The sequence below is a fragment of the Pseudomonas sp. H3_E04 genome, assembly GCF_054668915.1.
In genome coordinates this window covers 860694-972868 of record NZ_CP162797.1, presented here as the reverse complement: position 1 = coordinate 972868, position 112175 = coordinate 860694, and the positions used below count along the sequence as shown (strand labels likewise).

The 112175-nt window shown below is 59.9% G+C and carries 114 protein-coding genes and 1 pseudogene (2 of these 115 cut by a window edge); 53 read left to right on the top strand and 62 right to left on the bottom strand.

The features are described from left to right. Both AB4N53_RS04515 and AB4N53_RS04510 read right to left on the bottom strand, forming a co-directional pair. Positions 1 to 361, bottom strand: partial view of a hypothetical protein gene (locus AB4N53_RS04515; RefSeq protein ID WP_460118526.1) — the 5' portion only. The gene continues 29 nt to the left of window position 1, outside the view; the window shows 361 of its 390 coding nt (coding positions 1-361); its start codon is at positions 359 to 361; its stop codon lies beyond the left edge, outside the window. Between the two features lie 102 nt (positions 362 to 463). Then, complete coding sequence (locus AB4N53_RS04510; protein WP_460118524.1) at positions 464 to 1357, bottom strand: LysR family transcriptional regulator; 894 nt, start codon at positions 1355 to 1357, stop codon at positions 464 to 466. 95 nt (positions 1358 to 1452) lie between these two features. On the opposite strand from AB4N53_RS04510, the gene AB4N53_RS04505 reads away from it, so the two are divergent. Further along, positions 1453 to 2619, top strand: a complete 1167-nt coding sequence (locus tag AB4N53_RS04505) for an MFS transporter (protein WP_041480537.1) — start codon at positions 1453 to 1455, stop codon at positions 2617 to 2619. 12 nt (positions 2620 to 2631) lie between these two features. Here the strand turns inward: AB4N53_RS04505 and AB4N53_RS04500 are convergent, their stop codons facing one another. After that, on the bottom strand, positions 2632 to 3807 hold the full coding sequence (locus tag AB4N53_RS04500) for a XylR family transcriptional regulator (protein WP_016774329.1): 1176 nt from the start codon (positions 3805 to 3807) through the stop codon (positions 2632 to 2634). Between the two features lie 289 nt (positions 3808 to 4096). On the opposite strand from AB4N53_RS04500, the gene xylA reads away from it, so the two are divergent. The 13 genes from xylA to AB4N53_RS04435 all read left to right on the top strand — a co-directional run bounded on the left by xylA (position 4097) and on the right by AB4N53_RS04435 (position 19779). Next, entirely contained in the window at positions 4097 to 5413 is a 1317-nt protein-coding gene (gene xylA / locus AB4N53_RS04495; RefSeq protein WP_460118522.1) for a xylose isomerase, read from the top strand. 147 nt (positions 5414 to 5560) lie between these two features. After that, positions 5561 to 6562: a D-xylose ABC transporter substrate-binding protein gene (gene xylF, locus AB4N53_RS04490; RefSeq protein ID WP_016774327.1), complete on the top strand. Its 1002-nt coding sequence runs from the start codon at positions 5561 to 5563 to the stop codon at positions 6560 to 6562. Between the two features lie 157 nt (positions 6563 to 6719). Further along, the gene (xylG, locus tag AB4N53_RS04485) at positions 6720 to 8276 is read left to right on the top strand and encodes a D-xylose ABC transporter ATP-binding protein (RefSeq protein ID WP_039758957.1); all 1557 of its coding nucleotides are present in this window, start codon (positions 6720 to 6722) and stop codon (positions 8274 to 8276) included. Further along, complete coding sequence (locus tag AB4N53_RS04480; protein WP_016774325.1) at positions 8277 to 9413, top strand: sugar ABC transporter permease; 1137 nt, start codon at positions 8277 to 8279, stop codon at positions 9411 to 9413. Between the two features lie 524 nt (positions 9414 to 9937). Next, positions 9938 to 10612 (top strand): cysteine hydrolase family protein, encoded by a 675-nt coding sequence (locus AB4N53_RS04475; RefSeq protein ID WP_460118519.1) that lies wholly within the window; start codon positions 9938 to 9940, stop codon positions 10610 to 10612. Between the two features lie 13 nt (positions 10613 to 10625). Next, positions 10626 to 11987, top strand: a complete 1362-nt coding sequence (locus AB4N53_RS04470) for a purine-cytosine permease family protein (RefSeq protein WP_460118517.1) — start codon at positions 10626 to 10628, stop codon at positions 11985 to 11987. Between the two features lie 190 nt (positions 11988 to 12177). Further along, complete coding sequence (locus tag AB4N53_RS04465) at positions 12178 to 13104, top strand: DMT family transporter (RefSeq protein ID WP_460118515.1); 927 nt, start codon at positions 12178 to 12180, stop codon at positions 13102 to 13104. A 167-nt stretch (positions 13105 to 13271) separates the two neighbouring features. Further along, the gene (gene dctP / locus AB4N53_RS04460; RefSeq protein WP_460118513.1) at positions 13272 to 14267 is read left to right on the top strand and encodes a C4-dicarboxylate TRAP substrate-binding protein DctP; all 996 of its coding nucleotides are present in this window, start codon (positions 13272 to 13274) and stop codon (positions 14265 to 14267) included. Positions 14268 to 14329: 62 nt separating this feature from the next. Then, entirely contained in the window at positions 14330 to 14962 is a 633-nt protein-coding gene (locus tag AB4N53_RS04455) for a TRAP transporter small permease (RefSeq protein ID WP_076563315.1), read from the top strand. Next, complete coding sequence (gene dctM / locus AB4N53_RS04450; RefSeq protein WP_016774319.1) at positions 14959 to 16242, top strand: C4-dicarboxylate TRAP transporter large permease protein DctM; 1284 nt, start codon at positions 14959 to 14961, stop codon at positions 16240 to 16242. The genes AB4N53_RS04455 and dctM overlap by 4 nt, the downstream gene beginning before the upstream one ends. Positions 16243 to 16322: 80 nt before the next feature. Next, complete coding sequence (locus AB4N53_RS04445; protein ID WP_460118509.1) at positions 16323 to 17273, top strand: TAXI family TRAP transporter solute-binding subunit; 951 nt, start codon at positions 16323 to 16325, stop codon at positions 17271 to 17273. A gap of 71 nt (positions 17274 to 17344) precedes the next feature. Then, positions 17345 to 19372: a TRAP transporter permease gene (locus AB4N53_RS04440; RefSeq protein WP_460118507.1), complete on the top strand. Its 2028-nt coding sequence runs from the start codon at positions 17345 to 17347 to the stop codon at positions 19370 to 19372. Further along, on the top strand, positions 19369 to 19779 hold the full coding sequence (locus AB4N53_RS04435; RefSeq protein WP_460118505.1) for a DUF1850 domain-containing protein: 411 nt from the start codon (positions 19369 to 19371) through the stop codon (positions 19777 to 19779). The genes AB4N53_RS04440 and AB4N53_RS04435 overlap by 4 nt, the downstream gene beginning before the upstream one ends. A gap of 47 nt (positions 19780 to 19826) precedes the next feature. On the opposite strand, the gene dctA is transcribed toward AB4N53_RS04435, so the two are convergent. Together dctA and AB4N53_RS04425 are read right to left on the bottom strand one after the other, a co-directional pair. Next, on the bottom strand, positions 19827 to 21134 hold the full coding sequence (gene dctA, locus AB4N53_RS04430) for a C4-dicarboxylate transporter DctA (RefSeq protein WP_016774313.1): 1308 nt from the start codon (positions 21132 to 21134) through the stop codon (positions 19827 to 19829). 102 nt (positions 21135 to 21236) lie between these two features. Continuing rightward, positions 21237 to 22406 carry a mandelate racemase/muconate lactonizing enzyme family protein gene (locus AB4N53_RS04425; protein ID WP_039764111.1) on the bottom strand — a complete coding sequence of 390 codons (1170 nt, stop codon included), beginning with the start codon at positions 22404 to 22406 and terminating at the stop codon, positions 21237 to 21239. Between the two features lie 98 nt (positions 22407 to 22504). Between AB4N53_RS04425 and AB4N53_RS04420 the strand changes: the two genes are divergently transcribed. Then, positions 22505 to 23380: a LysR family transcriptional regulator gene (locus AB4N53_RS04420; protein WP_460118502.1), complete on the top strand. Its 876-nt coding sequence runs from the start codon at positions 22505 to 22507 to the stop codon at positions 23378 to 23380. A gap of 54 nt (positions 23381 to 23434) precedes the next feature. Here the strand turns inward: AB4N53_RS04420 and AB4N53_RS04415 are convergent, their stop codons facing one another. Continuing rightward, positions 23435 to 24403, bottom strand: coding sequence for an oxidoreductase (locus tag AB4N53_RS04415; protein ID WP_460118499.1), 969 nt, complete (start codon positions 24401 to 24403; stop codon positions 23435 to 23437). An 88-nt stretch (positions 24404 to 24491) separates the two neighbouring features. Here AB4N53_RS04415 and AB4N53_RS04410 point away from each other — a divergent pair, with 88 nt between their 5' ends. Then, the gene (locus tag AB4N53_RS04410; RefSeq protein WP_460118497.1) at positions 24492 to 25412 is read left to right on the top strand and encodes an AraC family transcriptional regulator; all 921 of its coding nucleotides are present in this window, start codon (positions 24492 to 24494) and stop codon (positions 25410 to 25412) included. Between the two features lie 51 nt (positions 25413 to 25463). Next, positions 25464 to 25916 carry a thiol-disulfide oxidoreductase DCC family protein gene (locus tag AB4N53_RS04405; RefSeq protein ID WP_460118495.1) on the top strand — a complete coding sequence of 151 codons (453 nt, stop codon included), beginning with the start codon at positions 25464 to 25466 and terminating at the stop codon, positions 25914 to 25916. On the opposite strand, the gene AB4N53_RS04400 is transcribed toward AB4N53_RS04405, so the two are convergent. Then, positions 25899 to 26396 (bottom strand): DUF2269 family protein, encoded by a 498-nt coding sequence (locus tag AB4N53_RS04400; RefSeq protein ID WP_460118493.1) that lies wholly within the window; start codon positions 26394 to 26396, stop codon positions 25899 to 25901. The genes AB4N53_RS04405 and AB4N53_RS04400 overlap by 18 nt on opposite strands. 1 nt (position 26397) lies before the next feature. Then, positions 26398 to 27525 (bottom strand): saccharopine dehydrogenase family protein, encoded by a 1128-nt coding sequence (locus tag AB4N53_RS04395; protein ID WP_460118491.1) that lies wholly within the window; start codon positions 27523 to 27525, stop codon positions 26398 to 26400. A gap of 168 nt (positions 27526 to 27693) precedes the next feature. Between AB4N53_RS04395 and AB4N53_RS04390 the strand changes: the two genes are divergently transcribed. Together AB4N53_RS04390 and AB4N53_RS04385 are read left to right on the top strand one after the other, a co-directional pair. After that, complete coding sequence (locus AB4N53_RS04390) at positions 27694 to 27909, top strand: PLD nuclease N-terminal domain-containing protein (RefSeq protein ID WP_460118489.1); 216 nt, start codon at positions 27694 to 27696, stop codon at positions 27907 to 27909. Between the two features lie 255 nt (positions 27910 to 28164). Next, the gene (locus AB4N53_RS04385) at positions 28165 to 28641 is read left to right on the top strand and encodes a hemerythrin domain-containing protein (RefSeq protein WP_460118487.1); all 477 of its coding nucleotides are present in this window, start codon (positions 28165 to 28167) and stop codon (positions 28639 to 28641) included. Positions 28642 to 29336: 695 nt separating this feature from the next. Here the strand turns inward: AB4N53_RS04385 and AB4N53_RS04380 are convergent. The 3 genes from AB4N53_RS04380 to AB4N53_RS04370 form a co-directional block, all read right to left on the bottom strand. After that, positions 29337 to 30263 (bottom strand): LysR family transcriptional regulator, encoded by a 927-nt coding sequence (locus AB4N53_RS04380; protein ID WP_460118485.1) that lies wholly within the window; start codon positions 30261 to 30263, stop codon positions 29337 to 29339. Then, positions 30260 to 31234 carry a quinone oxidoreductase family protein gene (locus tag AB4N53_RS04375; RefSeq protein WP_460118483.1) on the bottom strand — a complete coding sequence of 325 codons (975 nt, stop codon included), beginning with the start codon at positions 31232 to 31234 and terminating at the stop codon, positions 30260 to 30262. The genes AB4N53_RS04380 and AB4N53_RS04375 overlap by 4 nt, the downstream gene beginning before the upstream one ends. Before the next feature lie 155 nt (positions 31235 to 31389). Next, positions 31390 to 31887, bottom strand: a complete 498-nt coding sequence (locus tag AB4N53_RS04370; RefSeq protein ID WP_460118481.1) for an anti-virulence regulator CigR family protein — start codon at positions 31885 to 31887, stop codon at positions 31390 to 31392. Positions 31888 to 32014: 127 nt separating this feature from the next. Between AB4N53_RS04370 and AB4N53_RS04365 the strand changes: the two genes are divergently transcribed. Then, positions 32015 to 32173, top strand: a complete 159-nt coding sequence (locus AB4N53_RS04365) for a DUF2986 domain-containing protein (protein ID WP_460125311.1) — start codon at positions 32015 to 32017, stop codon at positions 32171 to 32173. A 1-nt stretch (position 32174) separates the two neighbouring features. Here the strand turns inward: AB4N53_RS04365 and AB4N53_RS04360 are convergent, their stop codons facing one another. Next, on the bottom strand, positions 32175 to 33386 hold the full coding sequence (locus AB4N53_RS04360; protein ID WP_460118479.1) for an MFS transporter: 1212 nt from the start codon (positions 33384 to 33386) through the stop codon (positions 32175 to 32177). A 130-nt stretch (positions 33387 to 33516) separates the two neighbouring features. On the opposite strand from AB4N53_RS04360, the gene AB4N53_RS04355 reads away from it, so the two are divergent. After that, positions 33517 to 34410, top strand: a complete 894-nt coding sequence (locus AB4N53_RS04355; protein WP_460118477.1) for a LysR family transcriptional regulator — start codon at positions 33517 to 33519, stop codon at positions 34408 to 34410. A 2178-nt stretch (positions 34411 to 36588) separates the two neighbouring features. Here the strand turns inward: AB4N53_RS04355 and AB4N53_RS04350 are convergent. Genes AB4N53_RS04350 through AB4N53_RS04335 form a run of 4 tightly spaced genes read right to left on the bottom strand, consistent with a single transcriptional unit; the run spans position 36589 to position 38829 of the window. Continuing rightward, the gene (locus AB4N53_RS04350) at positions 36589 to 36915 is read right to left on the bottom strand and encodes a hypothetical protein (protein ID WP_460118475.1); all 327 of its coding nucleotides are present in this window, start codon (positions 36913 to 36915) and stop codon (positions 36589 to 36591) included. A gap of 26 nt (positions 36916 to 36941) precedes the next feature. Beyond that, on the bottom strand, positions 36942 to 37754 hold the full coding sequence (locus AB4N53_RS04345; RefSeq protein WP_460118473.1) for a DUF3618 domain-containing protein: 813 nt from the start codon (positions 37752 to 37754) through the stop codon (positions 36942 to 36944). Then, positions 37751 to 38179: a phage holin family protein gene (locus AB4N53_RS04340; protein ID WP_460118471.1), complete on the bottom strand. Its 429-nt coding sequence runs from the start codon at positions 38177 to 38179 to the stop codon at positions 37751 to 37753. Before AB4N53_RS04340 ends, AB4N53_RS04345 begins: the two co-directional genes overlap by 4 nt. Beyond that, on the bottom strand, positions 38179 to 38829 hold the full coding sequence (locus tag AB4N53_RS04335; protein ID WP_460118469.1) for a hypothetical protein: 651 nt from the start codon (positions 38827 to 38829) through the stop codon (positions 38179 to 38181). The genes AB4N53_RS04340 and AB4N53_RS04335 overlap by 1 nt, the downstream gene beginning before the upstream one ends. A gap of 298 nt (positions 38830 to 39127) precedes the next feature. Here AB4N53_RS04335 and AB4N53_RS04330 point away from each other — a divergent pair, with 298 nt between their 5' ends. Next, complete coding sequence (locus AB4N53_RS04330; protein ID WP_236169182.1) at positions 39128 to 40984, top strand: ABC transporter ATP-binding protein; 1857 nt, start codon at positions 39128 to 39130, stop codon at positions 40982 to 40984. Between the two features lie 195 nt (positions 40985 to 41179). Here AB4N53_RS04330 and AB4N53_RS04325 read toward each other — a convergent pair whose 3' ends face one another. The 9 genes from AB4N53_RS04325 to AB4N53_RS04285 all read right to left on the bottom strand — a co-directional run bounded on the left by AB4N53_RS04325 (position 41180) and on the right by AB4N53_RS04285 (position 49113). Next, complete coding sequence (locus tag AB4N53_RS04325; RefSeq protein ID WP_460118467.1) at positions 41180 to 41878, bottom strand: DUF695 domain-containing protein; 699 nt, start codon at positions 41876 to 41878, stop codon at positions 41180 to 41182. Positions 41879 to 42042: 164 nt separating this feature from the next. Then, the gene (locus AB4N53_RS04320; RefSeq protein ID WP_460118465.1) at positions 42043 to 42384 is read right to left on the bottom strand and encodes an antibiotic biosynthesis monooxygenase family protein; all 342 of its coding nucleotides are present in this window, start codon (positions 42382 to 42384) and stop codon (positions 42043 to 42045) included. A 28-nt stretch (positions 42385 to 42412) separates the two neighbouring features. Then, the gene (locus AB4N53_RS04315; protein WP_460118463.1) at positions 42413 to 43387 is read right to left on the bottom strand and encodes a zinc-dependent alcohol dehydrogenase family protein; all 975 of its coding nucleotides are present in this window, start codon (positions 43385 to 43387) and stop codon (positions 42413 to 42415) included. A 63-nt stretch (positions 43388 to 43450) separates the two neighbouring features. Further along, the gene (locus AB4N53_RS04310) at positions 43451 to 43753 is read right to left on the bottom strand and encodes an ArsR/SmtB family transcription factor (protein WP_460118461.1); all 303 of its coding nucleotides are present in this window, start codon (positions 43751 to 43753) and stop codon (positions 43451 to 43453) included. A gap of 58 nt (positions 43754 to 43811) precedes the next feature. Next, positions 43812 to 45362, bottom strand: coding sequence for an EAL domain-containing protein (locus AB4N53_RS04305; protein ID WP_460118459.1), 1551 nt, complete (start codon positions 45360 to 45362; stop codon positions 43812 to 43814). 176 nt (positions 45363 to 45538) lie between these two features. After that, positions 45539 to 47191, bottom strand: a complete 1653-nt coding sequence (locus tag AB4N53_RS04300; RefSeq protein WP_460118457.1) for a sensor domain-containing diguanylate cyclase — start codon at positions 47189 to 47191, stop codon at positions 45539 to 45541. A 123-nt stretch (positions 47192 to 47314) separates the two neighbouring features. After that, complete coding sequence (locus AB4N53_RS04295; protein WP_460118455.1) at positions 47315 to 47707, bottom strand: nuclear transport factor 2 family protein; 393 nt, start codon at positions 47705 to 47707, stop codon at positions 47315 to 47317. Positions 47708 to 47756: 49 nt separating this feature from the next. Then, positions 47757 to 48353 (bottom strand): NADPH-dependent F420 reductase, encoded by a 597-nt coding sequence (locus AB4N53_RS04290; protein ID WP_460125308.1) that lies wholly within the window; start codon positions 48351 to 48353, stop codon positions 47757 to 47759. Between the two features lie 7 nt (positions 48354 to 48360). Further along, on the bottom strand, positions 48361 to 49113 hold the full coding sequence (locus tag AB4N53_RS04285) for a 3-oxoacyl-ACP reductase family protein (RefSeq protein ID WP_460118453.1): 753 nt from the start codon (positions 49111 to 49113) through the stop codon (positions 48361 to 48363). A 112-nt stretch (positions 49114 to 49225) separates the two neighbouring features. On the opposite strand from AB4N53_RS04285, the gene AB4N53_RS04280 reads away from it, so the two are divergent. Then, positions 49226 to 50152 carry a LysR family transcriptional regulator gene (locus AB4N53_RS04280; protein WP_460118451.1) on the top strand — a complete coding sequence of 309 codons (927 nt, stop codon included), beginning with the start codon at positions 49226 to 49228 and terminating at the stop codon, positions 50150 to 50152. 168 nt (positions 50153 to 50320) lie between these two features. Continuing rightward, positions 50321 to 51280: an EamA family transporter gene (locus tag AB4N53_RS04275; RefSeq protein ID WP_460118449.1), complete on the top strand. Its 960-nt coding sequence runs from the start codon at positions 50321 to 50323 to the stop codon at positions 51278 to 51280. Positions 51281 to 51601: 321 nt separating this feature from the next. Here the strand turns inward: AB4N53_RS04275 and AB4N53_RS04270 are convergent, their stop codons facing one another. The 4 genes from AB4N53_RS04270 to AB4N53_RS04255 all read right to left on the bottom strand — a co-directional run bounded on the left by AB4N53_RS04270 (position 51602) and on the right by AB4N53_RS04255 (position 54045). Then, positions 51602 to 52009: a hypothetical protein gene (locus tag AB4N53_RS04270; protein WP_460118447.1), complete on the bottom strand. Its 408-nt coding sequence runs from the start codon at positions 52007 to 52009 to the stop codon at positions 51602 to 51604. 8 nt (positions 52010 to 52017) lie between these two features. After that, positions 52018 to 52452 carry an NUDIX hydrolase gene (locus AB4N53_RS04265; RefSeq protein ID WP_460118445.1) on the bottom strand — a complete coding sequence of 145 codons (435 nt, stop codon included), beginning with the start codon at positions 52450 to 52452 and terminating at the stop codon, positions 52018 to 52020. 41 nt (positions 52453 to 52493) lie between these two features. After that, the gene (locus AB4N53_RS04260; protein WP_460118443.1) at positions 52494 to 53054 is read right to left on the bottom strand and encodes a nucleotidyltransferase family protein; all 561 of its coding nucleotides are present in this window, start codon (positions 53052 to 53054) and stop codon (positions 52494 to 52496) included. A gap of 124 nt (positions 53055 to 53178) precedes the next feature. Beyond that, on the bottom strand, positions 53179 to 54045 hold the full coding sequence (locus AB4N53_RS04255) for a LysR family transcriptional regulator (protein WP_460118441.1): 867 nt from the start codon (positions 54043 to 54045) through the stop codon (positions 53179 to 53181). Between the two features lie 141 nt (positions 54046 to 54186). On the opposite strand from AB4N53_RS04255, the gene AB4N53_RS04250 reads away from it, so the two are divergent. Next, a complete protein-coding gene (locus AB4N53_RS04250; protein ID WP_460118440.1) occupies positions 54187 to 55161 on the top strand; it encodes a hypothetical protein in 975 nt (324 codons plus the stop codon). A 146-nt stretch (positions 55162 to 55307) separates the two neighbouring features. Then, a complete protein-coding gene (locus AB4N53_RS04245) occupies positions 55308 to 56075 on the top strand; it encodes a sulfite exporter TauE/SafE family protein (protein WP_460118438.1) in 768 nt (255 codons plus the stop codon). Between the two features lie 145 nt (positions 56076 to 56220). On the opposite strand, the pseudogene AB4N53_RS04240 reads toward AB4N53_RS04245, so the two are convergent. Further along, a pseudogene (locus tag AB4N53_RS04240) lies at positions 56221 to 56620 on the bottom strand (ATP-binding protein); the annotation flags it as partial. A gap of 159 nt (positions 56621 to 56779) precedes the next feature. Between AB4N53_RS04240 and AB4N53_RS04235 the strand changes: the two are divergent. Next, positions 56780 to 57028, top strand: a complete 249-nt coding sequence (locus AB4N53_RS04235) for a DUF6555 family protein (RefSeq protein WP_460118436.1) — start codon at positions 56780 to 56782, stop codon at positions 57026 to 57028. Between the two features lie 14 nt (positions 57029 to 57042). Here the strand turns inward: AB4N53_RS04235 and AB4N53_RS04230 are convergent, their stop codons facing one another. Next, positions 57043 to 57759 (bottom strand): class I SAM-dependent methyltransferase, encoded by a 717-nt coding sequence (locus AB4N53_RS04230; protein ID WP_460118434.1) that lies wholly within the window; start codon positions 57757 to 57759, stop codon positions 57043 to 57045. A 126-nt stretch (positions 57760 to 57885) separates the two neighbouring features. After that, positions 57886 to 58374 carry a Bkd operon transcriptional regulator BkdR gene (gene bkdR, locus AB4N53_RS04225; RefSeq protein WP_039762201.1) on the bottom strand — a complete coding sequence of 163 codons (489 nt, stop codon included), beginning with the start codon at positions 58372 to 58374 and terminating at the stop codon, positions 57886 to 57888. Between the two features lie 184 nt (positions 58375 to 58558). Here bkdR and AB4N53_RS04220 point away from each other — a divergent pair, with 184 nt between their 5' ends. The 5 genes from AB4N53_RS04220 to AB4N53_RS04200 all read left to right on the top strand — a co-directional run bounded on the left by AB4N53_RS04220 (position 58559) and on the right by AB4N53_RS04200 (position 64758). Next, entirely contained in the window at positions 58559 to 59794 is a 1236-nt protein-coding gene (locus AB4N53_RS04220; protein WP_460118432.1) for a thiamine pyrophosphate-dependent enzyme, read from the top strand. A gap of 1 nt (position 59795) precedes the next feature. After that, positions 59796 to 60854 carry an alpha-ketoacid dehydrogenase subunit beta gene (locus tag AB4N53_RS04215; protein WP_007952909.1) on the top strand — a complete coding sequence of 353 codons (1059 nt, stop codon included), beginning with the start codon at positions 59796 to 59798 and terminating at the stop codon, positions 60852 to 60854. Next, positions 60855 to 62126 (top strand): dihydrolipoamide acetyltransferase family protein, encoded by a 1272-nt coding sequence (locus AB4N53_RS04210; protein WP_460118429.1) that lies wholly within the window; start codon positions 60855 to 60857, stop codon positions 62124 to 62126. It abuts the gene before it with no gap. Positions 62127 to 62130: 4 nt separating this feature from the next. Beyond that, positions 62131 to 63504 carry a dihydrolipoyl dehydrogenase gene (lpdA, locus tag AB4N53_RS04205; RefSeq protein ID WP_460118427.1) on the top strand — a complete coding sequence of 458 codons (1374 nt, stop codon included), beginning with the start codon at positions 62131 to 62133 and terminating at the stop codon, positions 63502 to 63504. 234 nt (positions 63505 to 63738) lie between these two features. Continuing rightward, positions 63739 to 64758 carry a branched-chain amino acid aminotransferase gene (locus AB4N53_RS04200; protein ID WP_016775201.1) on the top strand — a complete coding sequence of 340 codons (1020 nt, stop codon included), beginning with the start codon at positions 63739 to 63741 and terminating at the stop codon, positions 64756 to 64758. Positions 64759 to 64906: 148 nt separating this feature from the next. Here AB4N53_RS04200 and AB4N53_RS04195 read toward each other — a convergent pair whose 3' ends face one another. The 4 genes from AB4N53_RS04195 to AB4N53_RS04180 all read right to left on the bottom strand — a co-directional run bounded on the left by AB4N53_RS04195 (position 64907) and on the right by AB4N53_RS04180 (position 69072). Then, positions 64907 to 65728, bottom strand: coding sequence for a TIGR03915 family putative DNA repair protein (locus tag AB4N53_RS04195; RefSeq protein ID WP_460118425.1), 822 nt, complete (start codon positions 65726 to 65728; stop codon positions 64907 to 64909). Further along, positions 65725 to 66945, bottom strand: coding sequence for a putative DNA modification/repair radical SAM protein (locus AB4N53_RS04190; RefSeq protein WP_039762216.1), 1221 nt, complete (start codon positions 66943 to 66945; stop codon positions 65725 to 65727). Before AB4N53_RS04190 ends, AB4N53_RS04195 begins: the two co-directional genes overlap by 4 nt. Positions 66946 to 67110: 165 nt before the next feature. Beyond that, complete coding sequence (locus AB4N53_RS04185; RefSeq protein ID WP_460118423.1) at positions 67111 to 68430, bottom strand: Nramp family divalent metal transporter; 1320 nt, start codon at positions 68428 to 68430, stop codon at positions 67111 to 67113. Positions 68431 to 68535: 105 nt separating this feature from the next. Next, positions 68536 to 69072, bottom strand: coding sequence for a chalcone isomerase family protein (locus AB4N53_RS04180; protein WP_460118421.1), 537 nt, complete (start codon positions 69070 to 69072; stop codon positions 68536 to 68538). Between the two features lie 146 nt (positions 69073 to 69218). On the opposite strand from AB4N53_RS04180, the gene AB4N53_RS04175 reads away from it, so the two are divergent. Both AB4N53_RS04175 and AB4N53_RS04170 read left to right on the top strand, forming a co-directional pair. Next, positions 69219 to 69992, top strand: a complete 774-nt coding sequence (locus tag AB4N53_RS04175; protein WP_460118419.1) for a hypothetical protein — start codon at positions 69219 to 69221, stop codon at positions 69990 to 69992. Positions 69993 to 70075: 83 nt separating this feature from the next. Then, positions 70076 to 70633, top strand: a complete 558-nt coding sequence (locus AB4N53_RS04170; protein WP_460118417.1) for a DcrB/PsbP domain-containing protein — start codon at positions 70076 to 70078, stop codon at positions 70631 to 70633. Here AB4N53_RS04170 and AB4N53_RS04165 read toward each other — a convergent pair. The 4 genes from AB4N53_RS04165 to AB4N53_RS04150 form a co-directional block, all read right to left on the bottom strand. Continuing rightward, a complete protein-coding gene (locus tag AB4N53_RS04165; protein ID WP_460118415.1) occupies positions 70623 to 71336 on the bottom strand; it encodes an alpha/beta hydrolase in 714 nt (237 codons plus the stop codon). The genes AB4N53_RS04170 and AB4N53_RS04165 overlap by 11 nt on opposite strands. 181 nt (positions 71337 to 71517) lie before the next feature. Further along, positions 71518 to 72630 (bottom strand): succinylglutamate desuccinylase/aspartoacylase family protein, encoded by a 1113-nt coding sequence (locus AB4N53_RS04160; RefSeq protein WP_460118413.1) that lies wholly within the window; start codon positions 72628 to 72630, stop codon positions 71518 to 71520. Between the two features lie 230 nt (positions 72631 to 72860). After that, complete coding sequence (locus AB4N53_RS04155; RefSeq protein WP_460118411.1) at positions 72861 to 73640, bottom strand: ABC transporter substrate-binding protein; 780 nt, start codon at positions 73638 to 73640, stop codon at positions 72861 to 72863. Positions 73641 to 73973: 333 nt separating this feature from the next. Continuing rightward, positions 73974 to 74402 (bottom strand): rhodanese-like domain-containing protein, encoded by a 429-nt coding sequence (locus AB4N53_RS04150; RefSeq protein WP_460118409.1) that lies wholly within the window; start codon positions 74400 to 74402, stop codon positions 73974 to 73976. Positions 74403 to 74502: 100 nt separating this feature from the next. On the opposite strand from AB4N53_RS04150, the gene ftrA reads away from it, so the two are divergent. Together ftrA and AB4N53_RS04140 are read left to right on the top strand one after the other, a co-directional pair. After that, complete coding sequence (gene ftrA, locus AB4N53_RS04145; RefSeq protein ID WP_460118407.1) at positions 74503 to 75459, top strand: transcriptional regulator FtrA; 957 nt, start codon at positions 74503 to 74505, stop codon at positions 75457 to 75459. Between the two features lie 141 nt (positions 75460 to 75600). Beyond that, entirely contained in the window at positions 75601 to 75936 is a 336-nt protein-coding gene (locus tag AB4N53_RS04140; protein WP_460118405.1) for a hypothetical protein, read from the top strand. A gap of 62 nt (positions 75937 to 75998) precedes the next feature. On the opposite strand, the gene AB4N53_RS04135 is transcribed toward AB4N53_RS04140, so the two are convergent. Then, positions 75999 to 76337, bottom strand: a complete 339-nt coding sequence (locus tag AB4N53_RS04135; RefSeq protein ID WP_460118403.1) for an FKBP-type peptidyl-prolyl cis-trans isomerase — start codon at positions 76335 to 76337, stop codon at positions 75999 to 76001. Positions 76338 to 76468: 131 nt separating this feature from the next. Between AB4N53_RS04135 and AB4N53_RS04130 the strand changes: the two genes are divergently transcribed. Next, a complete protein-coding gene (locus AB4N53_RS04130) occupies positions 76469 to 77515 on the top strand; it encodes a M4 family metallopeptidase (protein ID WP_016775215.1) in 1047 nt (348 codons plus the stop codon). A gap of 14 nt (positions 77516 to 77529) precedes the next feature. After that, positions 77530 to 77841: a protealysin inhibitor emfourin gene (locus tag AB4N53_RS04125; protein ID WP_460118401.1), complete on the top strand. Its 312-nt coding sequence runs from the start codon at positions 77530 to 77532 to the stop codon at positions 77839 to 77841. A 19-nt stretch (positions 77842 to 77860) separates the two neighbouring features. On the opposite strand, the gene AB4N53_RS04120 is transcribed toward AB4N53_RS04125, so the two are convergent. After that, positions 77861 to 78169 carry an RcnB family protein gene (locus tag AB4N53_RS04120; RefSeq protein WP_460118399.1) on the bottom strand — a complete coding sequence of 103 codons (309 nt, stop codon included), beginning with the start codon at positions 78167 to 78169 and terminating at the stop codon, positions 77861 to 77863. Positions 78170 to 78694: 525 nt separating this feature from the next. On the opposite strand from AB4N53_RS04120, the gene tcuC reads away from it, so the two are divergent. Next, a complete protein-coding gene (tcuC, locus tag AB4N53_RS04115) occupies positions 78695 to 79987 on the top strand; it encodes a tricarballylate/proton symporter TcuC (protein WP_460118397.1) in 1293 nt (430 codons plus the stop codon). Between the two features lie 12 nt (positions 79988 to 79999). Continuing rightward, the gene (locus AB4N53_RS04110; RefSeq protein WP_460118395.1) at positions 80000 to 80770 is read left to right on the top strand and encodes a substrate-binding domain-containing protein; all 771 of its coding nucleotides are present in this window, start codon (positions 80000 to 80002) and stop codon (positions 80768 to 80770) included. Here AB4N53_RS04110 and AB4N53_RS04105 read toward each other — a convergent pair. Then, positions 80760 to 81674: a LysR family transcriptional regulator gene (locus AB4N53_RS04105; protein WP_016775221.1), complete on the bottom strand. Its 915-nt coding sequence runs from the start codon at positions 81672 to 81674 to the stop codon at positions 80760 to 80762. The genes AB4N53_RS04110 and AB4N53_RS04105 overlap by 11 nt on opposite strands. Before the next feature lie 258 nt (positions 81675 to 81932). Between AB4N53_RS04105 and AB4N53_RS04100 the strand changes: the two genes are divergently transcribed. Next, complete coding sequence (locus tag AB4N53_RS04100) at positions 81933 to 83741, top strand: monovalent cation:proton antiporter-2 (CPA2) family protein (protein ID WP_460118393.1); 1809 nt, start codon at positions 81933 to 81935, stop codon at positions 83739 to 83741. A gap of 148 nt (positions 83742 to 83889) precedes the next feature. Here AB4N53_RS04100 and hcnC read toward each other — a convergent pair whose 3' ends face one another. From hcnC to AB4N53_RS04070, 6 genes are all read right to left on the bottom strand, one after another. After that, positions 83890 to 85149 carry a cyanide-forming glycine dehydrogenase subunit HcnC gene (gene hcnC, locus AB4N53_RS04095; protein ID WP_460118391.1) on the bottom strand — a complete coding sequence of 420 codons (1260 nt, stop codon included), beginning with the start codon at positions 85147 to 85149 and terminating at the stop codon, positions 83890 to 83892. After that, a complete protein-coding gene (hcnB, locus tag AB4N53_RS04090) occupies positions 85142 to 86551 on the bottom strand; it encodes a cyanide-forming glycine dehydrogenase subunit HcnB (protein WP_460118389.1) in 1410 nt (469 codons plus the stop codon). Before hcnB ends, hcnC begins: the two co-directional genes overlap by 8 nt. After that, the gene (locus AB4N53_RS04085) at positions 86548 to 86862 is read right to left on the bottom strand and encodes a (2Fe-2S)-binding protein (protein ID WP_460118387.1); all 315 of its coding nucleotides are present in this window, start codon (positions 86860 to 86862) and stop codon (positions 86548 to 86550) included. The genes hcnB and AB4N53_RS04085 overlap by 4 nt, the downstream gene beginning before the upstream one ends. Positions 86863 to 87100: 238 nt before the next feature. Beyond that, positions 87101 to 87649, bottom strand: a complete 549-nt coding sequence (locus AB4N53_RS04080; protein ID WP_460118385.1) for a hypothetical protein — start codon at positions 87647 to 87649, stop codon at positions 87101 to 87103. Positions 87650 to 87860: 211 nt separating this feature from the next. Continuing rightward, the gene (locus AB4N53_RS04075) at positions 87861 to 88790 is read right to left on the bottom strand and encodes a hypothetical protein (protein WP_460118383.1); all 930 of its coding nucleotides are present in this window, start codon (positions 88788 to 88790) and stop codon (positions 87861 to 87863) included. 189 nt (positions 88791 to 88979) lie between these two features. Next, positions 88980 to 89303, bottom strand: a complete 324-nt coding sequence (locus tag AB4N53_RS04070; protein ID WP_460125305.1) for a YdcA family protein — start codon at positions 89301 to 89303, stop codon at positions 88980 to 88982. A gap of 178 nt (positions 89304 to 89481) precedes the next feature. Between AB4N53_RS04070 and AB4N53_RS04065 the strand changes: the two genes are divergently transcribed. Together AB4N53_RS04065 and AB4N53_RS04060 are read left to right on the top strand one after the other, a co-directional pair. Next, complete coding sequence (locus tag AB4N53_RS04065; protein ID WP_460118381.1) at positions 89482 to 90165, top strand: response regulator transcription factor; 684 nt, start codon at positions 89482 to 89484, stop codon at positions 90163 to 90165. Further along, on the top strand, positions 90143 to 91537 hold the full coding sequence (locus AB4N53_RS04060) for a sensor histidine kinase (protein WP_460118379.1): 1395 nt from the start codon (positions 90143 to 90145) through the stop codon (positions 91535 to 91537). Before AB4N53_RS04065 ends, AB4N53_RS04060 begins: the two co-directional genes overlap by 23 nt. Positions 91538 to 91679: 142 nt before the next feature. Here AB4N53_RS04060 and AB4N53_RS04055 read toward each other — a convergent pair whose 3' ends face one another. From AB4N53_RS04055 to AB4N53_RS04040, 4 genes are all read right to left on the bottom strand, one after another. After that, positions 91680 to 92090, bottom strand: coding sequence for an SRPBCC family protein (locus AB4N53_RS04055; RefSeq protein ID WP_460118377.1), 411 nt, complete (start codon positions 92088 to 92090; stop codon positions 91680 to 91682). Between the two features lie 20 nt (positions 92091 to 92110). After that, positions 92111 to 92908 carry an SDR family NAD(P)-dependent oxidoreductase gene (locus tag AB4N53_RS04050; protein ID WP_460118375.1) on the bottom strand — a complete coding sequence of 266 codons (798 nt, stop codon included), beginning with the start codon at positions 92906 to 92908 and terminating at the stop codon, positions 92111 to 92113. Between the two features lie 165 nt (positions 92909 to 93073). Beyond that, positions 93074 to 93742 carry an HAD-IA family hydrolase gene (locus AB4N53_RS04045; RefSeq protein ID WP_460118373.1) on the bottom strand — a complete coding sequence of 223 codons (669 nt, stop codon included), beginning with the start codon at positions 93740 to 93742 and terminating at the stop codon, positions 93074 to 93076. Positions 93743 to 93798: 56 nt separating this feature from the next. Further along, positions 93799 to 94212, bottom strand: coding sequence for a response regulator (locus tag AB4N53_RS04040; RefSeq protein WP_129998415.1), 414 nt, complete (start codon positions 94210 to 94212; stop codon positions 93799 to 93801). A gap of 197 nt (positions 94213 to 94409) precedes the next feature. Between AB4N53_RS04040 and AB4N53_RS04035 the strand changes: the two genes are divergently transcribed. Further along, positions 94410 to 95351, top strand: a complete 942-nt coding sequence (locus AB4N53_RS04035) for a class I SAM-dependent methyltransferase (protein WP_460118371.1) — start codon at positions 94410 to 94412, stop codon at positions 95349 to 95351. A gap of 119 nt (positions 95352 to 95470) precedes the next feature. Here AB4N53_RS04035 and AB4N53_RS04030 read toward each other — a convergent pair whose 3' ends face one another. Beyond that, positions 95471 to 96091, bottom strand: coding sequence for a TetR/AcrR family transcriptional regulator (locus tag AB4N53_RS04030; RefSeq protein ID WP_460118369.1), 621 nt, complete (start codon positions 96089 to 96091; stop codon positions 95471 to 95473). Positions 96092 to 96249: 158 nt separating this feature from the next. Here AB4N53_RS04030 and AB4N53_RS04025 point away from each other — a divergent pair, with 158 nt between their 5' ends. After that, positions 96250 to 96690 carry a hotdog fold domain-containing protein gene (locus AB4N53_RS04025; RefSeq protein WP_042609257.1) on the top strand — a complete coding sequence of 147 codons (441 nt, stop codon included), beginning with the start codon at positions 96250 to 96252 and terminating at the stop codon, positions 96688 to 96690. A 62-nt stretch (positions 96691 to 96752) separates the two neighbouring features. Here AB4N53_RS04025 and AB4N53_RS04020 read toward each other — a convergent pair whose 3' ends face one another. After that, the gene (locus AB4N53_RS04020) at positions 96753 to 97439 is read right to left on the bottom strand and encodes a GNAT family N-acetyltransferase (protein WP_460118366.1); all 687 of its coding nucleotides are present in this window, start codon (positions 97437 to 97439) and stop codon (positions 96753 to 96755) included. Between the two features lie 151 nt (positions 97440 to 97590). Between AB4N53_RS04020 and AB4N53_RS04015 the strand changes: the two genes are divergently transcribed. Next, complete coding sequence (locus tag AB4N53_RS04015) at positions 97591 to 98076, top strand: DUF3592 domain-containing protein (RefSeq protein ID WP_076563476.1); 486 nt, start codon at positions 97591 to 97593, stop codon at positions 98074 to 98076. A gap of 4 nt (positions 98077 to 98080) precedes the next feature. Here the strand turns inward: AB4N53_RS04015 and AB4N53_RS04010 are convergent, their stop codons facing one another. Next, positions 98081 to 98638, bottom strand: coding sequence for a YceI family protein (locus tag AB4N53_RS04010; RefSeq protein WP_122508056.1), 558 nt, complete (start codon positions 98636 to 98638; stop codon positions 98081 to 98083). A 74-nt stretch (positions 98639 to 98712) separates the two neighbouring features. After that, positions 98713 to 100071, bottom strand: a complete 1359-nt coding sequence (locus tag AB4N53_RS04005) for an MATE family efflux transporter (RefSeq protein WP_460118363.1) — start codon at positions 100069 to 100071, stop codon at positions 98713 to 98715. A gap of 198 nt (positions 100072 to 100269) precedes the next feature. Between AB4N53_RS04005 and AB4N53_RS04000 the strand changes: the two genes are divergently transcribed. Further along, a complete protein-coding gene (locus AB4N53_RS04000) occupies positions 100270 to 100839 on the top strand; it encodes a chorismate mutase (protein WP_460118361.1) in 570 nt (189 codons plus the stop codon). A 124-nt stretch (positions 100840 to 100963) separates the two neighbouring features. Continuing rightward, the gene (locus AB4N53_RS03995) at positions 100964 to 101404 is read left to right on the top strand and encodes a phage infection protein (RefSeq protein WP_323167565.1); all 441 of its coding nucleotides are present in this window, start codon (positions 100964 to 100966) and stop codon (positions 101402 to 101404) included. Positions 101405 to 101478: 74 nt separating this feature from the next. Here the strand turns inward: AB4N53_RS03995 and AB4N53_RS03990 are convergent, their stop codons facing one another. Then, on the bottom strand, positions 101479 to 101814 hold the full coding sequence (locus AB4N53_RS03990; RefSeq protein WP_024013386.1) for a hypothetical protein: 336 nt from the start codon (positions 101812 to 101814) through the stop codon (positions 101479 to 101481). A gap of 177 nt (positions 101815 to 101991) precedes the next feature. Between AB4N53_RS03990 and AB4N53_RS03985 the strand changes: the two genes are divergently transcribed. Then, positions 101992 to 103647, top strand: coding sequence for a sensor domain-containing diguanylate cyclase (locus AB4N53_RS03985; protein ID WP_460118359.1), 1656 nt, complete (start codon positions 101992 to 101994; stop codon positions 103645 to 103647). Positions 103648 to 103827: 180 nt separating this feature from the next. Here AB4N53_RS03985 and AB4N53_RS03980 read toward each other — a convergent pair whose 3' ends face one another. Both AB4N53_RS03980 and AB4N53_RS03975 read right to left on the bottom strand, forming a co-directional pair. Further along, entirely contained in the window at positions 103828 to 104205 is a 378-nt protein-coding gene (locus tag AB4N53_RS03980) for a c-type cytochrome (protein WP_460118357.1), read from the bottom strand. 39 nt (positions 104206 to 104244) lie between these two features. Then, positions 104245 to 105576, bottom strand: a complete 1332-nt coding sequence (locus AB4N53_RS03975; protein ID WP_460118355.1) for an aminotransferase-like domain-containing protein — start codon at positions 105574 to 105576, stop codon at positions 104245 to 104247. Positions 105577 to 105665: 89 nt separating this feature from the next. Here AB4N53_RS03975 and AB4N53_RS03970 point away from each other — a divergent pair, with 89 nt between their 5' ends. Continuing rightward, the gene (locus AB4N53_RS03970) at positions 105666 to 106559 is read left to right on the top strand and encodes a DMT family transporter (protein ID WP_460118353.1); all 894 of its coding nucleotides are present in this window, start codon (positions 105666 to 105668) and stop codon (positions 106557 to 106559) included. Positions 106560 to 106562: 3 nt separating this feature from the next. Here AB4N53_RS03970 and AB4N53_RS03965 read toward each other — a convergent pair whose 3' ends face one another. Continuing rightward, positions 106563 to 107378 (bottom strand): cupin domain-containing protein, encoded by an 816-nt coding sequence (locus tag AB4N53_RS03965; RefSeq protein WP_460118351.1) that lies wholly within the window; start codon positions 107376 to 107378, stop codon positions 106563 to 106565. A 131-nt stretch (positions 107379 to 107509) separates the two neighbouring features. Between AB4N53_RS03965 and AB4N53_RS03960 the strand changes: the two genes are divergently transcribed. Together AB4N53_RS03960 and AB4N53_RS03955 are read left to right on the top strand one after the other, a co-directional pair. Then, the gene (locus tag AB4N53_RS03960) at positions 107510 to 108028 is read left to right on the top strand and encodes a carboxymuconolactone decarboxylase family protein (RefSeq protein ID WP_460118349.1); all 519 of its coding nucleotides are present in this window, start codon (positions 107510 to 107512) and stop codon (positions 108026 to 108028) included. A gap of 186 nt (positions 108029 to 108214) precedes the next feature. Then, a complete protein-coding gene (locus tag AB4N53_RS03955) occupies positions 108215 to 110446 on the top strand; it encodes a response regulator (protein WP_460118347.1) in 2232 nt (743 codons plus the stop codon). Here AB4N53_RS03955 and AB4N53_RS03950 read toward each other — a convergent pair. Next, positions 110414 to 111859 (bottom strand): SulP family inorganic anion transporter, encoded by a 1446-nt coding sequence (locus AB4N53_RS03950; protein ID WP_460118345.1) that lies wholly within the window; start codon positions 111857 to 111859, stop codon positions 110414 to 110416. The two genes, AB4N53_RS03955 and AB4N53_RS03950, sit on opposite strands and share 33 nt — an antisense overlap. 160 nt (positions 111860 to 112019) lie before the next feature. On the opposite strand from AB4N53_RS03950, the gene AB4N53_RS03945 reads away from it, so the two are divergent. Beyond that, positions 112020 to 112175 carry the 5' portion of a DUF7693 family protein gene (locus AB4N53_RS03945; RefSeq protein ID WP_460118343.1) on the top strand. 159 nt of this gene lie beyond the right edge of the window, so the window shows 156 of its 315 coding nt (coding positions 1-156); its start codon is at positions 112020 to 112022; its stop codon lies beyond the right edge, outside the window.

Sequence of the window (112175 nt, the reverse complement as noted above, 5' to 3'; positions counted from 1 at the left end):
CATATTCCTGCGAGAGGCTCTGGGCGGTTTGTTGAGCATATTCAATACAGGGTTCAATTCTGCTTCGCACTCGAATCTCCTCGATAGCGGCTATATACGCACTCTCGGTCAGGCACTTTTCAACCAGGGCGCTTGCGAGCGGCAAAGACACTGCTGGCAACGCCGGAATAAATTCCCGGACAAAATCGGCAGCACTGGCAAGCCGGTTGGCATCGGTTGCAAAGGCCCACTCGCGCAGACTCACGTCATGCAGGTTGCCGCCTTGATCCCAGCCGTCGGCAAAACGGTCTGTTTTTCCGCAAGCGCCCAGCACGCCGCAAACCACTAAGACTAGCAATCCATTCAGCGTTTTCACAAACATCGGTACTCACTGTATTCAGACTGAAAATGAAGAGCTGCAAATGATAGCAATATGATTGCATTTGCATGCAAAGAATCAGATCCGATGAAAAGATGCCACCTCTTACATCCGATGCTGCTCCAGTAAAAAATCCACAAACAACCGCACCCGCGCCGGCATCGCCGCGCCGCCGACGAACACCGCATGAATCGGTTCCTCATCACCGGGGTTCCAGGTTTGCAGCAGCGCAATCAAATCCCCGCGCTGCAAGTCTTCCCTGACGGTGAACTCGCCAATCCGCGCAATGCCGGCGCCGAGTCTGGCGAACTGGGCCAGTGCTTCGCCGCTGCTGCATTCGATGTTGCCGCTGACTTTCAGCGAGAACTCCTTGCCGTCGCGGATAAACGGCCAGTTGGCTTCGGCGCGGCGGAAGTTGAAGCGCAGGCAGTTGTGCTTGAGCAGGTCTTCCGGTTCGAGAGGTGTGCCGTGGCGTTTCAGGTAGTCGGACGATGCGACCACGACTTGGCCGGTGTGGCCGAGCCGGCGTGCGGTCAACGGGCTGTCGGGCAGATGGCCGAAGCGTATGGCGACATCCGCCTGGCCAGCGAGGATGTCGACTACTTCGTCGCCGAGGCTGAGGTCGACGACGATGTTCGGGTAACGGGCGGTGAAGGCTGCGACCAACGGCACAATGGTCAGCCGTCCATGGCCAAGGGCGGCACTGACACGCAAGCGGCCCTTGGGTACGCCTTGATCGGTGATGGCGCCTTCCACTTCGTCCATGTCGGCCAGAATCCGCCGGGCACCGCGCAGGAACGCTTCGCCCTCGGCGGTAAACGCCAGCGCGCGGGTCGTGCGCAGCAACAGACGAGTGCCGAGTCGCTGTTCGGCGCGGGCGATGATCCGACTGACCGCCGAAGGCGTCAGCCCCAATGCACGCGCCGCTGCTGAGAGGCTGCCCTCCTGCGCCACGGTGACGAACACGCTCATTTCCCCTGATCTGCCGTTGAAGTCCATTCGTGCCTCTTACGCAAAGGTGATTGCCAAAATCGCCATCTACCGCCGGAAAACGATGGATCGTAGCATTGGCGGCATAGATGAGGAGACTTTCCATGCGTATCAATCCACCACTTGTTGCACTCGCTGTCGGCGCCTTTGGCATCGGCGTCACCGAGTTCGCGCCGATGGGCATGTTGCCCGGCATCGCTGCCGATCTCGGCGTTTCCATTCCCGCTGCGGGGTTGTTGGTCAGTGCCTACGCTTTGGGCGTGCTGCTCGGCGCACCGCTGATGACCCTGACCACCGGCAAAATCCCTCGGCGTTATCTGCTGATCGGGCTGATGGCGATTTTCACCCTGGGCAATCTGATGTCGGCGCTGGCCACCGATTACTCCAGCCTGATGGTCGCCCGGGTGATCACCTCGCTCAATCACGGTGCGTTCTTCGGGGTTGGCTCGGTGGTTGCCGCCAGTGTGGTCGCGCCAGAGAAACGTGCCGGCGCCGTGGCGGCAATGTTCATGGGCCTGACGTTGGCGACTATCGGCGGTGTGCCGCTGGCGGCGTGGTTTGGTGAGCTGTTCGGCTGGCGCACGGCGTTCTGGGGCATTACCGGTCTCGGCGTGCTGACCATGATCGCCTTGTGGTTCGCCCTGCCCAATCTGAAAGCAGAGCAAGGCGCGGGTGCGCTGGCGGAAATACGTGTATTGGGCCGAGGTCCGGTGCTGGCCGCGCTGGCCCTGACCGTGGTCGGCTCGAGTGCGATGTTCACCGTGTTCACCTACATCGCGCCGATTCTCAGCAGCGAGACCCACGCCTCCGCCGCGTTCATCACCGCCATGCTGGTGTTGTTCGGAATCGGTTTGACCCTGGGCAACATGTGGGGTGGCAAGGCTGCCGACCGTTCGATCGACCGCACCCTGATCGTGTCGCTGAGCGCATTGATTGTGGTTTTGCTCGCATTCACTGTGCTGATGCGCTGGCCGCTGCCGGCCGCCGTGGCCATTCTGATCTGGGGTATCGCCAGCTTCGCTCTGGTGCCGCCGCTGCAGATGCGCGTGATGGAAGCGGCCAAGGACGCGCCGAATCTGGCTTCGGCGGTGAACATCGGTGCGTTCAATTTCGGCAACGCGATCGGCGCGGCGCTGGGTGGCGCGGTGATCAATGCCGGGCTGGGTTATCCAGCGATTTCCTTGGCCGGCGCGGCGATGGCTGGTCTGGGCCTGCTGATGGTGCTGACGTTCGCCTGGCGCTCCAGAGCCAGTGCCGCTGCGCTGGCGTAAGTCTTCGCAGCGCTACGCCCCGCCCTGCTGATACTCGCGGGGCGTGCAGCCGAACTCGCGACGGAACACCGTGTGCAGATATTGCGCAGACTTGAAGCCGCAGGCCTGGGCAATATCGGCAATCGCAGCATCGGTGTTCTTCAAACCGCTGGTAGCCGCCGCCAGTTTGAAACGCAGAATCTCGTCATGCACGCTGCAACCGCGCTCGGCGCGGAAATGCGCTTCCAGCGATGAGCGCGACACGCCGACATAGGCCGCCACTTGCGCGGTCTTGATGCCCTGGCAGGCATATTGGCGGATGAACAGCAGCGCTTGCATGACGTAGGGATTGCCCAGCGGTTGGTGCAGGCTCGACACCTGCACGTTGACCGCGTCCGGCGGAATCAGGATTTGCGTACCGGTGGACGGCATGCCGTGGAGCATCTGGTGCAGCAGTTGCGCGGCGGTGCGGCCCATGGTTTCGGTGCCCTGAATCACCGAACTCAGCGGCACACGCGTCAGGCTGCGGGTCAGCGGGTCATTGTCGATGCCGATCAGCGCGACCTGCTCGGGCACGGCGATGCCGGCGGTCAGGCAGGCTTGCAGCAACTGCCGGGCACGGGCGTCGCTGACGGCGATGATGCCGATCGGTTTCGGCAGGCTGTGCAGCCAGGCGATCAGTTGTTCCACGGCGCTGTCCCACAGCGGCGCGCTGGTGCCCATGCCGCGATAGATTTCCGCGTGCAGGCCATCGCGTTGCATCAGTTTGCGAAAGGCTTTTTCCCGCTCCTGCGCCCAGCGATTGGCCTGCGCCTCCGGCAGGCTGAAACAGGCAAAACGCTGCAACCCCGCCTCGACCAGATGCGAGTAAGCCAGCGTGATCAATGCGTTGTTGTCAGTGGCAACGTAGGGAATCGCTTTCGGGTAGGCGCGCGCATCCTCGTAGGAACCGCCCACCGCCACCACCGGCAAATGAATGTCGGCCAGCGCCTCGCCGATCAGCGGATCGTCGAAGTCGGCAATGATCCCGTCACCCTGCCAGCGCTCGATGCCTTTCAGGCGGCAGAGAAAATCCTCTTCCAGAAACAAGTCCCAGGAAGCGCGGGTGCTGCTCAGGTAGTTGCCAATGCCGCTGATGATTCCACGGTCGTAGATCTTGCTGCCGTTGAACAACAGGGCGATGCGGTGCACGGGCGGTAGGCTTTTCATACAGGATCCGGATTTGGCGTCAAGCCATTCGCGAGCATCCTCGCTCCCACACGGTTTTGTGAATGACACGAATCAAATGTGGGAGCGAGCCTGCTCGCGAAAGCGGCCTCAAATTGTTTTTGTACTGTTCCGGGCCGCCATGTCAGGGCAGCGATGGACACAGACTAGGCGCGAAGACGCAGAAGCTCAATACGCAAAATCGCACTCGCAGTTGAGGCTTTTCATAATCAGCGGGCACGGGGCCGTTGCTAGTATCGAGACACCGCCAAGAACAACAAGGACAAGGTCCATGCAGTACTTCCCCAATATCGAGCCGGTTCGCTACGAAGGCCCGAACAGTGATTCGCCCCTCGCTTTCCGCCACTACGACGCCGACAAACTGATCCTCGGCAAACCCATGCGCGAACACCTGCGCATGGCCGCCTGCTACTGGCACACCTTCGTCTGGCCCGGCTCCGATGTGTTCGGTGCCGGCACCTTCAAACGCCCCTGGCAACGCAGCGGCGAACCGATGCAACTGGCCATCGGCAAGGCAGAAGCCGCGTTTGAGTTCTTCAGCAAACTGGGCATCGATTACTACTGCTTTCACGACACGGACGTCGCCCCCGAAGGCAACTCGCTGAAGGAGTACCGCGAACACTTCGCGCAAATGGTCGACCGCCTCGAACAGCATCAGGAACAAAGCGGCATCAAGTTGCTCTGGGGCACCGCCAACTGCTTCAGCAATCCGCGTTTCGCCGCCGGTGCCGCGAGCAATCCCGATCCGGAAGTGTTCGCCTGCGCCGCTGCGCAAGTGTTCAGCGCGATGAATGCGACCCATCGCCTCAGAGGCTCCAACTACGTGTTGTGGGGCGGTCGCGAAGGCTACGAAACCCTGCTCAATACCGACCTGAAACGCGAGCGCGAACAACTCGGGCGCTTCATGCGCATGGTCGTCGAGCACAAGCACAAGATCGGTTTCACCGGCGACCTGCTGATCGAACCCAAGCCACAGGAGCCGACCAAGCACCAGTACGACTACGACAGCGCCACGGTGTTCGGCTTTCTCCAGCATTACGGCCTGGAGAAGGAAATCAAGGTCAACATCGAAGCCAACCACGCGACCCTGGCCGGCCACAGCTTTCATCACGAAATCGCCACCGCCGCCTCGCTGGGAATTTTCGGCAGCATCGACGCCAACCGTGGCGATCCGCAGAACGGCTGGGACACCGACCAGTTCCCCAACAGCGTCGAAGAAATGACCTTGGCGACCTATGAAATCCTCAAGGCCGGCGGTTTCAAGAATGGTGGTTTCAACTTCGACTCCAAGGTGCGCCGGCAGAGCCTCGACGAGATCGACCTGTTCCACGGCCACGTTGGCGCCATGGACGTTCTCGCCCTGTCGCTGGAACGCGCCGCTGCGATGGTTGAGAACGATCAACTGCAAGTGCTCAAGGACCAACGCTACGCCGGCTGGCGTCAGCCGTTCGGGCAAGCGGTGATGGCGGGCGACTTCAATCTCGAGTCGCTGGCCGAGCACGCGTTTACCAACGAGCTGAACCCGCAAGCCGTCAGTGGCCGTCAGGAAATGCTCGAAAACATCGTCAACCGTTACCTGTATCGCTGATCGCCGAGACCCTCTGCCGACGCAACCACGCTGTGACAATTGCACGACAATTCTGTGCCTGCTGCGTCGGCAGATTCTCTACAGTTCTACCAGCCCGATTCATCGTCAGGCCGTGTCTTTCCAACAAAAATAAAAGGACGCACCACCATGAAGAACTTGAAACGTACGCTGTTGGCCAGTGCCCTGGCGTTGTTGGCCCTGCCGGTAATGGCCGACGCCACCCACCCGAAAATCGGTTTCTCCATTGACGATCTGCGTCTGGAACGCTGGTCGCGCGACCGCGATTACTTCGTCGCGGCGGCGGAAAAAATGGACGCCAAAGTCTTCGTGCAATCGGCGGACGCCAACGAGCAGAAGCAGATTTCGCAGATCGAAAACCTTATTTCTCGCGGCGTCGATGTAATCGTCATCGTGCCGTTCAACGCGACAGTGCTGACCAACGCCGTGGCCGAGGCGAAGAAAGCCGGGATCAAAGTGGTGTCTTACGACCGGCTGATTCTCAACGCCGATGTCGACGCCTACATTTCCTTCGATAACGAAAAGGTCGGTGAAATGCAGGCCGGCGGCGTGCTGAAAGCGGCGCCCAAGGGCAATTACTTTCTGTTAGGCGGTGCGCCGACCGACAACAACGCCAAGATCCTCCGTGAAGGCCAGATGAAGGTGCTGCAGCCGGCCATCGACAAGGGTGATATCAAGATCGTCGGCCAGCAGTGGGTCAAGGAATGGAACCCGACCGAAGCGCTGAGCATCGTCGAAAACGCGCTGACCCGTAACAACAACAAAATCGACGGCATTGTCGCCTCCAACGACGCCACCGCTGGCGGCGCCATCCAGGCACTGGCCGCGCAACAACTGGCCGGCAAGGTGCCGATTTCCGGTCAGGACGCCGACCTCGCAGCCGTCAAACGCGTGATCGCCGGCACGCAAACCATGACCGTGTACAAACCACTGAAACTCATCGCCTCCGAAGCGGCCAAGCTCTCGGTGCAACTGGCGCGCAACGAAAAGCCGGCCTACACCTCGCAGTACGACAACGGCAGCAAAAAGGTCGACACCATCCTGCTCACGCCGACCCCGTTGACCAAGGACAACATCGACTTGCTCGAACAGGATGGCTTCTACACCAAGGCGCAGATCGCCGGGCAGTGATCCGGCCATAAATCCTGGTCAGACCTGTGGGAGCGAGCCTGCTCGCGAAAGCGGAGTGTCAGTCAGTAAAGCTCTGGCTGAAAATGCCCCTTCGCGAGCAGGCTCGCTCCCACACAGGTTCAGTGGTGTTTGAGTTCCTGATATACGAGCCTTTTCCATGTCCGACTATCTGCTGCAAATGAACGGCATCGTCAAAACCTTCGGCGGTGTCAAGGCGCTGAACGGCATCGACATCAAGGTCCGCCCCGGTGAATGCGTGGGCCTGTGCGGCGAGAATGGTGCCGGCAAGTCGACGCTGATGAAGATCCTCTCGGCGGTCTATCCCCATGGCACCTGGGACGGCGAAATCCTCTGGGACGGACAACCGCTCCGGGCGCAATCGATCAGCGAAACCGAGGCCGCCGGCATCGTCATCATCCATCAGGAGCTGACGTTGGTTCCCGACCTGTCGGTGGCGGAAAACATCTTCATGGGCCATGAGCTGACGCTGCCCGGCGGGCGCATGAACTACCCGGCGATGATCCACCGCGCCGAAGCGCTGATGCGTGAATTGAAAGTGCCGGACATGAACGTGTCGCTGCCGGTTTCGCAGTACGGCGGCGGCTACCAGCAACTGGTGGAAATCGCCAAGGCGCTGAACAAACAGGCGCGTCTGCTGATCCTCGACGAGCCCTCCTCGGCCCTGAGCCGCTCGGAAATCGAAGTGCTGCTCGACATCATCCGCGACCTCAAAGCCAAGGGCGTCGCCTGCGTCTACATCTCGCACAAACTCGATGAAGTCGCCGCCGTGTGCGACACCATTTCGGTGATCCGCGACGGCAAACACATCGCTACCACCGCCATGGCCGATATGGACATTCCGCAGATCATCACGCAAATGGTCGGCCGCGAAATGAGCAACCTTTATCCCAGCGAGCCGCATGAGATTGGCGAGGTGATTTTCGAGGCGCGCCACATCACCTGCTACGACGTCGACAACCCCAAGCGCAAACGGGTCGACGACATTTCCTTCAGCCTCAAGCGCGGCGAAATTCTTGGCATTGCCGGGCTGGTCGGCGCCGGCAGGACCGAACTGGTCACCGCGCTGTTCGGCGCCTACCCCGGCCGCCACGAAGGCGAAGTCTGGCTGGACGGCCAGCCGATCGACACGCGCACGCCGCTGAAAGCGATCCGTGCCGGCCTGTGCCTGGTGCCTGAAGATCGCAAGCGCCAGGGCATCATTCCGGATCTCGGTGTCGGCCAGAACATCACCCTCGCCGTGCTCGAGAGTTATTCGAAAATGACCCGCATCGATGCCGAAGCCGAACTGGGCTGCATCGACCGGGAAATCTCCCGGCTGCATCTGAAGACCGCAAGTCCGTCCCTGCCGATCACCAGCCTGTCGGGCGGTAACCAGCAGAAAGCCGTGCTGGCGAAAATGCTGCTGGCCAAACCGCGCGTGCTGATTCTCGACGAGCCGACCCGAGGCGTGGATGTCGGCGCCAAGTATGAAATCTACAAGTTGATGGGCGCGCTGGCCGCCGAAGGCGTGTCGATCATCATGGTTTCGTCGGAACTGGCCGAAGTACTCGGCGTGTCCGACCGCGTGCTGGTGATCGGCGAAGGCCAGTTGCGCGGCGACTTCGTCAACCATGAGCTGACCCAGGAACAGGTACTCGCCGCCGCCCTCAGCCAGCCGGGCAGCCATAACAATAATGATCGGAAAACCGCGTAAATGAATCAGGTCAAACAACTGTTCACCCGCTACAAGATGCTCGCGCTGGTATTTGCCGTGGTGCTGATCTGGCTGTTCTTCAGCTGGCAGACCGAAGGCGGTTTCCTCACCCCGCGCAACCTTTCCAACCTGCTGCGGCAGATGTCGATCACCGGAATTCTGGCCTGCGGCATGGTGCTGGTGATCATCAGCGGCGAGATCGATTTGTCGGTGGGCTCATTGCTCGGCCTGCTCGGCGGCCTCGCGGCAATACTCGACGTGGTCTATCACATTCCGTTGCTGGCGAATCTGAGTCTGGTCGCCCTGTGCGGCCTGATGATCGGCCTCGCCAACGGCTACATGGCGGCGTACTTGCGCATCCCGTCCTTTATCGTCGGGCTGGGCGGCATGTTGGCGTTTCGCGGGATTTTGCTGGGGATCACCGGCGGCACCACCATCGCCCCGGTATCGCCGGAGCTGGTCTACGTCGGCCAGGGTTATCTGCCCCACGCGATCGGCACTGGCCTGGGTGTGCTGCTGTTTGTGCTGACGGTGTTCCTGACCTGGAAACAACGACGCAATCGCGCCTTGCATGGCCTGGCGGCGCATTCACTGGTGCGTGATGTTGTGCGCGTGCTGGTGATCGGCGCGGTGCTGGCCGGTTTCGTCCAGACCCTCAACAGCTATGACGGCATTCCCGTGCCGGTGCTGCTGTTGCTGATTCTGCTCGGCGTGTTCAGCTACGTCACCAGCCAGACCGTGTTCGGCCGCCGGGTCTATTCGGTCGGCAGCAACATGGAAGCCACGCGCCTGTCAGGCATCAATGTGCAGGCGGTCAAGCTGTGGATCTTCGGCATCATGGGCGTGATGTGCGCCCTCGCCGGCGTGGTCAACACCGCACGCCTCGCCGCCGGCTCACCCTCGGCCGGCAGCATGGGCGAACTCGACGCCATCGCCGCCTGCTTCATCGGCGGCACCTCCATGCGCGGCGGCTCCGGCACCGTCTACGGCGCCCTCCTCGGCGCGCTGGTGATCACCAGCCTGGACAACGGCATGTCCATGCTTGACGTCGATAGCTACTGGCAGATGATCGTCAAGGGCAGCATTCTGGTGTTGGCGGTCTGGGTGGATGTGAGTACGCGCACGGCGCGGCGTTGATCACCGCGAGCCTGGAGGGATCTGCTTCAAAAGGGAGCAAGAACGCAACCCGCTGCTACGCTACGTAACACAATATTATGGAATACCAGATACCATTAAACGCTGCTTCAAACGCTTGGTCCGCTCTGGCTCAATGGCTTCGAAGGCCTTGCAGAGCTTGGCCCGTATCTTGCTCCTCCAGTGCATATCGCGCTCAAGGTCTATGGCCATGCCTGCATCCTCCGCACAATTCGGCGACGCTCACACCCGCTCTTCAAGCGCGGTGTGTGCGTTGCCGTGCGCAGCGATGGCGCGTTATCTCCGTCGATTCCGCTCTTCGTCCTCCATCGTGCTGCCTCGGCTGCCATCCTGCGTGAGCGCAAAGCAAAACGGCTTCTGGCAGATAGTCAGGTAACACCTCCCGACGAGAGTCTCTCTCGATCTCTCGCAGTTTCCGCCTTGGCGGATCGCTGCGCACCGTCATTACCGAGTTTCCTGGTGAGTCCCTCCGGCTCGCCCGGCGCTCTGCATCCGGAACAAACCTGATGAACCAAAACACCGCCTTGCTTGTGATCGATATGCAAAAGGAAGATGGCTTCCCGCTCGAACGCTTCGATCAAGTGGTCGATAACGCCGCATCCCTGATCGATCGCGCTCGCCAGTTGCACATCCCGATTTTCTATACCCGCCACGTCAACGACGCTCCGGGCCGCGATCTGGCGCTGGGCGAAACGGTAGACGACCAAGGCAGGCCGACGACTTACCGCGCCGGCACATCTGCGATCGAGATCATTGATGCCCTGGCGCCTCGAGACGCTGACGTCGTCATCGATAAACGCCGCTACAGCGCCTTCCACGGCACCCGTTTGGCTCAGATGCTCAACCGCCGAGGCATCAAGCAACTGGTGGTCATCGGCGTGCTGACGGATGTGTGTGTCATGAGCAGTCTGTTCGACGCCTATCAGCACGACTTCCAGGTCAGCCTTGTCGCTGACGCCTGTAGTGCGACTACAGAGGGAGCGCATTACTCGGCACTGTTCATCCTGTCCAACTGGCTGTACGGGCTGGAGCTCTTTACCACCGAGCAGCTGTCGAGACGCTGGAACAACGAGCCGGCAACATCGCTTCGAACCGCAGAACCCGATCACCTCGCCTTCCAGCCAGATGAATTCCCACAAGTCGTAGCGCGCTTTCAACGCCGCCTCGTCGACGCCTGCTGAACGGAGAACAGACATGAAAGTTGAAAAACGCAGCATCGACTTTATCCCTGAGAGCGAGCGTCACGGTCGGCCACGTTCCCTGTTCTTCGTCTGGTTTGGTGCCAACGCCAACATCACCACGGTAGCGGCTGGAGTGTTGCCCATCAGCCTGGGACTCAATCTTTTCTGGAGTGCGCTATCGATCCTTATCGGTTCGCTGATTGGTGCAATCTTTATGGCTTCGCACTCCGCGCAGGGGCCGAGACTGGGTATTCCGCAGATGATCCAGAGCCGGGCACAATTCGGGGTTTTCGGCGCTATCGTCCCGCTGCTGTTCGTCATGCTTATTTACTTGGGCTTTTTCGTCAGCAACACGCTGTTGGCTGCTCAGGCGGTCAGCAACCTTAGCCCGTTGAGCACCGCTGGCAACATCGCTCTGCTGGGCGCGGCATGCTTCCTGGTCGCGCTGTTCGGCTACCAATTGATCCATCGCGTGCAGAAGGTGCTCTCGTTGGTTTCGATTGCCGTGTTCGGCATCGCCACCCTGCTCGCCCTCGCGCTGCCGATAGAGACCGGCCAATGGACCGCGCAGGGTTTCAATCTGGTCAGCTTCCTCGCCTCCGTCAGTATCGCGGTCACTTGGCAATTGTCCTACGCACCTTACGTGGCGGATTACTCTCGGTATTTGCCGAGCGACACATCCACCCGCCAAGTGTTCTGGTACAGCTACGCCGGTACCGTTATCGGCGGAAGCTGGATGATGTTGTTAGGCGCCGTGCTGGCCAAGGGCATGGTGGGGTTCTCCGATAACGTCGGGCTGCATCTTATAGGCCTGCTCGGAGGAGGCACGCTGTTGATGGTGGCATTCGTGCTTTACGGCCAGATCGCCATCAACGTGTTCAACCTGTATGGCGCTTTCATGTCGACGGTCACGATGATCGAGCCTTTCTCTGCGCTCAAAATCACCCCGTCTGTACGTGCGGGATTCCTGCTGATCATCTGCACGATCGCAACCGGTTTATGCACTTTGGCGCAGGACGACTTTCTGCAGTTCTTCCTGAATTTCATTTTTTTCATGAGCTACTTTCTGATCCCCTGGACGGCGATCAATCTTGTCGACTACTACGCGCTGCGCAAAGGCGTTTACCGGATTGCCGACATCTTCGATCCGGCAGGCATCTACGGTCGGGTGAACTGGACAGCAATCGCAGTATTCCTTTGCACCATTGCTCTGGAAATTCCGTTCATGAACACCTCCATGTACGTCGGGCCTGTTGCCACCAGCCTGCAAGGCGTAGACCTGGCGTGGGCCGTTGGCTTGCTGTTCCCTGCGTGCGCTTACTACGCCCTCATGCGCCGGCGCGGTTCGCTGCTGCTCAAGGCAACGGGCGTCTGACTGAGCAGAACAGATCTGCTTTCCAAAGCCCGGAAACAAGGGCTGAGGTCTGTCAGCGCAGACGTCAGCCCGTCTTCGAACCAGCCCGTCAGGGCATGCGCATCTCATACGCAGTGCCGGACCTTAACCATCTGTAATGCACGAACGTCTGCTAGGATCGCAATTCACTGACGGAACAGGAGCACGGTGCGTGAGCAAGCACAATGCGACCAGCGACAGCGTTTCCAAGGGCATAGTGCTGATCAGCGCTGCTGTCTTTCTGCTCTCCCTGGCCGATGCAGCGGTCAAATACTTCAGCACTCGCCTACCGCTCTGGCAGCTGTTCCTCTTGGTGTCTTGTCTGTCGGTTCCCGCCCTTGGCGTCTGGCTCGGCAGACGCATCAGATCGGGCCGCCAAGGGATTACATCGCTGTACTGGGTGACCGTCCGAAGCATCCTGCTTTTGTTGATGTGGGTAACCTACTACGCGGCATTACCGCTGATTCCATTATCAGTCGCTGCCGTGGCGATCTACACGACGCCCCTGTTCATTGCGCTTTTTTCCACCCTTTATGGAGGTGAGCCGTTATCACTGCGTGGCTGGGTGGCGATAGGAACAGGCTTTGCGGGTGTCGCAACGGTGTTACGTCCAGGCTCGGACATCTTCGTTCTCGCAACGCTGTTGCCCGTCATCGCTGCTGTGTTCTACGCGCTTGCGATGGTAGTGACGCGCCGACACTGTCGCAGTGAACATCCACTGGTATTGGCCCTGGGATTGAATACCGCTTTCCTCGTCGCTGCCAGCCTCGGCGGTATCGCTTCGCTGATGGTCAGTGACACGACTGCCACAAGTGCCGGTTTTCTACTCTCCCCATGGCAATCGCTTGATTGGCAAGTGACGCTGTTCATCTTCTGTTATGCCTGCGCTCTGGTCTTCATCAACACCGCTACCGCCAAGGCTTATCAAATCGCGCCTGCGGCACTGATCGGCACGTTTGATTACGCCTACCTGGTTTTTGCCTGTCTTTGGGGTTACGTGCTGTTCCACGAGGTCCCGGATATTTTTACATGGGCAGGAATGGCGTTGATTTTGATTGCCGGCTTGCTGGTCATCCGCGCCCAAAAAGATGGCCAGTAACTTTGCCTGTGAAAGTTGACAGTCCGGCCTGCTGTCAGTGTTTTGCCCTTTCTCGTCAATTCCCCGGCAAATCAGATATTTCTGCCTAGACTTGAACATGTCCCGGCACTTGAACGCGTTCAGCGCGTCGAGCGGTCATCACAATAAAAACAAGAGGAATCACCCAGATGCTCAGATCTCTGTTCAGCGCACTTGCCTGCGCTTTGGCGGTAAGCAGCATGAACCCGGCCATGGCGGCAGACCCGGTGATCATCAAGTTCTCGCATGTGGTCGCTGACCAGACGCCCAAGGGGCAAGGTGCGTTGCTGTTCAAGAAACTGGTCGAGGAACGCTTGCCGGGCAAGGTCAAGGTCGAGGTGTATCCCAACTCCTCGCTCTTTGGTGATGGCAAGGAAATGGAAGCGCTGTTGCTCGGCGATGTGCAGATGATTGCGCCGTCGCTGGCCAAGTTCGAGCAGTACACCAAGACCGTGCAGCTGTTCGACCTGCCCTTCCTCTTCAATGACATCAACGCTGTCGACCGTTTTCAACTGAGCCCGCAGGGTCAGGGCCTGCTCAAATCCATGGAAAGCAAAAACATCACCGGCCTGGCTTATTGGCACAACGGTATGAAACAACTGTCGGCCAACAAGCCACTGCGTGTGCCCGCTGATGCGCGCGGCCTGAAGTTCCGCGTGCAGGCCTCGGCGGTGCTGGAAGAGCAGTTCAAGGCGGTGCGCGCCAATCCGCGCAAGATGAGTTTTGCCGAGGTTTATCAAGGCCTGCAGACCGGTGTGGTCAACGGGGCGGAGAATCCTTACTCGAACATCTACAGCCAGAAGATGCATGAAGTGCAGAAATACATCACCGAATCCAACCACGGTGTACTGGACTACATGCTGATCACCAACACCAAATTCTGGAACGGCCTGCCACCCGACGTGCGCAGCGAACTGGACAAGATCGTCGTGGAAGTCACCACTCACGTGAACAACGAAGCCCAGCAACTGAACGAGGGTGACAAGCAACGCATCCTTGCCGCCAAAACCACGGAAATCATCACGCTTACGCCAGAAGAACGTGCGCAATGGCGCGATGCGATGAAACCGGTCTGGAAGAAGTTCGAAGGCGAAATCGGCCCTGAGTTGATCTCTGCTGCCGAAGCCGCAAACCAGGCGCAATAATCGCAAGGCAGGCGCCGCCAAGTCGGCGCCTGCCCGTCTTCACTCGACGTGAGATGCCATCCATGAAAGCGCTTCGGCGAATCTGGGAACACTTCGAGGAAGGCTTCATCGTCTTCCTTCTGGCGGCCATGACCCTCGTCACGTTTGTCTACGTGATCCTCAATAACTTCTACAGTCTGTTTTACTGGCTCGCCGATCATTGGCCGGCAGCGAGTGTCCCGCTGTTCGCCGTGGGCGATCAGATCATGGGCATGGCGCAGGCCATGACCTGGAGCACAGCCCTGACCAAAGCGCTGTTCGGCTGGCTGATTTTTTTCGGCCTGGCTTATGGCGTGCGTACCGCCGGGCATATCGGTGTCGACGCACTGGTCAAACTGGCACGCAGATCGGTGCAGCGCTACATCGGCATCCTCGCCTGCCTCTGCTGCCTGGCCTACGCGGGACTGCTCGGCGTCGCCAGCTTCGAATGGATTGAAACCTTGATGAACGCCGGTATCGGCGCCGAGGATCTCGGCCATTTCGGCGTCATGCAATGGCATGTCGGGTTGATCGTGCCGCTGGGCTTCGCGCTGGTGTTCATCCGCTTCGCTGAAATTCTCCTGCGCATCCTGCTCAACCGTCAGACCGGCCTCGGGCTGGCCGATGAAGCGGCCGACGCGCTGAAACTAGCCGAACACGAGGATGACAAGCCATGACCATCGCCTTCCTGTTCGTGGCCCTGTTCGCCTTGATGTTCATCGGCGTGCCGATCGCCATTTCACTGGGGCTGGCCGGCTCCCTGACGATCATTTTCTTCAGTCCCGACTCGGTGCGCTCGCTGGCGATCAAACTGTTCGAGACCTCGGAACACTACACGCTGCTGGCCATTCCGTTCTTCCTGCTGGCCGGGGCCTTCATGACCACCGGTGGCGTCGCCCGCCGGCTGATCGACTTCGCCAACGCCTGTGTCGGGCATATTCGCGGCGGCCTGGCCATTGCGGCGGTGCTGGCCTGCATGCTGTTTGCCGCCCTCTCCGGTTCGAGTCCCGCCACGGTCGCTGCGGTGGGCTCGATTGCGATTGCCGGAATGGTCCGCTCTGGCTACCCGCAGGCCTTCGGCGCCGGGATCATCTGCAACGCCGGTACGCTGGGCATCCTGATCCCGCCGTCGATTGTGATGGTGGTTTACGCCGCCGCGACAGAAACCTCCGTGGGCAAGCTGTTCATGGCCGGCGTGGTGCCTGGCCTGCTGCTGGGCACCGCTTTGATGGTGGCGATCTACATCGTCGCGGTGAAGAAAAATCTCCCCGCCTTGCCCCGTGCAACGCTTCGCGAGTTTCTGAGTACGGCACGCAAGGCAATCTGGGGCCTGTTGCTGATGGTGATCATCCTCGGCGGCATCTATTCGGGCATGTTCACCCCGACCGAAGCTGCCGCAGTGGCAGCCGTCTATTCGGCCTTCATCGCTTTGTTCGTCTACAAGGATCTGACCTTTCGCGAGACCCCCAAGGTTCTGCTCGACTCGGCCAAGCTGAGCATCATGCTGATGTTCATCATTGCCAACGCCATGCTGTTCGCCCACGTGCTGACCACCGAACAGTTACCTCAACAAATCACTGCCTGGGTGATCGACGCCGGCCTGACGCCGGTGACGTTCCTGCTGGTGGTCAACATTGTGCTGTTGATTGCCGGCGCGTTCATGGAACCGTCAGCGATCATCCTGATCCTGGCGCCCATCCTTTTCCCTATCGCGATGAAACTGGGCATCGATCCGATTCACCTCGGCATCATCATGGTGGTCAACCTTGAGATCGGCCTGATCACGCCACCGGTGGGCCTGAACCTGTTCGTGACCTCGGCGGTGACCGGCATGTCCTTGCCCGCCACGGTTAAAGCCGCGATGCCCTGGTTGTCGATTCTACTGTTGTTCCTGATCCTGATTACCTACGTACCCTGGATCTCACTGGTGCTGCCGAACTGGCTGGGGATGAACTGAAGTGGCGATCACGTTCAGCCAGGATCGACTAAAGTGCAATCACTCTGCTTAAAACCATAACAAGACGGAGAAGTGCTCCCATGCGAGTCAAAACACGCTTTGCCCTGCTGGCCGCCGCCACGCTGACCCTTAGCAGTGCTGCGCAGGCGGCGCCCGTGTTCATCAATATCCTCACCGGCGGAACCAGCGGGGTTTACTACCCGATCGGGGTCGGTCTGTCGCAAATCTACAGCGACGGCATTGCCGGTTCAAAGACATCGGTGCAGGCCACCAAAGCGTCGGTAGAAAACCTCAACCTGCTGCAGGCCGGACGCGGCGAATTGGCCCTGGCTTTGGGCGACTCAGTCGCCGACGCCAAAAACGGCGTGGAAGACGCCGGTTTCAAAGCACCGCTGACCAAATTGCGCGCCTTGGGCGGCGCCTATCCCAATTACATTCAAATCGTCGCCAGCCAGGAGTCGGGGATCAAAACCCTCGCCGATCTCAAGGGCAAGACCATTTCGGTCGGTGCGCCCAAATCCGGCACCGAATTGAATGCGCGGGCGATATTCAAAGCGGCCGGCCTGACATACGAGGACATGGGCAAGGTGCAATATCTGCCGTTTGCCGAATCGGTGGAATTGATCAAGAACCGGCAATTGGATGCCACCCTGCAATCGTCGGGGCTGGGCATGGCCGCCATCCGTGACCTGGCTTCGGTGATGCCGCTGAACTACGTGGCTATCCCGAGTGAAGTGGTGGCAAAAATCGGCAATCCGGCCTACCAGAGCGCAATGATCCCGGCCAACACCTACGACGGACAGGCCGAAGCCGTGCCTACCGTGGCAATCACCAATATTCTGGTGACCCGCGCCGACCTGCCGGATGACGTCGTCTATGACATGACCCGCCTGCTGTTCGACAACCTGACGCGCCTGGGCAACTCCCATTCGGCGGCCAAGGACATCAAGCTGGAAGCGGCTGCGAAAAACCTGCCGATCGCGCTGCACCCCGGCGCCGAACGCTACTACAAGGAAAAAGGCGCGTTATAAGCGCTTGTGCGCAGTGGCGTGACGGCCACTGCAGCGTCGATTCCTTTGTGTGGTCATGAGGAAGGCAGCCAATGAGTGACGAGCATCACGGTATTTCCGCGAACCCACGGGACTGGCCGAAAACCCTGTTTTACGTAGCGTTGCTGTTCTCGATTTTCCAGATCGTCACCGCAGCCTTCTCACCTCTCTCCAGCCAGGTGCTGCGTGCGGTGCACGTCGGCTTCCTGCTGTGGGTGGTGTTTCTCAGTTATCCCGCACGCGGCACAGACCGTCCGTGGCAACCGCTGGCGTGGCTGCTGAGCCTGGCCGCTATCGCTACCGCGCTGTATCAATGGGTGTTCGAGGCCGACCTGATCCAGCGTTCCGGTGATCTGACGTCGGCCGATCTGGTTATCGGCATCGTGTTGATTGCTCTGGTATTCGAAGCCGCGCGACGGGTGATGGGCATTGCGCTGCCGGTGATTTGCGGGTTGTTCCTGGCGTACGGCCTGTTCGGGGAATACCTGCCAGGCGAACTGGCCCATCGCGGCTACGGTTTCGACCAGATCATCAACCAGCTGTCCTTCGGCACCGAAGGGTTGTACGGCACGCCGACCTACGTATCGGCGACCTACATTTTCCTGTTCATCCTGTTTGGCGCTTTCCTCGAGCAGGCCGGCATGATCAAGCTGTTCACCGACTTCGCCATGGGCTTGTTCGGTCACAAGCTGGGAGGCCCGGCAAAAGTGGCCGTGGCCTCGTCGGCGTTGATGGGGACGATCACCGGCTCCGGGATCGCCAACGTCGTGACCACCGGGCAATTCACCATTCCGCTGATGAAGCGCTTTGGCTATCGCGCCGCGTTCGCCGGCGGCGTGGAAGCCACCTCCAGCATGGGCAGCCAGATCATGCCTCCGGTGATGGGCGCAGTCGCCTTCATCATGGCTGAAACCATCAATGTGCCCTTCGTCGAGATCGCCAAGGCGGCGCTGATTCCGGCCCTGCTGTATTTCGGTTCGGTGTTCTGGATGGTCCATCTGGAAGCCAAGCGCTCCAACCTCAAGGGCTTGCCCAAAGACCAATGCCCCAGCGCATGGGGCGCGGTGAAAACCAGCTGGTATTTGCTGATTCCTCTGCTGGTTCTGGTTTACCTGCTGTTTTCCGGGCGCACACCGCTGTTCTCGGGCATGGTCGGCTTGGCATTGACCGCCATCGTGATTCTTGGCTCGGCGATCATTTTCAGGGTGCACAGCTTTGGCCTGCGCTGTGCGTTCTGGATTGCCCTGGGCGTGCTCTGCACAGGTTTTTTCCAGCTTGGCATCGCGGTGATTTTTGCGGTCATTGCCGTCCTGGTGCTGGTCTGCGCTTTCATCAAGGGCGGTCGTGAAACGCTGCTGATCTGCCTGCACGCGCTGGTCGAGGGCGCCCGCCACGCGGTACCGGTGGGCATCGCCTGCGCGTTGGTCGGTGTCATTATCGGCATCGTTTCGCTCACCGGCGTCGCTTCGACGTTCGCTGGCTACATTCTCGCCATCGGCCGCGACAACCTGCTGCTGTCGCTGATCCTGACGATGATCACCTGCCTGGTGCTGGGGATGGGCATTCCGACCATTCCCAACTACATCATCACCAGCTCGATCGCAGCGCCCGCCCTGCTGGAGCTGGGCGTGCCACTGATCGTGTCGCACATGTTCGTGTTCTACTTCGGCATCCTCGCCGACCTGACCCCGCCGGTCGCCCTCGCCTGCTTTGCCGCCGCACCGATCGCCAAGGAAAGCGGCTTCAAGATCAGCCTGTGGGCCGTGCGCATTGCGCTGGCAGGTTTCGTCATCCCGTTCATGGCGGTCTACAACCCGGCCCTGATGCTGCAAGGCGACAACTTGTGGGCGACTGCCTACATGCTGATCAAGACTCTACTGGCGGTTGGTCTGTGGGGCATGGCGTCTACCGGTTTTCTACAACAGAAAATGCTGCTCTGGGAACGAGTGCTGAGTCTCGGCGCCGGCACCCTGCTGATCGTGGCACTGCCGGTGACCGATGAAATCGGCTTCGCACTCGGGATTCTGGTCATCGTGCAACACCTCTGGCGCTCACGGCGCGCAGCAGCGGTCAATGCATGATCGGCTTGTGCCTGGGTCTGGCCGGCAGCATTTGGGCCCAGTTGCCGGTAACGAATTTCACCTTGGCATGGACCCACAGCATCGAAAAAATCCTTTGGGAAGAAGACTACAGCGTCACGGCCCAAGGCCTGGTTCTGCAGGAGGCCAGGGTTCGCGGCAACGGCGCTGGCATGGAGATACCCGACGATGCTCGGCTGGAGAACGGCAGTTGGCATTTCCGACGCCACTTGCCGCCGCTGCAACCACTGCAATTGGGCCGAACCCCGCAGGCCGGCGATTACCAGTTATGCATGGACGGCAAGTGCGAATTGGTCAGCCGATGGGTTGGGCCGGCCAGAATCAGCCAGCCGTTCTTGCAGTTGTGGAGTTGCGAAATGACCACGCTATCGGCATCGCATGATGGTTAGCCAGGAAACCGTGGCGAGCTGTCGCCAACATCGCCACGTTGCGCGGATTACTTGTGCGCCAGCAGCGCCTTGCGTGCAGCCTTGGCGTGTTTCATGGCAGCGATTTCCCGCTCGCACGCTTCGACATCGAAGGAGTTGTCCCACTTGGCAATGGCGATGGTGCCGATGCCGTTGCCAATCAGGTTGGTCACCGCTCGCGCCTCGTTGAGGAAGCGGTCGATGCCCAACAGCAACACCAGGCCCACCAGAGGTATCGAGTGAATGGTGGTGAGGGTCGCCGCCAGGGTCACGAACCCTGCTCCCGCCACACCGGCCGAGCCCTTGGAGGTCAGCAGGAACACGCCGAGCAGGATCATTTGATCCATGAACGTCAGCGGTGTGTTGGTCGCCTGGGCAATGAAGATCGCCGCCATGGTCAGGTAGATGCAGGTGCCGTCAGCGTTGAAGGTATAGCCCGTCGGCAGGACCATGCCGACCACGGATTTCTTGCAGCCGAGCTTTTCCAGTTTGACCATCATTCGCGGCAGCACTGCTTCGGTCGAACAGGTGCCCAGGGTGATCAGGATTTCATCTTTGAAGTAGCGCAGAAACTGCATCAGCGGCATGCCCGACCATCGCGCCACCGCGCCCAGTACGACGACGATGAAAATCAGCGTGGTGATGTACAGCGCGACCAGCAACTGCCCCAGCGACAGCAAGGTGCCGATGCCGTACTTACCGATAGTGAACGCCATGCCAGCCCCCGCGCCCAACGGCGCCAGACGCATGACCATCGCGACGATTTTGAACAGACCTTGCAGGAACAGATCGATGGTGTTGATCAGCGGCTTGCTGGTTTCGCCCATTTGCACCAAGGCGACGCCCATCAGCACCGACAACAGAATCACTTGCAGCATGACGCCATTGGAGAAAGCGCCGAGAAAGGTATGCGGGATGATATTGAGGAAGAACTCGACCAGACCGCCCTGCTCGCTCGCTGCTTGGCTGTATTTGTTGACAGCACTGCCATCGAGGGTGCCGGCGTTGATGTTCATGCCGGCGCCGGGCTTGACCACATTGACTACGATCAGGCCGACCACCAGAGCGATGGTGGAAAGAATCTCGAAGTAGATCAGCGCTTTCACACCGATGCGCCCGACCTCCTTGATACTACCCATCTTGGCGATACCGACCACTACCGTGCCGAAAATGATCGGCGCCAGGAGCATCTTGATCAGCTTGATGAAACCGTCAGCGAACGGCTGCAGCTTGGCGCCGATGTCGGGCACGAAGTAACCGATGGCAGCGCCGATGACGATGCCGATCAGCACTTGCACATAGAGCTGGCTGTACCAGCGCGATTTTGAAGTTTCCACGGAAGCACCTCATTTTATTGTTGTGGTGGGCATGTGGCTTTGGCGTCGCGGATGACGCCTGAAGCTGCGGCCTCGGAAACCGAGGCCGCAGATGAAACCGAATCAGCCCTCGCCCAATTCACGCATGACGGCATACAGCGCAGATTTGGCTTCGAAGCCGACCCCCGGAATATCCGGCAGCCCGACGTAGCCGTTTTCCACGCGGATGCCATCGGCAAACCCGCCGAATGGCTGGAACACGTCCGGATACGATTCGTTGCCGCCCAGGTGCAGACCGGCAGCGATGTTCAGCGACATCTGGTGACCGCCATGCGGCACCACGCGGCGCGAGGACCAACCCAGCTCTTCCATCACTTTCAGGGTGCGCATGTACTCGACGAGTCCGTAGGACAGCGCACAGTCGAATTGCAGGTAATCGCGGTCAGGGCGCATGCCGCCGTGGCGCAACAGGTTGCGGGCGTCCTGGTGAGAGAACAGGTTTTCCCCAGTGGCCATCGGCAGTTCGTAGTGATTGGCCAGCTCGGCCTGGAGCGCATAATCCAGCGGGTCGCCGACTTCTTCGTACCAGAACAGGTTGTACTTCTTGATCGCTTCGGCGTAGGCGATACCGGTCTGCAGATCGAAGCGGCCGTTAGCGTCGACCGCCAGGCGCTGGCCGTCGCCCACCACTTCGAGCACCGCCTCAATGCGGCGGATATCTTCGTCCAGCGGCACCGCGCCAATCTTCATCTTGACCACGTCGTAGCCACGATCCAGATAGCTCTGCATTTCGGCCTTGAGCTTGGTCTGGTCCTTGCCCGGATAGTAATAACCACCCGCCGCATACACCCAGACTTTGTCATCGGCGACGCCATCGCGATAACGATCGGCGAGCAGGCGATACAGCGGTTTGCCTTCGATCTTCGCCACCGCATCCCACACCGCCATATCGATGGTGCCGACCGCTACTGAACGCTCGCCGTGCCCGCCCGGTTTTTCGTTGGTCATCAGGGTTTTCCAGATGGCAAACGGATCGAGGTTATTGTTCTCGTGATCGATCAGGGTCTCCGGGTCGGCCTCGGTGATCCGCGCCAGAAAGCGATCGCGCATCAACGCGCCCTGGCCGTAGCGACCGTTGGAGTTGAAGCCGTAACCGATGACCGGTTTGCCGTCGCGGATCACGTCGGTAATGACCGCGACGACCGAGCAGGTCATCTTCGAAAAATCGATGTAGGCATTGGCGATCGGGGAAGCGATGGAGACGGTTTTTTCACGGATATCGACGATACGCATGACGGGTTCCTCTTGTTGTGGTGACCCAACGTTATGCGTTGCGACGACACCCGCCCAATGCTATTAATGCCGCGCCCTATGCACAGGAGGCATTGCCCTTGGAACTGGTTTGGCTTGAGGATTTTTCAGCGCTGGCCGAGTACGGCAGCTTTGTCCGGGCCGCCGAAGCGCGCCATGTGACGCAGCCGGCGTTCAGTCGCCGAGTGCGCTCGCTGGAGAACTGGATGGGGGTGGAGTTGTTCGTGCGCACCCCGCAAGGCGCGACGCTGACCGAGGCCGGCCGGCAGATTCTGCCCAGTGCGCAGGAAGCGGCCAGACGCCTTTACCGCATGCGCTCCGAGGCGCAGGAAGTGGCGGGCATGGCGGCGAAAACCCTGCAGTTTGCCGCCACTCATTCGCTGTCATTCACCTTCTTCCCACGCTGGTTGCGCAGCGCCGAGAATGGCGCGCCAATCGACGCGGTTCGCCTGCACTCCGACAGCATGGCCGTGTGCGAACAGATGTTGATTCATGGCCAGGTGCAGTTCCTGCTGTGCCATCGCCATCCTGACGTTCCGCCGTTGCTGGCGCCTGATCAGTTCATTGGCAAGAAGGTCGGCGAAGACGTGCTCGTGCCGCTGGCGAGTGCTTCAGCCCAGTTCGACACTTCCCCTGAAACTCTGCCCTATCTGGCCTATACCCACGAATCCGGTCTGGGCCGAATCGTCGCCCACAGGCTGCACGGCAAGGCCGATTATCTGCATTTGAAACCGCTGTTCAGCAGCCATCTGGCGGCAGTGCTGATGTCGATGGCGCTGGAAAGCAAAGGCGTGGCTTGGCTGCCGAAAAGCCTGACCGAGCAGGAAATGGCCGACGGGCGCCTGGTCAGGGCGCTGGATGAAAGCTGGGACATTCCATTGGAAATCCATCTGACTCGCCCGACGGCACCGATCAGTCATTCGGCCGAGGAATTCTGGGCGAAGCTGGGTGGGTGATGTTGACTCAGGCTAGCGTGAGGGGCTTTCGACTGTTGAGCTTTTTATTTCCAGTCATGCCACGGTCAGCCCCGTCCACTGCTCCGAAACCGCCCAAAGTCGCTCAGCCAGCTCAGCATCCGCCGCCCATTGCGCAACGCCCTTGCGGCCCGCTTCAGGTTGATTGATCGGCGCAACATTACAGTCTTCGCAATACACGCCACCCAAATCCGCAAGCGCCGCGCTGGTCGCACACCACAACCCCGTCGCGGCGCCCTGCTCCAGCGTTTTCAGCCCGTTGTGGGCATCCAGCCGTGGCCGGCCCTGCTCGTCCAGCGCATCGAATGCGGCGAGTTCCGCCGTGCTCAAGTGCCGTGCCAGATCCGTCAGAATCTGCCCCGGATGCAATGAGAACGCACGAACGCCATGACTGCGTCCGCGCCGATCCAGCGCGATGGCAAACAAGGCATTGGCTGTTTTCGACTGACCATACGCGACCCATTTGTCATACGGCCGTTGCAGGAAATAGATGTCGTCAAAGTCCAGCCCGGCAATCTGATGCCCGCGCGAGGACACCGACAGCACCCGCGCCTGCCCAGCCCTGACCAGCGCCGGCCAGAGGCCGCAGGTCAGGCGATAGTGGCCCAAGTGATTGGTCGCGAACTGGCTTTCATGGCCATCGGCATCGCGCAGCAACGGCGCGGCCATGACTCCGGCGCAGTTGATCAGCAATGACACTGGCTGCCCCGCGCTGACCACGCTTTGGCTGAACGCCGCCACCGATTCAGCCTGCATCAGGTCCATGGGTGTCACGCGGACACCTTCAACACCGGCCAATGCCACCTCTGCCCGCGCCGTATCTCTGGCCGGCACGATGACTTGCGCGCCCGCCGCCGCGAGGCTTTTCACCGTCAGCAGACCCAGGCCGGAATAGCCGCCGGTGACCACAGCGAGCTGCCCGCGCAGATCGATGCCGGCCATGACTTCAGCCGCTGTGCTCGCGGCGTTGAACGGTGATTCCACAGGTTGTTGGAGCGTAGTCATGAGCGTTAATCCTGAGTGAGCTATCGAAGGTCTTCATTCTTGGCTAAGCTCTACGGACGAACCAGTCTGATAAATCCAGGTTTCTGTCGTGATCATCCAAAATCCTGCTGGCGATCCGCTTTCTGCCGTATTGGCGCTCTCGGAACTGCGCGCAGCCTGCTCGGTTCGGCTACAGGCTGGCGGCGTGTGGGCGCTGCGTTTTCAACCCATCGAACTGAAATTCAACGTGGTGCGACGAGGCGAATGCTGGTTGCGCATGCAGGGCTTGCCGGCGCAGTTGCTGCGGGCCGGCGACTGTTTTGTGGTGTCGCGCACGCCGTTCATTCTGGCCAGCGGCGCCGACGTCGAGGCGGTGAATGCAGCGGATGTTTTCGCCCATGACGGCGCCTCGGCGACCTTTGGCGTCGGCGAGGAAGTCGAGCTGCTGGGAGGCAGCGTGTCGCTCTCAGGTCCAGGCGCAACAGAGCTGCTCGATGTGCTGCCCGCCTCGCTGATCATTCGTGCCGAAACCGCAGGCGCCTCATCGTTCGGTTGGCTGCTTGATGAACTGGGCCGCGAGTGGCCATCACATCAGGCCGGCTCGCAGGCGATGTGCAACGACCTGCTGCGGCTGATCTTCATCCATGCGCTGCGCCATCACATCAACAGCGCGGATGCCGAACAACTGGCCTGGCTGGGCGGGCTGCGGGAACCGGCGCTTGCCGGCGTCTTGCGCGCCGTTCACGGTGCTCCGGAGAAGCCCTGGCGACTCACGCAAATGGCCGAGATTGCCTGCATGTCGCGCTCCGGTTTCGCTGCGCTGTTCAAGACACGCATGGGTCTGGCGCCGGTCGAATACGCCACGCGCTGGCGGATGCGCGTGGCCGCGTTTCGCTTGCGCAATGGTCGGGACACTGTGGCGACTGTCGCCGCGTCACTGGGCTATCTGTCCGACGCGGCGTTTGGCGCTGCCTTCCGCCGAGTCCACGGAGTATCGCCGGGGCAATACCGGCGCGACCCCCTCCTGTAGCCCAACGATCGAGGTTATGATCGCGACAACCGCCGCCAAGGACATCCGCCGATGCCTGCCATGAAAACCCGCCCTAGCCCCGCGCCACTGCTCAAGCCCGACGAAACTGTGGTGCTGTTCGACGGCGTGTGCAAACTGTGCAACGGCTGGGCGCGCTTTCTGATTCGCCATGACCGCCAGCGCCGTGTGCGGCTGGCGGCGGTGCAATCGCCCGAGGGCCAGGCCTTGCTGGCATGGGCCGGTCTGCCGCTGGATGAGTTCGACACCATGGCGGTGATTCGCGACCGGCATTACTGGGAGCGCTCGGATGCATTCCTGGAAGTGGTCGGGCAACTACCGGGACGCTGGCAGCCGCTGAAACTGCTGCGAGTCTTCCCGCGCGGCCTGCGCGATTGGGCTTACGATCGCATTGCGCTAAATCGCTATCGACTGTTCGGCAGGTACGACACTTGCCTGCTACCAACAGCGGATCACGAAAGCCGTTTTCTAAAGGCCCACGGCTGACCCGAGCAGTTGCAGCGGCGTCATCTTCGTCACCATCATCAGCACGATGACAAACATCCCGGCGAACCCGGCAATGCCCATCCAGAACCACCAGCGGTAAGTGCTCGCGTAGCGATCATCCAGCGACTGGCCAGCCTCCCCCGCGCTCAGCGCCATGCTCTGCAAACGCTTTTGCAATACCAGCACCGGCAGCCACAACGCGCCCACACAGAAGAAAATGATCAGCGAAGTCAGCAGCCATTCGGTGCTCATCGAAAGCCCGGAAAGCCGCATCAGCAGATAGCCAGTGATGACCTGCACGAACCCGGCGGGCGTGGTGATCCACGTATCGAAACGCACGACCATCCGCGCGACATGGGCGATCACTTGCGGGTTGCGGGTGCGGCTGGCGGCGATCAGGTACAGATAGGAGCCCATGCCGAAACCAAAGAGGAAAATCGCTGCGATCACATGCAAATACTTCAGACAGAGATAGAGCATCTCAACGCTGCCCATCGGAGAATTGAACCGACAGGCTCAAGTTGGCCGGATCGTTGATTGCTGCCAGATATTCCTCGACGCTGATGTCGCCAACACACGGCCGCGCGCCAGATTGCGGCACGTAACCCCGAGCCATTTTTGTAGCAAGGGCGACGGCGGCGCAGCTGGGGATTTCCGGGCCTTTGTCATTCAGTGCGGTGAGTTGAGCGGTCATGCTCAGCGGCTGGCCATCGACAGCAATGCCGCGAACATCGATGTACATCGCGCTTTTGCCATCACCGAAGCGTTCGAACCAGGTGCCCAGTCGATGCAAGCGCGCCGCCCAGCGCACGTGATCGCGCACCACAGCGAAGCGCAAGGCTTGCGCCAGCACGGCATTGGCGACGCCGCCGAGCTTCAGGCCGGCGCCAGCCTTGAAGCGCAGCGTCTGTGCGCCATAGCGGCGAGCGAAAATATCCATGTCCGGCACATCGACATTGGCCAGCACCCGCGTGCCCAGTTGCGGCATGCTGCGCAGGGTCAGATCGAGCCAGCCCAGTACTTCGTGTACCTGGCCGTTCTTCAATTGTTTGATCGGCTTACCGGCATAGGCGAGCACGCCCTCGACCGTGGACAGCCCCGGCATTTTCGCCGAGGAAGAAATGCCGTGCTCGATCGAGTCGATTCGCGCAAAACGCTGGCGCTGCTGATCGATGATTGCTGAAGACAAGGTCGGCACTGAACTGCAACCACTGAGCACCGCCACACCAGCCTCCTTGGCGCGGGCGTCGAGCACATCAATGCCGTTGACGAAGGTGCGGCAGTCAGACAGATCGCAGTAATTGACCCCGGCACTGATGCAGCTTTCAGCCACTGCGTAGGATTGCCCCTGAAACGGCCCGCCGGTGTGCACCACCAACTGAACATTCAACTCTCGCAACGCCGCTTGAAAACCTGCGCCCATTGCATCACCGCACCACCCTTCACAAGCTCGGCCCGATTGCGCTTGCAGCTCAGCGACCTTGCCCTGCAACTTGCGCGCATCGCGGCCCGACAGCAGCAGTTCAATCTCCGGCATGAGCGCCAGATGCCGACAAACGATACTGCCGAAATTGCCGTAACCACCGACAACCATCACCCTGAATGCCATTGCCCTTTCCCTGTTTCAGCCTAAACGTGGCGCAGAGGATATAGGCCACAGCCGCAATGAGACATTTATTTTGCCACGGGTATCACGGCGTCCGCTTGTCCCGGGCAAAAAGAATGAACCCAACGCCCCGCTTGTCGCCTAACGCACAGACCATCAGGAGGTAAGCCTATGCAAATCGAAACCGTGTGGATCGTATTGGCGGTCATTCTCGTGCTGATCGAGCTTTGGGCCATCAACCGGGTGCGTAAAAGCGAGGGAAAATCGAGCAATAAAGGCGTGTGGATCGTGCTGATCGTGTTCGTGCCGCTGTTCGGCCTGATCGCCTGGGCGTTGGCGGGGCCCAAGCATATCGGGCGCGTTTCGCCATCCCAGGCTAACCGGTGAAGCGCCGGCCCTGGCCCTTTTTCAAGCATCACCACAGCCCGGCTTTGCCGGGCTTGTTATATGCAATGTCCGTCGCGCGGATATCTTGCAGCCTGCACGAAGGCGTTATGCCTGCTTCGGCGACAGCCCTTGATTTACGCGGGTTGCGCTTGATCGGTGAGTTGGCATGAGTCATGCGACAGCCTCTTCCTGAATACACAGCAGCGCGTAAAAAGAACGCTGTGTTCAATCCGTGAAAAGCAGAGGCCTCAAAAAATGAATGCCATCGACCTTCTCAAAGCCGACCATGAAAAAGTAAAAGGCATCCTCAGCCAACTGAGCGAGTCCACCGACCGTGCGCTGAAAAAACGCGTCGAGTTGCTGGGCAAACTGGAAATGGAAATCACCATCCATACCCGTCTCGAAGAAGAGATTCTCTACCCTGCGTTCAAGGAAGCCGGCAGCAAGGAAGAAGACATCATGTACTACGAAGCCAAGGAAGAGCACCGCACCGTGGATTCGCTGGTGCTGCCTGATCTGAAAGAAACCGATCCAGGCTCACCGGAATTCGCCGGTCGCGTCAAAGTGGTCAAGGAACTGCTGGAGCATCACATCGAAGAGGAAGAAGAGGAGATGTTCCCCAAAGCGCAGAAGCTTCTCGGCAAAGCCAAGCTCGAAGAGCTGGGCGCACAGATGGAAGCCATCAAGGCGAGCCACAAAAAGGAAATGGCGGCCAACAAGATTGCCGCTTGAAGTGCTGAAGACACCGAGGCCCGGCAGCGATGCCGGGCTTTTTTGTGCGCCCGAAATGGATCTCGCTGCCACACTGGATTTGTGAGTGTTCAGGAATTTTGGGGCAAGCCACTGGACTTGTGGGTGTTCAGAATTTTGAGGCAAGCCACTGGGTTTTTGGGTGTCAGGAATTTCCGGGCAAACCACGAAACCGGTGGGAGTGGGCTTGCCCACGAAGGCGTCAGGTCAATCAGATCATCTATGACTGACACTCCGCTTTCGCGAGCAAGCCCGCTCCCACACTGGATTTGTGAGTGTTCAGGAATTTTGGGGGCAAGCCACTGGGTTTTTGGGTGTCAGGAATTTCCGGGCAAACCACGAAACCGGTGGGAGTGGGCTTGCCCACGAAGGCGTCAGGTCAATCAGATCATCTATAACTGACACTCCGCTTTCGCGAGCAAGCCCGCTCCCACACTGGATTTGTGAGTGTTCAGGAATTTTGGGGCAAGCCAGTGGGTGTTTGGGTGTTCAGGAATTTTGGGGGCAAACCACTGGGCTTTTGGGTGTTCAGGAATTTTGGTGCAAACCACAAAACCTGTGGGAGTGGGCTTGCCCACGAAGGCGTCAGGTCAATCAGATCATCTATGACTGACACTGCGCTTTCGCGAGCAGGCTCGCTCCCACTGGGGCAGTGTCAGTGTTGATGCAGGTTGTGGTCAGAGGCCCCAAGGGGGTCCGGGATCGAATTTGGATTCAATCCACTCCTTGAACGCCACCACTGCCGCCGCTGGAAACCGCGATGACGGCCTGACCAGATAGACGCCGCCCGCCGAATCCAGATGCCAGTCGGGCAACACGCGAATCAACCGCCCTGCCGTCAGATCGCGGCTCATGAGCCAGTCGCCGGCGCCGAGTATCCCGGCGTCGGCGCGGGCGGCGGCGAGCAGGGATTCGCTGTCGCTGGCGGTCAGGTTGCCGTGTGGCGTGAGGGTCTGTACCTCGTTGCCGCGATGCAGACGCCACAAAGGGAACGACGCCAGCCCGCTGAAGCGCAGGCAATTGTGCTGCAGCAGGTCCTGCGGGGTTTGCGGCATGCCGTGCGCCTCGAGGTACGCCGGTGACGCGCAGAGAATCCGGCGATGGTCACTGAGCTTCTTCGCGATCAGCCGATTGTCGTCCAGTTCGCCGATGCGAATGGCAGCGTCGAAGCCCTGCTCGATGATGTCGACCAGGCCTTCGCTGTAATCGGCGACCAACGAAACGTGCGGATGGACCTTGAGAAATTCCGGCAGCAGCGGCCCCAGCCATAACCGCCCCATCGCCGCCGGCAACGCCAGACGCAACGTGCCGCGCACTTCGCTGGCGCCCTGCACCGCTTGCTGCTGCGCTTCGTTCATCAACTCGACGGCCGCGCGCAGACGCTGTTCGAGTTGCAGGCCAGCCTCGGTGATACGCACGTGTCGTGTCGAGCGCTCCACCAGCCGCACGCCCAGTCGCTTTTCCATTGCCGCAAGGCGCTTGGAAACGATGGTCGGATGACGCTGCAACAAACGGCCCGCCGCGACAAACGAACCTTGCGCGGCGACGGCCAGGAAAGCAGCGATTTCATCGCTGTGCGGGTTGCTCAGAACATCCAGATTCATGGTTTTAAAATGATCGCCCCTGATGATCGGCCTGCCTCGAGATCGGCATGCGCTTGTGCCGCGTCAGCCAATGAATAACGCGCGCGGATTTGCGGCGTGATGATACCGGCGGCCACGGCGGCCAGCACATCTTGTGCGCGCTCCTGATATTCGGCTGTCGTAGCAGTGTGCGCGGCCAGCGATGGACGCGTCAGGAACAGTGAGCCCTTGGCGTTCAGCGTGGCCATTTCCACCGCCGCCGGCGCGCCGGTCTGCGCGCCGAACGAGACCATCAATCCACGCGGGCGCAAGCTGTTCAGCGAGGCCTGAAAAGACACCCGGCCAATCGGGTCATACACCACGTCGACCTTGCGCCCCTCGGTGATACGCAACACATCGGCGGCTAGGGTCTCGGCATTGAACACCAGCACTTCGTCACAGCCCGACGCGCGCGCCTTGTCGACACTGGCCTGTTTCGACACCACACCGATCACCGTCGCGCCAAGGTGTTTGGCCCACGGCACCATGATTTCCCCCAGACCACCCGCGACGCCGTAAAGCAGCATCGTCGTGCCCGGCCCGACCGGGTAGGTCGCCTTCAGCAGGTACTGCGCGGTGATGCCTTTGAACAGCACCGCCGCTGCATCTTCGAACGACAGCTGATCAGGGATTTTTACCAATCGCTCCGCCGGGAACAGCCGCGCCGAGGCGTAACCGCCCAACGGGCCAGTGGCGTAAGCGACCCGATCACCGACGCGCACGTGGCTCACACCGGCACCGACAGCCGCAACCCGGCCCGCACCTTCCAGACCCAGCCCCGACGGCAACGCCACCGGCACCGCGCCTTTGCGCTGGGTGACATCGAGGTAATTGACGCCAACCGCCGCTTGCTCCAGCCAGACCTCGCCGGGACCAGGGTTTTGCTCGCTGAAAGTCTGCAATTGCAGGACGTCCGGAGCGCCCGTTTCGGTGAAGCGGATTGCGTTGGCCATGGTCATCTCCATTCATTCGTCAAGCGTTGAGCTCCAGTCTGAAAGCTCAGAACTCAACGAACAACCCAGCCTGAATGCAGTTCATTGCTGCACCTGATGCAGCTATGCGCGCATAAAAAAAGGAGCGGCACGTGCTGCCACTCCTCTTGGAAAAATCAATCGAAAGCGCCGTTGAGCACCTCGTAGATCAGCCCGGTGGCCAGCGCAACGAGAATCAGGTCGGTACCCACCTGTTGCCATTCGTAGCCGTCATAGTGCGGCAAATGGCCGAGCAGACGCCCGTCCAGTTTCTTGGCGATGCCCGGTGGCAGCGGTTTGCCCCGCGCCAGATTCTTCTGAATGCCCGGCGGCAGCGGTGGCCCCGGATTCCAGTATTCGCCGCGATAGCCGTCGACGATGCCGAGGATATTGCCGCGATCGAAACTCGGGCCGCCACCATTGCCAGAGTGTTGCAGGCCTTTGTTGCCATTGCCTTGGCCGCCCCCTCCCTGTTTGCCGTGATCCTGCATGTTCTGCGGTTTGCCCTTGCCGTTGCCCTGGCCGCCTTGGCCACCCTGCCCCTTGCCATTGCCGGGGTCGGCCAATGCGGTCGTGCTGCCGATCACAAGCGCGAGGCAAGACAACGCGGTAATCAATCTGCGAGCTTTTCTCATGTGCGATTCCTTCGGTGGGGGGATGCTCTTGAGTATGGGCGAATGTGCTCAGCTTAGTGGATTTCTTCTTGCTGACCACTCGGCCTTGCGTCAGGATTCCCACCCTCTCCACCCTGATCGAAAAAACATGAATCGCCAAAAGAAGCTGCAGCAGTTGTTCAAGGAAAAAGCCAAAAAGGCCAACGCCAAACTGGCGCCGATAAAGCCCAAATACATCTGCAAGGCCGATCGCCTGAAGCTGGAAGCCGAAGCTGCGCAGGCGTCGGCCGAGAACACCGAAAGCTGACTCAGGCTGTCTGCCGCGACGTCAGCCAGGTCATCAGCGCCGCCAGCACCAGCAATGCCGCGCTGGCGAAAAAGGTCAGCCGGTAACCGCTGCCGTCGAACAGCAAACCACCGACAGTCGAGCCCGAAGCGATCGACAATTGCACCACCGCCACCATCAGCCCACCGCCGGCTTCGGCATCTTCGGGCAGCGTGCGCGCCAGCCACGACCACCAGCCTACCGGCGCGGCAGTGGCGATCAATCCCCACAAGCCCAGCAACACGAACGCTGCCAGCACTGAACTGCCCAGCCCGATCAGCGCCACGGCGATCATCGCCATCAACAACGGAATGGCGATCACCACTCTGTACAGACCTGACTTCAGCACCGACCCGATGATCACAGTGCCGATAAACCCGGCCACACCAATGACCAGCAAAATCATCGACAACACCGAGACGTCGACCCGGGTCACGGTTTCCAGAAACGGTCGCAGGTAAGTGAACAGAACAAACTGGCCCATGAAGAACAGCCCGGCGCCGAGCATGCCGAATGCCACCCGACGGTTTTTCAGCAAGGCGAAGACATTGCCTGCACTCGCCTTGCGTGGCGCGGCGGGGAGCGCGGGCAAGCTGATCCACTGCCAGAGCAGCGCAATCAACGCCACCGGTATCAGGCAGAAAAACGCCCCGCGCCAGCCAATCACACTGCCCAGATAACTGCCCAACGGCGCCGCCACAACGGTCGCCAAAGCATTGCCGCCGTTAAAAATCGCCAGTGCCCTGGGCACGCTGGCCGCTGGCACCAGACGCATGGCCAGTGCCGCCGACATCGACCAGAAGCCGCCAATTACTACGCCGATCAATGCGCGGCCGATCATGTACACCGTGTAGTTGGGCGCCAGACCAACGACCAGCCCGGACGCGCACATCAACGCCGTCAACAGCAGCAACAAGCGCTTGCGATCCATCGAGCCGGCGAGCCTGGCGATCGTCAGACTGGTCAGCACCGCGAAGGCGCCAGAAATGGCGATGCCGTAACCGGCCAAACCTTCGCTGATGCGCAGGTCCGTCGCCATCGGCGTGAGCAGACTGACCGGCATGAACTCGGAAGCGATCAGCGCGAAGACGCACAAGGTCATCGCGAACACGCCGCTCCAGTACGCCGGTTGCTCGCCGGCTGTGGACGCGCCCATGGACTGGGCTGTCGGGTTATCAATTACTTGGGCCGTCATGAAAAACCTGTTTTGGAGAAGATTTGAGCGAAGCATTTTTGCCGCGCTACTCAGGCTGTAAAGCTTGACGGATTGCGGTTAAGTTGATTAGTAGCGGTAATCTTCACGTGCTTTTGAGAAAAATTCAGCAATGAGCAACGCCAAAGTCAACGATCTCCAGGCCTTTTTGGCCGTGGCGCAGGAGCAGAGTTTCACGAAAGCCGCCGCTCGCCTCGGCGTCACGCCGTCTGCGTTGAGCCATACGGTTCGCGCGCTGGAGCAGCGTCTGGGTATTCGCTTGCTCGCCCGCACCACGCGCAACGTCTCGCCGACCGAAGCGGGTGAACGCTTGGTGCGTTCGATTGCGCCGCTGTTCGAGCAGATCAACGCCGAGCTCGAGGCCCTCGGTGAACTGCGCGACAAGCCCAGCGGCACCCTCCGGATTTCCTGCACGGACGATCAGATCGAATTGTGCATCCGGCCGATGCTCGCGAAGTTTTTGCAGGACTATCCGGACATCACCCTGGAGTTTTACGTCGATTACGGATTTACCAATGTGGTCAAGGAGCGCTTCGACGCCGGCATCCGTCTCGGTGAATCGATCAGCAAAGACATGATCGCCGTGCGCATCGGCCCGGACTGGCGCCTGGCAGTGGTCGCCGCGCCCGACTACTTCGCTCGTCACCCGGCACCCGCCACGCCCCATCAGTTGACGGAGCACACCTGCATCAACATCCGCCACCAACCGGCCGGCGCGATATACGCGTGGGAGTTCGCGCACAAGGGACAGGATTTCAGCGTCAAGGTCGACGGGCAACTGGTGTTCAACAGCATCATGCATGTGCTCAATGCCGCTGTGGACGGCATCGGCGTGGCGTATGTGCCCGAGCAATTGGTCGCGCCTTATCTGGCCGACGGGCGACTCGTGGAGGTGCTGGAAGAGTGGTGCCCAACGTTTCAGGGCTATCACCTGTATTACCCGAACAGACGCCAGGGCTCGGCGGCGTTTGCGGCGTTTGTCGAAGCGCTGAAATACAACCGCTGACAAACGCAACTCTTCAATCCAACCCAATCCATGTGGGAGTGGGCTTGCCCGCAAAGGCGCCGGTACATTCAACATCATCATCGCCTGACAGCCCGCTTTCGCGAGCAAGCCCGCTCCCACAATAATCCGGGACAAACCCACAATCTTCAGCGCAACCGAACCCCCTGTGGGAGCGAGCCTGCTCGCGAAGGCGCCGGCACATTCAACACCATCATTGCCTGATCCACCGCTTTCGCGAGCAAGCCCGCTCCCACAATAATCCGGAACAAAGCCGCCATCTTCAACGCAACCAAAATCCCTGTGGGAGCGAGCCTGCTCGCGAAGGCGCCGGCACATTCAACACCATCATTGCCTGATCCACCGCTTTCGCGAGCAAGCCCGCTCCCACAATGATCCGGGGCAAACCCACAATCTTCAGCACAACCGAAACCCCTGTGGGAGCGAGCCTGCTCGCGAAGGCGCCGGCACATTCAACACCATCATTGCCTGACACACCGCTTTCGCGAGCAAGCCCGCTCCCACAATAATCCGAGGCAAACCCACAATCTTCAGCGCAACCGAACCCCCTGTGGGAGCGAGCCTGCTCGCGAAGGCGCCGGCACATTCGACACCATCATTGCCTGATCCACCGCTTTCGCGAGCAGGCTTGCTCCCACAATGATCCGAGGCAAATCAGCAATCTTCAGCGCAACCGAACCCCCTGTGGGAGCGAGCCTGCTCGCGAAGGCGGCGGCACATTCAACATCATCATCGCCACTCACACCGCTTTCGCGAGCAGGCTCGCTCCCACAATAATCCGAGGCAAATCAGCAATCTTTGTCGCAACCCAAATCCCTGTGGGAGCGGGCTTGCCCGCGAAGGCGTCGGCACATTCAACATCATCGTCACTCACACCGCTTTCGCGAGCAGGCTCGCTCCCACAATGATCCGAGGCAAATCAGCAATCTTTGTCGCGACCCAAATCCCTGTGGGAGCGGGCTTGCCCGCGAAGGCGGCGGCACATTCAACATCATCATCGCCTGCCAGCCCGCTTTCGCGAGCAAGCCCGCTCCCACAATAATCCGGGGCAAATCAGCAATCTTCAACGCAACCGAAACCCCTGTGGGAGCGGGCTTGCCCGCGAAGGTGCCGGTACATTCAACATCATCATCGCCTCACACACCGCTTTCGCGAGCAAGCCCGCTCCCACAATAATCCGAGGCAAATCAGCAATCTTTGTCGCAACCCAAATCCCTGTGGGAGCGGGCTTGCTCGCGAAGGCGTCGGCACATTCGACACCATCATTGCCTGATCCACCGCTTTCGCGAGCAAGCCCGCTCCCACAATGATCCGGGGCAAACCCACAATCTTCAGCGCAACCGAACCCCCTGTGGGAGCGAGCCTGCTCGCGAAGGCGCCGGCACATTCAACATCATCATCGCCTGACACACCGCTTTCGCGAGCAAGCCCGCTCCCACAATAATCCGAGGCAAATCAGCAATCTTTGTCGCAACCCAAATCCCTGTGGGAGCGGGCTTGCTCGCGAAGGCGTCGGCACATTCGACACCATCATTGCCTGATCCACCGCTTTCGCGAGCAAGCCCGCTCCCACAATGATCCGGGGCAAACCCACAATCTTCAGCGCAACCGAACCCCCTGTGGGAGCGAGCCTGCTCGCGAAGGCGCCGGCACATTCAACATCATCATCGCCTGACACACCGCTTTCGCGAGCAAGCCCGCTCCCACAATAATCCGAGGCAAATCAGCAATCTTTGTCGCAACCCAAATCCCTGTGGGAGCGAGCCTGCCCGCGAAGGCGGCGGCACATTCAACATCATCATTGCCTGACACACCGCTTTCGCGAGCAGGCTCGCTCCCACAATAATCCGGGGCAAACCCACAATCTTCAGCGCAACCGAACCCCCTGTGGGAGCGAGCCTGCTCGCGAAGGCGCCGGCACATTCAACACCATCATCGCCTGACACACCGCTTTCGCGAGCAAGCCCGCTCCCACAATAATCCGGGGCAAACTCACAATCTTCAACGCAACCAAAATCCCTGTGGGAGCGAGCCTGCTCGCGAAGACGCCGGTACATTCAACATCATCGCCGCCTGACCCACCGCTTTCGCGAGCAAGCCCGCTCCCACAGTGGTCCGGGACATACCAACGATCTTTATCTCCAACAATCCACCCCACGACTATTGAGCCGCTTGCTCATGGCACGCGGGCCCGGCGGTCAGGAAGGCGAGGTTCGGGCGATCTGCCTGGAAGAACTGCAGCGTCATTGCGACGAGGTCTGGACCGATCGGGCCGGTAATGTCATCGGCCTGTTCAAGGGTCGCAAACCCGATCCCGATGGCAAGTACGCCGGGCGCATCATCGGAAATATGGATGAGATTCCCATGGTTTCGAACTGGTGGTCGACGGCGCGATTGAAGCGTGTGCACAGACGTTGGTGGAATATCTGCAATGCCCGCAAACGAGGTATCGACTTGAGCCGCAGCCCAATAAAAAGGGAGGCCCATTGCAGGCCTCCCCTTATTTCTCACTGTCAGGATGTACCCAGACCCTGTGACAAATCGGAAGACGACGGCCGCGCCGGATCTGGCCTGGTCTCAACCTCGGTTTGTTCGGTGGTTCGGGTCACCGTGTCACGCACGGCCTCGTAACCTTCCTGAGCTTTCTGCTTGGCTTTGTCGACCATGCCTGCGCTGGTGCGGCCCATGTAGCGCTGTTCAGTGGACGTAGTCGGCAACGCCACGCCGAGCAATGCACCGAGCGCAACCCCAGCGGCAGCGACCATCAGGGGTTGCTCCTTGAGCATGTGACTGAATTGCTGGCCAAGCACTTGCGAATTACGCGACAGTCGATCACTGGCGTCATGCATCGCATGGCTCAGATTTTCCTTCGCAGCACCGACGTTTTCACCGAGGTGGCTGGCCTTGCCTTTCAGCGCCTCATAGCCGCCCTTCAGTGAGTCTGTAGTCGAGTGCAAATGCGCGCGCGCACTGTCGATGCCGTCGGCCAAACCGTCGGCCCACTCGCCAGCCTTGTCCTGATCCGGACCGCTACGATAGGTCGGTTGCGGCACGGGCGGTCGATTCTGGCTGATCATCAGCCAGAGCAGGCCCACCGAAGTCAGCACCGCTGGCACCGGGTTATTGCGCACGCTGGTGCCCAGATTGGTGAAGAACGTCGAGCCGTTGCTCTGCATCATTCCCCAAGCCTGATCGATCATCTGCCCGGGAGTGAATTTGCTTTCCAGTTGATCGACGATGTTGCCGATGCTCGCACGTTGCGCATCGATCTCGCGCTCGATCTGCTCCGGGCTTTTTTCCGCTTCGATATCCAGTTCGCTTTTCATGAGACTTTCCTCCGCAGCGCTTCCTGATCCTTGTTCAAGGCGTCGAGGGTGCGATCAGGTTTGAAGTGAGATGGCTCGAATTGTTTTTTCCCGGATTGCAGCATGGCGAAGCCGATGATCATCACCACTACGCCGACGATCAGCGCGGCCAGCCACGGCGCCATGAACATGCTCAGGCCGTACACCGCCGACATCAGCAGAATGATGAAGCCAGCGAGAAACACGATCGCACCACCGGCAACCGCACCGATGCCTGCCTTCAGCGTGCTGAGGCTGTTCTGCAGTTCGGCTTTGGCCAGCGCCAGCTCCTTGGTGAACAACGCCGGAACTTCGCGCGACAGTTGTCGCAACAGACCGACCACCGAAGCGTCATCCGCTTGGCCAAGGGGCCTTGCCCCGCTCAGATCAGATTCATCTCTGTTCATCACAGTTCTCCTTTGGCGTCAGGTGCGTGCGGTACGGAAGCTGCCGCAAAATCAGAAGGGTGATCGCTGTCACTGGGCGAGGTCGGGGTGATGCCGGTGGCCAGTCCCGGATTGGCGTGGGCCGACGGCGGCATTGCCGATTCATAAGGCCGCTGCGCGCCGTAATCGGCTGGCGGTGGCGTCGAGGTGGAGCCCGCCGCCGGATCGTGTTCGGCACTGACCGTCGCTGCCGCAGCCGTCCCTGCCTTGAGAAACCGCGACAGTCCGAAACCGATGGCAATGCTGCCGGCGATGAATAGCCCCGGATTGCTGCGCGCCAGATCGGCCGCATCGTGCAGCAACTGCTCGGCACTCTTGCCGCGCAGATTGCCCGCCAGTCCGGTCATGGAATCGGCCATGTCAGTCAGGTAGTCGGACATGCCCAGCGTGTCCTTGTCCTGCAGCTCCGAGACGAAGCTTTTCGCCCCTTGCGCCAAGGCTTCGATCTGCTCGGCCGCCGTGTCGCGATACTGACCGAATTGCGCATCAGCCTGTTGCCGCGCGCCGCCCAGCGCTTCATTCACGTCGTCTTTCAAATGTTCAAAACCTTGTCCAGGCTTGCTGTTCGGATCACCTGATTCAAAGCCTGCCCTGCTGTCTGAAGTATTCATGTTGCCCCTCGCCTTCTGACTGAAAACGCAAAAACGGGACTACACGGCAACGTTGCCTCGAGCCCCCACATAGATGATGACGAAGCAGCTTGCGCGAGAGTTCAAAGAGGTTGATGAGCGTGCAACGTCTGGCCTGGATCAGCGACGAAAGGTTGCGCCAGGCAGGATTGCGTTGAGCTTCTGCGCCTGCCTGCGGTCAAGACAAGGCACAAGGATTGATCTGCAACATGGCGTCGAAACCCGCAACGCCGCCGATAGATGGCAGAATCCCCACACCCTGATCACTTCGGAGACCGCAATGCTTCGCCTGTTTGAAGAAAGGCTCGACCCCTTCCCGCCCGACGAGGCGCCCCCACCGCCAGTTGGCCTGATGCGCTTCTTGTGGGCCTGTACCCGGGGGGCGCGCGGTTACATTCTGGCCTTCGCCCTGCTCAGCGCCAGCGTGTCGATCTACGAGGCGTGGCTGTTTTCTTTCCTTGGGCAAGTGGTGGATCTGCTCTCGACCTGGCAGTCCGGCGGCGCTGCCGGTGATGAGGAAAGCCGCGTGTTGTGGGGCATCGGCATCGTGCTGGTGGTCAGCATCGGCCTGGTGGCGCTGCGTACGATGGTTCAGCACCAGATCCTCGCGATCAATCTGCCGCTGCGCCTGCGCTGGGACTTTCACCGGTTGATGCTGCGGCAAAGTCTGTCGTTCTTCTCCGACGAGTTTTCCGGTCGGGTCACGACGAAGGTCATGCAGACCGCGTTGTCGGTGCGCGAGGTGCTGTTCACCCTGATCGAAATCCTCCCCGGCATCGGCGTGTACTTCATCGCGATCATTGCGCTGGCCGGTGGCTTTGCATTGAAGTTGATGCTGCCGTTCTTGGCGTGGATCGTTTTGTTCGGGCTGGCGATGGTGTATTTCGTTCCGCGTCTGGGCAAGGTCGGCCAGGAGCAGGCCGATGCGCGCTCGTCGATGACCGGGCGGATTGCCGACGCCTACACCAACATCACCACGGTCAAACTGTTCTCGCACTCCAAGCGTGAAGCGCATTTTGCCCGCGCGGCGATGGAAGATTTCAAGCTCACCGGCTTCCGCCAGATGCGCTTGGTCAGCCAGTTCGAAATCGTCAATCAGGCGCTGGTGGTGGCGTTGATTATCGGTGCCGGCGGTTACGCGCTGTGGCTGTGGCATCAGGGCGAAGTCGGTACCGGCGCCGTCGCGGCGATCACCGCCATGGCGTTGCGCATCAATGGCATGTCGCACTGGATCATGTGGCAGATGACGTCGCTGTTCGAAAACATCGGCACCGTGCAGGACGGCATGGCCACGCTGACCAGCGGCCCGAAAGTCCAGGACGCACCGGATGCCAAGGTGCTTGAGCCTGCCGGTGGCGAAGTGGTTTTCGACAATGTCAGCTTCAACTACAACGGCGAACGTCAGGTGCTCGACGGCTTGACCCTGCACATTCGCCCGGGCGAAAAAATCGGCCTGGTCGGCCGCTCCGGTGCGGGCAAGTCGACGCTGATCAACCTGCTGCTGCGCTTCTACGACGTTGATCGCGGCGAGATCCGCATCGATGGGCAGAACATCGCCGAGGTGACTCAGGACAGCCTGCGCAGCGTGATCGGCATGGTCACCCAAGACACGTCGCTGTTGCACCGTTCGATCCGCGACAACATCGCCTACGGTCGCCCGGACGCCACCGACGAGGACATCCATCGCGCGGCAGTGAACGCCCAGGCCGATGGTTTCATCAGCCAGTTGAGCGACAAGCAGGGCCACAGCGGTTACGACACGCTGGTCGGCGAACGCGGCATCAAGCTTTCGGGCGGCCAGCGCCAACGCATCGCCATCGCCAGGGTGATGCTGAAAAACGCGCCTATCCTGTTGCTTGATGAAGCCACCAGCGCGCTGGATTCCGAGGTTGAAGTCGCGATTCAGGAAAGCCTCGATGAAATGATGCAGGGCAAAACCGTGATCGCCATCGCCCACCGCTTGTCGACCATTGCGGCGATGGACCGGCTGATCGTCATGGACGAAGGCCGCATCATCGAACAAGGCACCCACGCGCAGTTGCTTGAGAAAAACGGCACCTATGCGCGGTTGTGGCAGCACCAGAGCGGCGGGTTCCTGGGTGAGGATCGGGGTTTGGTCGAGGTGATGGAGGAGTAATCAGGCTGGAGGGCCTGAGCCAAGGCCTACAGGATCGGCTCGAGTTTTTCGAGAATGAATTCTGGCGGGCGCATGCCTGTAATCCGCAGCAGGAGATGGCCGCTGCGCCCGCAACGAACGCCTCTGAAGCGACCACGGCTACGGACTCCTTCCTATGAGAGGAGCCCGTTGCAATAGGTTATGCGTGGAGAGTTTTTACTCTAGGCATCGCTTGGGCGTGAGTCGAGTTTGCTCGGCATTCTGCACCTCAGCACTGACATCGACCTGTTTACGGCTGCTGAACTCGATCGGATAGGGCCCGGTCTGGGCAAGAGCTGCCTGCACACGGCTGACAAAGGCCGCGTCGTCCAGCGTGTAGAAAACCCACTCCATGCGTTGTCCGCCAGTGACCGTGCACCCCCACTTTGCCGAACCATCCGTTGCGACGGCTGCCTGGATCAGACGGTCCATTTGCATCATCCGCGCGTATTCCTTTGGACTTGGCAGGAAGTGATCCGGCACGTATTTCCAGCTGATTCGAGTCTTGTAAGCAAACGCCTGGGCGTCCTTGAGATTCAGGTTGGAAGGCATGCGAAAACTCGCTGGCATCGGGTCGTCAGGAAAATCAGACGGTTGAAAATCGCTGTCGCCTGGCGCAGCCACTTGCCGGTGGTCGGCCGGATCATCACTGAGCAGTATTCGGAGCGCTTCAGCGATGCGCTCTTCCCGCTCGCTCACGCATTTGTGATGGGCCGTTGTATTTACTGGACCGGCATCCAGACAAGGATCGCGCTCCACCGGCCTTGGAGAGTGGGATCGCGAACAACCGGTTATGACTAGAGTTGCCAGCGCGAATAACAGAGCGGCGGGCCAGATTTGAGGGCGCGGGGAAGCGTGGAAAGTGGCGTGGTTCAAGTGGCCTTCCTTGGTGTGGCAACAGTTCGAGAGCTATGTAAAAGAGGTGCATTCTGCCTGCCACCCCTGTCGTATGAACAGGCCAAAGCGCAGCGAAAATGGCAGTTCGTCACAAGCGAAGCCCGGCCAGAACCAGCCACTTGTGACGAAAGCCATCAGAACACTCAGCTATCTGTACTTGAACCACTGCCCGCAACGCTCAAGTCGCCACCCGGAAAAGCACCACCCTCAATGTGATACACCCTCGGTTCCGCCGAAAAATAATCCTCCAGTCCCTGCATGAACCGCTGGTGGTCTTCACTTTCTTCAAACCCCGGCGAGTGGTCCTCAAGTGACCGCCAGCGCACGATCAAATTGAATTGCTCGGGGGTTTCAATACCTTGCGCCAGCAAGTGGCCGCCGTAACCTTTGGCGCGAGTGAGCAACGGTTCGACTTCGGCAAATGCCCGTCGAAAGGCTTCAGTCTGTTGCGGGTGAACGGGCAGCACAGCGATCTCGTAGACCATGATGTTTCTCCAAAATCAGTGAGCGGATTCAGACGATGAGCGAAGGCTCGACGGCGATGGCGATTTTTCCCAGCAGACCGTTGTTGCCGCTCTCGAGTCGGGCGTGGGCGAGCGGGATATCGGCGAGGGAATAGACGGCGCCAACGTGTGGCCGCAGCTGACCGCGCTCGACCAACGCGCTCAGTTCATCGAGCTTGCCGCGATTCTGCCGGGTGAAGACGAAGTGATAGCTGGCGTTCTTGCCCCAGGCCTGGACGAGGTTTTGCGGCTGCGCAATGTCGACGATCGAGACGACGCGGCCAAGCTGGGCGAGCGCGTCGGCGCTGCGGGACAGGGTATCGCCGCCGATGGTGTCGAACACCACATCAACGCCATGCCCGGCGGTTTCGCGCATGATCGCTTCGACGTAATCCTCTTGGGTGTAATCGATCACCACATCAGCGCCCAGGCTGCGGACGAACTCGGCGTTGGCCTCGCGCACGGTGGTGAACACTCTGGCGCCCATGGCCTTGGCCACCTGAATTGCCACATGCCCCACCCCGCCCGCGCCACCGTGGATCAGAATGCTTTCGCCAACGCGAAGCACGGCGCGCACGGTCAGCGCTTCCCAAACCGTGCCGCCGACCAGACTCAGACTGGCAGCCTCGAGGTGGCTCAGCGACGCAGGCTTTCTGGCGATGATGTTTTCGGATGCGACGTGGTATTCGGCATAACTGCCCTGCCCGTCGAATATCTGCGGGGTGTACCAGACCTCGTCGCCAGGTGCGAAGGCGCTGACGCCCGGCCCGATAGCCTCGACCACGCCCGATACGTCGTGGCCGGTAATGGCTGGCAGCGGCACCAGGTCGGGATAGTCGCCGCGCCGAACCTGATAATCCAGCGGATTGATGGAAGTGGCGTGCACTCGGACCAGCACTTGGCCCGCTTGCGGAACCGGTTTTGGAACGTCGTTGAGTTCGAACGATTCAGGACCGCCGAAGGATTTCAGAATCATCGCTTTCATGGCAAAACCTCGTATCGATAAAGAGGGATATCGAGAATTCTCGATATCCTGTAGTAAAAAAATTTACAGCTCTTTCCCTATGATCTCTGCAAGCGCGCTGATAGCAGCCTCATTGCGTTTGTAGTAGGTCCATTGACCGATGCGCCGCACTTCAACCAGCCCCACCCGCTGCAACGTGGCCAGATAACTCGACACCGTCGACTGCGACAGGCCGATACCTTCCTGAATGCTGCTGACGCAGACGCCCTCGACAAAAACGTCACCCTCATCCTGCGGGGGGAAGTTCTTGACGGGATCCTTCAGGCCTTCAAGGATCTTGAGGCGCGTCGGGTTCGAGAGGGCTTTGAAGATTTCGATCAGTTCCATGCGCCGAGGATATCGAGATTTTTCGATATGTCAATGCGATTTTTTTGACTCATTTCTTTCAGGAAACAATCGGGTCCTGGAGAATGCGCGCGTCGGTGCAAGGCCGACCGTCCAGATAGAGCTGTTGGAACTGTGCGCATTCCATGGCTTTCGCGAACAGCCATCCTTGTGCATAGCGCACCTGGCTGGCGTGCAGGAAGTCGAGCTGCGCCGGGGTCTCGACGCCCTCAGCAACAAGTGTCAGCCGCAGCGCGTGGCCCATCTGAATGACGTGAGTGACCAGCAAGGTCTGCTCCTCTGCTTCGCTGATCTGCTCAACAAAGGATCGGTCGATCTTGAGCACGTCCAGCGGTAATTGCTGCAGATATTGCAAACTCGAATAGCCAGTGCCGAAGTCATCCAGCGCAACTACAAACCCAGCGCTTCGTGCGCGCTCCAGCGTTATTTTCGCTAACGCCAGATCGACGAGGCTGCGCTCTGTCACTTCAAGCCATATCTGCGCGGGCAGCACGTCGAGGCGTTGGCTTTCAGTCAATAAAGTCGGTATCAGTCGGCCGGAGCTCACATCGGCGGCGGCCAGGTTCAAGGCCACGTGCAGCGAACGGTCACTGGCGAGCATGGCGCCAAGGTCTGCGAATACACGATGGACCACTTGGTCAGTGATCGCTTCGATCAATCCACTGGATTCGGCCAGCGGGATGAACACGTCCGGGTAGACCAGCGTGCCGCTGGGTTTGCGCCAGCGGATCAAGGCTTCGGCGCCGACACAGCGCCGGGTTTCGATTTCAATGATCGGCTGGTAATGAACCACGAACTCTTGGCGCTGCACCGCGCGCTCCAGTGCCGCCAGCGGGGACAGCTTGCGTCGCCACCAGCGCAGGCTCGCAATGACCAAGCCCAGGGTGATGACAAGACCGATCGGCAGCAGATAAAGGACGTGTTGCCCGAGGCTGCGCAACAGTTCCTGTCGCGGGATTGCGGCGATTACGGTGAAGTTGCCCTGGGCCACCAGCGTGTAGAGAAAACCGTCCTTGAGGCCATGCGTAGGCCCCTCATGCACCAAGGCGAGGAAACTCGCCATGTTCGGGTCCGCCGGGCCGAGCAAGCGGCCCTGACGTGTGCCGACGGCCAGCCTGACGCCTTCATCCAGCACGACTTCGCGAAACTGTTCCGGGTCGACCAGCACGTTGAACGCAGCAAACTGCAATGCCAGCATCGGTTTGATCAGCTCGTTGTCATCGCGCGCATCGACGGACACCTTCACCCCGTCGTCAGTGACGAAATCCTCCGCCCATTTATTCGTCCGCGGCGGCGTGGCGCCCCATGACGTGCAGGCAAACACATCCTCTTCATAGCCCACCGTCTCGACCGAAAAGGTATTGATGGCAATCATGCGCATCTGCTCGATGGCTTGTGGCGAGCAGGGTTCGAGGTCAGTAATGGCCATGCTCTTCAGCGCTTGGGAGGCCTGCGCGAATGTCTGACTGGCGCGATCGTTGGCAATCGCGGCGAGCGTCTGCAGGCGGTCGTGCGCCGCGTAGATCGACAGCATCCAGCCAGCCGCGAGGGTCATGCCCAACGGGACGATCATCGCAAGGGCCGTCAGCATTATTCCCCGCCGCATGATCTTTGAACGCTTCATTTCACCGCCCGAATGAGTTGGCCCGTGACGCGTCATCGCGACTGCTGGACGCGCCGTTTGCGCGGCACCTACCGCTGCTTTTAGCTTGGAATCGAAGCAGAATCAACAACTCTGCCGATTAGTTGAAAGCCCCGTGACGTGGATCAATTTGTAGTCTCATCGCAATTGCTTGAGGCCATCGACAGATACGATTCCACTCGATTGCGTCCACCCTGTTTGGCGCGGTAGAGGCATTCATCGGCTTTCTTCAGGACGATTTCTGCAGTAGTCGGCAAGTGTTCACACGTTGCCACGCCGATCGAAGCGGTAATGCGCCCTACGGTCGGAATATCACTGGTCGCAATGGCCTGACGAATCCGCTCAGCGATGGCACTGGCTGACCCGACATCGGTCTGCGGCAAAATCAGCAAGAATTCCTCTCCTCCGGCTCGGCACGCCAGGTCGCCGACGCGGGAATAGGTTTGCAGGGTATGCGCGACCTGTTTGATCGCCAGATCACCCTTGTCGTGGCCGAAGGTGTCGTTAACCGTTTTGAAATGGTCGATGTCCAGCGATAACACCGAATATGGCTGACCGCTGCGCTCAAGGCGGCGCAACTCCTCATCCATGGCTCTGCGATTGGCCAGCCCGGTCATGGCGTCGGTCAGCACCTGCTGGTTCAGGTGACCCAGCTTCGCTTGCAACAACTGCACGCCGGCAAGCATCGCCTGGCGGATGGAAAACGCCTCGTGATACCAGGCCTTGACGTGGCGAAGTTGCTCACTGGCCTGCGGCGCTGACAACTGCCGGGCAATACGCGACAGCTGATTGAGCGGGCGACAGATCAGCAAGGTGCCGAACCAGATCAGTACGAAGCCGATCAGGGCGGCAGGCAGCATTCCCAGCAGCACATCGCGCATCAAGGTGTTCAGCGGCGCCAGACTGACCTCGCGCGGCTGCTGCGCGACCACGGCCCAGCCAGCGCCCGGCACCTGAGCGTACCCGGCGAGCATGGGTACGCCTTTGTAGTTACGTACGCTCATCGCGCCGCTCTCGCCACGCAACGCGGCGTCGACGGTTTTGCTCCAGCCCAGGGTGTCGCCAATGCGCGCCGCCTCAGGGTGAAAAAGCAGTTGCCGATCCTGATCTGCTACAAAAGCAAAGGTGCCTTCGTGGTGAAAATGGCGGCTGATCAAGGTGTGCAGTGCGTTGTCTTCGCGCAGATAAACCGAGCCGCCGATGATGCCCACGTAACGCTCAGCAGAGTCGTAGACGGGTTCGGAGATAAATACGACGAGATTGCCGGCGGCGGATGTATACGCGGAACTGATGAACGGCCGCCTCGCCTCGATAGCTTTGAGAATGGCATCCGAACGCAGCGTTGAACCGTTGATTTGCAGGGTATCCGGGTACGCTTCCAGCACCTTGGCAGTACTATCGATTATGGCAATCGAGTTGAAATCGGCATCCTGTTTTTGCAGGCGCAGCGCTTCGGCGCGCATGACGCTGGGGTCACCCCAGGCCTGGCCCAATTCACTGGCGCTGTAACGAAGATGGTTCTGTGCTGAATGAATGAATTCAGCGAGACTCGAAGCGACCTTCGCTGCATAGGCGCTGTTCGACTGCAGGGCATGATCAACCAAGGCATCGCGCTGCACGCGGTAGGCCGTGACAAGGCTGTTGCCCAACGTCGCCAGAACAGACAGCAGTACCAGTGAGAGAATCAGCCAACGCAAATTCAGCGCAGTTACCGGTTGCGTGGCACCCAGCGTCTCGTCGCTGGCCGATTCATTTGGGGGGTCCGTTCTGTCGATCATCGTCTGCCCTGACAGGTCTCTTTGGGAGTTCGCAGCGAAAGCGCCTCAGCGAGTATATGCGCTCGTGCGTGAGACGCCTGAGCGACTTCCAATACGAGAGCGTCTCCCCGCTGCGGTTGAACTTCAAGCCGGGTCCAGCAATACCCACAACCGCACGATTTTTCCCGCTTTGATTTCTGCCACATCGACGCCACTGACGACAACCGGTCCAGCGCTCGGGCCCGCATGCCAGCGCAGGTAACCCAACCCGTGGTGCCCAACCGCCGGCCCCTCCGGAACAAACTCGAAGTCCGGCCCGAACTGAGCCAGCAACGCACCGGCCACTTCTGAAATCGCCGCCTGCCCAGTGACGATGCCCGTCGGTTCGTACATTGTTGGTGTATCTGCAAAAAGCTCCTGCACCGCTGCCACGCGCCGCTGTGCATCGCGCTCGTTGAACACGCGCTGCAGGTTGGCCCGCAGCAAGGCGTCGTAGTTTTCCACTTCGTTGACATTTCGCGAATCTGAGCCAGACATTTTTTAATCCTCGATTGAGATGTGAAGCCCGGTTGCGCGGGCTCAGCGGTTAACCATGTTTGACCAGGTTCAAGGCTGGCAAAGGTCCGCCCGGAAACTGCGCAAGCATTCCCTGCTGCACACCGCCCAGATCGATGCCGTAAAAACCCAGTTGAGTGATCAGCTCTGCAACCTTGGTTTTGCTCGCGGCATCTTCACCGGAATAAAACAGCACACGCTTGCCGCCCTCGGCGGTGGGATCGGTCAGCAGAGCCGCGAGCAAATGGTTGAAGGCCTTGACTACGTGCGCACCGGGCAGCATCTGCGCCACCACTTGCGAAGACGGCTGGCCGCCCAGATCGAACGGCTTGAACAGTGGCGCCTCGATCGGGTTGTTGGCATCGATCACGATGCGCCCATCCCAAGGCCCGAGATCGCGCACCGCGTCGGGGATTTTCGACCAGTTCACCGCCAGAAAGACGACGTCCGCCTGACTCGCCTGCCGAGCGGTTACGGCTTGCGCGAGTGGGCCCAATTCGCTGACAACGCCAGCAAGACTTTGCGGCCCGCGACTGTTGGCCAGGCTGACCGGCAGGCCCGCGTTGACGAGCAACCGAGCGATGGCGGCGCCAATGGAGCCAGTACCAATGATGCTGATAGTCATGATGCTCTCCTTACGCTGTGAAGCCGCCGTCGACGATTAATTCTGCGCCGGTGACAAACCCTGCCTCTGCACTGGCCAGGTACGCCACCGCGCTGGCAACATCCTTGCCCTCGCCGTACCGCCCCATGGCGATGTTCGGGCGTAGGAAGTCCGCAATAGGCCCGTCGGCCGGGTTCATGTCGCTGTCGGTCGGGCCGGGATGGACGGTGTTCACAGTGATGCCGCGCGGCCCCAGATCGCGCACCAGTCCACGACTGAAACCGGTCAGCGCACCTTTGCTCAGGGTGTAGACGGAGGCGGTAGCGAACGCAGCGTATTGCACCATCGAACTGCCGATGTGAATGATCCGACCGCCCTGCCCCATGTGTTTGAGTGCTTGCTGAGTGGCGACGAAGACGCCGGTAACGTTCACCGCAAGGATGCGTTGAAAGTCCTCTAAGGCGATGTCCTCCGGGGCACCGAGCAGGCTGATACCAGCGTTATTGACCAGAATGTCGATCTTGCCAAAACGCTGTGCAACCTCGGCAATCGCTGCACGTACAGCCTCGGGATTGCCCGCATCGGCCGCCAGCGCCACAGCCTGGCCGCCCGCCGCAACGATTTGCTGCACGACCGCTGCGGCGCGATCTGGCGATGCGTTGTAGGTGATGGCGACGGTTGCGCCGTCTGCCGCGAGCCGCTTGGCGATTGCGGCGCCGATGCTGCGTGAGCCACCGGTAACGATGGCGATTTTGCCGGTCAGTGGAAGCGTGGATGTGTTCATGGTCGAGCCTCTGGGTGGTTGAAGTTGATAAGGCTATGAGACGCCTTTTGATCTTCCATCAGTAGTGGAAGCCACCTAGAATCACTTTCAATCATCAGTTGAAGGTGCACGGATGGAAACGTTAGGCAATTTGCTCTCATTCGTGCGCAGCGCCGAGGCGGGAAGCTTCTCTGCGGCCGCGCGACGCCTGGGCCTGACTCCAGCAGCGGTCAGTCGCAATGTCGCGCAGCTGGAGGCCAACCTCGGCGTACGCTTGTTTCAGCGCAGCACGCGCAAACTCACGCTGACCGAGGCGGGAGAGCGCTTTTTGGCCAACGTCGGTTCGGGACTTGAGAGCGTTCAGGCGGCGATCGCCGATGTGGCCGGCAATGCTGGAGAGCCTTCAGGGCTTTTGCGTCTGAGCGCAGCACCCGGTTTCGCCAGGGATTTTCTGCTGCCGCTGATGCCCGAGTTTCTCAAGCAATACCCCGCCGTGACCCCTGAATGGCACGTCGACAATCGCCAGGTCGATCTCATCGCAGATGGATTTGATGCGGCCATCGGCGGCGGCATCGAGTTGGCGCAAGGTGTGGTGGCCAGGGCCATCGCGCCGGCGCATCTGATTCTGGTGGCATCAAAAGAGTACCTCTCGGGACACCAGCGCATCCGGCACATTGAAGAACTGTCGACGCTCGATCACCTGGCCATGCGCTCGGTACAGACCGGCAAGGTGCGCAGTTGGATGCTGCAACGGCGCGACGGGCAACGAGCGCCTTTGGAGTTGAAGCCGCGCCTGTTGGTCAACGATCCACAAGCGCTGTGTCAGTGCGCGCGACTGGGATTGGGGGTTGCGCTGTTGGCAGTTCCGGATGTTTTGCCTCATCTGCAGGACGGTACGCTGGAAAGGGTTTTGCCGGATTGGTATGTCGATGCGGGGCAGATCTATTTGTACTTTTCCAGCCAGAAACTGTTGCCGGCCAAAACCCGGGCGTTTGTGGATTTTCTGGTCGGTCAGGCTCGAGAGGATGGGTGGGCGACTCGACTCGATGCTCGGGCTTAGCAAGCAAGTTATACGACCTCTGAAACTCAAACAGCGTCACGCCTAAGCGGCTTATCAAGCCTTTCGAGCTTGCCGCGTCTGCTCGATTACGGTACAAATCGGGCAGTTGTACGACAACATAATAAAAACCTGAGCCACCCCGAGTGGCTATCATTTTTGAGATCTGCCATGTCCCGTCCTGAGTTTGCGCCAACCGTACCGCCACCCTTCCCCCGTTATCTCGCCGTAATCATTCTGTTGTGCATGGGTTGTGCGTTCGCCGGCAACCACGTCGCGGCACGGGTGGCTTTTGATGACGGCGCGGGTGTGCTGCTGGCAATTCTGATGCGCTCGGGCGGGACCTTGCTGGTGCTTGCCATTCTCGTCCTGTGGCAGCGGCAAAGCCTGCGTCTGCCGACGGGCGCGTGGCGTTGGCAACTGTTGTTGGGCCTGCTGATTACTGCGCAGAGCCTCTGCCTCTACTCCGCTGTCGCACGAGTGCCGGTCGCTCTGGCGCTGCTGGTGGCCAACGTATTTCCGATCCTGCTCGCCTTGCTGACCTGGGCGCTGGGCGGCCCACGACCAAGCGCGCGCACCGCGATGTTGATGGGCTTGATCCTTGTCGGGCTGGTATTCGTGCTGGACGTCCCCGGACGTCTGTCAGACAGCGCCAGCGTCGGCCCGGAATGGTTGCTGGGCGTCACACTCGCCTTCTGCGCCGCCAGCGTCTTCGCCTGCGCGCTGTGGATCACCGATCACAAACTGTCGCAAGTGCGCGGCTCGGTGCGCAGCCTGCTGACCATCTTCATCGTCTTCAGCAGCGTCAACCTGGCCGGCCTGACCGGCGCCCTCCCCGGCGGACTCAACCTCCCCGCCACCTCAACCGGCTGGTTGGCCCTCGCCACGCTGGTCGTGCTCTATGGGACCGGCTTCATTGTGTTGTTCATCTCCGTCCCCAGACTGGACATGCCGCGCAATGCCCCGGTGATGAACATCGAACCACTGGCGACGTTGTTGATGGGCTGGATTGTGCTGGATCAGATGCTAAGCAGAGGACAGATCGTGGGTGGAGTGATTGTGGTGAGCGGGATTGTTTTGCTGACGTATCGGAAGGCGACGGTGAAGGTTGGGGTGAAGGCTGAGGTTTGAGGTTTGAGGTTTGAGGGGTTGTGATGGCGGGACTCTTGGTTGGCGAGTCCTGCTTATCGCCGCCGGCTCGATACCGGATCAGCAGAATTGCAGGCTCTCGAGGTCTATCTGGGCATAGCTTCCTATTTCACCCTTGTAGAGATAAATCGCAGTAACCTTCAGCTCTGTTCGTAAGAATTCCGCCGGCGTTCTGAGTCTGGTGTTTGTGGCTAAACAGGCTGAGGATTTTTTGTTTATGTGGCGGTAAATGGGCTGGCGTCATCGCGAGCAGGCTCACTCCTACAAGGGGATTGTGCTGAGGTTCCCGGCGATCCTTGCCTATCACGATCCTGAAATTTCCCGTCTGACCTGAAGAGCAATTAAAGCGAAACCTTTACCAGTGCCGCGCTGGGAAACTGCATGGTTCTGAATTTCAGTTACATCTTCCCATCGCTCCACAGCGTTCACACATTGGTGGTCGATGTCGGTGTCAATTTCAAAGGCTATGAACCGTTCTGCCTGATTCAGGATCAAGCCATGCAGCCTTGGCATGCCGGGGAAATCGACTTCCAGTTCAAGTACCACGGTGCCCGCCCAGTCGATGCCCTGGCTTTCACCATAACCAGCCAAGGCAATGGGAAGACCGGCATTACGCCAGAATCTTGCGTTCGTCATCAGGCGGTGGGCAGTCACGGCATTCTGTTCCTGCACATTCAACTGTCGCTTCTTAAGCAGCCGGTTGATTTCCATTTAGCTCCTCAGTCGTCTGCCCCTCGTTGTCCTTGATACTTCAAAATCTCATCCAAAAATCCCAGCGCTCGACGAAACACAGGACGGCAATCGTCATACGGTAACTCATCGAGCGAGGCCCAGAAAAACTCGAAAACATGCCCTTGATCATCCAGTGTCTGGTGAAACCATCGCTCTGGCAGTGGCTCACGCACCTCGCAAAGTTGGAACGACCAGACTTGTCCGTGGTGGCCAGACTCCCAGCATCCCAAATCCTGCGCGATTGTCGCATTCTCAATACCGGACTCTTCCGCCAATTCTCGCAAAGCGGCCTGGGCGGGTGTTTCTCCGCGCTCAATGGTTCCTTTTACTAACTGCACCCCGGCCTGTGGATGTCGAAACAGCAGGATTCGCGGGCGCTGTGCGAAACAAAGCACAACAGGACAGGCCTTGTCGGGATGCATAAAGATTTCCTTATCGGTTTAAATGATCCATCGGGGTGGCATCAACCCTGCGTTACGAGCGTCAACTTCGGCCAGATCTCGAGCCATCTCTTCGATTGCATGCGCTCCACAAACACCGCGTTTTTATCACTTTCAAATCGGGCGGTTGGCCGCACTTTCAGCGCAAACAAATCCTCTAGCCCCAACGGCGCCGAAACCTCTATCGCACCATGCCGATCAAGCCTGACCCCTACTGCCGTAGCAGTTTCCGGCCAGAACGTCATTGCATCGGCAACCGCCCCATAAGGCGCATCGGCGTTCCGCTGGTGCATGCGTGCCTGGTTTTTCACCGACCAGTTCAAGCCGCTGCACAGTGCTGCAAGCTCTACCTCCACGGCCAGGTCTGTTTGCGCACTGGCGCATGCTGTGTCAAACCATACGACATCAATGTCCTCGGGCAACGGCGAAGGTTGGCGCTGATGCAGATGATCCCAAACCAGGCTGCGCACAAAACCTGCGGCAACCCAGCAGTCCGGCAAGTTGAGATCTCTGACTATGCGCAGGATGTGCATGCGGACGGGATCTTCAGCAATCAGATCCCGCAGTTGCGCTTCCAGATTCATTTATTTCAATCCAATGACCATGGTTGCGAGAGCCTATCAGTGGTCTCTGTAAGCGCTCGGTCCCTTGTGCTGAATGGCGAGTGCAGGCGAACTTTGCAGGATAGGGCCAACTGCCGCCCACTACTCAAACCTTGAACTCTTCCTTGAGCAAATCGGCAAACTTGTCTTTTGCGCGATGAGATTCAACGTGCCTGTTCCAGATAAAATAATTCTGCACAGGCTTTAAGTCATTGAAGAAGAATCCTTGAATACCGCCGAGCTGGCGGAACTGTTCAAACATGCCTCTCGGCACCAACGAAATACCGGCGCCTGAACTTACGCAGCCAAGGATGGTGCCATAACTGGCTATGCTTGTTATCGGGTTGAAAACTTTGTACCGCTCCAGCCAGGTTAGCAAAGCCTTTCTGTAGGGACATCCTTCAGGCCACATGAATAAATCCACACCGTGCAGGTCCTCTGGCTGGTTTATCACCCCCGCGGACGGCGAGGCAATCACCACTAGATCCTCTTCATAGATCTCCAGACTCTCGATGTCCGGATGTTCTGGCCTGACGGCAATTATTGCCCCGTCCAATGTGTAGTTGACCACTTCGGCGGATAATTGTGACCAATCGCCAGTGCTGAATTGCATTTGTACAGCCGGGTAGAGTTGATGAAACCTGGATAGCACTTTGGGTAACCGGCCGGTAGCGGATGACTCTATGGCACCAATCCTGAGTTCTCCCGAAGGAGCTGACAGCGGATCAAGCGCTCGTTGCGATTCTTCGCACAAAGAAAGGATTTTGTTGGTATAGCCGAGAAAAAGCCGACCTGAAGGGCTGATGATCAAACCTCTGCCTTTCCTTATAAACAGGTCAACTCCAAGCTCACGCTCCAAAAGCTTGATGCGGTTGGTGATGTTGGACGGCACGCAATGCAATCGTTCCGAGGCACGAACGATACTGCCCAGATCGGCTACTGCCTTGAACATGACCAGTTGCGAAAACTCCATACATATACTCATTAAAAATGAATGATCGGGTGAGTATAAGTCACTTGTCGGAGACCAACAAACTGGGCTAATTTCGCCGCTGCAAGGCGAAAAGTGCGTTAAAACCAAACATTCATAGGTCTTTAGGGAGAAGGACACATCATGAGCTCAGCATCGCCACAGAGCCGTTTGGAACCGCTTGAACATAAATCCATGCAAGAACTTGGCGAGACATTTATCCAGGCCCTGCCCAGGCACATACGCAACTTGAAAATTCCCGGACGTACCTTAGAAGAAAACCAACGGCGTCAACCTTTGCTGGCCTGCGTCGGGAACGTTGCTGAGGTACAGGACGCCATGCTTGAGGTACTCAATCATTCCATCACGCAAGACGCGCAACTGGCGGCTGAAAGCGCATTCAGGGCGTTTCTCGAAAAACCAGCAATAGATTCGTCGGTATTAAGCTTTTTCAATGGGTGGAATGAAACCCATAAAACCACCAGCCTCGTCTCGGCAAAAATCATCATGCGCCTGTCGGCGGATGCGATATCGGTATCTCCCGACAGACGTGAGGGTTACCACAATGTCATGGCGCATATGCATGAAGTGGCGAAAGATGATTTCGGTCTTGGACATCAGGGCCATGACGGAATGTACAACTACATGACTGCAGCTTTTGGTGCGTCAGCCTGGGTTGAGGAACAATTCAAAATTGCTGAATGTAATGACTTCGCGGATTTCCTATACAACACCGGGGTCGCCAAGCATAAAACGGCTTTAAATTCTCAGGAACACAGATCTTCAATTATGGATGCGATGATGGTTTCAATCGCATCAGAACTCTGGAATGGTCGTGAATACAATTTCATCGCTCAATATATTGAAGCAAAGCTCCTCGCTGCCAATCCATTCTTGAGAACAAACACGCAGAGCCTGCGTAACGCCAAAGGCTACGTAATGGGCCACTCCGGTGAAGTTGAGAATAAACACGGATTGCATGCCTTGGCGGCCGCGCAAGCTTACGGTCGGACGGTAGGTTTGGAATTCAAACCTGCGCGCCTGAAGGGCATCATGCTCAATTACAATGAAAGAGTCGGCAATGCATTCTCCGCCATGCATCGGATTATGACCTCTTGACATCTGTTGACTGACAAAACATGCCGATAAAACTCTCGCAACTTGAAGTTGAAGAATGATCGGCATGTTTTAACGATATTCAATATAAGACCACGAGCGACTCATGAACCTTCCGGCTAAAATGACGTTCCGCAGGGATCTATCGCATGAATGTTGAACACGCTGTTCTTGCGCTGGGTTTCTTCGCGTTCTGTGGTGGCCTGATAGACGCTGCGGTCGGTGGCGGAGGCCTGGTTCAGGTGCCAGCACTTCTACATGCTCTACCGCAGTACAGTCTTGCCACCATTTTCGGCACCAACAAACTGGCCGTTCTGGCAGGCAATATTTCATCAATATCGGGTTACTTGAAGCGCATAAAAATCCGCTGGAATTTAATGCTTCCGACCATGCTCGGCGCTTTTTTATTTTCTTTTCTCGGCGCTCTCTCAGTATCCCTTGTCCCTAAAAGATTGATGGAGATCGTTGTCTTTTGCATATTGATAGTCATGGCTATCTACACGTTTATGGAGAAAAAACTTGGTTTGGCAGGCCAAGGCCGACACTTCGGAACGAAAGATATTTGCCTTGGAGTTTTCTTTGGCAGTCTGATCGGTTTCTACGATGGTGTCTTCGGCCCGGGCAGTGGCAGCCTGCTGCTGTTTATCTTCGTCAAGGTCTTTGGCTTTGATTTCCTCAATGCATCAGCCTCTGCAAAACTGGTCAATCTGGGGACGTTCAGCGCTGCGCTTATTTTTTTTATCCCCTCCGGTAACGTCTTGTGGGCGATTGGCGGCGTGATTGCCTTATGCAATATGGCCGGCGCACTGACCGGTGTCTTTCTGGCATTACGTTATGGAAGCAGTTTCATCAGAGTTTTTTTCCTGATCCTGCTCGTATTCCTGATAGGCAGGATGGGGATCAATATTTTTTCGTAGACACTGGTCGCCTAATACTGAATACGCGGGTGAATTGCCGGGCTCAGGTGCACCACCTCGGCCAGTTCTTCGACGCTCAGCAAGCGATTGAGACGCACCCGGGTGCGACGCCCGGATAGCCGGGTTATTGATCCAGGCAACGCGGCAACTCAAACACCAGCCGCGCGCCCCTCGGCTCACTGCGCTCGGCCCACAACCGTCCGCCGTGACTTTCAATGATCGTGCGGCAGATCGACAACCCCATGCCCAGCCCGGTGGCGACATCGCTGTTGGCGCACATCGCCGGCGGGGTCATGTCACGCCAATGCACACCGCCCGAAAGCAACTCGTCACGGGTGAAACCGACCATGCGCAGGAACGCGTCGTTGGCCTCGATGATTTGCCCTTCCACGCTCCAAACGATGATGTTGGCGGGGACCAGCCGGCGGATCTGCGCTTCGCGCTCGGCGAGGTCGCGATACAGACGCGCGTTGTCCAGCGAGATCGCGGGCCTGCGAGGCCACCAGGCGCAACGTGGCGAGACGCGCCGGGCCGCGCACCCCGGCGGCACCTATGCATTGATCGTCAAGCAGGTTCTCGGCTCCTGAGAATCCTTGGAGAACCGCGTTCCAGAGCGTTTTGTGTCGCTGATCACCTGGCCAGAAAATCCTTTGAATTTTTTTTGTCGGACAAAATCATTTACGTATGAGCGTAAGGAGGAACTCATGCGTAGCACCGATATTTTCGTCATCGAATACAAACTGCACGACCAGCCAAAATCATTCGTCATCCGCGCCAAGAGTATGCGCAACGCCGACGCTTGGCATTGGGCGAGCTGTGACGCCGGTATTGCGCCGATTCCAAAACCGGGCAAACCGCCGTTGAAAGTCGTTTCCAAACCCCAGGCCGAGCGCTACGGCATCACCCATGTGAAGTGGCGCGAAACCGCAGCACTGGACTGGACGGAGGCATAGGCAAACGGCGCGGCTCAAGCCACCCTGCATGTCAGCCAGGCGCCCCAGAACAGACTACTGAAAAACCGCGTCGCCTCACCGAACCCCGCGTGTTGCAACAACGCCTGAACCGCCGCCTCCGAGTGCGGCGGATCAGCGCCCTGCAAAATCTTCCCGAGTTTCGCCTGCACCTCCTCGGCGGTGGCGCCCTGCTGTCGCCAGCGCTGGCTCCAGGCTTGGAGCAGCAACGGCTGACTTTCGTAAGCGTAATGATTGCCGGCGACGATCAACGGCGCGCCGGGTTTGAGCCGGGCGTGAATGGATTGCAGGATCTGTTGCTTGGCCGTGTCGCCGCCCAAGTGATGCAGCACGCCGATCAGCGTCGCGGCATCGAAGGACGCGTCTGCCGGCAAGTCTTCGACATGGCCGAGATGTACTCGGGTTCTGTGCAACAGATCATTGGCGCGCAAGTGCTCGGTGGCGGCACTCAGCATCGGCTCGGAAGGGTCCACTGCAGTGAAATTCCAGCTTGGCTCCAGCGCGGCCATGGCGATGATTTCCTGCGCTGTGCCGCCGGCACCGACCACCAGCACTTTTGCCGAGCGCGACGGGCCGAGGCTGGCGGCCAACATGCAGGCGGACAGGTCGTGACAGGCGTCGTAGCCGGCCAGGGCAATGCGACTTTGCCTGGCGTATTCATTGGCTCTGGAGTTGTCGAATTTGCCGGCGGGATCGAGGGCGAGTTGGGTCATGGGGATTCTCCTTGTTCTTGATGGCACGCTACGCCATGAGCATCAGGAAGAAAAATCCAATGATTTCATGGGGGATATTCCGCTGGGGAATACGCAGGCACGCCGTCGTCAGGTCTGCCGGAGCGCTCAGGTGCCCAACGTCAATCCATTCGCCGGCAAGGGCAGCGCAGTCTTGTAGCGAACCTGCTTGAGGGCAAAGCTCGAGCGGATGTTGGCGACGCCGGGCACCTTGGTCAGAAAATCCATCATGAAGCGTTCCAGCGACTGGATGCTCGGCACCAGCACGCGGATCAGATAATCCGGATCGCCGGCCATCAGATAGCACTCCATGACCTCGGGGCGATCCGAGATCGCTTCCTCGAAATGCTGCAGCGCTTCTTCCACCTGTTTCTCCAGGCTGACGTGAATGAACACGTTGACGTGCAGCCCCAACAGATCAGCGTCAAGCAGTGTTACCTGCTCACGAATCAGGCCCAATTCTTCCATTGCCTTGACCCGGTTGAAGCATGGCGTCGGCGACAGGTTCACCGAGCGAGCGAGGTCGGCGTTGGTGATGCGCGCGTTCTCCTGAAGGCTGTTGAGAATGCCGATATCGGTACGGTCCAGTTTGCGCATGAGACAAAACCACCTGTTTTTTATGTTTATGCAGATTTTCTATCTGCAAATGGCCGCCAGTGCAACGAAACACAGAGAAATATTCTTCTTGCCCGCGCCTATGATTGTTGTAGGACAAGATTTCCTCATCCCGGAATGACTGCCAGCTCACTACAAGAAATTCACAAGATCGAGCGTAGAAGCCATGACCCAAGCGTATGAACCGCTGCGCCTGCACGTCCCTGAACCCTCGGGCCGTCCCGGCTGCAAAACCGACTTTTCCTACTTGCATCTGACCGATGCCGGTACGGTGCGCAAACCTCCAATCGATGTAGAACCTGCCGACACCGCCGACCTGGCGCGGGGCCTGATTCGCGTGCTTGACGATCAGGGCAACGCCCTCGGCCCCTGGGCTGAAAACGTGCCGGTCGAGATTCTGCGCAAAGGCATGCGCGCGATGCTCAAGACGCGCATCTACGACAACCGCATGGTCGTCGCCCAGCGGCAGAAAAAGATGTCGTTCTACATGCAGAGCCTCGGCGAAGAAGCTATCGGCAGCGCCCAGGCGTTAGCACTGAACATCGACGATATGTGCTTCCCGACCTACCGCCAGCAAAGCATCCTGATGGCCCGCGATGTGCCGCTGGTCGACCTGATCTGCCAGTTGCTGTCCAACGAGCGCGATCCGCTCAAGGGCCGCCAGTTGCCGATCATGTATTCGGTCAAGGACGCCGGGTTCTTCACCATTTCCGGCAACCTCGCCACCCAGTTCATTCAAGGCGTCGGCTGGGGCATGGCCTCGGCGATCAAGGGCGACACCAAAATCGCCTCGGCGTGGATTGGTGACGGCGCCACCGCCGAATCCGACTTCCACACCGCCCTGACCTTCGCCCACGTTTACCGCGCGCCGGTGATTCTTAACGTCGTCAACAATCAGTGGGCGATTTCCACCTTCCAGGCGATTGCCGGTGGTGAAGCCACCACCTTCGCCGGACGCGGCGTCGGTTGCGGCATCGCTTCGCTGCGTGTCGATGGCAACGACTTCTACGCCGTCTACGCCGCTTCCGCCTGGGCTGCCGAGCGCGCCCGGCGCAATCTCGGCCCGACCATGATCGAATGGGTCACCTACCGCGCCGGCCCGCACTCGACCTCCGACGATCCCTCGAAATACCGCCCCGCCGATGACTGGAGCCACTTCCCTCTCGGCGATCCGATTGCGCGTCTGAAACAACACCTGATCAAAGCCGGCCACTGGTCCGAGGAAGAGCACGCCACCGTCAGCGCCGACCTCGAAGCCGAAGTCATCGCCGCGCAGAAACAGGCCGAACAGTACGGCACCCTCGCCGGTGGCCAGATTCCGAGCGCCGCGACCATGTTCGAAGACGTCTACAAAGAGATGCCGGAGCACTTGAAGCGCCAGCGTCAGCAGTTGGGGATCTGACATGAACGATCACAACAACAATATTCAGTTGGAAACCGCCATGACCACGACCACCATGACCATGATCCAGGCCCTGCGCTCGGCCATGGATGTGATGCTTGAGCGTGATGACAACGTCGTCGTCTTCGGCCAGGACGTCGGTTACTTCGGCGGTGTGTTCCGCTGCACCGAAGGCCTGCAGACCAAGTACGGCACCTCGCGCGTGTTCGACGCGCCGATTTCGGAAAGCGGCATCGTCGGCGTGGCCGTTGGCATGGGCGCTTACGGACTGCGCCCGGTCGCCGAAATCCAGTTCGCCGACTACGTCTACCCCGCCTCCGACCAGATCATTTCCGAAGCGGCGCGTCTGCGTTATCGCTCGGCCGGCGAATTCACCGCACCGATGACCCTGCGCATGCCGTGCGGCGGCGGTATCTACGGCGGCCAGACTCACAGCCAGAGCATCGAGGCGATGTTCACCCAGGTGTGCGGCTTGCGCACGGTCATGCCGTCCAACCCGTATGACGCTAAAGGCCTGCTGATCGCCTCCATCGAAAACGATGACCCGGTGATCTTCCTTGAGCCGAAACGCCTGTACAACGGCCCGTTCGACGGCCATCACGACCGCCCGGTAACCCCGTGGTCGAAACACCCTGCCGCGCAAGTGCCGGACGGCTATTACACCGTGCCGCTGGACGTCGCTGCGATCACCCGCCCGGGCAAGGACGTGACCGTGCTGACTTACGGCACCACCGTGTATGTATCGCAAGTCGCTGCCGAAGAATCCGGCGTCGATGCCGAGGTCATTGACCTGCGCAGCCTGTGGCCGCTGGACCTGGAAACCATCGTCAAGTCAGTGAAGAAAACCGGCCGCTGCGTGGTGGTTCACGAAGCCACCCGCACTTGCGGTTTCGGCGCCGAACTGGTGTCGCTGGTGCAAGAGCACTGCTTCCATCACCTGGAAGCGCCGATCGAACGCGTCACCGGTTGGGACACGCCCTACCCGCACGCGCAGGAGTGGGCGTATTTCCCAGGGCCGTCCCGAGTGGGTGCGGCGTTGAAACGGGTCATGGAGGTCTGAATGGGCACGCACGTTATCAAGATGCCGGACATCGGCGAAGGCATCGCAGAAGTAGAACTGTCGCAGTGGCACGTCAAAGTTGGCGATCTGGTGGTTGAAGACCAGGTGCTGGCGGATGTGATGACCGACAAGGCGATGGTCGATATTCCGTCGCCGGTGCATGGCAAGGTGATTGCTCTTGGTGGTCAGCCGGGTGAAGTGATGGCGGTCGGCAGTGTGCTGATCAGCATCGAAGTCGAAGGGGCTGGCAACCTTAAAGAGTCCGCCGCGCCTGTTGTTACGAAAGAGCCAGTTGCACCGACAGTTGAAGCCGTTGTGGAGAGCAAACCTGTTGCAGCCGCGCCGCACCCTGCCCCTGCTCCAGCCTGCCAAGGCCCGATGGTTGCTCGCGAAGCAGACGAACGCCCGCTCGCCTCGCCGGCCGTGCGCAAACACGCGTTGGATCTGGGCATCCAGTTGCGTCTGGTCCGCGGCACCGGCCCGGCCGGGCGTGTGCTACACGAAGACCTCGAGGCTTATCTGGCGCAAGGTCAGTCGAACGCTTCGGCGCCAGCTGCCGCTTACGCCCAACGCAACGACGAAGAACAGATTCAAGTGATCGGCATGCGCCGCAAGATCGCTCAACGCATGCAGGATGCTACTCAGCGTGCCGCGCATTTCAGCTACGTCGAGGAAATCGACGTCACCGCGATCGAAGAACTGCGCGCGCATCTGAATGAAAAGCACGGCGCCAGTCGTGGCAAGTTGACCTTGCTGCCGTTCCTCGTTCGCGCGCTGGTTGTGGCCCTGCGCGACTTCCCGCAGATGAACGCCCGTTACGACGACGAAGCGCAAGTCATCACCCGCCTCGGCGCGGTGCATGTCGGTGTCGCCACGCAAAGCGATGTCGGGCTGATGGTGCCAGTCGTGCGTCACGCCGAAGCGCGCAGCCTGTGGGACAGCGCCGCCGAGATCTCGCGCCTGGCCAACGCCGCGCGCAATGGCAAGGCCAGCCGCGATGAACTGTCCGGCTCGAGCATCACCCTGACCAGCCTCGGCGCGTTGGGCGGTATTGTCAGCACGCCGGTGCTGAACCTGCCGGAAGTGGCCATCGTCGGCGTGAACAAAATCGTCGAGCGGCCAATGGTGGTCAAAGGCCAAGTGGTGATCCGCAAGATGATGAACCTCTCCAGCTCCTTCGATCACCGCGTGGTCGATGGCATGGATGCGGCGCTCTTCATTCAGGCCATCCGTGGCTTGCTCGAACAACCCGCTACCTTGTTTGTGGAGTAATGGAATGCAATCTCTGAACACCACGCTGCTGATCATCGGCGGCGGCCCCGGCGGTTACGTCACCGCGATCCGCGCCGGGCAACTGGGTATCCCGACCATTTTGGTCGAAGGCCAATCGTTGGGCGGCACCTGCCTGAATATCGGCTGCATTCCGTCAAAAGCGCTGATTCATGTGGCTGAGCAGTTCCACCAGACGCAGCATCACAGTCAGCATTCAGCGCTCGGCATCAGCGTTGCCGCGCCGACCCTGGATATCAGCAAAAGCGTTGAGTGGAAGGACGGCATCGTTGATCGCCTGACCACTGGCGTCGCTGCGCTGCTGAAGAAGAACAAGGTCCAGGTCGTGAATGGCTGGGCGAAAATCATCGATGGCAAAACCGTGGAAGTCAGCGATACGCGAATCCAGTGCGAGCATCTGGTGCTGGCCACCGGTTCGACCAGCGTCAACCTGCCGATCCTGCCGATTGGCGCGCCGATCATCTCCTCCACCGAAGCGCTGGCGCCGACGTCCGTGCCAAAACGCCTGGTCGTGGTCGGCGGTGGTTACATCGGCCTGGAATTGGGCATTGCCTATCGCAAGCTCGGCGCCGACGTCAGCGTGGTCGAGGCGCAGGACCGGATTCTGCCGGCCTATGACGCAGAACTGACGCAACCGGTACATGAAGCGCTGAAGCAACTGGGCGTGAAGCTGTACCTCAAGCACAGCGTGCTGGGTTTCGACGGCACATTGCAGGTGCGCGATCCCGAGGGCGAAACCTTGAACCTGGAAACTGATCAGGTGCTGGTCGCGGTCGGACGCAAACCCAATACTCAAGGCTTCAATCTCGAAGCGCTGAACCTGGATATGAACGGTTCGGCGATCAAGATAGACAGCCGTTGCCAGACCAGTATGCGCAATGTCTACGCCATTGGCGATGTCAGCGGCGAACCGATGCTTGCTCACCGCGCCATGGCCCAAGGCGAGATGGTTGCCGAGCTGATCAGCGGCAAAACCCGTGAGTTTACCCCCACCGCCATCGCTGCCGTGTGTTTTACCGACCCGGAACTGGTGGTGGTCGGCAAGACCCCGGACGAAGCCAAGGCGGCCGGCGTGGACTGCATCGTTTCCAGCTTCCCGTTCGCCGCCAACGGCCGGGCGATGACCCTGGAATCGAAAAGCGGCTTCGTGCGCGTGGTTGCTCGTCGGGATAATCATGTGATTGTCGGTTGGCAAGCGGTGGGTGTTGGGGCTTCCGAATTGTCGACGGCGTTTGCACAAAGCCTGGAAATGGGCGCGCGGCTGGAAGACATCGGCGGCACCATTCATGCGCACCCAACCTTGGGCGAAGCGGTGCAGGAAGCGGCATTGCGTGCCCTCGGGCATGCGTTGCATATGTGATGTGCGGTGGCAGTGATGGCCCCTTCGCGAGCAGGCTCGCTCCCACAATGGGAATGCATTTCAAATGTGGGAGCGAGCCTGCTCGCGAATTCTTGAGGGCAACACTATTTATCTGAGCGTCATCCGATAGTCCGGGCTGCGAAACCGCTCAAGAATGAAGTATTGTTGTGCCCATCCAAAAAAACGTCAGAAGCCTTGAACCGTTTCGGCGGTTGTTCAGTGATAGAGGGTGTCATGGGTAACGAAAGCATCAATTGGGACAAGCTGGGTTTTGACTACATCAAGACCGACAAGCGCTATCTGTCGTACTTTCGCGATGGCGAGTGGGACAAAGGCACCCTGACCGAAGATAACGTCCTGCACATCAGCGAAGGCTCCACAGCCCTTCACTATGGTCAGCAGTGCTTCGAAGGCATGAAGGCCTATCGTTGCAAGGACGGTTCGATCAACCTGTTCCGCCCGGACCAGAACGCCCTGCGCATGCAACGCAGCTGCGCGCGTCTGCTGATGCCGACGGTCGATACCGAGCAGTTCATCGAAGCCTGCAAAGCCGTGGTCCGCGCCAACGAGCGTTTCATCCCGCCGTACGGCACCGGCGGCGCGCTGTACCTGCGCCCGTTCGTAATCGGCGTTGGTGACAACATCGGCGTACGCACCGCGCCCGAGTTCATCTTCTCGATCTTCTGCATTCCGGTCGGCGCCTACTTCAAGGGCGGCCTGACCCCGCACAACTTCCAGATCTCCAGCTACGACCGCGCGGCCCCACAAGGCACCGGTGCGGCCAAGGTCGGCGGCAACTACGCCGCCAGCCTGATGCCGGGCTCGAAGGCCAAGAAAGCCAACTTCGCCGACGCGATCTACCTCGATCCGATGACCCACACCAAGATCGAGGAAGTCGGTTCGGCCAACTTCTTCGGGATCACCCACGACAACAAGTTCGTAACCCCGAACTCGCCGTCGGTCCTGCCAGGCATCACCCGCCTGTCGCTGATCGAACTGGCCAAATCGCGTCTGGGCCTGGAAGTGGTTGAAGGCGACGTGCTGATCGATAAGCTGTCGGACTTCAAGGAAGCCGGTGCCTGCGGTACCGCAGCAGTGATCACGCCGATTGGTGGCATCAGCTACAACGATCATCTGCATGTATTCCATAGCGAAACCGAGGTAGGCCCGGTGACCCAGCAGCTCTACAAAGAGCTGACTGGCGTGCAGACCGGCGACATCGAAGCGCCAGCGGGCTGGATCGTCAAAGTTTGAATTGACAGTTATTGATGTGGAAAAGCCCTCCATTGAGTGATTGATGGAGGGCTTTTTATTGGGCTACAAAAAGTCAAAAGATCGCAGCCTTCGGCAGCTCCTACAGAGACCGTGTAGGAGCTGCCGAAGGCTGCGATCTTTTGATCTTCTATTTCAAAGCAATCCGCTTCCCGGCTCGACTGGCAATCCCACTCGCCTGCCCATTCTGCTGCTTGCCCATCCGCGCCTGGGTGATCAATCCCGGTATCAACTCGCCCTCCGGCAGGTTCTTCCAGAAACGAACCGGCAGATGCCCCTGCATGACCTTCGGGTTCAAACGCGCCGGGTTGAAGATGTGGCTGTAGTAGGTCAACCAAAGATCGCCATGCGGGTCGTCGACATTCTGCGCCAGCTGTTGCCATTCAATCGGGCACTGGCGCTCGTGAATCAACTGCTCACCGTCGTAGTACACACCATCGCGCGGCGTGGCGATCAACCAGCGATGCTGGCCCATGCGCCCGATGAAATGCTCACTGGCGCTGTGCAGGATGTCATGGGCCGGCTCGTGCCACGCCACGTATTGCGGGCCGGGCAGATCCTTCGGCCGCTCGATGAAACGCACGAATGCATGCAGATGATGGGCCTCGCGGCTGACCTGCTTGATGCGGCGCTGCAACTCGCTGCCGAGTTTATCGCCGGCCATCATCGCCGTACGATCGCCATGACTGACGCGCCACAGCACTTCATACAACAAGCTCCAGCGTTGCTCGCCGCGATAGCGCGCCGCTTGTTCGAGGGTGTCGAGCAGCGCGCGCGGAATACGCGCCTGAAACGGCCCCTGCCCTTCGGGAACAGGATCATCACTGGCAAACAGATCGCCAACGCCCTCCGCCGCCCAGCTCACCAGACTCGGATCGATTTCATGACTGAGCAACCAGCGCGCCTGCTGGCGCCAGGTGTCGAACAGATCATCGCAATCAAGACTGATCATCCCCACAACCCCATCTGCTGCGGCATCGGCCGGTCGCGCAATTGCTGGTAGAGCATATGGCTGGTGACTTCCGCCTGTTGCGGGTGGTAATCGCTGGTGATGATGAACGGCTTGGCCTTGGCCAGCACACAGCGCATCCGCGCGACGTCTTCGTAACGGATGCGGCGCTGGCGGCGCAACTCGACCAGGCGCTCGGTGGTACGCAAACCGATGCCGGGAATGCGCGCGATCAGCGATGCGTCGGCACGGTTGAGGTCCAGCGGGAACACTTCGCGATTTTCCAGCGCCCAGGCCAGCTTCGGATCGATGTCGAGCGCCAGATTGCCCGGCCCCTTGAGTAATTCATCTGCGCTGTAGCCGTAGCTGCGCAGGAGGAAATCAGCCTGGTACAAACGGTGCTCGCGCATCAGCGGCGGCGCGGCGAGCGGCACGCTTTTCGGGCTGTCGGGGATCGGGCTGAATGCTGAGTAATAAACCCGGCGCAGACGGAAGTTGCCATACAGGGATTGGGCGCTGTGGAGGATGGTGCTGTCATCGGTGTCATCGGCACCGACAATCAATTGCGTACTTTGCCCGGCCGGGGCGAATTTTGCCGAGCGCGGCTCGTTCAGCACCGTTTGCACGCCGGTGTAGATGGTGTTCATCGCTTGCTTGATCGAGGTGATGTCCTTCTCCGGCGCAAGCGTCTGCAGGCTGGCGTCGGTGGGCAATTCAATGTTGACGCTGAGACGGTCGGCATAACGCCCGGCTTCTTCGATCAAGGCAGGATCGGCTTCGGGAATGGTCTTCAGATGGATGTAGCCGCGAAACTCATGCTCTTCACGCAGCAACTTCGCCACGCGCACCAGTTGCTCCATGGTGTAGTCCGCCGAGCGGATGATTCCGGAGCTGAGAAACAGGCCGCTGACGCAGTTGCGCCGGTAGAAATCCATGGTCAGCGTCACGACTTCTTCCGGGGTGAAGCGCGCACGCGGCACGTCGCTGGAACGGCGGTTGACGCAGTACTGGCAATCGTAAAGGCAGAAGTTGGTCAGCAGAATTTTCAGCAACGACACACAACGCCCGTCCGGCGTGTAGCTGTGACAAATGCCCATGCCATCCGTCGAACCGAGCCCGCTCTTGCCCTCGGAGCTGCGCTTGGGCGCACCACTGCTGGCGCAGGAGGCGTCGTACTTGGCGGCGTCGGCGAGGATGCTGAGCTTGTCGATGATTTGCATGGCGCGGACTCTTTACTGTGTGCATATACAGTATAGGCTCGCCCGCCGCGAAACAAGTTGATGGATGACCCCTCGTCGGCTGGCCATCTGAATTGCGACCAACCGCGCAACCAGGGGAGCGAGCCTGCTCGCGAAGAGGCCCTGCCAGTCACCGTAACTCAGCGATCAAACCGCCCATTGCAAGATCAACCAGCAATTCGCCCCGCTGATCAACACAAACAGACCCCACGCCAGAACGCGCGTCGGCCAGCGATTGACGAACGGCCCCATCAATTGCCGGTCGTTGGTCATGCGAATCAGCGGGTACAAGGCGAACGGCAGTTGCAGGCTGAGCACGACCTGGCTCAACACCAGCAACTTGCCGATCGCGCCATCCCCGAGCAGCCATACGCCGATGAACGCCGGTATCAGCGCCAGCCCGCGAGTGATCAAACGCCGCTGCCAGCACGGGATGCGCAGATTCAGATAGCCCTCCATGATCACCTGCCCGGCGATGGTCCCGGTAAAAGTCGAGCTCTGTCCCGACGCGAGCAGCGCCACACCGAACAACACACTCGCCAGCGCACCGCCCACCAGCGGATCAAGCAGGTGATAAGCGTCCTGAATATCGACCACATCGGTGTGCCCGGACTGGTGAAACGCCGCCGCTGCGAGAATCAGAATCGCCGCGTTGACCAGCAGCGCCAGGGCCAGCGAACCGATGGTGTCGATGCGCGCCAGTTTCACTGCGTCCTGCTTGCTCGCCAGGTCCTTGCCGATCATCCGCGTCTGCACGATCGAGGTGTGCAGATACAGGTTATGCGGCATGACGGTGGCGCCGAGGATGCCAATGGCCAGATACAGCGGCGCAGCATCGCCAATAGCCGACAGCGACGGTTTGAAGCCCATCGCGACGTCTGGCCAGTAGGGTTTGATCAGCAACAGCTCAACGAAAAAACACACGCCGATGGTCGCGACCAGCACCAGCATGATCGCTTCGAGACGGCGGAAACCACGGTTCTGCAGGGCCAGCACCAGCAGTGTGTCGAACGCCGTCAGAGCGATGCCGAAGGTCAGCGAACAGCCGAGTAGCAGGTGAAATGCCAAGGCGCAGCCAAGCACCTCAGCGAGGTCGGTGGCGATGATCGAGATTTCCGCCAAGCCCCACTGCAAACGCGCGGTCGGCGTGCTGTAGCGCTCGCGGGACAGCTGCGCCAGATCGCGACCAGTGGCGATGCCCAGCCGCGAACACAGGCACTGCACCACCATGCCGGCCAGGCTCGCCAGCAGCACCACGAACAACAGGCTGTAGCCAAAACGCGAACCGGCCTCGATCGCGGTCGCCCAGTTGCCCGGGTCCATGTAGCCAATCGACACCAGCAAACCTGGGCCGGCGAAACGCAAAACGCGCTTGAAGAACGAGGCAGTAGGATCGACCGCGACGCTGCCGGCCACTTCCGGCGGGCAAAACGGCGCGGTGGCGATTTTGGGCAAACTGAATTTCACGCACACATCCAGAAACAAACACGGGAGCCCGGCAGCTTAGACGTTTCGACCAAAGCGTTGAAGAGCAAAAGATCGCAGCCTTCGAAGCGCTGCGATCTTCTGATCTTATGGGGTCACGCCCAGCAACTGCTCGCGCAACTCGGGACTGCGCGTACGGGGATCCAGCCAGATATCAAAAAACGCCTTGGCAAATTGCGGATCGTCGATTTCATGCTGAAGCTTCTGGCCGATAAAAAAACGCGCGCCCTGCCCCGGCAGATACACACCGGTGATGCGTGTGCCGGCCTGCACATCGACGAACGATTGCTGCATCTGCACCTGCCAATCGGCCAGTTGTGCCGGACTGACACGGGGGCCGCCGAGACGTTTGATTTCGTCGACGCTGGTGCTGACCAGATCGTCTCGCGAAATTTTGCGCCGGTAGATCAGTTCCAGTGCAAACGGCTGGCCGTCCGCCAGAGGCCGCGCGGCACTCCACAGACGCGCACTGTAAACGTCGAAGCCGAACACACTGAAATCGCCGCTGCCGATGATTTGCGCCCCCGGCACCGCGTCCTGCCAATTGGCCCATGTCGGCGTCAGCAACAGGGCCCACAAGCCGATGCCACAACAGCCACGTACGAGCTTGGGTGTTCTGTTCATCGCCGTATCGTCTCCGCCGCATTGTGATGATCAAAGCATAGCCGGATTCGCGCTTGAATTTTTGTATACAAAAATTGCGAACATAGGCAGCAATCTTCAATCGACAGTGCTAACGTGGCTCATCCTGACCCGATGGAGACACCCGCGTGCTGATCCTCAAACTGCTGCTGATTCCCGGTTTTCTCCTGCTGATTTCCCTGGCAGGCAAACGTTGGGGGCCGAGCGTGGCCGGGTGGCTGTCGGGATTGCCGGTGGTGGTCGGGCCGATCCTGTTGTTCCTCGCCATCGAACAAGGGCCGCAGTTTGCCGCGCAATCGGCGGTGGCGGCGCTGTCGGCAATGTTCGCGATGATCGCGTTCTGCATCACCTATGCGCAGGTCGCGCAACGCGCCAATTGGCCATGGGCGCTTACAATTTCACTGGCGGTTTGGGGCGTACTGGCGGCGGTGTTGTCGGTAATTCCGGCGTCCTTGCCGTTCTCGGTGATTGCGGCAGCGGTGGCACTGCTCGCTTCGCCTTATCTGTTCCCTGAGGTGCATCCAGTATTGAACGGGCCAGCACCGAAGTCGGACAAACTGATCTGGCGGATGATCGCCGGCGCGGCGCTGACGCTGGTGGTGACGATGCTGGCGAGCACCGTCGGCGAACGCTGGAGCGGCCTGCTCGCTGTGTTCCCGGTGCTGGGCAGCGTCATGGCGGTGTTCTCGCAACAAACCCGAGGCCCGGCTTTTACCGCTGCGTTATTGCGCGCAACGGCGACCGGCATGTATTCGTTTTCGGCGTTCTGCCTGGTGTCGGCCTTGACGCTGCCGAGCATGGGCCTCAGCGGCTTCGCAGTGGGAGTGGCAGTGTCTGTGGCCATGCTCGGGGTGACCCGACGGCTGCTGGCGCGACCAGTGGCGAAGGCGCAAGCACAATAGCGCCCGGACGAATCGCGCTGGAACGCCTGGTGTGCTCCGTGGGATGATCGGCCGCCTCGCGCGACCACTTCCCGGAGATTCAGATGTCATTGTTGAGCAAAAAAGCCGTCGTCCTGATGTTGGCGGCCGTCGCCGGTTTCGCCGCGATCAACGCACACGCCGCCAAGGAAAAAGTCAAAACCGAAAAGGTCTCGCTGCTTGACGGCAAGTTTGCCTTTGTCCTGCCCAAAGGCTTTGTCGCCGACCCGTTGCCCGCCAGCCCGAGCGGGGCCAAGGGCACCATGTACACTAATCAGACCACCAAAACCGTGGTTATCGCCGCCGAAAACCAGATCCCCGCAGGGCAGAACGTCAAGGATAACGACAGTGAATTTCTCGACGGCAGCGTGTCGAGTTTCATCGACGATCAGCGCAAGGCTCTGCCAGACTTCAACAAGCTCAGCGAGAAAAGCCTGACCCAGAAAGGCACCGGCCTCGGCCTGCGCCAGGTTGACAGCACCGCCACCCAGGGCGGTGGCCAGACCCTCAACACCACGCTGCTGGCAGGCTCCGGAACGAAGATGGCGCTGGTGCAGGTGATTTCCCGCGCCAGCGACAAGAAAGGTCACGATGCTTTGGTCAAAACCATCGTCAAGGATTGAGCCGCTGCAGCCAGCCATTCAGATCGCGCAATTCGGCAGCACTGATACTGTGGCCGACGCCCGGATAAGCGTGAAACTCAGGCTTGTAATCGAGCTTCTGCAATAGCGCGTTGGCCTCGGTGCCGTGACGGTAAGGCACCGGGTCATCGGCAGTGCCGTGGCCGATAAAGATGCTCAGCGGCAGCGGCTGGCCAGGCTTGAGTTCGGCTTTGAGCACCGGCAACAAGCGCCCGCTCAACGCGGCAAAGCCGCCCACGGCCGCCGGGGCGCGCAGGCCCACTTCGTAACTCATCATCGCGCCCTGGCTAAAACCGATCAGGTATACCTTGTCCGGCGCGGCGTGATATTTCCTCGCGGCCTGGGCGATAAAGTCGCGCAGCTTCTGACCGCTGACCTTCAGATCATCGGTCTCGCCGTTGTAGGCACCTTCGCCCTTCTTGCGAAACCACTGGTAACGTCCTTCACCCAACGTCATCGGCGCGCGCACCGACAGGTAGTTGTACTGTGCCGGCAGCTGAAATTTCATGCCGATCAGATCGGCCTCGTTACTGCCGTAACCGTGCAGGAAAATCACCAGCGGACGCGGCTCGGCGTCTGCGTGGACCTGTTCGAGGTACTTGAGTGGCAGATCGGATTGCAGGGTGGTTTGCGCCTGGACGGCGGTGGATGCGAGCAGGGTTAGCAGAGCGAAGATCTTCAGCATTGCAGCGTTCCTTCACAGAGTGTCGGGTTCGCGGGGGAGCCTAACATTCTCGGCTGAGGAACCAAATTTTGTGGCGTGGCTGATGGCCCTTTCGCGAGCAGGCTCGCTCCCACCGTTGAAATGCGTTCCCTTGTGGGAGCGAGCCTGCTCGCGAAGAGGCCCGCACATTTACCGCAACCTGTCAGTCGTTGGTCAGCTTGCCGGTACGAAACGGCACCCGCCCTGCCACTTTCGCCTGCCAGATCCCCGGCTCGGTATAACGCCCGCGATCAATCGCAAACAGCACCCCGCTGGTGCCGGCGCGCACGGTGGTTACGCGATCCTGCAGTGGATCGACGACTTCGAACAACGCGTCGCCCTGCTCTACCCACTCGCCGGCATTGCGCAAGAAACTGACCACGCCGTGGTGCGGCGCAAACAGGTATTCAGTGCCTTCAAACGGCAGACCTTCACAACATTCGCTCGGCGCCGCCGGCCATTCGCCGCTGATGAAGCCCTGCTCGGCGAGAAAGCCCAGAATCGCTTCGCAATTGGCCTGAGCCTGATCGACGCGGGTGTCGCCCATGCTGCCCAGCTCCAGCGTGGTCGCCAGGTTAGCCGGCGGAATCGCCGCGTTGGGGAAGGCTTTGGCCAGACGCAACCACGGCGTCGAGCACGATTCATCGAACGAGCTGCCGCCGGAATCTTCGCAGAGCAATGCGACGCCCGCCTTCAACCGCGCCGCCAATGATTGCCAATGCGGCCAGTGTTGCGGCAGCGCGTAAAGGTGAATCGCAGCGTCGAAGTCGCAATGCAAATCGAGGGTGATGTCGGCGTCGCAGGCGTGGCGCAGCAACAAGCGATGCAAGGCCTCCAATTGCGACTTTGCTGCCGGCAACTCATCAAAGACCTGAGCCATGGTCTGACGGATCAGCGCAATATTGGCTTCGGCATCCGCGCCCAGACGCTCGCCAACCAGCGCCGCTACCGGGGCGCTGAGCTCGACGAATGAGCGATTGAAGTTCTTGCCGCTGCCCAGTTCGAAGCGGCCCATGTGATTGCCTTGCAGATGCTGATCCAGGCCGATCGGATTGGCCACCGGCACCAGTTCGATGACGCCCTGCAAGCGGCCCTGCTGTTCCAGTTCGTTCAAACGCAGCTTGAGTTCCCACGCGGTGCGCATGCCCGGCAGTTCATCGGCATGCAGGCTGGCCTGGATATAGACTTTCCGGCTGCCAGCGCCGTAACGGAACACGCTGAGGGAGCGCTCGCTGCCCAAGTGGCTCCAGGGCAGAACGTGGTCGATGCGTTGCATGTGAAACTCCTCAATAGCTGGGTTACGCAAAACCCTGTGGGAGCGAGCCTGCTCGCGAATGCGTCAGGTCAGACGATGACGATGTCGATGTCGATGTCGATGTCGATGTCGATGTCGAATGTCAGACCGCTTTCGCGAGCAGGCTCGCTCCCACAGAGAATTTCCATCAATAAAAGAACATAAAAAAAGTGGCCACCGCGCAAACGGTGGCCACTTTTTTTCACGGCGTATTAATGGCCGTACACGTCAAAGTCGAAGTACTTGTCCTGGACTTTCTTGTACTCGCCATTGGCGCGGATGTCGGTGATGGCTTTGTTGAACTGCTCAGCCAGCGCGGTATCGCCCTTGCGCACGGCAATGCCAGCACCGCCGCCGAAGTACTTGGCGTCTTCATAGGTCGGGCCGACGAATTCGAAGCCTTTGCCAGCGTCGGTTTTCAGGAAACCGTCGCTGAGGTTGACCGAGTCGGCCAGCATCGCGTCGATACGTCCGGAGACCATGTCGAGGTTGGCTTCCTGCTGCGAGCCGTAGCGCACCAGTTCGATCCCGGCCGGAACCAGCACTTCGGTCGCGTAACGGTCGTGAGTACTGGCGCGCAGCACACCGACTTTCTTGCCTTTGAGTTCGGTCAGCGGGTCTTTCACACCGGAGCCTTCCTTCATCACGAAGCGCGCCGGGGTGTGGTAGTACTTGATGGTGAAATCGACGTTTTTCTTGCGGTCGTCAGTGATGGTCATCGACGACAGAATCACGTCGATTTTTTTCACTTTCAGTGCCGGGATCAGGCCATCGAACTCTTGCTCGACCCACGTGCATTTGACCTTCATCTGCGCGCACAGCGCATCGCCGATGTCCACGTCAAAACCAGTGAGTTTGCCGTCAGGGGTTTTCATCGAGAATGGCGGGTAACCGGCTTCGATACCGATGCGGATCGGCTTGGCGTCTTCGGCCACAGCGGTGAGGGACAACATCGACAGTGCCAGGGCACCGAACATCACTAGCTTTTTCATTTATTACTCCCGTGCGGAGGCTTTTATTGGCAGCTTTCGATTCAGCATTCGGTCATGGCGTTCTAACGGCAAAAACCGAAGTGGCCGGCAGTCTATGGCGACGCGCACGGGGGCAATTGTTTTTAAGCGACAAATACTTACAGAACATCGGCGCACGCATTGACGAGGGTCAAGGCGTGCGCCGTGGTGGTGCGAAGGCTGTAGGACAGGAATGTTTTCAGAGCAAAAAATGCTGATTCCCCTGTAGGACCTGCCGAAGGCTGCGATCTTTTGATCTTGTTTTTTGAGATCAAGATCAAAAGATCGCAGCCTTCGGCAGCTCCTACAGAAACGTCAGCATTCGCAGGCCACAGGTGTGTTGGCTGCTGAAACCGCGCTCAGTTTGAAACCTTCATCCAGCCATCCAGTAACGCCGCCGATCATCTCCTTGACCGGATAGCCCAACGCCGCCAGCTTCACCGCAGCCTTGTTCGCGCCGTTGCAATGGGGTCCGGCGCAGTAGACCACGAACAAAGTGTGTCTTGGGTAATCGGCCAAGCGCTCCGCCGTGAGCAAGCGGGTCGGGATATTGATCGCGCCGGGCACATGGCCGCGCTCGAACGCCAATGGGCCGCGCACATCCACCAGAACAAAATCGACCTCCCCGGCCTCTTGGCTACTAAACACGTCGGAACAATCGGTTTCGAAGGTCAGACGATTGCTGAAATGCATCAGGGCAATCGCCGAAGGGGCCGCAGGGATTTCGCGAACCAGGCTGCTCATGTGTGTCGCTCCTTTGTCTGTGGGGTATGAACAGACTTTATCGAGACGGCGCTTGCCGCTACAGTGGCGCGCAAGACACCGACCGGGAGTTTTCCGCCAAATGCCCACTCAGCCCAATCTGGTTGCCATTCTGGCCTACGACGGCCTCTGCACATTCGAGTTCGGCATTGCTGTCGAGATCTTCGGCCTGGCCCGGCCAGAGTTCGACTTCCCTTGGTACGAACACGCGATTGCCGCGGTCGACAAAGGCCCGATGCGCGCCATGGGCGGCATTCAGGTGCTGGCCGATGGTGGCCTGGAACTGCTCGCCGCAGCGCGCACCATCGTCATTCCGGGCTGGCGCGACCGCAACGCCCCGGTACCGCCTGCGCTGATCGACGCGTTGCGTCGGGCGCATGAACGAGGCGCGCGGTTGCTGTCGATCTGCTCGGGCGTGTTCGTCCTCGCCGCCAGCGGCCTGCTCGACGGCCACCGCGCCACCACGCACTGGCGCTACACCGGTGAACTGGCGCAACGCTTCCCGGCCATTGAGGTCGATCCGGACGTGCTTTATGTCGACGCCGGCCAACTCATTACCTCCGCCGGCAGCGCGGCCGGCATCGACGCCTGCCTGCATCTAGTGACACGTGACTTCGGCACGCAGGTCGCCAACGCCGTCGCGCGGCGCCTGGTCATGTCGCCGCAACGCAACGGCGGCCAGGCCCAATTCATCCCCACCCCGGTCAGCCCGACACCCCGCAGCGACCTGTCGCGCATCATGCAATGGGCCCGCGAACGCCTGCACGAACCGCTGGAAGTCCGCGATCTGGCCAGTGAAGCGGCGATGAGCGAGCGCACGTTTTTGCGGCGCTTCACCGAAGCCAGCGGGCAAACGCCCAAGGCGTGGCTGCAACATGAACGCCTGGCGCGAGCGCGGGAGCTGCTCGAGAGCACCCATCAACACACCGAGCAGATCGCCCAGCGCTGCGGCTATCGCTCGGTAGAAAGTTTTCGTGTGGCGTTTCGCAGCGTGGTGGGCGTGCCGCCGTCGGTTTATCGGGAGCGGTTTGGGCGGTAGGGTAAGGCGATGATGGCTTGATGCAGCGCTGGTCGACATGCAGTGCACTGGCAAACGCCGTCAACTCTGTGGGAGCGGGCCTGCTGGCGAGGCACACGTCTCGTCAATCCGTTAACAGCCAAAAAGGACACAGCTGCGCCAATGAAACTCACCTACCAAGACCCGTCAATAGATCATGATGAATCCGAACGATTACTGACCAGCGGCGCTCAGGAGGATGTGATTTGCGCACTGATCTCCATTGGCTTGAATGAACCCGATGGCAGTTGGGCAGAGGAAATCTGCGCCAAGTATCTCTCCAGCGAAACCGAATCGATCGCTGCCTCTGCCATCACCGCCCTGGGCCATATCGCTCGTCGACATGGAAGACTGGATGCCGAAACCGTTTTGCCGGCGCTCGAAAACGTAAGGCGTCGGATGCCCTCGTTGCAGGGCGTCATTGAGGACACAATTGACGATATAGAGATGTTCACCTGAGCATCCGAAGTTGCAAGCGTTTGGATGAGGGTGGCGTCATCCAGACGCACGCTCCTCAGACCTCAATCCTCCCGCGTCAAAACCTCCAGCAACTCAATCTCAAACACCAGATTCGAATTCGGCGGGATCTTGCCCATGCTCCGCTCGCCGTAGCCCAGATGCGCCGGTACCAGCAATTTGCGTTTGCCGCCGACCTGCATGCCCATCAGGCCCTGATCCCAGCCTTTGATCACGCGTCCAGTGCCGATCACGCACTGAAACGGTTTGCCTCGGCTCCCGGATGAGTCGAATTCAGTGCCGTCTTCCAGCCAGCCGGTGTATTGGGTGGTGATCAGCGCGCCTTTCACAGCGGCTTTGCCGTCGCCCGGTTGCAGGTCGATGATTTGCAGTTCGTCTGTCATGTCGTTGGCTCTTGAGATGTTCGCAGGCGGCGTTTTTCGCAGAATCCGGCGTCGATGGCAATCCATGGAACCGAAAACACGCATCGCCGCTCACATGTGTATCGACATCGTATGACGACAAGGATGCTTAGATGACCGACTCTCGATTGCTCCGCAGTTTCATCCCGCCCTACATTCTCAACCGCATCATTGCCCACGGCTCCGAGCCGCAGCGCAACGCCGCGATGCAGACGCTCAATCATGTACGCAGCCTGCTGCCCAACCCCGGCCGTCCTTCGCAGCCGCCGGCGCGGGCGATTCTGCCGGAGGCGAGCAAGCCTGGCCTGGCGCGGCGCAGCGTGCATGATGCGCAGAACAAAATGCTCTTGCCGGGCATGCCGGTGCGCCTCGAGGGCCAGCCGGCATCGGGGGACCCGGCGGTCGACGAGGCTTACGATGCGCTGGGCGCCAGCTATGATTTCTTCTGGAAGGTGCTCGGTCGCGACTCGATCGACAATCAGGGATTCGCGCTGATCGGCAGTGTGCATTACGGGCAAGCCTACGAAAACGCGTTCTGGAATGGCGCGCAGATGGTCTTCGGTGACGGTGATGGCGAAATCTTCCAGCGCTTCACCCGCTCGCTCGACGTCATCGGCCATGAACTGGCCCACGGCGTCACCGAAAGCGAAGCCGGGCTGATTTATGCCAACCAGTCCGGCGCGTTGAACGAGTCGCTCTCGGACGTATTCGGCGTGCTGACCAAGCAGTACACCCTCGGCGAGACCGCCGAGCAGGCAGACTGGTTGATCGGCGCCGACCTGCTGATGCCACAGATCCAGGGCAAGGGCCTGCGCTCGATGTCGCACCCCGGCACGGCATACGACGACCCGATGCTGGGCAAGGATCCGCAACCGGATCACATGCGCAAGTTCGTCATCACCAGCGAAGACAATGGCGGCGTACACATCAACTCCGGCATTCCCAACCGCGCGTTTTACCTGGCAGCCCGAGCGTTTGGCGGCTTCGCCTGGGAAAAAGCCGGACGCATCTGGTACGACACGCTGTGTGATGACCGATTGAAACAGGACGCAACGTTCGACGCGTTCGCAAAACTGACGATCAACCACGCCGGCGAGCGCTTCGGCGCCGAAGCAGCCGACGCAGTGCAGCAAGCCTGGGCACAGGTCGGTATCGAATAATCCGAGGAGACCGTATGAAAACGCTACCCGAGCTGGATAAAGATTCCGTTTTGCGCGTATCTCGCCAGGGTGGCGTTGCAGCGATTCACAGCCTGAGCCGCCCAAGGGAAATCGAATTTGCCCAGTGCGATATCAGTCAGCGTTCAAGGATCTGCTCGGTGCTCGAAGGTTGCCTGCCACTGGACAATAGCGAATCGGGACGTGGGGATCAGCGCTTCTACCAGATTGAAGTGCGCTATCAGTCCGGGGAAATGGTGTTGAAGGTGCCGGAGGATCGGGCACCGGGGGAGCTGGTGCATTTGTGGGACAAGGGGGAGCTTTTGTAACGCTCCCCCGATATTCAGACTATTTCTCGACCGGCTGCATCTCGACAATCGTGCCGTTGGTGATCATCACCATCACGTACTTGTCATTGATCTGCACCCACTGCGCCTGCTCGATCGGTGCTTTCAGACCTTTGGCTTTCCAGTTCTTCAGCGCCTTGTCTTCGCGCTGATACATTTCCGGCGCGCGGTCATTGACCTTCAACTGGCGATCGCTGGTCGGCGATTGCACAGAGGGATCGCTGGAGGTTTGCGCCGCTTGAACAATGGGCGTGATCCCGGCAATACCGGCAGCGAGGGCCAGGCTGGCGATTAGGGTTTTGCTGTTCATCGGTGAACCTCTTTCAGATGAGTAGTACCTGAACTCCGACTGCGCGGCGCGGGAAACATTCCTTGTTTTTTGCCGGATGTGGCCGTCAGAAGGCTTTGTCCATCAGACCGCCATCGCTGGCAGGCCAGCTCCCACAGGGATTGGTGCTTCACCACATTTTTTGACCAGAGCTCCGGTCCCTGTAGGAGTGAGCCTGCTCGCGATACACCTTCGACTGGCAAACATCGTTTTCGCCTGAGATACCGCTATCGCGAGCAGGCTCACTCCTACAACAGCAAAAACCAGATCAAAAGATCGCAGCCTTCGGCAGCTCCTACACGATGAGCGTTAGCTCGAGTACCGCTTTCGATCTTGATCCACCAGCAACGTCGGGAGGCTGAGTGGAGGGATTGATCCGCCCTACGCATCAATCCATGCCAACAATGCAATTAACAGATTGTTACATCTGCGCCACCATCCACCTCAATAAAAACCGTGCGCCGCTTCTCCGTAGCGCACGTCATAAAAGCGGTGGAGTACTTTCCAATGACAGCCTCAATCCCTACCAACGGCTCGCGGGCCGGTGCCATCTTCCGGGTGACCTCGGGCAACTTCCTCGAACAGTTCGACTTCTTTCTGTTCGGCTTCTACGCCACGCAGATCGCGGCGGTGTTCTTCCCGGCGAGCAGCGAGTTCGCCTCCCTGATGATGACGTTCGCGGTGTTCGGCGCAGGCTTCCTGATGCGTCCGCTGGGCGCCATTGTGCTCGGCGCATACATCGATGATGTCGGCCGGCGCAAAGGTCTGATCGTCACCCTGTCGATCATGGCCAGCGGCACGATATTGATTGTGCTGGTGCCCGGATACGAAACCATTGGCCTGTTCGCCCCGGCACTGGTGCTGATTGGCCGGTTGCTGCAAGGCTTCTCGGCCGGTGCGGAACTTGGTGGTGTTTCGGTGTATCTGTCCGAGATCGCCACGCCGGGGCGCAAAGGCTTTTTCACCGCTTGGCAGTCGGCCAGTCAGCAAGTGGCGATCATCGTCGCGGCCGCGCTGGGCTACGGTCTGAACCAGTGGATGGAGCCGCAAGCCGTGGCCGCGTGGGGCTGGCGCATTCCGTTTTTCGTCGGCTGCATGATCGTCCCGTTCATCTTTTTCCTGCGCCGCAATCTGGCGGAAACCGAAGAGTTCGCCGCGCGTAAACATCGCCCGAGCATGCGCGAAGTATTCCGCACCCTCGGCCAGAACTGGGGCGTGGTGCTCGGCGGAATGCTGATGGTCGCGCTGACCACCACCGCGTTCTACCTGATCACCGTGTACGCACCGACCTTCGGTAAAACCGTGCTGCACCTGAGCACTTCCGACGCGCTGCTGGTGACGCTGCTGGTGGGTGTGTCGAACTTCTTCTGGCTGCCGATTGGCGGCGCGTTGTCCGACCGCATCGGCCGTCGTCCGGTATTGATCGGCATGGCCTTGCTGGCGCTGGCCACGACATATCCGGCGCTGTCGTTCCTGGTGCAGGCGCCGAGCTTCACCAACATGCTGCTGACGCTGCTGTGGCTGTCGTTCATCTACGGCTTGTACAACGGCGCGATGATTCCGGCGCTGACCGAAATCATGCCGGTGGAAGTGCGCGTCGCCGGCTTCTCGCTGGCCTACAGCCTGGCCACGGCGATCTTCGGCGGGTTCACCCCGGCGATGTCGACCTTCCTGATCCAGTACACCGGCGACAAAGCCGCGCCAGGTTACTGGATGAGCATCGGTGCCCTCTGCGCGCTGTGCGCCACGCTTTATCTGTACCGCCGTGCCGGTGGTCGTCTGCAACCTGTCGCGGCCTGAGGAATACTTGCCATGAAAAAACTCTTTACTGTCACTGCCCTGCTCGCCGGTCTCGCCTTCAACTTCGCGGCCCAGGCCGAAGAACTCAGCGTGATGACCTCCGGGGGCTTTACCGCCGCCTACAAGATTCTCGGGCCGAAATTCGCTGCCGCCACCGGTAACACGCTGACCACCAGCCTCGGTCCGTCGATGGGAAAGGCGCCGGAAGCGATTCCCAATCGTCTGGCGCGCGGTGAGCACGCCGACGTGGTGATCATGGTCGGTTACGCCCTCGATGAGCTGATCAAACAAGGCAAGGTCGACCCGGCCTCCCGCGTTGAACTGGCGGATTCGCGGATCGGCATGGTGGTGCGTGAAGGCGCGGCGAAACCGGACATCAGCAGCGTCGATGGCCTGAAGAAAACCCTGCTCGGCGCGCAGTCGGTGGCGTACTCCGACAGCGCCAGCGGCGTGTATATCGAGCAGCAGCTGTTCAAGAAACTCGGCATTGAAGATCAGTTGAAACCGAAAGCCAAGATGATTGCCAGGATCCCGGTCGGTTCGGTGGTTGCCACTGGCGACTATCAGCTGGGCTTCCAGCAGGTCAGCGAATTGCTGCCGGTGCCGGGCGTGAGCTTCGTCGCGAAGATTCCGGAATCGGTACAGTCGGTGACGCGTTTTGCCGCGGGCATTCCGGTCAAGGCCGAGCATCCGCAAGAAGCCAAAGCCCTGCTCGCCTACCTCGCTGCACCGGCCGCTCAGGCTGACGTGCAGGCCACCGGACTGGATTCGGTCAAGCGTTAATCGTTGGCGGCTGGACGCGCATCTCGACGACCAGCCGCTCCAGTTCCAATGCCGCCGGGGTCAACGTACGATCCCGGCGCTTGATGATGCCGACACTGCGCATCACCTGCGGCTCAATCAGTGGCACCCGCGTCAGAATCGGATGATCCGGGCCGGGCATCGCCATCAACGGCACCGCCGCCACGCCCAACCCCGCCTCCACCAAACCGATCATCGTCGTCACATGCCGCGTCTCGCAGATGCTCTGCCGCTGCGGCACTACCCCGCCCAAGGCCTGATCGAGCAGAAAGCGATTACCCGAAGTCTTGTCCAGCGCGATGTAATCCTGCTGATAGAACTCGTCCCAACTGACGCTGCTGCGCCCGGCCAGCGGATGATCGCGACGACAGGCGACAACGTAGCACTCCTGCACAAGCGGTTCGAACTCGACTTTGGCATCCTGCGTGCCGAGGAAACTCAAACCGAAATCCGCCTCGCCATTGACCACCGCACTCAACACATCGTGAGCACTGGAATCGAGGACTTTGACTTTGATCCGTGGAAACTGCTGGTGATAACGCGCGACCACGCGGGGCATGAAGTAGTACGCCGCCGACGGCACGCAGGCCACGGTGACATGGCCCAAACGGGTCGAAGCCACTTCGCTGATGCCGAGCAAGGCAATGTCGAGATCATCCAGCAAGCGTTCGACACTGGGCATGAAGCCGCGTCCGGCCTGGGTCAGGCTGACCTTGCGCGTGGTGCGCTCGAACAGTTTGACGCCGAGGGCGTCTTCGAGCTTCTCAATGCGCCGGCTCAGCGCCGGTTGCGACAGGCGTACGGTGTCGGCAGCCTTGCGAAAACTGCCCTGCTCGACCACTGCACGGAAGGCTTGCAGGTCATTGAGGTCGAAGTTGATGGCCATGGCGTTTCCGGAAATTGATGCGCGGGGGTTATAAATGTAACCAGTTGATGCAAATTATTACAGAGCACATGAAGATCCCCTGTAGGGGCTGCCGCAGGCTGCGATCTTTTGATCTTGATTCTCTGAAGGCAAAAGCAAGATCAAAAGATCGCAGCCTCGTTGCACTCGACAGCTCCTACAAGGATCGTTGGTGGATCTGAAATTGATTGAGCCCTTATCCTTGTCGCCCCGCCGTACCCGTAGTCAGGAGTCGTTCCAATGCCCCATGAAGGCAATCTGTTGCAAGCCGCTGTCGTGTTTCTATTCGCGGCGGTGCTCACCGTGCCTTTGGCCAAACGTCTGCAACTGGGCGCTGTGCTCGGTTATCTGTTTGCCGGGGTGATCATCGGCCCATCGGTGCTTGGCCTGATCGGCAATCCGCAAAGCGTTGCGCATATTTCCGAACTCGGCGTGGTGTTGTTGCTGTTCATCATCGGCCTCGAACTGTCGCCTCGGCGCTTGTGGGTGATGCGCAAATCGGTGTTCGGCGTCGGCCTGGCGCAGGTGCTGCTGACGGCGTCGGTGATCGGTGGGCTGGCGCTGTCGGTGTTCGGCCAGCCGCTGAACAGTGCGATCGTGCTGGGCCTCGGTCTGGCGCTGTCCTCCACAGCGTTCGGCCTGCAAAGCCTTGCCGAACGCAAGGAACTGACCAGCCCCCACGGGCGTCTGGCGTTTGCGATTCTGCTGTTCCAGGACATCGCGGCGATTCCATTGATCGCCCTGGTGCCGATGCTCGCCGGCGTCGATCATCACACCAGCACCGCCGACGATATTCGTCACAGTTTGCAGGTGCTCGGCGGCATTGCCGTGGTGGTGATCGGCGGGCGGTATCTGCTGCGGCCGGTGTTCCGCGTGGTGGCGAAAACCGGTCTGCCCGAGGTATCCACTGCGACGGCGTTGCTGGTGGTGATCGGCACGGCGTGGCTGATGGATCTGGTCGGCGTGTCGATGGCGCTCGGGGCGTTTCTCGCCGGTCTGCTGCTGGCGGATTCGGAATATCGGCATGAGCTGGAAGCGCAGATCGAACCGTTCAAGGGTCTGTTGCTCGGACTGTTTTTCATCAGCGTCGGCATGGGCGCCAATCTCAGCCTGTTGTTGAGCGCGCCGATCACCGTGTTGGGCCTGACCCTGCTGCTGATCGGTCTGAAATTGCCGCTGCTGTTCGTCGTCGGGCGGCTGGCAGGCGGGTTGAACAAGATCAGCGCGATCCGCCTCGGCATCGTCCTGGCTGCCGGTGGTGAGTTTGCCTTCGTGGTGTTCAAGATCGGCCGCGATCAGGGCCTGTTCGAGCCGCGTCTTTACGACCTGCTGGTGCTGACCATCACCCTGTCGATGGCGCTGACGCCGTTGCTGCTGTTGATCTGCGCGCGGCTGGTCAGCCCGAAAGTGCAGCCGGTGGAAGTGCCGGAGAAATTCCGCGAAATCGATACCGAAGCGCCGCGCGTGGTGATCGCCGGCATGGGCCGGATGGGCCAGATCGTGGCGCGGATCCTGCGCGCGCAGAACATCAAGTTTGTCGCGCTGGACACCTCGGTGGAAACCATCGAACTGTCGCGCAGCTTTGGCGGTGTGCCAGTGTTCTACGGCGACCCGATGCGCCCGGAAATTCTGCATGCGGCGAAGGTTGGCGAGGCGGAATATTTCGTCATCGCCACGGATGATCCAGAAACCAACATCAAGACTGCGGAAGTGGTGCACAAGCACTATCCGCACATGAAAATCATCGCTCGCGCGCGTAACCGTCAGCACGTGCATCGCCTGGTTGACGTGGGCGCGGAAGCGATTCGCGAGACTTACTATTCGAGTCTGGAAATGAGCCGGCGCACGCTGGTCGGCCTCGGTCTGACACAAGCCCAGGCCGATGCGCGGATCAAGCGTTTCAAGCATCACGACGAACAGGTACTGGAGGCGCAACACGCCGTATACGACGACGCCGCCAAAGTCCTGCAGACCGCCCAGGAAGCCCGGGCGGAACTGGCCAAACTGTTCGAATCGGATCAACTGGAAGAGCAAGCGCGCGACAGCTGAAAATCCGGCGCTGCTCAAGCCGCCTTCGCGGGCAAGCCCGCTCCCACAGTGGTCGAGTCGAACCAATATTTCGTGTACGACATATAACCCTGTGGGAGCGGGCTTGCCCGCGAAGAGGCCGGCACATTCAACATCAATGCTGCCTAGGTCAGGCCAGTTCCAGCATGGGCGCAGGCTCGACGGCTGTAACTGCAAACCGATCCGCCAGAAACGGCGTGATATCCAGCGGCAGCGGTTCGTCACTCACCAGTTTATCCAGCAGCACACCGGTAATCGCCGACGTCAGAATGCCGGTGCGGAAGTGTCCGCAAGCATTCAGATAACCCTCGACCCCACGCATCGGGCCGAGGATCGGCAACTCATCCGGCGAGCCCGGGCGCAATCCCGCCCAGGTGCGCTTGAGGTTGACGTCCGCCAGCTCCGGCAAACAGCGCACCGCGCCCTGCACCAGCCCGGCGATTTCCGGGAAGGTGGTGGTGACGTCGAAGCCTTTGTCTTCGGTGGTGCTACCAATGAGGATTTCGCCGTTGTCCTTTTGCGCCACGTAACAATCGCTGGTGGTCAGGCAGCCATTGAGGATCTTCGGCATGCGCTCGGTCAGCAGGATCTGGCCTTTCACCGGTTTTACCGGAATACGAATCCCCGTCGCCCACTCGCTCAGATCCGCCGCCCAGGCACCAGCGGCGTTGATCAGCGTCTTGCAGTGAAACACCCCCGCCTCCGCCGTCTGCACGCCAGTCACGCGAGTGCCATGATGCAACACGCCGGTAACATTGGTGTTGACGAAGATGTCGACGCCGTTCTGCCGCGCGCCTTCCATGTAGGCATCCGCGAGGCGAAACGGGCTGACCTGATGGTCGCAGAGAAACTCCAATGCACCGCGAGCCTCATGACTGACACTCGGCTCCGCCTCCCGCAACGCCGCTTGATCGAGCCAGCGCACCTGATCGGCCAGATGCGGAATGCAGCCGACGATGTGCTCGGCGTAGAGCCGGTCCTCGTCGTCATAAATCACGAATTTCAGCCCGGTCTTCTCGAACTTGCAATCCATGCCGTGATTGTCTTTCAACTCGCGGTGCAACGCCGGGTACAGCGCGTTGGACTGCAAGGCAAAATCGAAAAACGACTGCGGCAAAATATGCGGCGTACTGGCGTCCACCGCCACCGCCGCGCCCCGGGTTGCGCGCTTGCGATTGGCCGACATCATGCGAAAGAAGATCACCCCGCAACCGAGGCCGACCGATTCGCCGATCGCCCACAACCCGCCAGCCGAAGCACGGGTCGCGTTGCCGGGGCGCTTGGCGTCGATCAGTGCCACCTTGAGATCTTTGCGTTTGGACAATTGGTAGGCGCAGGACGCGCCGATCACGCCGCCACCGGCAATGACCACGTCGTAGAACTTACTCATGGGAGGCGGCCTCTGTGCCGAGGGACTGGAATGCGGAAAACGGCACTGGATCAATCGGAAAGCGCGGGCGCAGCCAGCCGACATCCTGACGTCCGGTGGCCTGGCGCAGGCGATCGCTGCAATAGCCGACGCACATCCGCCCCTGACAATCGCCCATGCTCACGCGGGTGCGCATTTTCAGGCTGGCGATGTCTTGCACACCCTGCTCCAGGGCCAGATCGATGTCGGCGCGGGTCGCATGTTCGCAGCGGCAGATCACCGTGTCGGCTGCGGGCAAAGCTATCTGGCCGACACCGCGCGCCGTATAGCGATCCACGGCAGCACGGAAGCGCACGATGGCTCTGAGTTTGCTCAGGTAGCGGTCACGGCGGACGCGGGCCAGTTCGGCGTCGAGTTCGCCACGTTGCAGCAGGATCGAAGTGGCAGCGATCTTGCCGGTGAGCATCGCCGCTTCACCGCCGCGAATTCCGCCCATGTCACCGGCCAGATGCACATGCGCCACGTTGCTTTGCTGCCAGACATTGGCGTGGGCCCGCAGGTAACCGTCGTCGCTGAAGCCGTGATCGAGACCCATCTGCTGGCTCAATTGCGTGCGCGGAATAAAACCGTAACCCACCGCCAGCGTCTGCGCTTCGAAGCGTTCGACCCGCGAAAGGTCCGCCTCCCACGTCGCCGAATACGGCGCGACGCTGACGCTTTTCAACTCGCCTGCGCCGTGGGCTTCCACCACACCCCAGCCGTAATTCATCGCAATGCCGTGCAATTTCAGATAAGCGAGCATGCTCAAGCCGTCGAGGAACAGTTGCGGTTTGTTCAATAGCGCCAGACTCTCGCGGGCGATCTTGCCGAACGCGCAAGCCTCGTAGACGCCGGCGACGCGCACGCCAGCGGCATGCAATTGGGTCGCCACCAGCGGCAGCAGCGGCCCGGTGCCGGCGATGATCACCGGCCCTTGCGGTTTGACCACGCCGCTCTTGATCTGCAGCTGCAAACCGCCGAGCAGGATGACTCCCGGCAACGTCCAGCCGGGAAACGGCACGCTGCGTTCATGGCAACCGGCGGCCAGCAACAGCTGCGGATAAGCCATCTCGTGCAGTTGCTCATCGCCGTCGAGCACCACCAACGCGCGGGTGCCTTCAGCGCCGACCACGCGATGGTTGAGGCGCACGTCAATCAGCCCCGACTGCTGCTGAAATTCGCCGTGCAGTTTGTCCAGTGCTTCGGAATAACGCGGGCCGAGATAATCCAGCTGCACGCCATCGCGCAACGGCCCGCGATAGACCACCCCGCCGAGGCGCGAAGCCTCTTCGAGCAAGGTGCAGCGCACCCCGTGGCGCGCCAGTTCGATGGCCGCCGCCATGCCCGCCGGCCCACCGCCGACAATCAGCGGTTGCAGGCTCATGCGACCTCCTGGCCGACGACGCGGTTGACCTGGGTTTCAATCTGCATGCCGTCGCGCACTACGGTCTGGCAGGCGCGGCGTTTGTGGCGACCGTTGATTTTCACCAGACAGCACTGGCACACGCCCATGCCGCAATAGGCGCCGCTGATCTGATCGTGATCATTGCGTGCGATCTGGCGCACGCCGAGGGACTGGATGACGCTGAGGACAGTTTCGCCAATGCCGGCGCTGACCGCTTGGCCATTGATGTGCACGGTCATGTCCGCCTGCACCAAGGGCTGGATATCGAAAGTTCTTTCTAGGCAGTTCATTACGGTGTTCGTCCGTGAAGATTCAGTTGAGGTTGTGACAGCTCCTTGCTGCACTACGCCTCGTCGACGCTTTTATTGCTGTGTTTTCAACGTCGACGCGGATACTTCGTCAGCGCAACAAGGTGCGCGAGAAGCACTGTAGCTCATACCTCAGCAAAGGCCTGGGTCATTTACGGTAGGCGATATCGCAACGCGAAATATTGATCCAGGCCAGTGAAAATGTCGGGATGGACAACGCTCAGTTGGAGAAGACGAACTGGCCTTTGATTTTCTTTGCGCCGAAGAAACCAAGGTCGGGGAACAACAGATTTTTCAGCCAGGCAACGTAGAAGATCATCGCCAGCGTGATTGCCACACCGATCACCGTACCGGTCGGGTCCTCTCCGTATTCCTTGAACATGCGCGGCACCTGGCTGATCGAGAGCACCACATACACCGTGTAAGCATGAGCCGCGTTGCGATAAAAACCCCAGGCAAAGAGCAAAGGCACGCCCCCTGCAAACAAACCAAGTCCAATGGCGAAACCGGTGCTGATGGTCAGCCCCAGGAGATAGCCACCCACCAGACCGATCAGCGCCTGAACATAAATCAGTCCAAGAAGAATTTTGATCTTGCCAGCGTGTCGTTCAATCAGATCCGGATCCGGGCGCGAGCCGATCAGGTAGGCCAGCGCCTTGTCTTTCAGCGCACCACCGGAGAATGCCTTGAAAGTCTCGGTTTTCGAGCGACCGGCAGCGAGCATTTCGCTGATCTGGCGTTTGGTTTCCTTCTTGTCCAACTGACTCATCCTTAAAGTGATAAAGCGGAACGCCCGCTTTGCGCAGGGATTTTCGCTTTTGGCCCCGCAGAAAGCAAAAAGCCGCTTTCACCCGAAGATGAAAGCGGCAGAGGCATCCTGCCTCAGAGGGATCAGTGTACGAACAGGGCGATCAGGATGATGATCGGGATCGGTACGCCGAGGAAGAACAGCAGTAATGAGCGCATGGTGACTCTCCTTTTTAACGGACCGGAGTGGTAGTGGTGTAGGTGTCGACTTCAACGTACTCGACCGCATCGCGACGACGACCGCCGAAGGTGGCTGCGAGGCTGGCGAAGAACGCACCGGCCAGCAGCGCGACGAACATCCACAGCGAGGTGTAGGCAGCGACTTTGGCGGCGGTGTCGGCCGCTTGCTGGGCTTTCAGTTTCGCGTCAGCAATGGCTTTCTGTGTGTTGGCGTAGATTTCGTCGACACGACGTTCAGCATCGGCCTGGCTCAGGTTGGTACGTTGCGACACCAGTTGTGCGAGGTAGGTGCGGTCTTCGGCGCTGAGCTGACCGTTGGCCAGGCTCTGGGCGAAAATGCGGGTTACGGTGCCGCGTGCGGCGTCATCGCTGACGGCAGCAGGACGGTCATCGCGGAACAGGCTGTCAACGAAGTAGCCGTACTGATCGCTGTCAGTGTTGGCAGCAGCCGAGCCAGCTGCTTGGCTCATCGCCCCGGCAGCACCGCCGACAACATTCGCACCGGCCTGCACACCGCCGCTGATTACGCTGCTGACCGAACCGACCACCAGCACAGCGGTGACCAGCGTGGCGACACACCAGGCGAGGAAGCCATGGGCGGTGTCGCGGAAGTAGACTTCGTCACCGTGCATGTTGGCCCACTTCACCCGCAGACGGCCGGCAATGTAGCCGCCCATGCCGGAAGCAATGATCTGCGTCACAGCGAGCCAGACTATCGTCGAAATGCCCAGGCCCTTGGCGCTGACGCCCTCTCCGGCCCACGGTGATACAGCCGAAAAGCCCAGGCCGAAACCGAGCAACACCAGAATCATCGACAGTGCAGCGGCAGCCGCAGCACCGGCGAAGATCGCGCCCCAGGACACGCCTGAAACACTGCTCGACTCTTCCACGGCAGAATAATAGCCATCAGGGGATCTATTCATTGTTGTACTGCTCCAGGCATGAAAAATGGTGTTACAACTCGTCGGATGAGGAATTGCAGTGACCGTGCCAGTTGCAGCAACTAAATAAATCCTTGTTTTTCATTGACTTATAAAATATGAACTTCTTAGGACCTTGCAAATTGCAACAGTTGCCAAATTCCAGCGGGTTTTATGCATTGGCAGAGTCGATCATTTTCGCTTGTAGCTCTTCTTGCCGCTGGGTGTCAGGCAATACACGCCGCCGCGCGGCCCCGTGCAAAACGAGCCGGTACCGCAGGCGCAACCGTCATCGCTTTGCAGGAAGTTTTGCGGGCGCGCCTGTTGGCGCTCGCCAAACATTGCCGCGCAGCTCTTCTTCGAACCGCTGATTGAGCCGTCATTGCACAGGAAAAGGTCGCCGTCGCAGCGGTCGATTCCGCCTTTCTTGCCGGAACAAGGCGTATTGGCCGCCAGAGCGAGACCGCTGGCAAATACCAGCAAAAGCAGGAATATCGGCCTCCAGCCAGAGCTAATCAATTTATTCACAGCGCCACTCCTGTTGGACTTTATGGCCAGATGATATCAATCTTCTGCCAATCAAAGCTTCCGTCCCGGCGAATGGCAGCGGCAACATGAAAGTTAATTTAAAGCGTCACGGGAAATTCTTGGCAAAATGCTGCCACTCCGTTTGAACCGATCAGCAGGCCTGCCTATGACTCGTATCTTGACCATCGAAGACGACGCCGTTACCGCGCGCGAAATCGTTGCCGAACTGAGCAGCCACGGGCTGGACGTCGACTGGGTCGACAATGGCCGCGAAGGCCTCGACCGTGCCGTCAGCGGCAATTACGACTTGATCACTCTCGACCGCATGTTGCCCGAGCTCGATGGCCTGGCGATTGTCACCACGTTGCGCACCATGGGTGTGGTGACGCCGATTCTGATGATCAGCGCCCTCTCCGATGTCGATGAGCGCGTGCGCGGCTTGCGCGCAGGCGGCGATGACTACCTGACCAAGCCATTCGCCACCGATGAAATGGCCGCCAGGGTTGAAGTGTTGTTGCGTCGGCAGACCAGCGTCGCCACCCAGGCGACGACGTTGAAGGTCGCTGACCTGGAACTGGACCTGATCAGCCACGAAGCCCGACGCGCCGAGCAGGTCCTGACGCTGCTGCCGACCGAATACAAGCTGCTCGAGTTTCTGATGCGCAACAGCGGCCAGATCCTTTCGCGGATGATGATTTTCGAAGAGGTGTGGGGTTATCACTTCGACCCGGGCACCAACCTGATCGACGTGCACATCGGCCGTCTGCGCAAGAAGATCGACGCAGCCGGCAACGTTCCGCTGATCCGCACGGTACGGGGCTCCGGCTATGTCATTGCCGAACCCGTCTGACGGCTGGCGCTCTTCCAGCAGCCGCCTGCTGGCGCTGTACAGTTCGCTGTTCGTGGCGTGGAGCGCGATCCTCATGGGGGTCATGTACTACGAGGTGTCCGGCTACCTCGACAAACTCGCCAAACATTCGTTGATGCAACGTCAGCACCTGTTTTCGCACTTTCGCGGCGAGCAACTGGAAGACGCCCTCGCTGCCAGCATGACTTTCGATATCAGGGGTATCGACGCCTATGGTCTGTTCAGCGCGGACGGCGTTTACCTGGGCGGCGCACTTCAGCAAATTCCCGAAGGACTGCCGCTGGATGGCAAGATCCACATGCTCGCCGAGTGCGCCGATTCCGACGATCCGACCCTGCCAAACGACAGCTGCGATGCCGTAGCCACGCAAACCCGCGACGGACGCTGGCTGGTGTTGCTGCGCGACAATGGCTCGTTGTTTGCGGTCACGCGGATCATTTTGCACGCGCTGTTCTGGGGCGTGTCGCTGACAATTATTCCCGGGATCGCCGGTTGGCATCTGCTGCGGCGTCGACCGTTGCAGCGCATTCGCGCGATCCAGAACAGCGCGCAGGCGATCGTCGCCGGCGACCTGACGCACCGCTTGCCGCTGTCCAATCGCCGCGATGAACTGGACATGCTCGCCGCCATCGTCAACGCCATGCTCGAGCGCATCGAACGTTTGATGAACGAGGTCAAAGGCGTCTGCGACAACATCGCCCACGACTTGCGCACTCCCCTGACCCGCTTGCGCGCGCAGTTGTATCGCATGCAGCAACAGGCCGGCGAAGGTTCGCAGCAAGCAGCGCAACTGGATTTGGTCCTCGCCGAAGCAGACACGCTGATGGCGCGCTTTCGCGGGTTGCTGCGGATTTCCGAACTGGAGGATCGTCAGCGCCGTTCAGGTTTCGTCGAACTCGACCCGGCGCAGCTCCTGGAAGAATTGCACGAGTTCTATCTGCCACTGGCCGAGGAAGGCGACCTGCGCTTTCAATTGAACATGCCCGAGACGCTGCCGCCGCTCAATGGCGACCGCGCTTTATTGTTCGAAGCGTTGGCAAATCTGCTGAGCAACTCGATCAAATTCACCCCGCCCGGCGGCACGGTCATGTTGCGTGGGGTCAACGCCGGTGGGCAGACGCGGATCGAGGTGCACGATTCAGGGCCGGGGATTCCTGAGGCTGAACGTGAGGCAGTGTTCCAGCGCTTTTATCGCACCGAGGGTGGCCAGCCGCAAAGTGGGTTTGGCTTGGGACTGTCGATTGTCGCGGCGATTGTCAGCCTGCACGGCTTCAGCCTTGAGGTCGGGGGCAGTGACCTGGGCGGGGCGAAACTGGTGCTGGATTGTCGGCAGAGCTTGATCAGCCAGGCCTGAGGGGATGCGATCCACCCTGTGGGAGCGAGCCTGCTCGCGAATGCGGTGGTTCAGTCACAGCAATGTTGACTGACCTGACGCCTTCGCGAGCAGGCTCGCTCCCACAGGAAATCCCATGCTTAACAGGTACTGTGCAATTCAATCAGGTCGGGTAATTCGCACGCTGGGCATCGAGGCCGCCCTGGTAGATACCGTTGAACAACGCCACCACTTCCTCATCGCTCACGCCCACCGCGTTGAAGCGCCCCGACCACGTCACCCGCGCGCCCTGCCCCTGGGCTTCAACCTTGATCGTCGCCAGGTAATCACTGGCCGGGAACGGTGCCTGCTCGATCGAATAGCTGTAGGTTCTGGCCGCGTTATCGAAGGTCTGCAGACGTTCGATTATCACACCGCCGTCAGCGGTTTGCAGACTGCGCACGCGCCCGCCTTCGCTCAGTTCACTTTTGGTAATCAACGGCAGCCAATCCGGCAGTGTGTTGAAGCCGCCGATCAATTGCCAGACCTGATCGGCCGAGGCCGGGATGTCGATGGTTGCGGAAGCTGTTGGCATAAATACGTCTCTCGAAGAATTCAGATAGTCAGGCTGTCGACCACGCCGCCATCGACGCGCAACGCCGCGCCTGTGGTGGCCGAGGACAGCGGTGAAGCAATGTAGGTGACCAGATGCGCCACTTCCGAAACGTCCGCCACGCGCTGGATGATCGAAGTCGGACGGGCCTTGCGCACAAAGGCGTCGGCCTCGTCACGCAGATTGCGCCCGGACTCGGCAGCGGCGTCCTTGAGCATGTCCTGCAGGCCATCGGTGAAGGTCGGCCCCGGCAGGATCGCATTGACCGTGACCCCGGTGCCAGCCAGACGCTTGGCCAAGCCGTGGGACACCGCGAGGTTGGCGCTTTTGGTCACGCCGTAATTGAGCATGTCCGCCGGCGTCGCCACGCCGGATTCCGACGACAGGAAGATCACCCGGCCCCAACCCTGCTCGACCATCGCCGGCACGTAATGCCGCGCCAGGCGCACGCCGGAAATCACGTTGACCTCGTAGAAGCGTGTCCACTCGCTGTCGGGGGTCTCGAAGAAATCGACGTCGTTGAAGATGCCCAGATTGTTCACCAGAATGTCCGCGCGCGGCTCGGCGGCGAAGAGCTTTTGCGCGCCCTCCGCCGTGCCCAGATCGGCGGTCAGACCACGCAACTGCGCGCTTGGCACGGCTTGGCGAATGCTCGCCAGTGCCTGCTCGACCTTGGCCGTGTCACGACCGATCACCACCACCGTCGCGCCGGCCTCGGCCAACGACTGGCTGATGCCCAGGCCGATGCCGGCGGTACTGCCGCTAACGATGGCCAGCTTCCCACTCAGATCAATCTTCATGCGTTTACCTCATCGATTGGCAAGGGCTCGCGCCGGACGGCCGATGCCTGTTACGGGCTCGACCTTGGCAGCAATTTCAGGGCATGGATCAGCGTAGTCGCGATGTTGCGTCAGTGAGAGAGCTGCCGACCGGTGACGCGGTTGAGCAACTTTTTCTGGCGCAGATCAGATTTCCTTCAAGCGAAGCATGCCGTCGCTGTCGGCCCTGACACTGATCGCATCGTAACTGGCCAACGTCGCATGCGCTGTTTCGATCGGATGCTGGTGCGTTGTGGTGATGATCATCAGCGCCGCGCCCGCCGCTTCCGCAGCCTGAATGCCAACCGCGGCGTCTTCAAAAATCAGACAGTCCGCCGGTTCAACGCCAAGCTTTTTCGCTGCCAAAAGATAACCCGAGGGATCAGGCTTGCCGGCCGTCACATCTTCCGCCGTGATCATCACCGCCGGTTCGGCAATCCCCGCCGCCGCCATCCGCCGCAACGCCAGATCGCGCGGCGCCGAGGTCACCATCGCCCAGCGATCTTTCGGCAAGTCACGTAGAAATGCCGCCGCACCGGGGATCTCGACAATGCCTTCAACGTCTTCGATTTCCGCAGCAGTAATGAACGCCGCTTGTTGCTCGGCATTCACGCCCGGAAGATTCAGCCGGGTGATGGTGTCGATCGCCCGCGCGCCATGGATGGTCGGCAGGAACGTCTCGACATCAACGCGATGACGCACCGCCCACGCTGACCAGATGCGCTCGGCGGCGGCGATGGAGTTGAGGACGGTGCCGTCCATGTCGAACAGGAACGCGGCGAACGCGCGATCAAAAACCGATGCTTGTGCAGACAAAAGAACAAATCCTCTGACAGATGGCCGGGCAGCCCGGCCCGGCAATGTAGCACTTGTCAGTGCAGCTGCGGGGCCTTGGATTTGAACGCACTTTCCACACAATCGAGCAACTGACCGATCGCCCACGGCTTCTTGATGAACGCCACCGAATGCTTGACCCCAGAGGTCTCGGGCGTTTCATAGCCGGACATGACCATCACCGGTTTGTCCGGCCAGCGATCGCCGAACAGGTTGGCCAGATCGGCGCCGTTAAGCGTGCCGGGCATGGTGATGTCGGTCAGCAACAGCGCGACATCCGCTGCATGCTTTTCCAGATACAAGGATGCGGCGTCGGCGCTGGTTTGCGGTTCGACCTTGAACCCTTCCTCCTGGAGAATTTCGCAAAGGAACTCCAGAATCAACGGATCGTCCTCGACAACCAGAATCAACCCGCCAGGAAGGTGCGCGCTCGACGTAGGTGTAGGGCACATGAACAGCACTCCCCCGAATTACATTTTCGAATAGCGGTTTTGAATCCGCTGCTTATCAGGTATGAGCAGCGCGCTCTGCAGAAATTCACTTTTGATACAGGAGATTTCGCCAAGGTGTTGTTTTTCGGGCCGCAGCCCCCTCCAAAATACTCATTTGTGGTTAAAATGCGCGCCCTTTGCCCGGCCGATCCTGATCCATGAACCCTGAAGCTCTCGCCACCCTCCACGCCCATTTGCTGCCCGCACTGGCGGCGGCACCCTGCGAAACCCGCCGTCTTTTCCACGGTCGCGGGCGCTGCTGGGCGGGGCTGGAGCAGTTGACCGTGGACTGGTTGCAGGGCGTGGTGCTGGTGTCGCTGTTCAAGGAGCCGGCGCCTGAGCAACTGCAAGATCTGCGAGATTTACTGCTGCACCTCGCCGCCTCGCCCGAATGGCAGCAGTCCGGTGCGCACACTCTGCTGATCCAGCACCGTTATCTGCCGCAGAGCACGGCCGAATGGCTGATCGGTGAGGAAATCGAGGATATGACCATCGTCGAGGGTGGCTTGCAGTACCGCGTCGACCTGGGCCGCAAACAGAACACCGGACTGTTCCTCGACATGCGTTTTGGACGCAACTGGGTGCGCGAACAAGCGGCGGGCAAACGCGTATTGAACCTGTTCGCCTATACCTGCGGCTTTTCCGTGGCGGCAATCGAGGGCGGCGCCAGCCATGTGGTCAATCTCGACATGTCCCGCGCGGCGCTGAGCCGTGGTCGCGACAATCATCGTTTGAACGGCCATGACTTGAGCAAGGTCAGCTTCCTCGGTCACGACCTGTTCAAATCCTGGGGCAAGGTGATCAACAGCGGCCCGTACGATCTTGTGATCATCGACCCGCCGTCGTTTCAGAAAGGCAGCTTTTTGCTGACCAAGGACTATCAACGCGTGTTGCGCCGCTTGCCGGAACTGCTGACTGCGCAAGGCACGGTACTGGCGTGCATGAACGATCCTTCGTTCGGCTCGGAATTTCTCATTGATGGCGTGACCCAGGAAGCGCCAAGCCTGCGCTTCGATCACCGGCTGGACAATCCGCCGGAGTTTCCCGATGTCGATCCGCAAAGCGGCCTGAAAGCCTTGGTTTTCCAGCGTATCAGCTGAAACACCAGAAATCCCTCTGTGGCAGCGAGCCTGCTCGCGAAAGCGCAGGGTCAGATAAGAATTTGCTGACTGATACACCGCTTTCGCGAGCAGGCTCGCCCCACGGTTGTTCGTACAAATCAGCTTTCAGCGCGAATCGAGCGCCACGCCGCTTGCGCGAGCACCTCGCGATAGTCCGTCGGACTGCCTTTGACTCGCCCCGCCAGCCAGGCTCGGCAATAACTGTCCGCCTGGCCGATGATCAGCGATGGCAGCAGCTCGGCAGGCAAATCCTGCAGCTCGGCGGCACGCCCCGATTCCGCAAGCCATTGGCGCAGACGCAGATTGCGCGTCTTGTTGCGCTCAGCCAGGTCTTCCTTGAACGGGCCTTTGGTCACGGCGAACCGCGCGTGATACTGAAAACGCGCCCACTGCGGCTGTTGCTCGACCCAGTCGACATAGCTGAAGACCAGCGCCTGCACGCCTTCTTCGGTGCTATCGGCCGCGTCCAGATACGCATCACGCAAACGCCCTTGATCCTCCAGCGCGGTGAAAAACAGCGCCGCCACCAGCCCTTCCTTGTTGCCGAAATGGTGGTAGATCGCGCCGACGCTGGTGTCGCATTCGGCGCGGATCATCTCGATGGTTGTCGCCTCAATTCCCTGCTCGTTGAACAGGTTCAAGGCTTTGCGAAAGATGTCGCGTTTGAGTTCGGCGCGGCGGCCGGGGTAGCTGCGTTCCAGTAGATCGGCGGTGTCCATGCTGCTTGAGGTCCGAAAAAGGGTTTGAACAAGGCAAGGTTTGCCCGTGGAAATTGCGCCTAGGTTGACAGATTTGCCGTGAACAGAATACCGTTCCGTTACAGAACATTATTCTGTAACGGAACATCATTCTGCAAAACTACTTAGTGAGGCTTTCCATGAGTCAATCTCTCAGCATGTTCAACAGTGTCGGCCCGGATGCTTTCAGCAAGATGGCCTGCCAGTTCGCCCCATATTTCAGCAGCATCAATCCACTGATCAGCGAATTGCGCCCGAACGCCGCCACCGTACAAGTGCCGTTTCGCAAGGAGATCACCAATCACCTCGGTACAGTGCACGCGATTGCCATGTGCAACGCGGCGGAACTGGCCGGGGGGATGATGACCGACGTCTCCATTCCGGCCGGCGCGCGCTGGATTCCGAAAGGCATGACAGTGGAATACCTGGCCAAAGCAAAAACCGACGTCACCGCCGTGGCCAGCGCTGAAGGCGTGGATTGGCAGAGCGATGGCGACAAGGTAGTCAACGTCGACATTCACGATACCGAGGGCAAGAAAGTCTTCACCGCGCGCATCACCATGAACGTCAAGCTCGGTTGAGATTGCAGGCACAAAAAAGCCCTTGCAACGGGATGCGCAGCAAGGGCTTTTGATTGCCCGGGTCAGTGCAGAGTCAGGCGCTGGCGGACAAATTCTTCTACCTGGCGACTGGTCTGGTCCAGATGGCGGTCGCGTTGTTTTTCCGCATCGAGCATCGCGCGCTTGCCATTCTTCTGCAGCAGGTAGGTATGAATCTGCTGCACTTCCAGCGAGCGGTAGATCGGCGTGGTATCGATAAAACCGCGCAAGCCGTTGCTGCGGTAATGCCGCGTGCTCATCAGCACCTGAGTTTCGCGCTGGCCGATCACCTCGAAACCCAACGCCTCGAAATACGGCACCTTGCCAATGCTGCAGGCCAGTTCCGCGTGCGGATAGCGCTTGACCATGTCCGCGAGCATCGCCCGCGCCACGCCTTGACGCCGATGGCCTTCGCGTACAGCCATATACGCGACGCTGCATGCCTCCCAATCGCCCTGTACCGGCAGGTACAACAGAAAGCCGACGACCTGCTCCGGATCCTCATCGTCAGTAGCCACCAGCAGTTCCACCTCAGTGCCTTTCTGGCCATTCAACGCCTCGAGGTACAGATGCACCTCATAGCCGACCGCGTACTGATAAACGTTGTACAGCAGATTGCTCGGGCCGAGGCCGACCGCACTGATGTCGGTCAGGTAGTCGACAACCATTTGCAGGATCTGACTGTTGACGTTTTCAGGGCATGGGGACGAGTAGTGGGTGATGCGTGGCATGGACAAACTCCGGCGGTAAATAACGTTGCCGATGATCAGAGCCGTCGACGAACCGCGACATCATACCGTGCCGCGATAGACCACCGTTTAAAGATCCGCTGTCGAAGGCCGATGTAACGAACACCCTCATTTCACTACCAAGGACCGGGCCATGTATTACCCGCGCGAAGCCGCAAAAGATCATCTTTACAACCGCGTCGTCATGCTCACTGTCGCCTGCTGCGTGGTCTTGCTCCTCGCCGGGATGGCGCGCCATCAAGGCATTCTGTATGCGCTGCTGAATTTCAATGGCGCGCAAACCAACGGCACTGTCACGCAGCTGGAAGAGATCCTGATGAACAAGAATGGCAAAATCATTCACTATCGCTATGCCGACGAGCTGGGCCAGCTCCATGAAGGTGATTTTGTCGACGAACGCTACGCCGAACACACCCAGTACGAAGTCAATGGCCCGATTGCGCTATTGGTCTCGCCCTGGATGCCGGAAAAAAGCGCCATCGCCAGCCAGCTGCAAAGCTATCGCGCAGGTTTTTACATCATGACCGGCGGCGTGACGCTCGCCCTGCTGTTCCTGCTGATTTCCGGCCGGACGTTCTGGCAGATTCAGGCGATGAAGGAACAGGACCGGTATTACTGAACGGTCACTGTTGTGGCGCCACCACTCTGAATTTGATGTTGATGTCTCTGGATACCACGCTGTCGGCCCACTCCCCTGCGCCGAGGCCGAACGCCTCACGGTTGAGCACCAGCTCACCATCGAAGATGCCGATGGCGTTGTCCGGTTTCAACTGCACCGGCACCTCGACCTCGCGAGTGATGCCCTTGAGCGTGAGCTGACCGGCGACCTGGTACAGGTGCTCGCCCACCTGGGTGAAACGGCGGGACTCGAATACCGCGAGCGGGAATTTCTCGGTGTCGAACCAGGCCGGTTTTACCAGTTCGGCATTGGCGTCCTCGCTGCCGGCGTCAATGCTGCTCAGGTCGATATGCAAGGTGGTGCGGGCGTTGGCAAGGTTATCGGTGTCGAAGTCCAGCATCGCCTCGAACTTGCCGAAGGTGCCATACATTCGCGAGCCCATCTGCTGGTAGGTGAAGCTGATCTGGCTGGCGCTGGTATTGACGCGAGTGTATTCGGCGGCTTGAGCGACGGTCGAGGCGTACAGGTACAACGCGGTAACCAGCAGCAATCGCATCGACATGGAATTCTCCGGGCGGCGCGTGCCGTCGAGGGCCTTGATTGACTTAAGCAAACAACCCGTTGTTATGCCAGCACCTATATCAACCGCTCGATTTTCTGATGCTTCCACACCAGTTTGTAATAAAGGGTCTGCAAAATCAGCATCCCCAGGTAGGCAACCGGAAACGCCATCCAGACACCCTGCAAACCGAACTGCCCGTCCAGCCAATACGCCGCCGGCAACTGCACGCCGACCACGCAAATAATCGAAATGAGCACCGGGACAAGCACCGTGCCGCTGGCGCGCATGATCCCGCCGATGATGGCCTGAAAGCCAAATACCAACAGACTCCAGAGCATGATGTGCAGCAGATGCTCGGCCATCGCCCGGGTCGAATCTTCGGTGAGGAACAGGCCCAGCAACCAGTGCGACAAAAGATAACCCAGCACAATCAGGCCCCCGGTCAGACACACGTTGATCAACAGCCCGGTACGCAGGATCGGTCCCATGCGTTGCAGATGTCCCGCGCCGATCGCCTGTGCGCCGAGAATGGACGCGGTGATCGCAATCGACAGCGCCGGGAACTGCACGTAATTGACGATCTGCGTCACCGCGCCATAGGCCGCTGTCGCCTGAGAACCATGCTGGTTGACCAGTGCCAGAATCACCAGCTCCGACAACGACAGCACGATCATCTGCACCCCGGTCGGCAGGCCGATGCGCAAAACCTTACCGAGGATCACCCGGTCCAGTCGCAATGCGGCAAAGAACTCCCGGTCCGGCGCCAGCGGATGGCCCTTGCGGATCAGCCGCCAGGCGAGCCATGCCATTGCCGACAGATTCCCCGCCAGCCCGGCATACGCCGCACTCTGAATGCCCAGTGGCGGTAAGCCCAGCCAGCCGCGAATCAACGCCGGAGTCAACGCCAGCCCGACGGCAGTGGAGACGATCAGCGCGAGCAGCGGTGAGAGCGTATCGCTGACCCCGCGCAGCAATTGGGTGAACAGCACGAATACCAGTAGCGATGGCAGAATCCACAACATGACGTGGGCATAGTCCACCGCCTCGTCGAGTACATCCGCCGGCGTGCCCAGCCCCGTCAGCGCCTGGCGCGCAAACACGGTGCCGAGCACTGCGGCAACCAGGCCGATCAGCACACCCAGCAGCAATGTCGCTCCGGCAATCGCCTTGACCATGTGCGTTTCGCGCGCACCCCACGCCTGACCGATCAGCACGCCAGCACCCGCGCCAAGGCCGATGACCAGGGCGATGAAAAAGAACACGACGGGAAACATGCCGGACACTGCCGCCAACGCTTGAGTGCCGAGCATTTGGCCGATGTAGATGCTGTTGACCGTCCCGGACATCGATTGCAGGAAGTTCGACAGCACCATCGGTGCGAGAAACAGCAGATAGGTTTGCCAGAGCGGCTTGGCGAAGGTGGCGCTTTGCATTGAATGGAGGTCCATCTCGACGGCGGCAGGCCTGATTGACGATAGCTTCGGTGAGTTGCGTGCAGCGTGCAATCAACATTTCCCATCGGCGTTGATTGCCGGTTTTGCATTTGTGTAAATGCCAGGCATCGCTTTGTGTCAGTGTGCGGCTGTGGTAAATCAGCGATTCTCTCGACACGCACTATTGAGGCTCGGTTCATGCGCAACGTTGCAAATTTTCTGTTCGGTTCCCTTTTCGTTCTGTTCGCCACCTGCGCTCAGGCGGCCGCACCTGCAGCGGCGCCTGCTTCATTGAAGCCGCTACTGGCCACTTTGAATGAACGTCTGAACATCGGTGATCTGGTTGCGTTGACCAAGTGGGACAGCGGCAAGCCGATCCAGGACAGCCCACGTGAGGCGCAGGTCATCGCCAATGCCCGAACCCTGGCCGCCGAACACAAGCTCGATCCGGACGACGTAGCGCAACTGATCGCCGCACAGATGGAAGCGAATAAACTGGTGCAATACGGTCTGCTCGCGCAATGGCAAGCGGCAGGTGCTGCACCGGACACACCGCGCCCGGATCTGGGCAAACAGATCCGCCCGCGCCTGGATGAACTGCAAAAGCGCTTGTTGCAGCAGTACGCCGCCTTCGCGCCCTATCGCCAGGATCCGAATTGCCCGGCATGGCTGGTCGATGTCCGCAACGGTCTGGCCGCCGATGCGCTGCACGATCTGGCGCTGATTCGTGCCAGCGGCGAGTTGTGCATACGGGCAAAAGCGCTCTGAATCAACGCTCCCGGCAAACATCATCGGCGTCGATGTTCACCATCACGTCAATGAAGTTCTCATAAAAACTGCGCGGCGTAACATCGGCTCCAGACAAACAAACAACTTTCTGGAGCACACGATCATGAAACGCCAAACCCTTCTCGGCATCGCTTTCTCGGTTTTCGCAGTTAACGCTTTTGCAGTAACGCCTGCTCATACCCTGGTCGCTGAAGGCGGCTCGGACAAGCTGATCGAAAGCCGTCTGGCTGAAGGCGGTTCAGATCGTCTGATCGAACGCCGCGTTGCTGAAGGTGGTTCGGATCGTCTGATCGAACGCCGCGTTGCCGAAGGTGGTTCGGATCGTCTGATCGAACGCCGCGTTGCCGAAGGTGGTTCGGATCGTCTGATCGAACGCCGTGTTGCCGAAGGTGGTTCGGATCGTCTGATCGAACGCCGTGTTGCCGAAGGTGGTTCGGATCGTCTGATCGAACGCCGTGTTGCCGAAGGTGGTTCGGATCGTCTGATCGAACGCCGTGTTGCCGAGGGTGGTTCGGATCGTCTGATCGAACGCCGTGTCGCATGAATCAATCCCATCACCGCAGCACCCATGAAAAAGCCCGGCCTGATCAGCCGGGCTTTTTTGCATTCAGCCGACGCTTATTGCGCGGTTTTCAGCTTGACCACGTCACCGGAGATGGTGGTGGTGTAACCGGTCAGGACCCAGGCCCAGAACCAGTTTTCCTGAACCTGCGTGTTGATCATTGCATCGCCGCCCTTGGCTTGGATGGCCGCGTTTTGCGCGCGCACAAATCGGCTGTTCTGGCGGATCGGGATAATGCCAAACAGCAGCAGGCCGGTGGCCGATGCTTCGCTGTGGCCAACCACGGTGTATTGGTTGCTGTCGTAATGGGCGGTTTTCATCGGGGCGCCGGTGCAACCTGCCAGAACCACACCGAACAGTGCGGCGGCGACTACTTTGCTGAGGTATTTCACAGTAAAACTCCATGGGGGAACGCCCGGGATCCGTCTCTCGGGCGGCGCGCATTCTAACCAAAATGATGGCTCATTAGCATCAATCTTCTTTGCATTTACTTGAGCCCGTTCGCTGGCCCGCCGTCGGCGATGTCGCATACCATGGCGCCACTTCAATAAAGACAGACACCCGCCTCCATGTTCAAAGCCAGTCTGCGTAGCCATCTCACCCTGTGGTTCGGCGGTTTGTCCCTGCTGACGTTATTGAGCGTCGGCTTTTATGTCGGTCACATCGCCACCGAACAGATGAAGCAGGCCAGCGGCAATGCCTTGCTGAACACGGCGCGCTCGACGGCGACGTTGTTGGGTGAGCAACTGCGCGAGCGGCAACTGGAGGTCTATCTGCTAAGTCGCGCGCCGCATCTGGAGCGTGGCGATCTGGACAATCCAGTCATTCTCAAGTCGATGCAATTGCGTACCCAGGCGCGCGCCGAATATGCGTGGATGGGCGTCACCGACGCCGAGGGCAACGTCCGCCAGGCCGTCAACGATTTGCTGGTCGGCCAGTCAGTTCAAAAACGCCCGTGGTTCCAGACTGGCTTGCGCCGCCAGTACACCGGCGATCCCCACGAAGCGGTACTGCTGGCAAAATTGTTGCCTGGCCTGCCCAATGGCGAGCCGCTGCGCTTCATCGATTTCGCCGCACCGATCCATAACGCCGAAGGTCAGGTGATTGGCGTGCTGGGTGCACATGCGCACTGGAGCTGGGTGACCCGCATCGTCGAGTCGGCGGCGTTTTCCCACAAAAACTCGGCGCCGGATATACAGGCACTGATCGTCGACCACGATGGCAAGGTGCTCTACCCCGAAGCGCTGATGGGCCAACAGTTGGCGACCAACGATCCGGTATTGTCGGGCTGGACGGCGGCCAACGGTTACCTGACCAGCATGGTCACCGTGCCGACGCCATCGGGCACGGCGCTGTCGTGGTCGATCGCCATCCGCCAGCCACTGGAGACCGCGCTGCAACCGGCGCGGACGCTGCAATACGAATTGCTGATCCTCGGCGTTTTCGCCGCCATCGTTTTCGGCCTGGTGGCTTATTACCTGGCGCTGTACCTGAGCCGCCCGATCGAACAACTCGCGCACTCGGCCAAACAGGTGCAGAACAACCAGCCCGGCGCGCAGTTCCAGCTCCAGCATCCGGTGCTGGAAATTGCCCAGCTCGGACAGTCCATCGATGCGATGACACAATCGCTGCTCGGCAAGGAGCGCGAACTGCAGGAAGCCAACGCCTCGCTGGAAGCCACCGTGGCGCAACGCACCGCCGCGCTCACCGAGGCCAATGCCGAGCTGCTGAGTCTGGCCACCCACGACGGCTTGACCGGCGTCTACAACCGTCGCCGATTTGACGAAAAAATCACAGAGTACTCGCTGCTGTCGCGGCGCACCGGACGCCCGTTCGCCCTGCTGCTGATCGACGCCGATTACTTCAAACGCATCAATGACAGCCACGGCCATGCGGTCGGTGACGAGGTCCTGCAACAACTGGCAAAGCTGATTCAGGACAGCGTGCGCAGCACCGATTTCGTCGCCCGTTACGGTGGCGAAGAATTCGCCGTACTGCTACCGGAAGTGGCGCAACCCGACACCCCGGAAGTCGTCGCCGAGAAGATTCGCGCGGCGGTGGCCCAAGCGGAGTTTCCCGGTGTCGGCAACGTTACCGTGAGTATTGGCCTCGGCCTGGCAGATCCGGCAGACAACAACCATACGACGCTGGTCAAACGTGCCGATCAGCAGCTGTACCAGGCGAAGGCTGCGGGGCGCAATCAGGTGGCGTTCCATGCCCGCTGACAGCGGCGTGTATCAACCAGAGACAGGTCGGCCCGCAGGCCGCCATCGCTGGCAAGCCAGCTCCCACAGGGATTGGGTAAAACCGGAAATATGAGTCGTTTGGAGAACCGCTTTCGCGAGCAGGCTCGCTCCCACAGAAAAGCAAAGCAGCGCAGCTGGGCGCGAAAAACCATCGCCCGACTAGGGCTCGGCACTGAACTTCTGCAGATAAGCCAGCAGATTCTCCAACTTCTCCTCATCACTCAGCCCCCAGAAAATCATCCGCGTGCCCGGCACCACCCCTTTCGGATCCTCGAGATACGCCTTGAGCGTCGCCCGATCCCAGGAAATCCCTGAATTCTTCATTGCATCGGAATAAACATAATTGGCCGAAGTCCCGGCCGCCCGGCCAATGACGCCGTTGAGCTGCGGACCAAAGCCCGGTCGGGCCGACTCGCCAACCTGATGGCAACCGCCGCACAGGCGCGGGAAGATTTTCGCCCCGGCCTCAGGATCGCCCTCAGCCTGAGCACTGGCGCTGAAAATCAAGGCGAGAAGCAGTGTTGTGGTGAATTTCATTGAACAGTCCAAACTGGCTTTTCATGGCGTGGGCGCAGTTTACAGATAAGCACCGACAATCGTCCTGACAGTGATCAACGCCTGACGCAACACCAGCAGGTCCACCGACCCGAGAGCCAGACGAATCGCATGGGGCGTATTGGCCGCCAGCGAAAACGGCTCTGCACTGGTGACGGAAATCTGCTGCCGCATAAGCTCGACAACGATCTGATCGGCACGCACGTCTTCGGGCAACGGCAGCCACAGAAAATACGAGGCCGGATGAGCCATGTAGCGCAGCCCTTTCAGCGACTCGGCCGCCAGGGCCTGTCGGGCCATGGCATCGTGGCGTTTCTGCTGTTCAAGCAATGTGACTGTACCGTCATCGAGCCAGCCGCAGGCGATGGCGGTCATGACCCCGGGCGTGTTCCACGTCGTTGCGCGGATGATCCGCTCCAGTCCAGGCACCTGAGCGAGTGGCGCCGCAATGAATCCGACCCGCAAACCAGTGGCGATGTTTTTTGACAGACCCGAAATGTAAAACGTCCGTTCCGGCGCCAGATCGATCAAGGCTCGCGGCGCGCTCTTGACCAGAAACGCGTAGGCCGCGTCTTCAATGATCGTCAGATCATGCCGACGGGCAATCGCGATCAATTGCTCGCGCTGCTCCAGTGGCATGACCCAGCCCAGCGGATTATGCAGTGTCGGCATGCTGTACACGGCGCGCACCGCACGCTGGCGGCAGAGCCGGTCCAGTGCCGGCAAATCCGGGCCATGTTGCGTCATCGGAATCGCCAGCACTTCCAGATGCAGCGCGTCGGCCAGTACCTTGAATCCCGAGTAGGTCAGCGCATCGGCGGCGATCACGTCGCCAGGTTTGAGCAGGGCCATCAGCGTCACCGCCAAACCTTGCTGAGCGCCATTGACGATCAGTACCTGGTCGGCTTCAACCGTCACGCCGCGTGTCGACAAATGTCGCGCCACCGAGGCGCGCTCGTGGGCACGTCCGGCGTGGGGTTGATAGCGCAGCAGTGCTTCGAGATCACCGGACAACGCCAACTGGCGCAACGCCGTGCGCAACAGCTCGGCCTGACCGGGCAACGACGGATAGTTGAAATTCAGGTCGGTCATGCCGATCGCCACGTCCTTCTGATCGATGCCCTGCCCCGGCGCCAGCGACGTTTCCCGGACAAACGTGCCACGCCCGGCTTCGCCGCTGACCAGGCCCATCGCTTCTAGCTCGGCGTAAACCCGTGATGCGGTCACCAGCGCCAGTCCTTCCTGCGCGGCCAGTTGCCGATGCGTTGGCAATCGCGTACCCGGCGCCAAACGTCCACCACGAATGTCCGCCGCGTAACGGTCAACCAGGGTCTTGTAACGGGAACGCGGCATGTGGTCTGTATCCATGACAATTTTTTGATTGTGCTGATTCTCAGCCCTAGCATCGCCGCAACACAATCCACATTTTGAGCGCGACCGACATGCACACAACATCGACTGCGGCCAACCCGGTGCTGGAAAAAACCAGCGGCTGGATCAACGGTTTTATCGGCGTGCTGATTTTCAGCGGTTCGCTGCCGGCCACACGCTTGGCGGTGCTGGAATTCGATCCGGTCTTTCTGACCGTGTTGCGAGCAGCGATTGCCGGGGCACTGGCCGTAGCACTTCTGCTGTTGTTCAAGCAGCGGCGACCGTCGCGCCATCAGTGCCTGTCCCTGTTGATAGTGGCGCTGGGCGTGGTTCTGGGATTTCCGCTGTTGACTGCGTTGGCATTGCAGCACGTAAAGTCAGCGCATTCGATTGTGTTTGTAGGATTGCTCCCGCTGGCCACGGCGATGTTTGGAGTCTTGCGTGGTGGGGAACGGCCACGACCGGTGTTTTGGATCTTCTCCATCCTGGGCAGTGCGCTGGTGGTGGGCTTCGCCTTGTCTCAAGGGCTGAGCGCGTCGCCGACCGGGGACCTGCTGATGCTCGCGGCGATTCTGGCCTGCGGCCTCGGTTACGCCGAAGGCGCGAAACTGTCACGCAGCCTCGGCGGCTGGCAGGTGATCTGCTGGGCGCTGGTGTTGTCGTTACCGCTGATGGCGCTGCTGAGCCTGTGGCTGGCGCCCGCCTCGTTTGCCAACATCAGCGTGTCGGCGTGGCTGTGCCTGGGCTACGTGTCGTTGTTCAGCATGCTGATCGGCTTCGTGTTCTGGTACCGAGGCCTCGCTCAGGGCGGGATCGCCGCGGTCGGGCAGTTGCAATTGCTGCAACCGTTTTTCGGTCTGGCGCTGGCCGCGACGTTGCTGCATGAACAGGTCAGTGTCGGCATGCTCGGCGTAACGCTCGGTGTGATTCTTTGCGTGGCAGGGGCGAAGAAATTTGCCAGGTAATGTTCAGTGTTCGGCTTTCCATTGCCGAGGACTGAGCCCGGTCTTGCGCCGAAACGCCCGGGCCAGCGCCGACGGACTTTCGTATCCAACCTCCTCGGCAATCAGTGCAATCGGGCGGCCTTCGCGCAGGCGTTTCTGCGCAAGACTGACGCGCCAGCTCAGCAGATAATCGGCCGGCGTCTGCCCGACCACGCGGCGGAACTGCTCGGCGAAACTGGCGCGGGACTGGTTCGCCGCAGTCGCGAGATCGGCCACACTCCACGGCTTGTGCGGTTGCTCGTGAATCAGGTTCAAGGCGCGGGATAAACGTGCGTCAGCCAGCCCGGCCATCATGCCCGGCTGCTGATCGCGACTGCCAATCAGATGGCGCAGCAGCAGAATCACCAGCAATTCGAACAGGCGATCCATCACCGCCACCCGCCCGCAATGGCCTTCAAACGCCTCGCTGAACAACCAGTCAAGGGTGCTGCGCAGTTCCGGGATGTCGGTGAGTTTCAATACCAGATAGTCAGGCAACGCGGCGGCCAGGGCATTGCCCGAACCGCCGTCGAAGGTCAGCGAGGCGCACACCACTTGGCTGGCCATGGCCTCGTCGGCAGACATCCGGTGGGTGAACGGCCGGGGAAAGAAAATCAGCGACGGCTCTTCCAGGCGAATTTCCCGCTCGTTGCCTGGTTTGAGCAGCAACGCCCCGGCTTGCAGAACATGCACATGGCCGACCGGTTCGCCTTCGTGAACGCTCACGCCGCAAAACGCGCCGCTATGGAAGGTCCCGGCGTTCACACCGAAATGACTAAGTAATGTGGAAAGGCGATCCATGGCTGACTCCCGAAGGCATATCTGGACGATCTGCCGCATATCCTCGACGATTTGCCGCCAAAGCGCTACTGGCAGCCCCTAAGATCTCTCCATCGCCGCTGCACTTCGCTGCGGAATTTCGGAGAATCACCATGAGCCGCATCCCTGCAATCAGCCTCGACACCGCCACCGATGCTACCCGTCCTGCACTGGAAGGCGTGAAGAAAAAAATCGGCTTCCTGCCCAACGTCTTCACCACCCTCGCCCAGGCACCCGTTGCCCTCGACACTTACCTGCAAGCCTCGGCCATCCTCGGCAAAACCTCGTTGAGCGGCAAAGAAAAAGAAGCCATTTACCTCGCCACTTCGCAGGTCAACGGCTGCGACTACTGCCTGTCCGCACACACTGTGTTCGCTGACAAGGCCGGGCTCTCTGCACAGGACATCGTCGCGGCACGTCATGGCGAACTGAATGCCTACGCCGCCCTCGCCCGCCAACTGACCGAGACCCGTGGTCACTTGAGCGACGAACAACTGGCGGCTGCCCGCGCTGCCGGTATCGATGACCGCAAGATCATCGAAGTGATCGCCCTGGTGGCGGTGCAGACATTGACCAATTACCTGAACAACACTGCGCTGACCGACATTGATTTTCCGGCCGTCGAGGCCTGAGCAGTCGCTCACGATCTGAAGATAAAACCGGTGGCGAAAAGACGCTCTTTTCGCCATCGCTGTTTTTTGCTGCCATGATGTACGTCAGAATAATTCGCAGCGCAAACAGTGTCTGGTGCGCTGAAACCAAACACCCTGTGCGAAGGTCTCTGTTCTCAGACAAATGCCCGGATAGACACGAACCCCATGACAGACTGGTTGCAAGACAAAGGCGAGATGGCCGGGCAGATCCGCCGTCACGACTGGGCGAATTCGCCCCTCGGCCCGTTGGAAAACTGGCCCGATGTACTCAAGACCACTGTCTCGCTCAGTCTCGCGTCGCATTTCCCTCAGGCGATCGTCTGGGGTCCGCAACTGATCACCCTTTATAACGACGCCTTCGTGCCGATTCTCGGCGACAAGCCGCAAGCATTGGGACGACCTTTCAGCGATATCTGGAAGGAAGCCTGGCACGAGATCAGCCCGATCGCCGAAGCGGCGTACGCCGGCCAGGCGACCTACATCGAAAACTTTGCTCTACAGATCGAACGCGGCAAGGGCCCGGAGCAGGCGTTCTTCACTTTCTGTTACAGCCCGATTCGCGACTCCCACGGCAATGTCGTCGGCATGATCGACACCGTCACCGAAACCACCCAGACCGTTTATCTCAATCGACGCCTGGCCGTCCTCGATGCCATTGGCAACGCGGTAACCAACGCCACGGATGCGCAATCGATTTTGGCGGCGAGCACGCGGCTGATGGTCGAGCAACTACGTCTGTCCAATTGCGCCTACGCCGACATGGATGCCGACGAAGATGGTTTCACCATTCGTGGCGATTACGCGGCGCCGGGTTCGCCGAGCATCGTCGGCCATTATCAATTGCGCGATTTCGGTGAGAAGGCAGTGCGTCTGCTACGCGCCGGTGAACCGCTGGTAATTCACGACAACCGCAGCGAGTTGCCGCCGGAGGAATCGGCGACCTTCCAGGGCATAGGCATCACCGCCACCATTTGCGTGCCGCTGATCAAGCAAGGTCGCCTTACCGCGTTAATGGCCATTCACGACAAAGTGCCGCGCATCTGGTCCAGCTTCGAACAGGCCCTGCTCAGCGAAGTCACCGAACGTTGCTGGGCGCATATCGAGCGCGTGCGTGCCGACGCCAATGTCCGCGAAGGCCTGCTGGCGCTCGCTGAACTCAATGCCACACTGGAACAGCGGGTCGAGGAACGCAGCCTGCGTCTGGCTCAAGCCGAATCAGCGTTGCGCCAGTCGCAGAAGCTCGAAGCGATCGGCCAGTTGACCGGCGGCGTTGCCCATGACTTCAACAATCTGCTGACGATCATTCGCTCGTCGGTGGATTTTCTGCGCCAGCCCAACCTGCCGGAAGAACGCCGTCAGCGCTATATGCGTGCGGTGTCCGACACAGTCGAGCGTGCCTCGAAACTGACCAGCCAGTTACTCGCTTTCGCCCGCCGCCAGCCGCTCAATCCGCAAGTGGTCGATGCCGGCGAACGTCTGGCCAATATCGGCGAAATGCTCGAATCGGTTACTGGCGCACAGATACACGTATGCGTTGAACGCCCGGATCACCCCTGCTACATCCGTGTTGACCTCAGTCAGTTCGAAACCGCGCTGATCAACATCGCCCTGAACGCCCGCGACGCAATGGACGGTCAGGGCGAGCTGAAATTGCGCCTGGAGTGCCGCAAACCACTGCCGGCGATTCGCGGCCACGCCGGTTCCAGCAGCCACTTCGTGTCGATTGCTCTGGCCGATACCGGTGCCGGCATCGATGCACACACCCTGGAACATATCTTCGAGCCGTTCTTTACCACCAAAGCAGTCGGCAAGGGCACGGGGCTGGGGCTGTCGCAGGTGTTCGGCTTCGCCAAGCAATCGGGAGGTAACGTCGATGTCTCCAGCGTGCTCGGCCAAGGCACCGAGTTCACCTTGTATCTGCCGGAAGTGCCGGCGGACGAGGCTGAGGTGGATGACACGAAGGACGATGGCGAGGTGCATCAGGCGTGCGAAAAACGCCGGGTGCTGGTCGTCGAGGACAATCTCGATGTCGGCCGTTTCGCTAATCAGATCCTGCAGGATCTGGGCTATGAAACCGCGTGGGCGACCAACGCCGAAGAAGCCCTGCAATTGGCCGGCAGCGATGCCATGGCATTCGACGCGGTGTTCTCCGACGTGGTCATGCCGGGCATCACTGGCGTCGCGCTGGCCAAAGAACTGCGCCAGCGCCGCCCCGATCTGCCAGTGATACTGACTTCCGGCTACAGCGAAGAACTGGCACGCAGCGGTTACGAGGGTTTCGAGTTTCTCGCCAAGCCCTACTCCGCCGAACAGGTCTCGCGAATTCTCGGCAAGACCTGGCTCAAGGACGCAACGCCAGCGGTGTCAGTCGTGATCAACGCCAGCGCGCTTGAGTAATTTCTTGCAGCGTTCCGACAGGTGAAACACCTGTAAATGCTTGCCAGCCTTGGCGTAGCGTTCACGCAGGGTTTTCAATGCGGCAATCGCCGAGTAGTCGACAAAGCTCAGATGGCGGCAGTCGAGAGTGACTCTGGCCGGATCGTTGGCCGGATCGAACTGATTGAGAAACGGCGTGGTCGAGGCGAAGAACAGCGTGCCGTGCAGGCGATAGAGTTTGCTGCCATCGGCCTCCAGATGTTCGTCGGCGTACAGTTCACGCGCCTGCTGCCAGGCAAAATTGAGCGCGGCGATGATGATCCCGCACAGCACCGCCGTGGCCAGATCAGTGAACACGGTGATGGTGGTCACGGCGATGATCACCAGCACATCGTGCGCCGGCACCTTGTTGATCACCCGCAAGGACGCCCAGGCAAAGGTCTGCTGCGACACTACGAACATCACACCCACCAGCGCGGCCAGCGGAATTCGCTCGATCAGCGGTGACAGAAACAGAATGAACAGCAGAATCAGCACACCGGCAACAACGCCGGACAAGCGCCCGCGCCCACCGGAGCTGAGGTTGATTACCGTCTGGCCGATCATCGCGCAACCACCCATGCCACCGAACGCCCCGGACACCATGTTCGCCGCGCCGAGCGCTACGCACTCGCGATCCGGATAGCCACGGGTCTCGGTGATTTCGTCGGTCAGGTTCAGCGTCAGCAGGGTTTCCAGCAGGCCGACCATCGCCATCAGGATCGCGTACGGGGCGATGATGCGCAGCGTTTCCAGGCTCCATGGAATGTCCGGCACGGCAAAGGTCGGCAGACCGCCAGCAATGTGCGCCATGTCGCCGAGCGTGCGGGTCGGCAGGCCGAACAGGTAGACCAGCAAGCCGACACCGAGGATCGCCACGAGGGCCGGCGGCACCGCCTTGGTCAGGCGCGGCAGGATGTAAACGATGGCCATGGTCAGCAGCACCAACCCGGCCATCAGATACAACGGCGTACCGCTGAGCCAGTGCTCGCCGTTTTTGAAGTGCTCCAGTTGCGCCAGGGCAATGATGATCGCTAGGCCGTTGACGAAACCGAGCATCACCGGATGCGGCACCATGCGCACCAGTTTGCCCAGGCGTAGCAGCCCGAACGCCATCATGATCAGACCGCCGAGCAGCACCGTCGCCAGCAGATATTGCACGCCGTGTTGCACCACCAGCGCGACGATCACCACCGCCATCGAACCCGCCGCGCCGGAGACCATGCCTGGTCGGCCGCCGAACAATGCGGTCAGCGTACAAATGATGAACGCGCCGTACAGCCCCATCAGCGGATTGAGATGCGCCACCAGCGCGAAAGCAATGCATTCGGGCAACAGGGCGAACGAGGTGGTGAGTCCGGCGAGGACATCGGCGCGCAGACGAATCGGTTTCATGGCTTACCTGACTGAGCGGCCGCTGGGCACGGCTGCTGTTTTCGCGAAAAAAGAGGGAGGCGAATGTTACGGAATTGTTCGGCCTCGGGCCAGTGAAACGCTGACATGGGGTGGCGCGGGCCTTATCCTTGCAGGCTTGTCCATCGAATCGAGTCGCAGCATGTCAGCGTTTTTGTCCGCCCGGGATGTGTGTCAGCGTCTGCGCGAAGCTGCGCTGGGCGTGCTTGCGTTCGAAGTCTGCGAGGTAATGTCCGAGTCCGGGCTGATTGCCGTTGATATCGAGGGTTGGCATCTGCTGCTGGACTTCGCCGAGGGG

Bases quoted from the DNA above. Each gene is read 5' to 3' on its own strand.
- AB4N53_RS04120 (WP_460118399.1), bottom strand. From the start codon at position 78,169: ATGAACAGCAAAACCCTAATCGCCAGCCTGGCCCTCGCTGCCGGTATT.
- AB4N53_RS04100 (WP_460118393.1), top strand. From the start codon at position 81,933: ATGCCCCATGAAGGCAATCTGTTGCAAGCCGCTGTCGTGTTTCTATTC.
- AB4N53_RS04320 (WP_460118465.1), bottom strand. From the start codon at position 42,384: ATGGTCTACGAGATCGCTGTGCTGCCCGTTCACCCGCAACAGACTGAA.
- AB4N53_RS04200 (WP_016775201.1), top strand. From the start codon at position 63,739: ATGGGTAACGAAAGCATCAATTGGGACAAGCTGGGTTTTGACTACATC.
- AB4N53_RS04250 (WP_460118440.1), top strand. From the start codon at position 54,187: ATGAGCTCAGCATCGCCACAGAGCCGTTTGGAACCGCTTGAACATAAA.
- AB4N53_RS04230 (WP_460118434.1), bottom strand. From the start codon at position 57,759: ATGACCCAACTCGCCCTCGATCCCGCCGGCAAATTCGACAACTCCAGA.
- AB4N53_RS03950 (WP_460118345.1), bottom strand. From the start codon at position 111,859: ATGAAACCGATTCGTCTGCGCGCCGATGTCCTCGCCGGACTCACCACC.
- AB4N53_RS04345 (WP_460118473.1), bottom strand. From the start codon at position 37,754: ATGAAAAGCGAACTGGATATCGAAGCGGAAAAAAGCCCGGAGCAGATC.
- AB4N53_RS04365 (WP_460125311.1), top strand. From the start codon at position 32,015: ATGAATCGCCAAAAGAAGCTGCAGCAGTTGTTCAAGGAAAAAGCCAAA.
- AB4N53_RS04285 (WP_460118453.1), bottom strand. From the start codon at position 49,113: ATGAACACATCCACGCTTCCACTGACCGGCAAAATCGCCATCGTTACC.
- AB4N53_RS04110 (WP_460118395.1), top strand. From the start codon at position 80,000: ATGAAAAAACTCTTTACTGTCACTGCCCTGCTCGCCGGTCTCGCCTTC.
- AB4N53_RS04270 (WP_460118447.1), bottom strand. From the start codon at position 52,009: ATGGAAATCAACCGGCTGCTTAAGAAGCGACAGTTGAATGTGCAGGAA.
- AB4N53_RS04030 (WP_460118369.1), bottom strand. From the start codon at position 96,091: ATGGACACCGCCGATCTACTGGAACGCAGCTACCCCGGCCGCCGCGCC.
- AB4N53_RS04195 (WP_460118425.1), bottom strand. From the start codon at position 65,728: ATGATCAGTCTTGATTGCGATGATCTGTTCGACACCTGGCGCCAGCAG.
- AB4N53_RS03980 (WP_460118357.1), bottom strand. From the start codon at position 104,205: ATGAAATTCACCACAACACTGCTTCTCGCCTTGATTTTCAGCGCCAGT.
- AB4N53_RS04385 (WP_460118487.1), top strand. From the start codon at position 28,165: ATGAATGCCATCGACCTTCTCAAAGCCGACCATGAAAAAGTAAAAGGC.
- AB4N53_RS04235 (WP_460118436.1), top strand. From the start codon at position 56,780: ATGCGTAGCACCGATATTTTCGTCATCGAATACAAACTGCACGACCAG.
- AB4N53_RS04000 (WP_460118361.1), top strand. From the start codon at position 100,270: ATGCGCAACGTTGCAAATTTTCTGTTCGGTTCCCTTTTCGTTCTGTTC.
- AB4N53_RS03970 (WP_460118353.1), top strand. From the start codon at position 105,666: ATGCACACAACATCGACTGCGGCCAACCCGGTGCTGGAAAAAACCAGC.
- AB4N53_RS04265 (WP_460118445.1), bottom strand. From the start codon at position 52,452: ATGCATCCCGACAAGGCCTGTCCTGTTGTGCTTTGTTTCGCACAGCGC.
- lpdA (WP_460118427.1), top strand. From the start codon at position 62,131: ATGCAATCTCTGAACACCACGCTGCTGATCATCGGCGGCGGCCCCGGC.
- AB4N53_RS04470 (WP_460118517.1), top strand. From the start codon at position 10,626: ATGAAAGTTGAAAAACGCAGCATCGACTTTATCCCTGAGAGCGAGCGT.
- hcnB (WP_460118389.1), bottom strand. From the start codon at position 86,551: ATGAGCCTGCAACCGCTGATTGTCGGCGGTGGGCCGGCGGGCATGGCG.
- AB4N53_RS04255 (WP_460118441.1), bottom strand. From the start codon at position 54,045: ATGGAGTTTTCGCAACTGGTCATGTTCAAGGCAGTAGCCGATCTGGGC.
- AB4N53_RS04180 (WP_460118421.1), bottom strand. From the start codon at position 69,072: ATGAACAGAACACCCAAGCTCGTACGTGGCTGTTGTGGCATCGGCTTG.
- AB4N53_RS04440 (WP_460118507.1), top strand. From the start codon at position 17,345: ATGAGTGACGAGCATCACGGTATTTCCGCGAACCCACGGGACTGGCCG.
- AB4N53_RS04220 (WP_460118432.1), top strand. From the start codon at position 58,559: ATGACCCAAGCGTATGAACCGCTGCGCCTGCACGTCCCTGAACCCTCG.
- AB4N53_RS04355 (WP_460118477.1), top strand. From the start codon at position 33,517: ATGAGCAACGCCAAAGTCAACGATCTCCAGGCCTTTTTGGCCGTGGCG.
- AB4N53_RS04395 (WP_460118491.1), bottom strand. From the start codon at position 27,525: ATGGCATTCAGGGTGATGGTTGTCGGTGGTTACGGCAATTTCGGCAGT.
- xylA (WP_460118522.1), top strand. From the start codon at position 4,097: ATGCAGTACTTCCCCAATATCGAGCCGGTTCGCTACGAAGGCCCGAAC.
- AB4N53_RS04245 (WP_460118438.1), top strand. From the start codon at position 55,308: ATGAATGTTGAACACGCTGTTCTTGCGCTGGGTTTCTTCGCGTTCTGT.
- hcnC (WP_460118391.1), bottom strand. From the start codon at position 85,149: ATGAGTAAGTTCTACGACGTGGTCATTGCCGGTGGCGGCGTGATCGGC.
- AB4N53_RS04370 (WP_460118481.1), bottom strand. From the start codon at position 31,887: ATGAGAAAAGCTCGCAGATTGATTACCGCGTTGTCTTGCCTCGCGCTT.
- AB4N53_RS04510 (WP_460118524.1), bottom strand. From the start codon at position 1,357: ATGGACTTCAACGGCAGATCAGGGGAAATGAGCGTGTTCGTCACCGTG.
- AB4N53_RS04060 (WP_460118379.1), top strand. From the start codon at position 90,143: ATGTCATTGCCGAACCCGTCTGACGGCTGGCGCTCTTCCAGCAGCCGC.
- AB4N53_RS04080 (WP_460118385.1), bottom strand. From the start codon at position 87,649: ATGAGTCAGTTGGACAAGAAGGAAACCAAACGCCAGATCAGCGAAATG.
- ftrA (WP_460118407.1), top strand. From the start codon at position 74,503: ATGCCCACTCAGCCCAATCTGGTTGCCATTCTGGCCTACGACGGCCTC.
- AB4N53_RS04445 (WP_460118509.1), top strand. From the start codon at position 16,323: ATGCGAGTCAAAACACGCTTTGCCCTGCTGGCCGCCGCCACGCTGACC.
- AB4N53_RS04035 (WP_460118371.1), top strand. From the start codon at position 94,410: ATGAACCCTGAAGCTCTCGCCACCCTCCACGCCCATTTGCTGCCCGCA.
- AB4N53_RS03955 (WP_460118347.1), top strand. From the start codon at position 108,215: ATGACAGACTGGTTGCAAGACAAAGGCGAGATGGCCGGGCAGATCCGC.
- AB4N53_RS04210 (WP_460118429.1), top strand. From the start codon at position 60,855: ATGGGCACGCACGTTATCAAGATGCCGGACATCGGCGAAGGCATCGCA.
- AB4N53_RS04275 (WP_460118449.1), top strand. From the start codon at position 50,321: ATGTCCCGTCCTGAGTTTGCGCCAACCGTACCGCCACCCTTCCCCCGT.
- AB4N53_RS04085 (WP_460118387.1), bottom strand. From the start codon at position 86,862: ATGAACTGCCTAGAAAGAACTTTCGATATCCAGCCCTTGGTGCAGGCG.
- AB4N53_RS04010 (WP_122508056.1), bottom strand. From the start codon at position 98,638: ATGTCGATGCGATTGCTGCTGGTTACCGCGTTGTACCTGTACGCCTCG.
- AB4N53_RS03965 (WP_460118351.1), bottom strand. From the start codon at position 107,378: ATGGATCGCCTTTCCACATTACTTAGTCATTTCGGTGTGAACGCCGGG.
- AB4N53_RS04480 (WP_016774325.1), top strand. From the start codon at position 8,277: ATGAATCAGGTCAAACAACTGTTCACCCGCTACAAGATGCTCGCGCTG.
- AB4N53_RS04020 (WP_460118366.1), bottom strand. From the start codon at position 97,439: ATGCCACGCATCACCCACTACTCGTCCCCATGCCCTGAAAACGTCAAC.
- AB4N53_RS04505 (WP_041480537.1), top strand. From the start codon at position 1,453: ATGCGTATCAATCCACCACTTGTTGCACTCGCTGTCGGCGCCTTTGGC.
- AB4N53_RS04165 (WP_460118415.1), bottom strand. From the start codon at position 71,336: ATGCTGAAGATCTTCGCTCTGCTAACCCTGCTCGCATCCACCGCCGTC.
- AB4N53_RS04190 (WP_039762216.1), bottom strand. From the start codon at position 66,945: ATGCAAATCATCGACAAGCTCAGCATCCTCGCCGACGCCGCCAAGTAC.
- AB4N53_RS04260 (WP_460118443.1), bottom strand. From the start codon at position 53,054: ATGAATCTGGAAGCGCAACTGCGGGATCTGATTGCTGAAGATCCCGTC.
- AB4N53_RS04280 (WP_460118451.1), top strand. From the start codon at position 49,226: ATGGAAACGTTAGGCAATTTGCTCTCATTCGTGCGCAGCGCCGAGGCG.
- AB4N53_RS04340 (WP_460118471.1), bottom strand. From the start codon at position 38,179: ATGAACAGAGATGAATCTGATCTGAGCGGGGCAAGGCCCCTTGGCCAA.
- AB4N53_RS03960 (WP_460118349.1), top strand. From the start codon at position 107,510: ATGAGCCGCATCCCTGCAATCAGCCTCGACACCGCCACCGATGCTACC.
- AB4N53_RS04455 (WP_076563315.1), top strand. From the start codon at position 14,330: ATGAAAGCGCTTCGGCGAATCTGGGAACACTTCGAGGAAGGCTTCATC.
- xylF (WP_016774327.1), top strand. From the start codon at position 5,561: ATGAAGAACTTGAAACGTACGCTGTTGGCCAGTGCCCTGGCGTTGTTG.
- AB4N53_RS04040 (WP_129998415.1), bottom strand. From the start codon at position 94,212: ATGTGCCCTACACCTACGTCGAGCGCGCACCTTCCTGGCGGGTTGATT.
- AB4N53_RS04135 (WP_460118403.1), bottom strand. From the start codon at position 76,337: ATGACAGACGAACTGCAAATCATCGACCTGCAACCGGGCGACGGCAAA.
- AB4N53_RS04330 (WP_236169182.1), top strand. From the start codon at position 39,128: ATGCTTCGCCTGTTTGAAGAAAGGCTCGACCCCTTCCCGCCCGACGAG.
- AB4N53_RS04400 (WP_460118493.1), bottom strand. From the start codon at position 26,396: ATGCTCTATCTCTGTCTGAAGTATTTGCATGTGATCGCAGCGATTTTC.
- AB4N53_RS04315 (WP_460118463.1), bottom strand. From the start codon at position 43,387: ATGAAAGCGATGATTCTGAAATCCTTCGGCGGTCCTGAATCGTTCGAA.
- AB4N53_RS03995 (WP_323167565.1), top strand. From the start codon at position 100,964: ATGAAACGCCAAACCCTTCTCGGCATCGCTTTCTCGGTTTTCGCAGTT.
- AB4N53_RS04295 (WP_460118455.1), bottom strand. From the start codon at position 47,707: ATGTCTGGCTCAGATTCGCGAAATGTCAACGAAGTGGAAAACTACGAC.
- AB4N53_RS04125 (WP_460118401.1), top strand. From the start codon at position 77,530: ATGAAAACGCTACCCGAGCTGGATAAAGATTCCGTTTTGCGCGTATCT.
- AB4N53_RS04405 (WP_460118495.1), top strand. From the start codon at position 25,464: ATGCCTGCCATGAAAACCCGCCCTAGCCCCGCGCCACTGCTCAAGCCC.
- AB4N53_RS04105 (WP_016775221.1), bottom strand. From the start codon at position 81,674: ATGGCCATCAACTTCGACCTCAATGACCTGCAAGCCTTCCGTGCAGTG.
- AB4N53_RS04155 (WP_460118411.1), bottom strand. From the start codon at position 73,640: ATGAAAAAGCTAGTGATGTTCGGTGCCCTGGCACTGTCGATGTTGTCC.
- dctP (WP_460118513.1), top strand. From the start codon at position 13,272: ATGCTCAGATCTCTGTTCAGCGCACTTGCCTGCGCTTTGGCGGTAAGC.
- AB4N53_RS04015 (WP_076563476.1), top strand. From the start codon at position 97,591: ATGTATTACCCGCGCGAAGCCGCAAAAGATCATCTTTACAACCGCGTC.
- AB4N53_RS04130 (WP_016775215.1), top strand. From the start codon at position 76,469: ATGACCGACTCTCGATTGCTCCGCAGTTTCATCCCGCCCTACATTCTC.
- AB4N53_RS04375 (WP_460118483.1), bottom strand. From the start codon at position 31,234: ATGGCCAACGCAATCCGCTTCACCGAAACGGGCGCTCCGGACGTCCTG.
- AB4N53_RS04335 (WP_460118469.1), bottom strand. From the start codon at position 38,829: ATGAATACTTCAGACAGCAGGGCAGGCTTTGAATCAGGTGATCCGAAC.
- AB4N53_RS04475 (WP_460118519.1), top strand. From the start codon at position 9,938: ATGAACCAAAACACCGCCTTGCTTGTGATCGATATGCAAAAGGAAGAT.
- AB4N53_RS04350 (WP_460118475.1), bottom strand. From the start codon at position 36,915: ATGGGCCTCCCTTTTTATTGGGCTGCGGCTCAAGTCGATACCTCGTTT.
- AB4N53_RS04150 (WP_460118409.1), bottom strand. From the start codon at position 74,402: ATGAGCAGCCTGGTTCGCGAAATCCCTGCGGCCCCTTCGGCGATTGCC.
- dctM (WP_016774319.1), top strand. From the start codon at position 14,959: ATGACCATCGCCTTCCTGTTCGTGGCCCTGTTCGCCTTGATGTTCATC.
- AB4N53_RS04435 (WP_460118505.1), top strand. From the start codon at position 19,369: ATGATCGGCTTGTGCCTGGGTCTGGCCGGCAGCATTTGGGCCCAGTTG.
- AB4N53_RS04160 (WP_460118413.1), bottom strand. From the start codon at position 72,630: ATGCAACGCATCGACCACGTTCTGCCCTGGAGCCACTTGGGCAGCGAG.
- AB4N53_RS04140 (WP_460118405.1), top strand. From the start codon at position 75,601: ATGAAACTCACCTACCAAGACCCGTCAATAGATCATGATGAATCCGAA.
- AB4N53_RS04360 (WP_460118479.1), bottom strand. From the start codon at position 33,386: ATGACGGCCCAAGTAATTGATAACCCGACAGCCCAGTCCATGGGCGCG.
- bkdR (WP_039762201.1), bottom strand. From the start codon at position 58,374: ATGCGCAAACTGGACCGTACCGATATCGGCATTCTCAACAGCCTTCAG.
- AB4N53_RS04075 (WP_460118383.1), bottom strand. From the start codon at position 88,790: ATGAATAGATCCCCTGATGGCTATTATTCTGCCGTGGAAGAGTCGAGC.
- AB4N53_RS04425 (WP_039764111.1), bottom strand. From the start codon at position 22,406: ATGCGTATCGTCGATATCCGTGAAAAAACCGTCTCCATCGCTTCCCCG.
- AB4N53_RS03985 (WP_460118359.1), top strand. From the start codon at position 101,992: ATGTTCAAAGCCAGTCTGCGTAGCCATCTCACCCTGTGGTTCGGCGGT.
- AB4N53_RS04390 (WP_460118489.1), top strand. From the start codon at position 27,694: ATGCAAATCGAAACCGTGTGGATCGTATTGGCGGTCATTCTCGTGCTG.
- AB4N53_RS04305 (WP_460118459.1), bottom strand. From the start codon at position 45,362: ATGCTGACGGCCCTTGCGATGATCGTCCCGTTGGGCATGACCCTCGCG.
- AB4N53_RS04415 (WP_460118499.1), bottom strand. From the start codon at position 24,403: ATGACTACGCTCCAACAACCTGTGGAATCACCGTTCAACGCCGCGAGC.
- AB4N53_RS03975 (WP_460118355.1), bottom strand. From the start codon at position 105,576: ATGCCGCGTTCCCGTTACAAGACCCTGGTTGACCGTTACGCGGCGGAC.
- AB4N53_RS04025 (WP_042609257.1), top strand. From the start codon at position 96,250: ATGAGTCAATCTCTCAGCATGTTCAACAGTGTCGGCCCGGATGCTTTC.
- AB4N53_RS04170 (WP_460118417.1), top strand. From the start codon at position 70,076: ATGTCATTGTTGAGCAAAAAAGCCGTCGTCCTGATGTTGGCGGCCGTC.
- AB4N53_RS04215 (WP_007952909.1), top strand. From the start codon at position 59,796: ATGAACGATCACAACAACAATATTCAGTTGGAAACCGCCATGACCACG.
- AB4N53_RS04310 (WP_460118461.1), bottom strand. From the start codon at position 43,753: ATGGAACTGATCGAAATCTTCAAAGCCCTCTCGAACCCGACGCGCCTC.
- tcuC (WP_460118397.1), top strand. From the start codon at position 78,695: ATGACAGCCTCAATCCCTACCAACGGCTCGCGGGCCGGTGCCATCTTC.
- AB4N53_RS04005 (WP_460118363.1), bottom strand. From the start codon at position 100,071: ATGCAAAGCGCCACCTTCGCCAAGCCGCTCTGGCAAACCTATCTGCTG.
- AB4N53_RS04065 (WP_460118381.1), top strand. From the start codon at position 89,482: ATGACTCGTATCTTGACCATCGAAGACGACGCCGTTACCGCGCGCGAA.
- AB4N53_RS04050 (WP_460118375.1), bottom strand. From the start codon at position 92,908: ATGAAGATTGATCTGAGTGGGAAGCTGGCCATCGTTAGCGGCAGTACC.
- xylG (WP_039758957.1), top strand. From the start codon at position 6,720: ATGTCCGACTATCTGCTGCAAATGAACGGCATCGTCAAAACCTTCGGC.
- AB4N53_RS04380 (WP_460118485.1), bottom strand. From the start codon at position 30,263: ATGAATCTGGATGTTCTGAGCAACCCGCACAGCGATGAAATCGCTGCT.
- AB4N53_RS04055 (WP_460118377.1), bottom strand. From the start codon at position 92,090: ATGCCAACAGCTTCCGCAACCATCGACATCCCGGCCTCGGCCGATCAG.
- AB4N53_RS04300 (WP_460118457.1), bottom strand. From the start codon at position 47,191: ATGATCGACAGAACGGACCCCCCAAATGAATCGGCCAGCGACGAGACG.
- AB4N53_RS04500 (WP_016774329.1), bottom strand. From the start codon at position 3,807: ATGAAAAGCCTACCGCCCGTGCACCGCATCGCCCTGTTGTTCAACGGC.